Here is a 113489-nt window from a genome sequence, read left to right on the forward strand (position 1 = left end):
AACAAGCCATCAACCAAATGGCCGTAGCCTTTCCCGCCCGCTTCGACAAATACCTATAAACCTAGCCCCACACACAAACAACTTGACACGCTCCCTCCCAGAGCTTCTCACTGGTATATTGCGTCCCCCGGTCAGCGTGAAACACCAGCCCGTCAGGAACATCACCGCGCAGCGTATGCGCCATCCGCAGTGCTCGTTCGACCAAACTTGTATCTTGCACACTATCCATAGCCCAGCCCAGTACCCTGCGGGAATGACCATCGCGAACTGCGCATAAGTACAACCAACCCTCGCCGGTGCGCAGGTAGGTAATGTCCGACATCCATACCCGGTTGAGCTCGCCGGTATCAAACATGCGCTTTACCAGGTCAGGAAGACTCGACTTACGTTTAGATTGAATCGTTGTCGCTGGGACGAAGGCACGCGGTGAAATTCCTTCAATTCCCATCAGGCGCATCCGCTTAGCCACAGTCTTACGATTCACACTGATCTGGTAGCGATCGGCGAGTTCTGCGGTAATCCGCGGAGCACCATAGACCTCATCGGAGTCTTTTTCAGATCTGATGAATCTTACGATCAACATCATCGTAAAAAGATGTCCGATCATCATTACCGGATAAGCGTTGCTGCTGCATATGGGCCCATTTGTAGTATCCAGACCGAGATACCTTCAACAAGCGCGCCATGCGCTTGATACTGAAATTCGCCTTGCTCTGGCTGCATTAACTCGAACTTTTCTGATCGCGTTGCTTTGCGGCGAAGAAGGCTGTCGCTTTTGACAAAAACTCGTTATCCATCTTGGCTTCTGCCAGCTCACGACGCAGACGAGCGTTCTCAGCACGAAGATCCGCCTCGCTTAGCCCATCAGAGGATCCTCGGCGTTGACGCTCATTTTTCACCCACCGGCCTAAAAGGCCAGGTGCGACACCAATTTCTTTGGCTACATGAGCAATCGGGCGTTCTGACTCGATTACTAGGTTTGCGGCTTCACGCCGGTACTCAGGCGTGTATTTCTGGCGTTGTTGACTCACAATGAACATCCTCTCCTACGGACACAAAATCCGCACTAATCGGGTGTCCACCAAACGAGGGTAACCTCAGCTGCCGATGGAGGCTTTGGAGCATGCGTTAACGACTGCAGGGCGAATTCATGGAAACCAGTTAATTCACCATAGCGATCGGGGCAGCCAGTATGTGTCGTGGAAGTATTCCACTGCGCTAGCTGAGTCAGGAATCCGCCCGAGTGTGGGAACAGTCGGCGATTCTTACGACAATGCGCTAGCCGAAACAGTCAACGGTCTCTACAAGGCTGAACTGATTCATGCCCAAGGCCCGTGGACGTCGGTCGGAGAAGTCGAACTGGCCACCTTGCGGTGGGTGCATTGGTGGAACACCAAGCGGCTTCATGAAGCTTTGGACTACGCCACCCCCACAGGAAGTAGAAACCGAGTACTATCTCACCCAGCCCATCAACACAGGGCCGTAAAAGAAGCGGAACTAAACCCAGGACGCTTCATGCGAAAGACACCACAGATCCACGCGCGGATTTAATGCTAGGCATTTTAGGTTCGTTTGCGGAGTTTGAGCGGGCCATTATCCGCGAACGCCAAGCAGAGGGGATTGCGCTGGCGAAAAAGGCAGGAAAGTACAAAGGCCGCAAGCCTGCTCTTAGCCCGCAGCAAGTAGCGGAGATTAAGCAGCGCACAATGGCAGGGGAGTCGAAAGCAGCCTTGGCACGGGAATTCGGAGTCACTCGCCCTACTGTGTATCGGGCGTTGAAGAACGCATAGATGCGGCGATGGGGGCGGGTGAATATACGCCCCACGGCGCTTGCCACATGGCAGGACATTTACGGTTCCAGGCACGCCTACAGGTAGCCTTACGCACATTTCCCCTCGTGGGCGGCTTTTACAAGGGCTGGCGAAGGCACGCCCCCAGGTCTCGCTAGCGTGTGGTTTTACCTGCACTTTCTCCGCCTGGGCAACGTTCACCGAATAAAGAGAAAGGGCGCCCCCACCTTGAAGAATCGGAGCTGTCGACGCCGACGATAATCGGAGCTGGACCGGTGAGAAATGTCAAGTCAGGTTCCTTCCTAAAAGGTCATGTGGTGGGCGGACGAGGTATCAGCTTGGGCGGAGACTGCAGGATGTGGTTCCCTATCAGAGGTGGACGAGTTCGATGCCTGCAAGTGCGATGCCTGTGACGAGAATGGTTGAGGCTGCGGCCAGGATGAAGGGTCGGGCTCCGACCCGGATGAGGTTGCGGATCTTCACCCCACATCCCAGTCCAAACATTGCGGCGGACAACAAAGCCGTTTGCGCGAGGCTTCCTGCGTGGATGAGGCCCTCGGGCAGGTCCAGTGTGGAACGGAGCACGATCATGACCAGGAAGCCAATGATGAACAGTGGGACGATCGCAGGACGCTTTTCATCGGGTTTGACGTTTCCTGACCGGCGTTGGCGAATGCTCAAAATCGCGACGATCGGGGCGAGCAGCAGGACGCGGGCGAGTTTGACGATGACGGCGACAGCCAGCGCCCCGCCGCCGATTATTCCTCCGGCGGCGACAACCTGAGCGATCTCGTGGATGGAGCCACCGGCCCACATGCCGTTGAGTTCAGGCTCCATGCCCAGCAGCTGGCCGAGCAAGGGAATCGCCGGAATCATGAGTGTGCCGAAGATGACCACCAAGGCCACGGCGGTGACCACGTCCTCTTCGTCTGAGTCGGTGACCCCTTCGACTCCGGCCACAGCGGCGGCGCCGCAAATAGAGAAACCACATGCTATGAGCAGAACCTGGGCGGAACGCATCTTCATCAGCCGCCCGATCAGGATGGTTCCGAAAATGCCTCCGGCCACGATGCACACGATGACCACGAGCATGGGCGCACCGAGGGAGACAATGTCTGAGAGCACCAGTTGCAGGCCCAGGAAGACGATTCCCAATCGGAGCAGCTTCTTGGAAGCCAGCGTCAGTCCCGGTGCCGTGGACTCGGGTAGGCGAACCACGTTGGTCAGGGCGATGCCGAGCACGATCGCGACGATCAGTGGGCTGACACCGGGAAGGAAGACGTTAACGGTCATCGCGATTGCCACAGCGACCGCACACAAAAGCAACCCGGGGGAATATTTTTTCAGTGCGTAGGAGCCGCGGCGGGCTGTTATGAGATCTGTCTGTTGTATTTGCGTTGACATACTTCCATACTTCACTGATCCCCGTCAGCCCGCTAGACGGCAATTTCGCATCATGGTATATGCTTTTGATATGAGCGAAGCTTGGCCGAACCTTCAAGTACTGGAACTCTTCGTTGCCGTGGTGGACGAAGGCAGCGTGGGGGCAGGCGCACGGAAAGTGGGGATGGCGCAGCCCAACGCAAGCCGAGCCATCGCGGAGCTGGAGACGGGGATGAAAACGGCTTTGCTTGAGCGCAGCCCCCGCGGTTCGGAACCGACGGCACTGGGGTTGTTGCTGGCTGTTCAAGCCCGTGAACTACTTGATGCCGGGCAACGCTTCAACGATTGGTCACGGTCTAGCCGCAGCAACGAAACGTTGGAACTTCGTGTGGGGGCCAGCATGACCATCGCAGAAACCCTGCTACCGGTCTGGCTGACAGAGTTGAAACGTCGATTGCCGCCGGTCCGCATCGAGGTGCAGGTGCTGAATTCGGCGCAGGTTCTCCAAGAAGTGCAAAGGGGCATTCTTCAACTGGGTTTCGTTGAGACCCCGAACGTTCCCATGCGGTTGAATGCCCGGGTCGTCCAAGAGGATGAGTTGCTGGTAGTTGTCGCTCCCAACCATGAATGGGCGAACCGTACGAGCAGGATCGGTTTGCAAGAGCTGGCGGAAACCCCCTTGGTTGTCAGGGAGCCTGGCTCAGGTACCCGCGAGGCGCTGCAAGAGGTGTTGGCTGGGGCCGTCACTGTCGAGCCGATGCAGGTGCTTGCCAGCAACGCCGCGGTGCGCGTTGCTGTTGCTTCCGGGGCGGGTCCTGCTGTCCTGAGCGAACTCGCCCTTCGTAGCCAGCTCGAGAGCGGGGACCTGTTGCGCGTTCCCTTTGAGGGTCAAGGGATCAGCCGCCCCCTGACGGCCGTCTGGTCAGGACCTCGACGATTGACAGGAGTCGCGGCCGAACTGGTCGCTGTGGCCGCTGCCAAACCGTAGCCGGTGGCAGCAAGTCCCGTCTTCGAAGAAGTCATCAGCATCCGTACAAGATGCTCCCCCTGTAGTCCCGAGCCCCAAGCAGTGCCCGTGCCTTGGGCGGTCTGACATGCCAACCCTTCCGGCTCAACATCGTCCGCCTCTTACCCGCAAGCCATGAATTAAATACGGGGTAGAGAGTTGTAAATAACCCGGACCGGCTGAGAATTCGGCAAGGCAGCACCTTCTTGAATCCGCATGGTTCCTCGGCCATGTGCTTTACTCTCGTCTGAGCACGAGTTTGCCTCGAGCCCTCCGGGTCTGTACTTTCGCCAGGGCAGCCAGGGCATCTGCAAACGGATAAACCTGCTCAAGCTCCAAATGAATCTCCCCTGCGGCGATCTGCTCCATGAGTTGCACCAAATCATCGAGAACGTCCATTTGATAGGGGACCCCGTTATGTGTATGCCACGTTCGGAGATGTGTGCATCTCCGGAGATCGACACCAATGTTCCACCGTCCTTCACGACGGGCAAACTTTCCGCCGAGGTGCCCGGTTGCACCGCCAAGACAGCGTCGACGCCATTGGGCATCCACTCCAGGATCTGCTCGCGCCAATGGGGGTTGCCGTAGTCAACTACCTTGTGCGCGCCGAGCGAAAGCATGTAGTCGTGATTGGGTTTCGACGCGGATGCGGCAACGTGCCATCCGCGTTGGCGTGCAAGTTGGATGGCGACCGTGCCGATCGCCCCCGAGCCACCAGCAATGAAGAGCGACCCGTCAACGGGCGCTGAACTGCAGGTTTGGCTTCCAAACGAAAAGGACGCCCCACCCGCCAAAAAATTGAACTGGCCCCCAAATCAGCCCATGGGATGATGGGACACTGCGACCAGGCGGGTTACTATGTAGAAAGGTAATTTCCCATTTACAAGGAGAACACGCTTTATGACTGATGCCGCGGCGCGCGCCGTTGACTTGTTTAAGCAATACGGAAGCGATGATACGGCGGTTATCGCCCTTGATCACGTTTCCATTGAGTTTGGAAAGAACCAATTCACGGCCATTATGGGCCCTTCGGGCTCGGGCAAGTCCACGTTGATGCACACGATGGCAGGGTTGGACTCTGCTAGCTCTGGTTCGGCGTTTATCGGTGATACCGATATGTCGCACCTCAATGACAAGGAAATTACGGCGTTGCGTCGTGACCGCTTAGGATTTATTTTCCAGTCCTTCAACTTGGTCCCTACCTTGACGGCTGCGGAAAACATCACGCTGCCGACTGATATCGCGGGCAAGGACGTCGACAAGCAATGGTTTGAAGAAGTCACCCGTCGCCTGGGGCTGGCGGAGCGTTTGGAGCACCGCCCGGCTGAGCTGTCTGGTGGTCAGCAGCAGCGTGTCGCCTGTGCTCGCGCCTTAGTGTCGCGGCCGGAGATTATTTTTGGCGATGAGCCTACGGGTAACTTGGATTCCAATTCTTCGGCCGAGGTATTGGATATTCTGCGCACTGCGGTGGACCAGGATAACCAGACTGTGGTCATTGTGACGCACGATGCTAAGGCGGCGTCGTACGCCGATCGTGTTGTTTTCCTTGCTGATGGCAAGCTCGTTAATGAACTGCAGGATCCAACGATGGAGGCCATTCACAATGTAATGGCAGAGATTGAGGGTTAAATGGTACGCGGAAACGCAATGCGCAGGGTATCCGTGCGCAATGTTTTGGCGCATAAATTGCGCCTTGGCCTGACAATTCTGGCGGTGGTTTTGGGCACCGCCTTTATTGCTGGCTCTTTCATGTTCACTAACTCATTGAAGGCCACTTTTGATTCTGCGGTGGATAACCAATTCCGCGGGGTAGACGCGGTGGTCAGTGAGAACGATGACAGCGACCAGAAGCTGGATGAAGGGCTGCGCAAGCAGCTGCTTGATGATGACGACGTTAAAAACATCAACGTCGCTGACTCGCAGACTGTGGTTGTTGCCGATGAAAACTCGGAGGCCTTCCAAACCCAAAGCGGTACTGCGAGCCTCGTGCCGTACTATTCCGCGGATAAAACCGTCGGTGGCGCGAGCGAACTCACGGAAGGCGATGAGCCAAAGGCCAAAGATGAGGTAACGATCAATTCGTCCGCTGCGGAGAAATACGATATCTCCGTTGGTCAGAAGCTTGTGGTGGTTCATCCGGATAGCCAGGATGAGGTTAAGGTTACGGGCATCGTGGAGCCGCCGGTGGAGCAGGGCGATAGCATCGAGCTGCGCATGGATGAGTCGGATTACCTGGAGCGCTTTGGTGATCCCTCTCAGCTGAAGGTCTCTGCCGCCGATGGTGTGGAGGCAAATGCGCTTGTTGATGACCTCAATGACAAGTTCGACATCAAAGCCGAGTCCGGTGAGCGCCTGGCAGAGCAAACCAGTGAAGCAATGACCGAGGCATTGAAGTTTGTGAACTACTTCCTCGTTGCCTTTGGTCTAATCGCCTTGTTGGTGGGCACCTTTATTATTGCCAATACGTTCTCCATGATTGTGGCCCAGCGCATCAAGGAGTTCGCGCTCTTGCGTGCTTTGGGCGCTTCGCGTCGCCAGATCACCAATTCCGTTGTGGTGGAATCCGTCATCGTGGGCGTTCTGGGATCCATCGTCGGTGTCGTTGCCGGCGTGGGATTGGTCGCCGTGATCAAAGCGGTTATGGGCGCCAACGGTATGGACATTGGCGGTGGCCTGGGCCTGAGCGTTTCCGCTGTGGTAGTCCCGATCATTTTGGGCACGATTGTCACTGTGGTCTCCGCATGGGCCCCGGCACGGCGCGCGGGTGCTGTGGAACCGGTTGAGGCGATGCGCACGACGGAGTCGGCCTCCGGTTCTTCGCTGAAGGTCCGCACGATTTTCGGCGCGATCCTCATGATTGGCGGCATTATTGCGGCGTTTGCGGGCGTGCTTAGCGATGCCGAAACGAACGTCCGCGCCATCCTTGTCGGCCTCGGCGCCGTCGGGGTGATTATCGGCTTCTTCTTGGCAGGACCGGCGCTCTCTTTGCCGCTGGTGCCAACGCTGGGTAAGGCAATTGGGGCGCCTTTCGGGTCCATCGGCAAACTGGCCGCTACCAACTCGCGGCGTAACCCGCGCCGCACTGCCGCCACGGCCTTTGCCCTGACCTTGGGCGTGGCATTGGTCACGAGCATCGGCATGCTGGGCCAGACAATGAAGGCTTCCATCTCGGATACGGTGGACCAAACTATTACGTCGGACTACATCTTGTCCGGTCCAAGCTCCGGAAGCTTCCCGACGCCGAAGGAAACCGGCGAGCGTGCCGCAGAGGCAGACGGTGTGGATAAGGTCATTACCGTTGGCTCGGCACCGGTTGCCGTGGACGGTCAGGCCTCCTTGGACTTTGGCACTGGCGGTTTGTTTACCGTGACGGTGGATGCTGACCCCACCTCGATGCTGGCGATGAACATGGTAGAAGGCGATGCCAATATTGAAGGCGGCTTTGCCGCCACGGAAGACTTTGCCAAAGAAAATGGCTGGAAGGTAGGAGAGACCTACGAGGTTACCGGCAGCAAGCCGGGCAAAACTGCGGAAGCCAAACTGGTCGGTACCTTTGAGCCCATCGAGACCATTCAAAATATGGTGGTTTCGCAGGACGTGGCAGAAGAAGTTGCCGCTGACGGAGAATTCTCCGTGCAGATGGTGGGCGTATTAGGTAAAGAAGGCTACGACAAGGAAGAGCTACGCCAGAACCTCGAGGATGCCGTCAAGGATCTCGTGGTGGTGCAGGTCAATACCGGTAAGGAATACGCGGGTCAGGCCGCTGGCTTCATCGACCAGATGCTGGCCATTCTCTACGGTCTTCTCGCACTAGCCGTGATCATCGCGGTACTGGGTATTGTCAATACCTTGACCTTGGGTGTTATCGAACGCCGCCAGGAGATTGGCATGTTGCGTGCGGTGGGTACGCAGCGCCGCCAAATCCGCAGGATGATCACACTGGAGTCGGTCCAGATTTCGCTCTTTGGTGCGATCATGGGAATTCTCATTGGCCTCGGCTTGGGCTGGTCCTTCATTGAGATCTTGAATGATCAGGGCCTTGGCGGCGCCGAGGTTCCGTGGGGCATGTTGGTAACCATGCTGCTGGGATCCGCAGTTGTGGGCATCATTGCAGCGGTATGGCCATCGCAACGCGCGGCAAAGACGCCGCCGCTGGAGGCGATTGCGGATTAATGCCTGGATATCCAGGCCTTGACCGCATCCGTGGTCTTGAGGTCTGGAAGGTAGGCGTGCATCGTCGCTAGACCGATATTAGGAAGTTTCAGCTCGTCGTCGTAGCACAGGAACCATGGGTGCTCTTCGGGCTGGAACTTCTTTTTGCTTGCCGCCAGGCTGTGGAATCCGTAGAAGGGCTCGACCTCATTGCCTAGGCGCTGCAAGAGATTGTCGAGCCAGGAGGGCGACGGTGCTTGCCCGGCCAGAGGGGCGCCGGATAAGGAGATCCAGGCACAGCCCTCGGCGTTTGCGATGAGCAAGGCTTCTGAGATGAGCAGTTCCATAACTCCCTTGAAGCCGTGCTCGTTGCGGCGCATGACGTCGAGGGTATAGCCCGCGATGGAGCCGTTTTCGAAGACGGGCATCCAGCTGGTGACGCCGTGGAGGGTGCCGTCCTGGGCTTCGGCAAGCAGCAGGCGAGTGCCGGGGACTTTCATTTCTTCTAGCCCGCCGAGGGTAAATCCCATTTCGGGCAGCGCCTTTTCTGCTACCCATTCCTCGCTGAGCGCGGTGATCTTGGCGATGGTGGTCAGGTCGAGTTCAGCCCAACTGGTCCAGCGGGTGCGAATTCCTTCCTTGGTTGCTTTATTGCGGGCGGTGCGGATGTTTTGGAATTTTTTGCCCTTAAACTCCACGGTGCGGCAGGGTAAAACGGCTTCTTCCGCAACCTGGACGTTCTTGAGCTCGGGATGGGACGCGGCGAAGTCCGCCCCCACGGAATACCACGCCACGTCCCAGCCTTGATCAGAGGCAAAGGCGGAAAATTCGGCGCTGATGTCGTTGCCAATAGGAGAGCCCAGGGTTAAGGCGATTCCGTTGGATACGCGGTAGGCAACGTAGGAATCTTCGTGGAAGAAATAACGATTAGATTTCCATAGCGTCATAAAAGATAAATGGTCCCCGGTGCCGGACTCGAGGAGGCGTCGCGCGGTGCGGAGATCCTCCTCGTGCGCGGGGTCAGTGGGCCGGGAAAAGCCGCGGTAGAGGCGGAAGGCGACAAAGATCCAGAAGGCATTGCCTATCCATTCATAGACGAACCACGATATGGAGGAAGCCGGGATGACGTAGTGGGGCAGGATCATGGCCACGATGGTGGGCAGGAAGCGTAACGGGGTTTCAGCGAGCACGCGGGGAAGTGGGTCGTGCAGCAGCGCGATACCAATCCACAATCCGGCCCCAACCAGCGCAATGAGGGTGCTCAGCAGTACCGTTTCTAGGAGATACGTACGGTTTTCATGGGTGCGGAATAACCTGCGGTTAGCTAGCAAGATTCCGAGGACGCACAACCATGGCAGCGTAACGGGGATGAGGCTGGGGATAGAAGGGTTAGTGTTCCATAGCTGGTAGGTGAGCAGTGCTAGGGCTATGAACTGGGAGGCTACTGCGAGCCGCCACGCGGTGATGCGCCCGCGCACTAGGCCGAAACAAAAAACGAGCTGCAGGATGAGCGGAAGTAGGTTAGCCACCATCGGGCCGATGCCATGGGCGTGGGCGAGGTCCAGGGTGTCTGAGTTGGGCTCCCATAGCAGTCGCGTGACCTCGGAGAAGGGCCCTTGCGCCAGCGGGTCCAAAGCGATGAAGGCTGGGCCTATCGCCACGCAGGCCACGCACACGGCGATGAGCACGCGCCGCTCGCGGATCGACGGAGTATCAGGGGCAGGCTTCATGAGCAGTTGGCCGGCGGTGATGGAGATTACGGCGGTGATGATGCCGAGGGCATCGGAAAGCGTGCCGGAATACAGCACGTATGTCGCGGTCAAGGAGACGATGGTGATGCGGAAGCGGCGGCGCCACAAGCGCGGCATGAACGCGGAGGCAAACCCAGCAGCCCCGACGATGAAACCAATCGGGCTAAGGTACGCGGTGCTATCGGGCCACTGCTTGGCGATGCCCAGCGTTAACGGCACCCCAATCGCCGTCGCCGCAAGGCCGGCTAGGAGCGTGTAGGCGGAGCCGAGTCGCCACTCGGCAGGGGCGAGCCAGATGACGATGAGCACGGTCAAGATGATGGAGGCGCCTGGATGCGCCGTAGTCAGCGTGAGCCACGGCTTCAAAGGGAAATCAACGAGGTGCAGCGACCACATCACCGCCAGCAGGCCGATGGATACGGGAAACTTTCTAAGAACGAACATCATTTTCTCCAATTCCATCGAAGGGATCGCGGTCTACCTGTAGGCCGCCGCGGGTTGCCGCCCACGCAAAGGACTCGCGCAAGGCGGGGCGCCAGACCTGGAAGGAATGGCCGCCCGGGCGGGTGCCGTAGTAGGTCTTCATTCCAGCGGCGCGGGCTTTATCCGCAAGCGAGCGCAAGGCGGTGACGGACTGAGCATCATCGTCCCCGGCAATGAAAATGGCCTGCAGGTTGTCATAGCGCTTGCGTTCCAATAGGTGAGCGGGGTCTTGATTGTTATAGGCAGCTTCATCACCGTGGAAGAATTTGTGCACCGTGGCGGAATGGTTGCCGATGGTAGGTTCCGCCTCACCGGAGATATCGATTACCGAGCCAAAGGCAGCGGGGTGAGTGGTGGCTATCTGCAGCGAGCAGGTTCCGCCATAGCTAAGACCACCGACTGTCCAGGTGTGCTGGTCGGGATTGACCTGGAACTTCTTTTTAATGGCGTGGGGAACATCCTGGGTAAGATAGGTCATGACTTGGGCAACATCGCTATCGGCGCAGATGGGGTTCGCGGTTTCAGAGCCAGTGGCATCAACGGAGACGACGATGGGGCTGCGCCCGCCATTGGCCGCTTGGAATTGATCGGCGGTTTCGGCCGCCTCCCCCGAACCGAACCACTGATCCGGGCCGCCGGGGTTTCCATGGAGGAGCATGAGGACTGGGAGATTGTGATCCGTCCAATAAGCAGGTGGAATATACGCCGTGGCGGTGCGCGGGGAGAAATGGGAGGCGGTGCCGGGGAGATCGACGTGGACGATGGCGGCGCCTGAATGGGTGGAGGTGAATTCGTTGTAGTTCATTTCCTTCGCCACTGGGCGAGGATCCAAGGAACCGACATCCGGATAGGTCTGGTATTCCATATTGACCAAGCCGACGGTGGCGAGGATCGAAAAGATACCCGCCACCACCGTGACCACCTTGGGCTTGCGAAGGAGCGCGGCCAAGGGGACTACGGAGGCTAGGTAGATGTGCCAGGGGACTTCCCAGTGGCGGAGGAAGAACCAGGCGATGCCGCAGGCAATAACGGCTATGGCTAGTGGCCACACCTTCTTTTGGGCAATAACGATAATCGCCGCAATGACGAGGATGAGGAGGAATATGACTCCGTTGACGGGCTCGGCCAACGGCAAGTTCATAAAGAAGTTCACACCGGAAATGGTAGGCCTGTGCTGGGGAAATGTGTTTAGCAGAAAGCTGGGAGTTGCCTACCTAAATCCCGTGATAGATAAGGCCGGCCCACATTACTCCGCGCCAGGCGAGGACCACGCCGATCCCGATGGTCCAGAATAGATATTTGCACAGCGGCCACCAGTGCCGCTGCTTGACCATTTCTCCTAGCTCTTTTGCCATGGTGGACCAGGTGGACAGGCCACCGGCGAGGCCGAGGGCGAAGAGGGGATGGGCGAAGGGGGCATCGGCAAGCTGCGCAAAGCCCACCGCCAGGCCGAAGACCAAGGAACCCAGGATATTGGATGCGAAGGTGCAATACGGCGAGGGCAGCAGGCGGGTAAAGCCGTAGCGCGCCGCGCCGCCGAAAAAGCCGCCGATAAGGACGAAGAGCAGGTTCATCGCAGCTTATCCCCAGCAAGGTAGGCGGCGGTGCAGCCCACGAGCGTGGCCGCGGCATAGGCCAGGGCGATGCTCCAGTGGGACTCCGCGGTGAAGAAAGCAAAGCTGGCGAAGCTGGTAAACCCACCCAAGAATCCGGTTCCCCAGAAGGGGCCGGGGCGGGTATATCCCATCAGCGCGCTGCCGACGATATTAAGGATGAGGAGCGGGAGCATTCCGCCGCCGAGAGCGATGGTTAAGAGGTAGCGGGCACCGGCGCCGAGTGCGGCACCGGAACCGACGATGAGGGAGTGCGGCATGGGGTACATCATAGTGGGCGAAGTCTCAGGAAAAAGCACAGGGGTTTGTATCCGAAAAGGGGAGGTTAAACGCTAAACTAATCGGCGTGAATAACGCGTTTGATGTGGTGAGCTTTATCGCCCGCTTTGGCATGGCCGTGGTGTGGATCATCGCCGGTGTAGAAAAGATGGCGCACCCGCTGGATACCATGCAATCCATCAAGGCCTATGAGATTTTCACGCCGGAATGGTCTGGGTATCTGGCCCAGCTCATTGGGCCGCTGGAGCTAGTGGGTGGAATGCTGCTCTTGCTGGGGATTTTCCTTCGCGAGTCTTCCAAGGTAGCGGCCGTGGTCATGGTGCTTTTCATGGTCGGCATCCTGCAGGCATGGCTGCGTGGGCTGGATATCGATTGCGGGTGCTTTGGTGCTGGTGACGCTACTGCGGAGCCGGGCATGAACTATGGGCTGACGCTGCTTCGCGATGCCGCCTTCCTCGCCCTTACCGCATGGACCATCAAACGCCCGTTCACGAAATTTGCGCTCCACCCGTAGCGGTGGGCACAGTAGGTTGCAAGAGTCCGAAAGTATCAACAGGCAAGGTTTAAATGAGCAAAGTAAGTGACCCGAATGCCAAGTCTGGCAATGGTTTCATCTGGGGCGTCGGCGTCCTACTCGTCATTATCGCCGTGGTCATTGGCTACATCGTGTGGAATGGCAAGCAGGCCAATGAAATCGAGGTGCAAGACGTCAACATGTCCATGGACTATAAGGACAACGCGATTACCCTGAAGTCCGATGCGGCCGATGACGATACTCCAGAGGTTGACCTGTACGAAGACTTCTCCTGCCCCCACTGCGCGGACCTGGCGAAAAGTACCGATGAGGAGATGAAGCAGGCAATTGAGGATGGCAAGCTGGTCGTCCACGTGCGTACGCTGAACTTCTTGGACGGTAAGGATGTTGAAAACCAGGATGGTTACTCAACTAAGGCCGCCGCAGCCATATCAGAATTGGCAAAGTCCGGCGATGTGAAGACCTACTGGAATTTGCGTGACTACATGATGCAAAACCAGCAGAGCGTTGTCCCCCAGTGGGGCATCGAGGACATCGCTGACCAAGCAAAGGAACTTGGCGCCGAGGATGACGTGGTTGATTCCATCAAGAACGTGGATATCAAGCAAGGTAATAAGATGGCAAAGGCCAACTACGACAAGCTGAATAAGGAAACCGGTTCCGTTTCCTCGCCGCGCGTTGTCCAAAACGGCAAGGATATTCCGGATAAAGATTCTGGTCAGTCTTTGAATGACTGGGTAGACGTCGCCACCAAGTAGCAGGCGATTTGGTGAGTTAAATACTTGCCATGTATATTCATACGAGTTGCGGCCCACAGGGTTGCACCTCGTATATGGGGCTATGGCGCAGCTGGTAGCGCACCACACTGGCAGTGTGGGGGTCACGGGTTCGAATCCCGTTAGCTCCACAATATAGTGTCCCGAGGCATCGTGTAAGAACGGTGTCTCGGGATTTTTCATGTGAAAATGTGTCTGGTTACAGTGCGTTGGGGTGTCGCCTGTTAACTAAGACTCATGTAATGTAACCCGTGCAAACCGCCGGAACCTTTTGAAAATGGGAAATTATATGAATTTTACTGTGAAAGCTGCGGCTGCTGGCGTAATCTCTGCAGCCGCACTTGCACTTTCTGCTCCCGCCGCCACTGCGGCGATTCCTGGGAACCCAATGTCCGCTCCGACGTGTGCTAACCAGCAGGTTGTTTTTGTTCCTGGCGGAGCGAATACTATTCCGTCAGCACCTTCGGATGTTCCGCACGGTCTAATTACCGGACAGATGGGCGTTAAGCTCGGACTCCAGCCGGATACGAATGCCACCTTTGTGGGCTACCAGGCCTTCCCATTTGCCGTGTCGAAATATTCTGACTCTTCTAACGAAGGATATAACCGCACTGCAGCTAAGATTCAGCAAATCCAGAATGACTGCCCAAATAGCAAGATTTCCTTGGTCGGCTATTCCGAGGGAACAGATATTTCCGCACGCATCATTAACGATGCGGCGCACGGGCGCGGACCACTTGATAAAGAAAGGTTTGCATCTGCAGCCCTCTATGCCAACCCGTACCAGGGTGGCAATGGTGCTGCGCAATATCACGATGACATGTCCAATGCGACCGGCGCTCTAGGCCACCTCGACGGTGGGTACGGCGAACTGGGGTCTGACGTGTTCGAGGTTTGCAACCCGCAGGATATTATTTGTAACTACCCAGAGGATTACCTGGGATTGGTATCCCCGTCCATGGAGGTGGACGCAGCACACGGCAAGCTGCCTTTGCAGCAGATCGTAGGTGAGGCCTCTCACCATCGCAATGGATAATATAAACCTGCTACGCGGACAACTTGCCCATATGCAGTACGGTGGGGCGGAATTTCAGGCAGGTATCGATTGGATCAATAACCACTAACCAGAAAAACTCATAAAAATATCCCGCATAGTTTAAAACTATGCGGGATATTTTCTTTCTACTTACTGCAGAGCGTGGCCGATAAACTGGCCATAAGCTGCGGTGCCGTGGGCATTAAGGTGCAGTGGTAGGTTGCCGGGAGCTGGTGGTACTGGGTCAACGAGGTTAACCCACCAGCGGTCTGGCGAGCACATGTCATGTCCTTCAGACATGGGCTGTGCATCTAAGAAGGTTGCGCCGTTTTGCTCGGACACTTCGCGCAGGGTGTTTTGGAGGCGCTGTTCTGTGTCAGAGACGGCTGCGATGGGTAGGGGAATGATCGAAGAGGTCAGGCAAGTGGAGTTGCCGCGGGTCACGTGCGGGTAACCTACGACAGTCACCTTGGCATTCGGTGCGTGCTGGTGGGCTACATCGAGTGCGCTGCGGAGACCACCGCGAATCGCGCGGTCGGAGGCTGCGATATCCGTTTTGTGGGGGTAGGTGTCATTAGCGCCGGCAACGATAACGACATTTTTGGTCTCGTGGTTAAGGTTGCCGTCTTCTGCTGCCTTGCGGAGAGAGATATCGACGTGAACGCCTCCAGTGGCTAAAGAAGCACCTGCGCATTGGTACTGGTCAACGTGTGCACCGGAAACATTGCTCATCTCAGTGGCAATGGCATTATCGGTAACGCAGCCCACTCCGGTATTGGCCGTTTTATGCGCCTTGTTCAGCGCATGGTCAGCGACGGTTGGGTTGGCTACAATACTGTCACCAACGAGAACGGTGTTTCCTGGGACTGCAGCTGTGGCAATGGTGCTCGTGCCCGCAAGTGCTGTAATGAAAGTGGCAGCCGCGGCGAGCTTATTAATACGCTTCACTTTTACTCCGAGTTTACTTTCTGGGAATAGGGGAGGTGAGGCCTAGTTCCTTAGGCCATTCGTAATAATACCTGCCATTCCTGTGTGTCCAACATCAGTTGGGTGCATTGGCATCACGGAAGGGGCCGTCGGGGTCTGAGCAATGACTGCCCACCGGTGGTTGGTGTCCGGCTGGCAAGGATCGTGCGTTTTTGCTTGGTTGTGAAGATCGATGAAGTTCACGCCAAGGGAGCCTGCGGCACGTCCGATTTCGCGGTTGAACTCTTCTTCTGCGCGAGTAACACCTGGGATGGACAGTGGCAGCTGCATCCGGTCGTCATTGACCACACAGAGGGTGTCATTAACCGTCATTGGAACGTAGTTGACCATCGTGATGCGTGCATTCGGGGCCACGGATCGAATTTTATTGAATTGTGCGTTCAGCAATCCGCGGTAGCTCGAGCCCTTAGGGATATTTGGGGCGGCGGCGTTAGCCAGTGCATCTACATAGGTGCCAGGCTGCAGGCCGCCATACATGAAGGTGACTTCCTTCGTATCGGGGCCAATATTCCCAGAGCGGACTGCGTGTTCGACGAAGGCAGCTACCCAATAGCTGGTTCCGTTGCACGTGTAGTCCGCAAGGCTGTGACCGAGATTCCGGGCAGTTTGGTGTGCCCAGTTGTGCTTGTCGTTACTGCACGTGTTCGGTAGGGGAGTAGAGGCGGAGAAAGGGCTGACCGCTGCGCGATCCCCAGGGGCGCCGCCGTTAGCGGAGAAAGAGTCGCCGAAAGTGACCATTTCCTTGCCGTGGGGTTCTGCTGCGTTGGCAGACTGGGCCATCGTCAAGGCAGCACCAAGCGCGAGGAGACCACCGACGAACTTTCTCTTAATGCCGTTAATTCCGACCATAGTTATCCTTTTCAATTCGAGAGAGAATTTACCATTCGGTAAATTATTTATGTACAGCATCTTAATTCGCAGTGGGCCAATTAACTAACTGAAAAACTTTGTCAATTAAAGTGCGAGGCATGTAATTCTAAGTTTTCCGGCCCAACCTGGTGTGCTACCGAAGTAGTTATGCTGGTCAATATGCAGACCTTTGCTAAGCAAGTACGCGATAAAGACCAAGCTGGTGCTGAGGCTGCCGGCCTCCGGTGGTTGGGTGAAGCCACTGATGCGGTAGCCACAGTAATCAGCGCCGACGATAAGGAAATCGTTACAGAACGCATCAACGAGGTAGCGCCCACTGCAGAGGCCGCGCGAAAATTTGGTGCGGAGCTCGCGCGCGTGCACCGTGCTGGGGCACCGGCTTTTGGCAGCGCGCCGGAGGGGTGGGAAGGAAGAAACTTCATCGGCACCATTGAACAGGAGTGCACGCCCACCGATAACTGGGGTGAATTCTATGCCCAGCAGCGCGTGCTGCCGTTTGCGGAGCCGGCCGGAATCAGTACTGCGCAAAGGGACTTGGTTAAGCGGGCTTGCGATGCGATTGCCGCCCGCAGCTGGGATGTGGCGCCTGCGCGCATCCACGGTGACCTGTGGGCGGGCAACCTGCTTTTCGATGCCCAGGGTGGCATCATGATCGATCCCGCAGCTCACGGCGGGCATCCGCACACTGATTTGGGCATGTTGGCGCTATTCGGCGCGCCCTATGTAGAGGAAATCTTCCGCGGCTATGGGGCGCCGAAAGATATTGAAACCTGGATTCCCATGCATCAACTGCACCCACTAGCTGTGCACGCGCTGACCCACGGCTCGGCCTATAACCGGCCGCTGGAGCGCGCGGCACTCGCCACGCTAGAGGCGCTGGCTTAGGCGGTTGGCCCTTGCGGCATCTGGCGCTTGTGGATGCCGCGGTGCCACAGGGTCTCGATGCGCTCGCGGGTGGCATCGGGAACCGCCTTGCCCTCTAAGTAGTCATCGATGTGGGCGTAGGTGACGCCGAGCGCCTCTTCATCGGGAAGCTGCGGCTTATCGTCTTCCAAATCCGCGGTGGGGACCTTGGACCACGTGGACTCTGGCGCACCTAAGTGCTTGAGCAATGCCGCGCCTTGGCGCTTATTTAGCCCGGCCAGGGGGAGTAGGTCTGCCGCGCCATCGCCCCACTTGGTGTAGAACGCGGTGACGTTTTCCGCTGCGTGATCCGTGCCCACAACCAGCGCGCCCACCTCGCCGGCGATGGCATATTGCGCGGTCATGCGCAGGCGCGCCTTGGCATTGCCGCGATTGAAATCGTTCAAGGAATCCTGGTTCACCGCACGGGCGACCTCGTGGCTCAGCGCTGCGGTGGCCGGTTGAATATCAACGGTGAGCCGGTGATCGGGGCGGATGAAATCGAGGGCGATCTGGGCATCGTCCTCATCCGCCTGCGTGCCGTGGGGCAGGCGCACGGCCCAAAATTCGGCGCCTTCTACCCGCTCTACTGCCAGCTGGGTGAGCTTTCCCGCCAGGGTGGAATCCTGGCCGCCGGAAATGCCCAGCACGTAGCCTTTGGCATGGGTCGTTTCCAAGTATTCCACGAGGAAATCTACGCGGCGGGCAATTTCCTCTTCTGGATCGATAAAGGGGCGTACATCCAGCTGTTTTATGATGGATTGTTGCAAGTTTTCGGCATCGGGTGACATGACGTTCATCGTAGTCTCCTGACACAATTGCGTGCTGTGAATAAAGAAAGTTATGTCAAGGTAGTTGCAGCAATTGCCGCCCTTGGCGGTTTATTATTTGGTTATGACACCGGCGTGATGTCCGGTGCTTTGCTGTATATCACCCCGGAATTTAATATGACAGCCCACCAAGAGGGGTGGGTAACCTCCATGCTGCTGGTGGGTGCCGCAGTGGGTGCTTTGACCGCAGGCCGCATTGCGGACCGGTTTGGCCGCCGCTTTACGCTGATCGCCGGCGGCATCATCTTTGTTTTGGGCTCCATCTGGTGTGCGCTGGCGGGGTCGGTGACCATGCTGGCCACGGCCCGTACCTTCCTAGGCTTTGCCGTTGGTGCGGTATCCATTGTTTCGCCCATGTATATCTCAGAGATGGTGCCGGCCAAGATCCGCGGGCGTATGGTCTCCCTGAATACCCTGTTGATCGTGGTAGGCCAGTTGTTGGCTTACTTGGTCAACTCGGCCCTCGCGCCCACGGAAAGTTGGGAATGGATGCTGGGGCTTGCGGCCGTACCGGGCGCGGCCCTCGCCGTGGGCATGCTCTTCTTGCCAGAGACCCCAGTCTGGCTTGCCACGCACAATAAGATGTCGCGGGCCCGTGAGGTCGCAGGCCGCGCCGGGATGGACCTGGCGGAGCTTACCTCCCAGGAAACGGCGCGCCGCTCCAGCGGCTCCGAGTGGAAGGCGCTGAAGGCCAATCGCTGGATGCAGGTGACGGTATTGCTCGCCATGCTGATGGGCCTGACCCAGCAGATCACCGGCGTTAATGCCATCGTCTACTTCGCTCCCACCATGATGAGCCAGGTTGGCATTTCTACCACCAACTCGGTCTATACCTCGATTGTCATTGGCGTGGTATCCGTTATCGCCTGTTGGGTGGGCCTCAAGGTGGTCGACCGCATCGGCCGCAAGCGCCTGCTGCTCATCGGCCTGACCGGCAACGTGATTTCGCTATTCATCTTGTCCGTGGCGTACTCGCACGCCGCCGATTCCACCACGATGGCGATGGTCTCGCTGGTATTTATGGCCTCGTTTATTGCCTTCCAGCAAGCGGCGGTCTCGCCGACGACCTGGTTGCTCATCTCGGAGCTCGTGCCCCTGCAGGTACGCGGCTTGGGCATGGGCATCGCCGGGCTCTCGCTGTGGGCCACCAACTGGGCCGTGGCCCAGTACTTCCTGCCGCTGGTGGAGTGGCTCACCGGCCCGGTGGCCTTTGGCGTCTTCGGCGTACTGGGGCTCATAGCCATCGGCTACACCCGCATTTTGGTGCCAGAGACTATGGGACGTAGCCTGGATGAGGTAGGCGAGGAGATGAAAACCCGTTACTCACGGGAATCCGCACCCCATTAAGCCCTAGTGTTTTGGTCTTAATGGCCGCGTGAGGTAAAATTATTCCTCGTGTCATGGCTGGGGATTCCCAGTCCGTGCTTTATTTACTCAACCGCATGTAGATTGCGCATAACGAAAGGAGCGCCCGATGAAGGTCCGTAAGTCCCTTCGGTCGCTGAAGAAGAAGCCGGGCGCCCAGGTTATTCGCCGCCACGGTAAGGTCTTCGTGATCAACAAGAAGGATCCCCGTTTCAAGGCTCGTCAGGGTTAATTGAAACTTAAGGAAGTCCGCCTCCTCCGAGTGTTCGGAGTGGGGCGGACTTTTCGTTTTCTACGGTTCGACGCCAGAATGTGAACTTTGCCACATGTTTAGGTGAACAGAAGGTAAACCCGCAGGAATGTCAGGCGTGTAGTTTCACGGTTGGGTGCCGGGGTGGTCAACATGTGGGGTCTCGCCCCTGGTCCTCCTGGGAATATCATGGGTGTAACTACTATATGTTGTGTCAGTTGCGTTCAATTCCCCCAAAGTATAGTGTCGTTGGTGTCGCTCAGAGCGGTGCAGGAAGTGGCCCGAAAAGGACCAGAACCTCCGCTTTCTACGAGCAAAAGCCATCTCGCAAAAGGATTTTAGGGAGTTATTATGTCTATCACCGTCTACACCAAGCCCGCTTGCGTTCAGTGCAACGCCACCAAGAAGGCCCTTGATCGCGCGGGTCTGGATTACAACGTGGTAGATGTCACCGTGGACGATGAAGCCCGTGACTACATTATGGCTCTGGGCTACGTCCAGGCACCCGTCGTGGAAGCCAACGGCGAGCACTGGTCCGGCTTCCGCCCTGACCGCATCAAGAACCTTGCCGCGCTAGCCGCCTCTGCGTAAGTAGCCGAGGAGGGAGGTGCCGTCATGTTGGTCGTGTATTTTTCCTCTACTACGGAAAATACGCACCGGTTCGTGCAGAAGCTAGGTTTTCCTAGCGCGCGAATCCCTTTGCGCCGCACCGATGAGCCGCTAGTGGTCAACGAGCCTTTCGTCTTGGTGTGCCCCACCTACGGCGGGGGAGCCTCCATTAGCCACCAAAACTCCCGGCCCGTACCGGTGCAGGTAATTAGATTCCTTAATAATGAGCACAACCGCAGTTTTATTCGGGCGGTTATCGCCGGAGGAAATAGCAACTTCGGCGCCGATTTTGGCAAGGCTGGTGACGTCATCAGCGCCAAATGTAAGGTGCCCTATGTATATCGTTTCGAGTTGCTCGGAAACGATGAAGATATAAAAATTTGTCGCGAAGGCCTGCTGGCTAATGCTTCCCAGTTGGGACTGGATGAGGCAGCCTAGCCGCGGTGCGACACACCTAATAGAATCCTGATTTTAAGAAAGGCCGCGTCAGCTGTGAGTACGCAATTGGGAAAGACCGTAGCAGAGCCAGTATCGCAGGAAGAGCAGCTGGATTACCACGCGCTCAACGCCATGCTGAATCTCTACGACGGAGACGGCAAGATTCAATTTGATAAGGACCGCGAGGCCGCCAATCAGTTCTTCTTGCAGCACGTTAATCAGAACACGGTCTACTTCCACGACTTGGAAGAAAAGATCGATTACCTGGTGCGCAATAAGTACTATGACCCAGCGGTCATTGAGGCTTATGACTTCGAGTTCATCAAGTCCCTATTCAAGCGCGCCTACTCTTATAAGTTCCGCTTTAAGTCCTTCCTTGGCGCCTATAAGTACTACACCAGCTATACGCTGAAGACCTTCGACGGCCGCCGGTACTTGGAGCGCTTTGAGGACCGCGTCTCTATGACGGCGCTTTTCCTTGGTGATGGCGATGGTGAGCTGGCAGAGCGCCTCGTCGATGAGATCATGACCGGCCGCTTCCAGCCGGCTACGCCGACCTTCCTGAATGCCGGCAAGCAGCAGCGCGGAGAATTGGTTTCCTGCTTCCTGCTCCGCATCGAAGACAATATGGAATCCATCGGCCGTTCCATCAACTCCGCGCTGCAGCTGTCCAAGCGCGGCGGCGGCGTGGCCCTGCTGCTGTCCAATATCCGCGAATCCGGCGCGCCGATCAAGCACATCGAGAACCAGTCTTCCGGCGTCATCCCAGTGATGAAGATGCTGGAGGATGCATTCTCCTACGCCAACCAGCTCGGTGCGCGCCAGGGCGCGGGCGCGGTGTACCTCAACGCCCACCACCCGGACATCATGAACTTCCTCGACACCAAGCGCGAGAACGCGGATGAAAAGATCCGCATTAAGACCCTGTCCTTGGGCGTGGTGATCCCGGATATCACCTTCGAGCTAGCCAAGAACAACGACGATATGTACCTGTTCTCGCCGTACGACGTCGAGCGCGTCTACGGCAAGGCCTTCGGCGATATCTCCGTTACCGAGCACTACGAAGAAATGGTCGAGGACCCGCGCATCCGGAAGAAGAAGATCAACGCGCGCCACTTCTTCCAAACCGTGGCGGAGTTGCAGTTCGAGTCCGGCTACCCGTACATCATGTATGAAGATACGGTAAACCGCGCCAACCCGGTCAAGACCTCCCGGATTAATATGTCCAACCTGTGCTCGGAGATCTTGCAGGTCAACTCCGCTTCCGAGCTCAATGCGGATCTTTCTTATGACCAGGTGGGCAACGATATTTCCTGCAACCTGGGTTCGCTGAATATCGCCATGACCATGGACTCGCCGGACTTCTCCCAAACGGTGGAGACCGCGATTCGCGGGCTGACCTCGGTGGCGGATAAGACCTCCATCGATTCCGTTCCATCCGTGCGCAAGGGCAACGATGACTCGCACGCCATCGGCCTGGGCCAGATGAACCTGCACGGCTACTTGGGCCGCGAGCACATCGAGTACGGCTCCGAGGAGGGCTTGGACTTCACCAACGCCTACTTCGCGGCCATCATGTACGCCGCCCTGCGCGCCTCCAATAAGATCGCCCGCGAGCGCGACACGACCTTCACCGAGTTCCCCGAATCCGACTACGCCAGCGGCGAGTTCTTTGACTCCTACGATCCGGCGGAGTTCCAGCCGCGCACGGAGAAGGTCAAGGCTCTTTTCGATGCCTCCTCTATCTACACCCCCACCGCAGAAGACTGGGCGGAGCTGAAGGAGGACGTCGCCAAGCACGGCCTCTACAACCGCAACCTGCAGGCGGTGCCGCCGACGGGCTCGATTTCCTATATCAACAACTCCACATCGTCCATCCACCCGATCGCCTCCAAGATTGAAATCCGCAAGGAGGGCAAGATCGGCCGCGTGTACTACCCGGCAGCGCATATGGATAACGACAACTTGGAATACTTCAAGGACTCGTACGAGATTGGCTACGAGAAGATCGTTGATACCTACGCTGAGGCCACGAAGTACGTGGACCAAGGGCTATCGCTGACGCTGTTCTTCAAGGACACCGCCACCACCCGCGATGTGAATAAGGCGCAGATTTACGCTTGGCGCAAGGGCATTAAGACCTTGTACTACATCCGCGTGCGCCAGATGGCCCTGGAAGGCACCGAGATCGAGGGCTGCGTTTCCTGCATGCTCTAAGCGCGGGCGCGGTCCAGGATAGCGCGGGAGGTGCGCTCGGCGGCTTCGGCCTCGCCGGCATCAATCTCCCGCGCTAAATCCATATGTAGCTGCGTCGTGCCGCGAATCGGATCCCGCTTGCGGGAACCAAAGACGGACTTGCCCTTCAAGATGGCCAGCAAGGCCGGCGCCAGCGCGGCAATCATCTCATTGCCGGAGGCCTCCAAGATGAGGGTATGAAATTGCAGGTCGGTTTCGAGTTCTTCGCCCACCCGTGGGGAAGGGGTGGTCTCGAGCTCGCTGAGCCTTCCTGCTAGCCGCAGCAATTCGCGGCGCTGCTGTGGGCTGGCATTGCGCGCGGCAAGCTGCGCCGCCACCGGTTCGATGCCAAGACGCAATTCGTTGAGGCGCGCCACCTGTTCCGCGCGCGTCTTGTCGTGCGCCAGCCGCCACGAGATAACGGCGGGATCATAAACCGCCCAGCTACCGCGCGGCAGCACCTTGAGGCCCACCCGGCGCCCAGAGGAAACCATCCCTAGATGCTCGAGGGTGCGCATGGCCTCGCGCGCCACGGTGCGGGAGATGCCAAAGCGCTTTTCGATGTCCCCAAGGCGAAACCGCGTGCCTTCCGCCATGTCCCCGCTGACTATATCCGTGCCCAGTTGGTCTACTACAGGGCCTAAAAGGGGAGTGGTTTCTGCCATGGTGAGGGCGTCCTTTCCTGGCTGTGCACTGCGCTTTTAATATAGGCGCGGTGCGGCGGGCTGAGGCGGGGCGGCATTGGGTATGCTGGGACTCGAAATTCTACACAGTGAAGCATTGGAGTGACATCGCGTGTCGCACGAATACGATGACTACGTTGCTAGTCATGACAGCCCGGTAAAAGCTATCAACTGGAATACCATCCCCGATGACAAAGACCTCGAGGTATGGGAGCGGTTGACCGGTAATTTCTGGCTCCCGGAAAAGGTCCCAGTCTCTAATGATCTCCCCAGCTGGAAGACGCTGACGGAAAAAGAAAAAGAAACCACCATGCGGGTCTTTACCGGCCTGACGCTGCTGGATACCATCCAGGGCACGGTGGGCGCGATCTCCCTGCTGCCGGATTCGCAGACCCTGCACGAGGAAGCGGTATATACCAATATTGCCTTCATGGAGTCGGTGCACGCCAAGTCCTATTCCAATATCTTTATGACCTTGGCCTCCACGCCGATGATCAATGATGCCTTCCGCTGGTCCGAGGAGAACGAGAACCTGCAGAAGAAGGCCAAGATCATCTTGGCCTACTACAACGGCGATGATCCGCTGAAGAAGAAGGTAGCCTCCACGCTGCTGGAGTCCTTCCTTTTCTACTCTGGCTTCTATCTGCCGATGTACTTCTCCTCCCGCGCGAAGCTGACCAATACCGCCGATATCATCCGGCTGATCATTCGCGATGAGGCCGTGCACGGCTACTACATTGGCTATAAGTTCCAGCAGGAATACAAGAAGCTGGATGAAAAGCGCCAAGAGGAATTGAAGGACTACACCTTCGATCTGGCCTTCGAGCTCTATGACAACGAGATCGACTACACCGAGGATCTCTACGACGACCTGGGCTGGACCGAAGACGTCAAGCGTTTCCTGCGCTACAACGCCAATAAGGCCCTGAATAACTTGGGCTTTGAGGGCCTCTTCCCGGCCGATGAGACCCGCGTCTCGCCGGCCATCTTGTCTTCTCTTTCGCCCAATGCCGATGAGAACCATGACTTCTTCTCCGGTTCGGGTTCGTCCTATGTCATCGGCAAGGCCGAGGACACCACGGATGACGACTGGGACTTCTAACCTTTCCCGCGCACCCTCGCTTTAACCTCAACCGAAAGGTTGATAACGAGCGGGGGTGCGTTTTTCGGTTTTTGACCTGCGTATCTGGCGCACGCTGTGACATGCGACACCACAACCTGGGCGAGAGAACGTAGGCCTTAAATGATGCCCGCCCCACGTGCAGGGGCTATGTGGCGGTTGTGGTTATTGAGGAGATACCCCCAAGCTGGAAGACCTTTAAGAGAAGCTGGCAAGAACAGGGGAAAATGTCCTAATATAATCGAGGTAAACCTAGGTGTAGGTGGACCCCGTCCGCTGACACTTTGTTATTCAGGAGGATTCTATGACCGCTGTGGCGCCACGGGTCGACGATTACGTCGCTCCCACACGTCCAGAGCCAACCGGTAGGGAAAAGACCGGTTCAAAGGCTTGGGTATTTTTAACCACCACCGACCACAAGCAGCTGGGCATCATGTACTTGATCATGGCCTTCAGCTTCTTCTTCCTCGGTGGCTTTATGGCATTGCTGATCCGTGCGGAGCTTTTCACCCCGGGTCTGCAGTTCCTGTCCAATGAGCAGTTCAACCAGCTGTTCACCATGCACGGCACCGTGATGCTGCTGCTGTTTGCTACGCCAGTTGTTTGGGGCTTTGGTAACTACATTCTGCCTCTGCAAATCGGCGCGCCGGACGTGGCCTTCCCGCGTCTGAACGCCTTTGGTTTCTGGGTTACCCTGCTCGGCGGTGTTGTCATGCTGCTGGGCTTTATCACCCCTGGTGGTGCGGCTGACTTCGGCTGGACCATGTACATGCCGCTTGCCGATGGCGTACACACCCCCGGCATCGGCGCCGATATGTGGATCGTCGGTGTGGGCGCTACCGGTGTCGGTACCATTGCCTCCGCCATCAACATGATCACCACCATCTTGACCCTGCGCGCACCGGGCATGACTATGTTCCGCATGCCGGTCTTCTGCTGGGGCGTCTTCACCGCCTCCGCCATCGTGCTGATGATCTTCCCGCTGCTGACCGCAGCCGCCTTGGGCGTGCTGTATGACCGCAAGCTGGGCGGCCACATCTACGATTCCGCTAACGGCGGTGCCATCCTGTGGCAGCACCTGTTCTGGTTCTTCGGCCACCCCGAGGTCTACGTCCTCGCGCTGCCGTTCTTCGGCGTTGTCTCCGAGATTGTCCCGGTCTTTTCCCGCAAGCCGGTCTTCGGCTACATCGGCCTAGTCTTCGCCATCCTGGCTATCGGCTCGCTGTCCATGGCCGTGTGGGCACACCACTTGTTCGTCACCGGCGCCATCCTGCTGCCGTTCTTCTCGTTCATGACGTTCCTGATTGCGGTGCCTACCGGTGTGAAGTTCTTCAACTGGGTCGGCACCATGTGGAAGGGCCACATCACCTGGGATACCCCGATGATTTGGGTCATGGGCTTCATGGCTACCTTCCTCTTCGGTGGTATGACCGGTGTTATGCTCGCTTCTCCGGCGCTGGACTTCCACTTGGCTGAGTCCTACTTCCTGATTGCGCACTTCCACTACACCCTGTTCGGTACGGTTGTGTTCTCCGCATTCGGTGGCCTGTACTTCTGGTTCCCGAAGATGACCGGCCGCATGCTGGACGAGCGCCTAGGCAAGATTCACTTCTGGCTGACCTTCATCGGCTTCCACGGCACCTTCCTGATTCAGCACTGGGTCGGCAACATGGGTATGCCACGTCGCTACGCCGACTACCTGGAGTCCGATGGCTTCACGGTCTTCAACCAGATTTCCACCATCTTCTCCTTCGTTCTCGGCGCCTCCGTTATCCCGCTGGTCTGGAACGTATTCAAGTCTTGGCGCTACGGTGAGGTCGTTACCGTGGACGACCCATGGGGCTACGGCAACTCCTTGGAGTGGGCAACCTCCTGCCCGCCTCCGAGCCACAACTTCGTCTCCCTGCCACGCATCCGCTCCGAGCGTCCGGCATTCGAGCTGCACTACCCGCACATGGTTGAGCGCATGCGCGAGGAAGCTCACGTGGGCAAGCACTAAGCCCGCACTTTAACTCCTGACTACAGCCGCCTTCCCCAGCTTCTCAGAGGTAGGGAGGGCGGCTTTGGCGTGTGTGGGATAATGGTCGTTGTGAATATTCAAGCTGATACCACGATCATTACTAGCCTCGGACCAGATGTTCCGGGGGCGGCCGCCGCTTTCCTTACCGCGTTGGCTGATTTTCCTGACCCGCTTGCCGATGTCCACCTCGCCACCGTCTCCAACCACCTCGCCCTCACCGCGCAGTGCGGTAACGCTGGCCTAGAAGAACGAGTGCGCGAGGCCATGACACCCTTCGGGCACGAGGTGTCCGTTGCGCCAAGCTATGCCGTCGCGCTCATCGGCGCGGATATTACCGCCGAGGACATTAGCGCGGTGCAGGAGACCGTGAAAGGGGAGACGTTTCGCATGCGCCGGATAGCGCTGGATTCCCTTTTCGCGGTGGAACTTACCGTGGCACTCGAAGATGCCACCGCGGCGCGGCGGGAGCTGCGGCAAGTCGCCGTTGAACGTGGTATCGATATCTCCCTCGAGAGCTTGGGCAATCGCGGCCAGCGCTTGGTGTGCTTCGACTGCGATTCGACGCTGATTGAAGGCGAGGTTATCGAGATGCTCGCCGCCCACGCGGGCAAGGAAGCAGAAGTGGCCGCGGTGACCGAGCGCGCCATGCGCGGCGAATTGGACTTCGAGGAGTCCCTACGCGAGCGCGTCGCGGTGCTGGAGGGCCTAGATGCCTCCATCATCGATGAGGTTGCCCGCGATATCGAGCTGACACCTGGCGCTAAGGAAGCGATCGGTACCCTCCACCGTCTGGGCCACCGCACCGCCGTGGTCTCGGGTGGCTTTATTCAAGTTCTCGAGGGCTTGGCCACAGACCTCCAGCTCGACTACGTGCGGGCTAATACCTTGGAAATCCGCGATGGGAAGTTGACCGGCAAGGTGATTGGGCAGGTGGTCGACCGCCAGGCGAAGGAGGATTTCTTGCGCGAATTCGCCGCCGATTCCGGAATCGGCATGGAGTCCACCGTCGCGGTGGGCGATGGCGCTAATGACATCGCCATGGTCACCGCTGCCGGGTTGGGTGTTGCCTTTGACGCGAAGCCAGCGTTGCTCGAGACCGCCGATGCTTGCATCACCCCGCGCCGCCTCGACGCCGTCCTACCGATGCTGGGGATTGCCGATGACTAAGTTCGAGATAGCCCACCAGCGCCTCGTCGCCGCCTGCACGGCCCGCGATTCCCACGAGGACCCAGCGGACCCGTCCACCGTGCAAGCGATGCAGATAGCCCTCCACCTCCCCAAGCAGGATCCCCCGGCGCGCAGCGAGGTACTTACTGCGGCAGCCCGCGCCGTGGTGGCCGCCTGCCTAGATGACCGCGCCGGTGAGGACGGCGCCTTCGCCGCGGCGCTCGCGCAGTGGTACGGCCACCGCATCCGCAAGATCGCCCGCCGCGCGCGCAATAAGGCGTGGCGCGATGTGCAGCTACTGCCTGGTGTCACCGTTGATGACCGCGCGCGTGCGTTTGCGCCCTCGGCAGTGGGGGAGGTGGACCCGTTGATTAGCAAGCTGCAGATCGGTCATACGGATCTCGCAATGGACGAGCCAGGGCCTCCGCTTGCCGATGCCCCCATTTTCTACGTCGACCGCAGCCTCGCCATGACCGCGGGCAAGGCCGCCGCTCAAGTGGGCCACGGTTCGATGATGCTCGCCGCGGCTATGAGCCAAGAGGAAGCCGCCGCCTGGGCGGCAGAAGGTTTCCCGCTTTCCGTCCGCGAGGTGGACGCGGAGTTATTTGGCACCGCCTGCGCGCAGGAAGAGGCGGTGGTCATCATCGATGCCGGGTTTACCGAGATCGCCCCCGACTCGGCTACCGTGTGTGCGCTGCGGCGACCAATCGCTTAAGCGCCCCGCGCACCGTCTCCGGGTTCGTGGTTTGCCAGAACTGCGGCATGGACGCTTTGAGGAATGCGCCGTAGCGCTTGTATTCCAGCCGGTTATCCAGCACGGCGACGACCCCGCGGTCCGTTACGTGGCGCAACAGCCGCCCGGATCCCTGCGCCATGAGGAGGGCCGCGTGATTGGCGGAGACCTCCATAAACCCGGAGCGGCCGGCGGCGTCGGCTGCCTGGGATCTGGCCTGCAGCAGCGGGTTATCGGGCCGCGGGAAGGGGATGCGGTCAATGAGGACCAGCGAGCACGACGGCCCCGGAACGTCCACGCCTTGCCAGAGGGTTAAGGTGCCAAACAGGCAGGAGTTTTCCTTAGTGGAGAACTTGTCCACCAGCGTGCCGATGGCGTCTTCGCCCTGCACATACAAATCAAACGGCAACCGCGGCGCCAAGGCCTCCGCAGCCTCTTCCGCCGCCCTACGCGAGGAGAATAGCCCCAGCGTGCGCCCGCCGGCGGCCATGATGAGCTCGTATATTTCCTCCAAGGTTTCGGCGGACAGGCCGTCGCGCCCCGGTGCGGGGAGGTGCTTCGCGGTATACAAGATGCCGGCCTTCGCCGGGTCAAAGGGCGTTCCTGCATCGAGCGTGTCATACGTACCGGACGGCAGGCCCCATTGTGCCGCCATGGCGTCGAATCGCCCGCCCAGGGCCAGCGTGGCCGAGGTGAGTACGACCGTTTGCTCCCCAAATAGGTTCTCGCGCAGCATATGCGCGATAGACAGCGGCGCGACGGCAAGGGTATCGGTGCCCTCCAGCCACACGACATCGTCCTGCGCGGCAGGGTCATCGGTGGCGAAGACCTCCAGGATTCGCCCGATCGCCTCGGCCAAGTCCGTGAGGTGATTGCTTAAGTTTTGGCGCTCGGCGTTCTTTTCGGGGTCATCGTTGGCCTCGCCTTCTGGGGCGCGGGAGATGAGGGATTTAACGCGCAGGAACTCGTCGGCAAGCGCGCGCAAATGTGCCTGCGACGTCTCATCTAAATCCGTCCACCGGCCGGGCTCCTGCACGCGCAGCAGATCATCGAATTCATCCGCCAACTCCGCTAGGTTTCCGGCATTGCCCAGTGACTTGGCGCGGTTCGCCGCCATTTTAATGGCGCGGGAGGTAATCTCCGCGGTGGACACGGAGGTAATGCGTCCATCGAGCTCGTGGGCCTCGTCGATGATCGCCACATCGTGTTCGGGCAGGATATTGGCCTCAGAGATGGCATCGATCGCGAGCATGGCGTGGTTGGTGACGATGATATCGACATCGGCAGCCGCCCTGCGGGCCTCTTCGGCGAAGCAATCCGCACCGTGCGGGCAGCGCCCGGCGCCCAAGCACTCATTCGAGGTCACCGATACCGCCCGCCACACCAAATCCGGCACGCCGAAGTCTAAATCGTCCCTGTCGCCGGTCTCGGTCTCCTGCGCCCAGTCGTGGATGCGGCGCACGGCCTTGCCGCGGTAGGAGATATCGGACTCATCGATAAGAGCCTCCGGGTCATCCGGGGTGGCCGCGATCTTATTCAGGCATACGTAATTATTGCGGCCCTTCATGATGGCGAAGGTGGGGGTGCGCTCCATGACATCGGCTAGCGCCTCCGCCAGCCGCGGGAGGTCACGCTCCACCAATTGGCGCTGCAGGGCCAGCGTGGCGGTGGAGACGACGACGGTGGAAGCCGAGTTCATCGCATGCCGGATAGCCGGAACCAGGTAGGCCAGGGATTTACCCGTACCCGTGCCCGCCTGGACGGCGAGGTGGCGCTCGGATTCCAAGGCCTTGGATACCGCGTTGGCCATGCGAACCTGGCCCTCGCGGCGGGAGCCGCCGAGCGCGTCCACTGCCGCGCCTAGCAGCGTTTCCATGTCGTGGTTTAGGGGCTCATCTGCGGGGTCACTCACCCCACACAGTCTAGCGACCTACTCCTTAAAGCCCACCATTCGCGTGGGCACGGCGGCGTCATCGCGCGAAAGCGCAAGTCCCTCCCACGGCAGGGTCTTGCGGGCCTCGTCCAAGTAGGTGCGGGAGGCCTCTAAATCCGGCAGGTCCTCTACGATATGCCCATCGCGCATCAAAGGAATGGTCAACTCGCGGGTGGTGAGCTGGCCCGTATCCGGCGCGTCTGCGGCAAAGGGGTAGACGACTTCTTCTACCGCCACGCCGGAAGACCGGTAGGTGCGCAGCGCGCGCTTGGCCCCGCCCACCGATTGCTTGGACGACGAGCGCTTGGCCACCGGCACGCCGTCAACCTCGACGACCTTGTAGACCATGCCCGCAGTCGGGGCACCAGAGCCGGTGACCACGGAGGTGCCCACGCCGTAGACATCGACGGGATCGCCGCGCAGACCCGCAATGGCAAACTCGTCCAAATCGGAGGAAACAACGATATTGGTATTGTGATTGCCCAGCTCATCGAGCTGCTTGCGCACGCGCCGGGTCACCGCACCAAGGTCGCCGGAATCGATGCGCACCCCGCCAAGCTCCGGGCCACCGACCTTGACGGCGGTCTCGACGCCCTTGGTGATGTCGTACGTATCCACCAGCAAGGTGGTATCGATGCCCAGGGTATCGATTTGCGCGCGGAAGGCCGCCTCCTCATTGCTCGTGCCATCCGGGTTCGTGTGCGCCAAGGTCCAGGCGTGGGCGGCGGTGCCAGATACCGGGATGCCGTAGCGGAAGCCGGCCTCCAGATTGGAGGTGGCGGTAAAACCGGCGAGGTAGGCAGCGCGGGCGGCGGTTACGGCCGCGTACTCGTGGGTGCGGCGGCTGCCCATCTCCAAAATGGGGCGGCCATCGGCGGCGGTGACCATGCGGGATGCGGCAGAGGCGACGGCGGAATCGGCATTCAAGATAGACAGCACGATGGTTTCGAGCACCACGCACTCACCAAAGGTGCCGCGCACCGTCAAGATAGGAGAGTTGGGAAAATACAGCTCGCCCTCGCGGTAGCCATCGATCTGCCCGGAAAAGCGCCAGTCGCGCAGGTATTGTCGGGTATCTTCATCCAGGAAATCCATCTGTTCCAGCTGCTCGGGGGAGAAGCGGAAGTCCTCTACCGCGCGCAACACGCGGTCGGTGCCGGCGACGACACCGTAGCGACGCTCATTGGGCAGGCGGCGGGAAAAGACCTCGCAGGTCACGTTGCGGTGGGCGGTGCCATCGCGAAGCGCAGCCTGCAGCATGGTGAGCTCGTATTTATCCGTGAGCAAAGCGGTGGAGCGATCGATAGAGCGTGCTATGTCATTCATGAGCCTGATACTACTCACAGGTTAAGAAGCTTTCAGCATACCCGGGCCACCACCCTGGTGAGCTGCGGGGAGACCCAATGCCCAAAATGCCAGCGAAAAATGATTAGGCTATAAGGCATGAAGCCGCAACACCCCGAAGTCCGTATGAGCTCTCCCATGGCCACGCCCGACTTGGATGAAGGAATCGAAGTTGATGTGGCCGCGAGCGAGAACCTGCCGTGGATGTGCATCGTCTGGGACGATCCCGTCAACCTGATGAGCTACGTGTCCTACGTATTCCAAACCGTTTTGGGCTACGACAAAAAGCGGGCCAACGAGCTGATGATGCAGGTCCACACAGAAGGCAAGGCCGCCGTGTCCAGCGGCGAGAAGGACAAGGTTGAGGCGGACGTAAAAAAGCTCCAGATCGCGGGTCTGTGGGCGACGATGCAACAGGCAGGGTAGATAGATGCAACCGTGGAAAAAGAAGAAATCGCTCATGCGCGGGCCCAAAATCACGGCGGTATTCGAGCCCATGGAGCGCGAGGTCATCGGCAACCTCACCGCCACTGTCTCTGAAGCAATCATCGGTCGCGCCCAGTCCGCGCCAAAGGACGAACTCGCGGAAATGCTAGACATGCCCACCGGCCATACCGAAGCCCCAGAGGATCCCTCCCTGGCGCGGTTGTTCCCGGACTTCCAGAAACCCGGTGATGAAGAATACGACGGCGATTCCTCCCTTTTGCGCTCGCTGCACGAAAATGACATCGCGCGGGCGAAGCTGCAGAACCTGCAGGTCATCGGCAATGCGCTCGGTCCCACCGGCGGGGTAGAGGTCTCCATTTCGGAGCAGGAAGCCCAGGCCTTCGTGGCGGGGCTCAATGACCTGCGCTTATACGTCGCGGCTGGGGATGCGACCGACGAAAACCTCATGACGGACCGCGATACCTTGGTGGAATGGCTGGCCTATTGCCAGGATTCCTTGCTGCAGGTGTTGATGGATTAATGATCGACGGAATTAGCATCGGACATTTTTCCGGCGAAGATACCGGCGCCACCGTGCTGTACTGCGGGCCGAAGGGCGCGCTAGCCAGCGTGGATGTGCGCGGCGGCGGGCCCGGCACGCGCGAGACCGATCTCTTGCAGCCGCACAATACCGTTGAACGCGTCCACGCCATCGTGCTCGCGGGCGGGTCCGCCTTCGGCTTGGCGGCCGCAGACGGCGTCATGCGCGAATTGGAAGCGCACGGGGTAGGCTTCCCCGTCTTTGGGGAGGACAAGCCCGGCCCGCGCGTGCCCATCGTGCCTGCGGCGGTTATTTTCGATCTGCTGGCGGGACCCTCCCGCCCTGGGCCGGAAGACGGCGCGGCGGCGCTGCGGGCGGCCATGGCCGGCCACGACGAGACGGTTGGCACGGTCGGCGCGGGCGTCGGCGCCACAGCGGGCAAGCTGCGCGGCGGCTTCGGCTTAGCCACCCGCAAGGTGGGAAACTACGAGGTCAGTGCCGCGATGGTGGCCAATCCGGTGGGCGAGGTCATCGACCCGCACACAGGCCGCCTCTACGGCGCGCCGGGCCGCACGCCGGTCAATGCGGAGACCTACCGCGACCTGCCGCACCCTGCAGCGAAGCTGAATACGACGATTGGCGCTGTGCTTACCGATGCCCCCGTCACTACCGCCCAAGCCCAACGCCTCGCCATGACGGCGCACGACGGCATTGCACGCGCCGTTCGCCCCGCGCATTCGCCGCTGGACGGCGATACCATTTTCGCCTTGTCCACAGCGCAGGAACCGGGTGAGGTGGATATGGTCCAGCTGTGCGCTGCGGCGGCCGACGTGGTGGAAGAGGCCATCGTCACCGCGGTCACCGCCGCATGCCCTGGCCTGGGGCTTCGCGCGTATCACGAATTGCTCGGCTAAGATATTGCCCATTATGACTATGGGTGGAACTTCGCGTAATCAGCCGGTGCCAACTAGCACGACCAATCGCGGCCGCGGCCGCGTTAGCACCGGCCTATCCTTGGCCCTGGGGTTCCTCGCGGTGGAGTGGTCGGTTCACCTGATTAACGCCGTCGTCTTCGGCGGCGGGCTGTCCAATTACGGCATCCGCCCGCTCGACGTGGATGGCCTGTGGGGCATTATCACGGCGCCGCTGCTGCACGGCAGCCTGGAGCACTTGATGTCCAACTCGTTGCCGGGCGCCCTGTTTTGCTTCCTGATCGGCTTGTCTGGGCGCCGGGTGTGGTGGGAGGTCACCTTGATCACCACCGTGGTGGCGGGCCTTGGCACGTGGATTTTGGGTGGGGCCGGTACCTCGCACATCGGCGCGTCCGGGCTGGTTTATGGCTGGCTGGCCTATCTCGTGGTGCGCGGCGTCTTCAATCGCTCCCTGCTGCAAATCATTTTGGGCATCATCCTGGGCTTTTCCTATTCCGGGCTGATTTGGGGCGTGCTGCCCGTCGCGGAGGGCATTAGCTGGCAAGGCCACCTCTTCGGTGCTCTGGGCGGCGTATTGTCCGGCATGTTCATCACTTCCGATGATCCGGCAAAGGCAGGGAGGAAATAATGCCTAACGCATCGTCTCCCATCGGCATCTTTGACTCGGGCGTCGGCGGGCTGACCGTGGCCCGCGCGGTGATGGAGCAGCTGCCGCAAGAATCCGTTATCTATATGGGCGATACCGCGCACGGGCCCTACGGGCCGCGGCCCATCTCGCAGGTGCGCGCTTTTTCCCAGGACATCGCCGATAAGCTGGTAGAACGCGGCTGCAAGATGCTGGTCATCGCCTGCAATACCGCCACCGCGGCGTTCCTGCACGATGCCCGCGAGCGCTACGATATCCCCATCGTAGAGGTCATCCACCCGGCCGTGCGCCGTGCCATGTCCACCACGCGCAATGGCAAAATTGGCGTCATCGGCACCGAGGGCACCATCAAATCCGGTGCATACCAGGACCTTTTCGCAGTCAACCCCAATGTTGAGGCGGTAGCCGCAGCCTGCCCGGACTTCGTGCCCTTTGTCGAGCGCGGGATTACCGCGGGCCGCCAGATCCTCGGCGTCGCCGAGGGCTACCTCGCGCCCCTGCAGGCGCAGGGAGTGGACACCTTGGTGCTGGGGTGCACGCACTACCCGCTGCTTACCGGCATCATCCAGCTCGCCATGGGCGAAAATGTTTCCCTGGTGACCTCCTCAGAGGAGACCACGAAGGACGTCATGCGCCTGCTCACGGAAATGGACATGCTCGCCCCGGAGGGCAATCAACCGGTCCATTCCTTCGAATCCACCGGCGATCCTGAGGTCTTCGCCCAGCTGGCCACGCGCTTTTTGGGTCCACAGATCGGCTAAGACGGGCGAAATTCCTCCCCCTTTTTGCGCGCGGTACCAGCATTTGGGCCGGATTCATGGAACTATTGGTTCCATGAAGCTGACCATCCTAGGCTGCTCCGGTAGCGTACCCACCGCAGACAATCCTGCCTCCGGCTATGTCGTGTCCTTCGACAATGCACCGTCCATCATCCTGGATATGGGATCGGGCACGCTGGGCCAGTTAGCTAAACTGCAGGATCCGTGCGATGCCCACGTGGCCTTTAGCCACCTGCACGCGGATCACTGCGCGGATTTTCCCTCCCTCATGGTGTGGCGCCGCTTCCATCCCATCACCCCGGCCGCCTCGCGCAACTTCTGCTTCGGCCCGTCTGCCACGCCGACGCACTTGGGCCGCCTGTCCTCGGACGAAGTAGATGGGATCGACGACATGTCCGATACCTTGGCGTTTAGCCCGTGGGTGGCGGGGGAGCGCCAGCTTGTCGATGACGTCTTTATCACCCCCTTTCCCGTCAATCACCCGGTAGAGGCCTATGCGCTGCGAATCGAGCACGCGAAAACCGGCAAGATCATCACCTATTCCGGCGATACGTCCTATACGCCCGCGCTTGTCGATGCCGCCCGCAGCGCCGATCTCTTCCTCTGCGAGGCCACCTGGGGTGCTTCCTCCGAGGGCATGGCCCCCGGCATGCACATGTCGGGCGCGGAAGCGGGGCGCGCGGCGCGGGAGGCGGGCGTTCGCACGCTGGTGCTCATCCACATCCAGCCCTGGGGCGATGCGGAGGCCACCGTGGCTGCGGCGCGGGAGGAATTCGACGGCGAGATCGTTCTAGGTACTGCGGGCATGCAGTTCTAAGTTACGCTGGAGGGCATGACTGAATTAACTCGTGCCGATGGGCGCGCGCTCGACGAAATGCGCAGCGTCCGCATTACCCGCAATTTCACCACCAACCCGGCTGGATCCGTCTTGGTGGAATTTGGCAATACCCGCGTGATGTGCACCGCCTCCGTCGAACTCGGGGTGCCGCGTTTCAAGCGCGATTCCGGAGAGGGTTGGCTGACCGCCGAGTACGCCATGCTGCCGTCCGCCACCCACGACCGCATGCCGCGCGAGTCCATGCGCGGCAAGGTCAAGGGCCGCACCCACGAGATTTCCCGCCTGGTCGGCCGCTCCCTGCGCGCCGCCGTGGACCTGGAGCAGCTGGGAGAAAACACCATCCAGCTCGACTGCGACGTGCTGCAGGCCGATGGCGGCACCCGCACCGCCTCCATCACCGGCGCCTATGTCGCGCTTGCCGATGCCATCACCCACCTCAAGTCCGAAGGCGTTGTCCCCGGCGAGCCGCTGCTCGATCCCATCGCCGCGGTTTCCGTGGGCATCATCGACGGCGAAATCTGCCTGGATTTGCCCTATGAGGAAGATTCCCGCGCCGAGGTGGATCTTAACGTGGTGATGCAGGAATCCGGCGACTTCGTAGAAATCCAGGGCACCGGTGAGCACGGCCTCTTCGGCCGTGAGCAGCTCAACGGCATGCTGGATGTGGCCCAGAAGGGCTGCAGCGAGCTCATCGCGGCGCAGAAAGCGGCGCTGGGATGGTAATCCTCGTCGCCTCCGGCAATCCGAAGAAGCTGGCCGAGCTCGATCGTATCTTGTCCGAGGCGGGCATCGAGGGCGTGGAACTGCGCCTGCTTTCCGAGGTCGAACCCTACCCAGAGCCCGTCGAAGACGGCCGCACCTTTGCCGATAACGCGCTCATCAAGGCCCGCGCCGGGGCCGCCGCCACGGGCCTGGTGACTATCGCGGATGATTCCGGGCTGGCCATCGAGGAGCTCAACGGCATGCCCGGCGTGCTCTCGGCTCGCTGGTCCGGCGAACATGGCAATGACCAGGCCAATAATGACCTGGTCTTGGCGCAGATGGCGGATGTTCCAGACAAACGGCGCGCCGCCGCCTTCGTTTCCGTGTGCGCTCTGGTGACCCCCGAAGGCACCGAGCGCGTGGCCGAGGGCCGCTGGGAAGGCAAGCTGCTGCGCGAGCCGCGCGGCGCTAATGGTTTTGGCTACGACCCACTCTTTCAACCAGAAGGCGAGTCGCGTTCTGCGGCGGAAATGTCGGCTGCGGATAAGAACGCGGTCTCGCACCGCGGCCGCGCCCTTTCCCAGCTGGTCCCGCTTATCTCGGAGCTGGCTGGCTAATTATGCGTTGAGCTGGAATTGCTCCTCGATTTCCTTGCGGCGCTTGTGCTCCATCCAGAAGGACAGGAAGGGCACCACGCCGGCGAGCGCGGTGGTAATCAGCTTGCTCGCTGGCCACAGCGCGCGCGGGCCCAGAATCAGGATGGAGAGCAGGTAGGTCATGTACGCGATGCCGTGCACGATGGCGATATAGGTCGCCCATTCCGGAATCTCCGCGCCTAAGACATACTGGAAGAACATGCGGATGACCAGGATGATCAGGAAGATACCGGTCACCGTGGCCGCGATGGAAAAGAACTTCAGCGGGCCGCGGATGCGCGCCTTGCGGTCTGGGTGTACCTGGTTTGTCATGATTTACTTTCTCCTTTTATCTGTTGGGCCTTCGTCGCGTCCCTCTGCGGGGGAACCGCGGCGGCGCCGAGGCTGATTCAACGCATTAAACTCTTCCACATTCAACTGCGGGCGCTGCGGCAAGAAATCCTCATCGATGGCGGTTTTCTCCGCCGAGCTAGCTGTCGCGCCCCTCACTTCAGGACCATCGGGTGAACCAATTTCTCCGTCGGCGGTTTCGCTGACATTTTCAGTGGCGTTTTCTGAGGACTCCAACGAATCCATCTCGCGGACTTCGTTCTCTGCGGCGAGGCGCTCATTTTCATAGCGCAGGGTCGTGCGATACGCATAGACCACGAACACCGCAAAAAGAGGCCACTGAAAGGCGTAGCCCAAGTTTTGAAAGGTGCCCGAGCCGGAGCGGAAGCGCGTCCACTGCCAATAGGCGAGGAAGAGGAAAAGCACCACGAAAAATATGACGAGGGCGATGTGCCACCACCGCACCTTCACGCGCCGTTTCTTCTGATCCTCGTGCATACTCACTTCACCCAGCCTACCTATCTACCGCCGCAATACGGAATGCCCCTGGTTTCTCGTTTATCCGCGCGCCGTGTACACTATTCAACGTTGCTCGCGCCCGTGGCGGAATTGGCAGACGCGCTAGATTTAGGTTCTAGTGTCTTATGACGTGTGAGTTCAAGTCTCACCGGGCGCACAAGAAAAGCACCGCAGTACTTGCTTGAAGAACTGCGGTGCTTTTGCGGATCCTAATCTACCTCGGTGAACTTGCGGTCCCAGGAGGAGCGGACGGGGTTGGCATCGGCAAGCAGGATATCGAAGCGGTCATTGGCGATCTCGACGATTTCGCTGAGAGCAATGCGGTATTCCTGCGCATCGGAATTGGCCAGGCGCCGCACGCCGGCATCGATGACGCGGTCCACCGTGTCATTGGTATCGAGGTACGCAACGAACGGCATGCCAAAGCGCTCGCGGTAGGCGGCAGATAGCTCGGTAATGCGCTCGGTTTGCACGTCATCGAGTTCGCTGAGTCCCAGCGAGCCGCGGTCAGCGGAAATATTCGCCGCCTCATCGGCCGAGGCCAAAAGCAGCTCGTCCATCGCGGGGTAGTCGTGGATGAGCGCATCGCGGCGTTCAGCATCCGCGGTCAGCACGGCAACCTGGATGGCGGCGCGCAGCTCGTTGACATCGCTAAACGGCCGGGACTGCCAGGCTAGCTCGAGCGGCCAGGTTTCATTATTAAAGAGCGGGCGCAGCGCGGCGGTGAACTCCTCGCGCGAGGCCTCGTTCAGCTCGTTGAGGCTCACGCCCTTGCCATCGGCGCGCGAGACCTGCGCGCTCGCGCTGCTGGTGTGGAAGAACAACAAGTTGAGCAATATGGCGGTAATCGCGCCGATGGACATGCCAGAAGAAACGAAGGTCTGCGCCCACTCCGGGAAGGCACTGGCTACCTCCGGTTTGAAGGTCACCAGCATGGCCAGGCCCAGGGCGGAGGTGACGATGACGGAGTTGCGGCCATCGCTGAGATCCGATTTTGCGATGGTCTGCAGGCCCACCCACGCCACGTTGGCAAAAAGTGCTAGCGATGCGCCGCCGAGCACCGGCGACGGAATCGCGGCAACGACCGCGCCGGCCTTCGGCAAAAGGCCCAGCACAATCATGAACCCCGCAGCCGCCACGGCCACCCAGCGCGATTTCACATTGGTCAAGCGCACCAGGCCCACGTTTTGCGCAAAGCAGGTATAGGGGAAGGAATTCATCACGCCGCCTACCAGGGTGGAGACACCATCGGCGCGGATGGCGCGCACCACGTCATCGCGGCGGATGCGCTTTTTGACGATTTCACCGGTGGCAAACACATCGCCGGTCGTTTCCACCATGGTGATGATCATGACGATAATCAGCGAGAAGATCGCCACGAGGTCGAATTGCGGCATGCCGAAATAAAACGGCGTGGTAATGCCGAGGGCGGGGGAGGAGGAGACTTCGCTAAAGGAGGCATCGCCAAGCGCGAGCGCCACGCCCGTGCCCAACACCAAGCCGATGAGCACCGCCAACGTGCCCACGAAGCCGGAGGAAAAACGCTGCACCAAAATGATGACCGCGAGCGTGCCAAAGCCGTAGAGCAAATCGCGCGTGGCCGGCACACCCTCGGCGTAATTGACAAAGTCATTGGCAGATACCGCCAGCAGCGAGGTACCCATCACCAGCAGCACCGAACCGGTAACCACCGGCGGGAAGAAGCGCAGCACCTTGCCAAAGACCGGCGCGGCGAAGAAAGTAAAAAGGCCCGCGACGATGATGGCGCCGTAAATCGTGGGCAGCGAAGCCACCCCGCCCTCGCCATCGGTGGCACCCAGGCCAATCGCGATGATGGGCGACACCGCCGTCGTGGTCACGCCCTGCACGATGGGCAGGCGCACGCCAATATGCTTGCCGATGCCCATCGACTGAATAATCGTCGCAATACCGCAGGTTAAAAGGTCGGCATTGATGAGGTGGATGGTCGTTTCCGCATCCAGGTTCAACGAGCTGGCGATTAGCAGCGGGACGATGACCGCCCCGGCATAAAACGCGAGGACGTGCTGCAGCCCAAGGGCGGCGAGTTTCGGCGCGGGGGGAACGATGTCTACGGGGTGCTTGGGCTGGGACGCCACGAAGTCCTCCTTGTTACGGAAGCGAAGCTGACCGCCTTAACAGTAGAGGTACACGCAGGTCGGCGCCAAAGTGTACGTGAGCAAAGCCACGATCGGGGCTAGATTGCCCCCGAACAAAAACGTACGGGAGGTTTATATAAATCGGGCTACCAGCAAAGTATGATGACCGGTTTATAACTGGTGCTCACAGCGATGTTTATGGTTGTTAATTTCGCGAATCGGGCCGACAATGGAGAGGTGACGGGGCTTGATGCTGCGGGAAGAAAAAGGCGGCATGTGCCCCGGGAAATTTGACCCAGAAGAAGGGAATTATGACTACCGCAACTAAGCCCCAGCAGTATCAAGGGTGGGAAGGTTTTGCGCCCGGCCCTTGGACCGAGGGCATCAACGTCCGCGATTTCATCCAGCGCAACTACACGCCTTATGACGGCGATTCCAGCTTCCTCGCTGGCCCCACCGATAAGACGCTGCGCGTGTGGGACACCCTGGAAAAGGACTACCTGTCAGTCGAGCGCGAAAAGCGCATTTACGATGTCGATACGCACACCCCGACCGATATCGATGCCTTCCCGGCCGGCTACATCTCAGAAGACGATGACGTCATCGTCGGCCTACAAACCGATACGCCGCTTAAGCGCGCGATGATGCCGTTCGGTGGCTGGCGCATGGTGAAGCAGGCCATCGGCGAGGCGGGCAAAGAGGTAGACCCCGAGGTGGAGAAGATCTTCACCCGCTACCGCAAGACCCACAATGATGCGGTCTTCGATATCTACACCCCGCGCATCCGCGCCGCCCGTTCATCACACATCATCACCGGCCTGCCCGATGCCTATGGCCGCGGCCGCATCATCGGCGACTACCGCCGCGTGGCGCTGTACGGCGTGGACTTCCTCATCCAAGAAAAGATTGAGGCCCGCGATGCCATTGCCGATGCCGGCTTTTCCGAGCACTGGGCCCGCTACCGCGAGGAGCACTCCGAGCAGATCAAGGCCCTGAAGAAGCTCAAGGCGATGGCCGAGTCCTACGGTTTTGACATCTCCGAGCCGGCGCGCACCGCACACGAGGCCGTGCAGTGGACCTACTTTGGCTACCTCGCCTCCATCAAGTCCCAGGACGGCGCCGCCATGTCTATCGGCCGCCTGTCCGCGTTCTTCGACTGCTACTTCGAACGCGACTTGGCCGCTGGCATCATCACCGAGGAGCAGGCACAGGAAATCATCGACGCGCTCGTGCTGAAGCTGCGCATCGTCCGCTTCCTGCGCACCATCGACTATGACCAGATTTTCTCCGGCGACCCGTACTGGGCCACCTGGTCCGATGCTGGCTTCGGCAGCGATGGCCGCCACATGGTCACCAAGACTTCCTTCCGCCTCCTGCAGACCCTGATCAACCTGGGGCCATCACCGGAGCCGAATATCACCATTTTCTGGGATCCGGAGCTGCCCGCAGGCTACAAGGAATTCTGCGCACACATCTCCATTGAAACCTCCTCCATCCAGTACGAGTCTGATCGCCAGATTCGCGATGAGTGGGGCGATGACGCGGCGATTGCCTGCTGCGTGTCCCCGATGGAAGTGGGCAAGCAGATGCAGTTCTTCGGCGCCCGCGTCAATGCCGCCAAGGCCCTGCTCTATGCCATGAACGGCGGCCGGGATGAGGTCTCCGGCAAGCAAATCGTTGAAGGCTACGAGCCGATTCAAGGCGATGGCCCGTTGGACTTCGACGAGGTCTGGCAAAAGTACGAGGAGATGCTGGACTGGGTGGTTGGCACCTACGTCGAGGCGCTAAACATCATCCACTACTCGCACGATAAGTACGCCTACGAGGCCGTGGAAATGGCGCTGCATGATTCCAATATCATCCGCTCCATGGGCTGCGGCATCGCGGGACTTTCCATCGTCGCCGATTCGCTATCCGCCATCAAGTACGCCAAGGTCACCCCGGTCCGGGATGAGACCGGCCTGATTACGGATTACATCACCGAAGGCGAATTCCCGTTCTACGGCAACGACGATGACCGCGCCGATGACATCGCTGCCACCATCGTGCACACCGTGATGGAAAAAATTAAGGCCATCCCGATGTACCGCAATGCCATCCCCACCCAGTCCGTGCTGACCATTACCTCCAACGTGGTCTACGGCAAGGCAACAGGTTCCTTCCCGTCAGGCCACAAGGCCGGCACTCCCTTCTCCCCGGGTGCTAACCCCGAAAACGGTGCGGATAACCACGGCATGGTCGCCTCCATGCTGTCGGTGGGCAAGCTGGATTACAAGGATGCCCTGGACGGCATCTCGCTGACCAATACCATCACCCCGTCCGGATTGGGCCGCACCCCAGAAGAGCGCATCACCAACCTAGTCGGCGTGCTGGATGCCGGCTTCATCATGGAACAATAAGAATCACGACAAGGAGAACCATCATGGCAACCCCAACCTATGCAGAACGCCTTTCAGACATGAAGGCCAGCCGCGACGAACACAAGATGAACTCTGGCCTGTACCACGCCAACATCAACGTGCTGGACAAGTCCACGCTGGAAGATGCCGTTGAGCACCCAGAGAAGTACCCGAACCTCACCGTTCGCGTCTCTGGCTACGCGGTCAACTTCGTCAAGCTCACAAAGGAGCAGCAGCTTGACGTCATTTCCCGCACCTTCCACCAGGGTTCATAATCATGGCTGATGGCATTACTGGTGTGGTCACCCTGTCGCCGGAATCCGGCGAGCGCGTTCGCGGTGTTGCCGCGGGCCTGGGAACCGACCACGAACTCGATGAGATTACCCGCCCCGAGCTCATGGAGGCGCGCCGCACCGGCGATATCGCCCTCGTGCACTCTTGGGAGCTGGTAACCGCCGTCGACGGCCCGGGCACCCGCATGACCATGTTCATGTCCGGCTGCCCCCTGCGCTGCCAGTATTGCCATAACCCGGACACCATGGAGATGAAGACCGGCACCTTGGAGCGGGTAGACGATGTGGTCAAACGCATCAAGCGCTATAAGCCCATCTTCCAAGCTTCCGGTGGCGGCCTAACCATCTCCGGTGGTGAGCCCCTCTTCCAGATTGCCTTTACCCGCCGCGTCCTCAAGGAAGTCCACGACGCTGGCATCCACACCACTATCGATACCTCTGGGTTCTTGGGCTCGCGCCTGCGCGATGAGGATCTAGACAATATCGACCTGGTGCTGCTGGACGTGAAGTCGGGCGATGAGGAAACCTATCAGCGCGTAACGAGGCGCCAGCTGCAGCCCACGCTCGATTTTGGCGACCGCCTCAACGCGATAGGCAAGCCGGTGTGGATTCGCTTCGTCGTCGTGCCGGGCCTGACGGATTCGGCCGAGAACGTCGAAAACGTCGCCTCCATTGTGGCGCGGTGGAAGTCCAATGTGGAGCGCGTCGAGGTCTTGCCCTTCCACAATATGGGCAAGGACAAGTGGGAGGGGCTCGATATGACCTACCACTTGGCAGATACCAAGCCGCCGAAACCGGAGGACGTGGAAAAAGTCCGCGACGTTTTCCGCGCAAAGGGCCTGGAGGTCTACTAACCTGGGTGGGCATGACTCACTACCGCCGCTTCGGCCACGATATTATTGAACACACCCTGGAAGTCCCGTGGGATTATGACAATCCGCGCGGGACTTTTGCTCTCTATGCCCGTGAAATCATCCCGCCAGGAGGCGAGGACCTGCCGGCGTTGCTGTACCTACAGGGAGGCCCGGGGTTTCCGGCGCCGCGGCCGGTCAAGCCGACGGGGCTTATCGGCAAGGCGCTCGAGCGCTACCGCGTCATCCTCCTCGACCAGCGCGGCACGGGGCGTTCGCACCGCATCGATAGGCTGAGCCCCGCAGAAGAGCGCAGCGCCGAACACCTGGCCTTGCTGCGCCAAGACGATATCGTGCGCGATGCCGAGCGCCTGCGCGAGCACCTGGGGCTTGAGACTTGGTCCCTGTTCGGCCAGTCCTTTGGCGGCTTTTGCATCACCGCGTACCTATCCCAAGCTCCAGAGTCGGTCAAGCACGCGTTTTTCACCGGCGGTATCCCCACGCTGCAGGGCGCGGATCACCTCTACCGCGCGACCTTTAGCAAGCTCAAGGCCCGCCAGGAGCGCTTCTACCGCGAATTCCCCTGGGTGCAGCGCCGCATCGAGGAAATCATCGCGCACCTCGATAATTCCAACGAGCGCCTGCACACCGGCGAGCGGCTGTCCTCGCTGCGTTTTCGCACCATTGGCACCGATTTGGGGCGGGGCACCGGCTTCGACGGCCTGGCCTACCTCCTGGAAGAGCCCTTCCGCACCGTGCGGGGAGAGAAGGTGCTGCGGGATGATTTCCTGTGGGGTATCGGCGAGCGCGTGAGCTTTGCGGAGGCCCCGCTTTATGCGGCGATCCACGAGTCCATTTATGCCGGCAGCGGCGGGCAGGCGGCGACGCAGTGGTCGGCACACCGCGTGCGGGAGGAGTTCCCGGAGTTTGCCGAGTCCGGCACCTGGCTGACCGGCGAGCATATTTTCCCGTGGCAGTTCGACGAGGACCCGGCGCTGCAAGCATTCAAGGAGGGTGCGCACGGCTTGGCGGAGCGGGAATTTACTGCGCCTTATGCGCTTGCCGATGCCCCCACCACCGCCGCCGCCATCTACCTCGACGATATCTTCGTTCCCCTGGAAGAATCCCTGGCCACCGCCGCGCACTTGGGCGATCTGCGGCCGTGGGTGACGAATGAGTACCAGCACAATGGCATCGGCGAGAACGGTGCGGAGGTGATGGGCAAGCTCTTTGCACTTATCGATGACCACTAGCGAACGCTTTCTGCCTGTGCGAAAATTAATTTCACACACGTAGTTAGGGAGAGGAAATGTTGAGCTTAATCATCATCGGCGTCATCATCTTGCTGATTCTCGGCACCGTATTCGATGGGTACTACATCGTGCGTACCCGCGAGGCGGCCATCTTGGAACGGTTGGGTAAATTCCAGACGGTCGCCCACGCGGGCTTGCACTTCAAGATGCCCTGGATCGACCGCGTGCGCGATAAGATTTCGCTGCAGGTGCGCCAGCTGGACGTGATGGTAGAAACCAAGACGAAGGATAATGTCTTCGTCCAAATTCCGGTCGCGGTGCAGTACGAGGTCGTAGAGGGCCGCGAGCGCGAGGCCTTTTATATGCTGTCCAACCACGAGCAGCAGATCGTGGCCTATGTGCAAGATAATGTGCGCTCGTCGGTGGCGAATATGGGCTTGGATGAGTCCTTTTCCTCCAAGGACACCATCGCGCAGAACGTGGCGGCCTCGCTGCGGGATAATATGGCCGAATACGGCTGGAACTTCGTCAATACGCTGGTAACCGATATCCGCCCGGATTCCCGCGTGCGTGAATCCATGAACTCCATTAACGCGGCGCAGCGCGAGCGCGAGGCGGCCATCGCCCAGGCGGAGGCGGAAAAGATTCGCGTGGTCAAAGAAGCCGAGGGTGCCGCGGAGGCAAAGAAGCTGCAGGGTAGGGGCGTTGCCGAGCAGCGCAAGGAGATTGTAGAGGGCATCGCCCAGCAATACGAGCTACTGCGCGATGCCGGGGTCCAGGAATCCCCCGAGGTCCTCATGCTGGTATCGCAGTACCTCGATGCGATGGTCGATGTCTCGAATAACGGCCAAGCCTCCGTGCTCTACATGCCGTCCAATCCGCAGGGCATGGGCGACCTATTCAGCGGCATGCGCGACGTGCTGATGGCCGACCGCGCGCTCGACGAGTCCACCGGGCGATAAAGGCCTACCTGCGTCGCAGGGAGAGGACCAGCCCCAGGATGACGGGAACGCCGCCCATGATGAGAAGGTAGGTCGTTTCGGCGGATGCCGAGGTGGGATCGTATAGCTGCGACATCGAACCGGCCAGCGAGGTGCCGATGGCCATCGTGAGGAAGTACAGCGCGGAAAAGCGGGTGGCATAGGCCCGTGGCGCGTGGGCGGCGGATGCGGCCATGCCCACTGGGCCGATGAAGAGCTCGCCGAGCGACATCAAAAAGATGGTGCCCGCTAGCACGAGGAACGGCGTGGAATTTTCCCCGCCGCTGACAAAGGGCAGCAGGAGGAACATGCCTGCACCGGCGAAGATGATGCCGCAGCCCATGAGCGCGCGCCGCGAGTTGGCCCAGCGCGTCATGCCCGCCGCCAACGGCAGCGAGAGCAGCAGGATAAATAGCGGGTTGAGTGATTGCGTCCAAGCCGGTGGGATCTCGACCCCGCCGATGGTTCGGTTGAGGCGCTGATCCGAATAGACCGCAAGCACGCCGTAGATTTGTGGTTGCAGGGTCCAGTAGGCTGTCGAGCAGGCGAAGAGCGGAATGAAATCCAGGATGCGGCGCCGCTCATCCGCGGTGACCTGCGGGGATCGCAGCATGCTGGCAAAAAGCCCCGCCGCGGCCGCTACCGTGGCGATAAGAAGCAGCACGGTCAGCGTGCCTGGGGAGACGGTGATGACGAGCAGCACGCCGGCTACAAGCGCCGCCAGCGCGATCAGCCCCGCCTTACCCGGGGCCTGGGTGGGGTGTGGTGGGCGCGACGGAACGTTTATCTTTTTCCGCAGTGCGCCGTAGGTGGCGCAGCCGCAGCACATGAGCACCGCTGCGGCGAAGAATCCGGCGTGGTAGCCGTATTCCTCCGCCAGCCACCCAGTGAGCATGGGGCCAAAGAGCGCGCCGACATTGATGCCGAGGTAGAAAATCTGGAAGGCCCCGTCGCGCGCGCCGGCCTCGGCGGGAAAAGCGGCGCCCAGAATCGTAATCGCGGCGGTCTTGAGCAGCCCCGAGCCGAGAGCGAGCGGCAAAAGCCCGATGATGAGCCCCGCCGTGCCGGGGACGAGCGAGAGGGCAAAGTGCCCGCACACCAACAGCCCGGCGCCGGTAAGCAGGGTGCGCTCGGCGCCCAAGAGCCGGTCGCTGACCCAGCCACCCACAAACGTGAAAAGATAGAGCAGGCTGCCGTACGCGCCGACGAGCGCGGTGGCCTGCGTTTGCTCCATACCGAGCCCACCGGAGGTGGAGTAGAGGTAGTACGCGAGGATGGCTTGCATGCCATAAAAGCTGAAGCGCTCCCACATCTCGATGCCCGCAACCGCCGGCAAAACCACGGGTACGCGGCGAATTGAACGCCGTTCAAGAACTTTCATAAAAAGGACTATAGCGGCCGAGCGTGTGTGCTAGATCTAATTTGGTGGATATTTCTACTAATGACATAGCGACAATCGATGCCCACCACATCTGGCACCCCTACGCCGAGCCCGGCGCGCCCACGCGCGTCGTGGAGTCGGCCGCGGGCGTCCACCTCACGCTTGCCGATGGCACCCAGCTCATCGACGCCATGTCCTCCTGGTGGGCCGCCGCCCACGGGCACAGCCACCCGCGGCTTACCGCGGCCGCCAAGGAGCAGATCGATCGCATGAGCCACGTGATGTTCGGCGGGCTCACGCACGAGCCGGCGGCGCGGCTGACGGCCAATCTTATGGAGCTTACGCGCCACGACTTCGCGCAGGTCTTTTATGCGGACTCGGGATCGGTTTCGGTGGAGGTAGCAATCAAGATGGCCCTGCAATATCAGCAGGGGATTGGCCACCCGGAGCGCACCAAGATGCTGACCTGGCGCTCGGGTTATCACGGTGATACGTTTGCGGCGATGAGCGTGTGCGATCCCGATGGCGGCATGCACTCGATGTGGACCGGTACCCTGGCACAGCAGATTTTCGCCCCGGCACCGCCCACGCGCGGGGCGAGCGAGAAGGCGCGCGAGGACTACCTGCGCGAATTGGAGGGCTGCATTACCGACGAGGTCGCGGCCCTTATCATCGAGCCCGTCGTCCAAGGCGCCGGCGGCATGCGCTTCCACGATCACGAGCTGGTGCGCGGGGCGCGCGAAATCTGCGACCGCCACGGAATCCTGCTGATCGCGGATGAAATCGCCACGGGGTTTGGGCGCACCGGGGACCTCTTTACCACCCAGGCGGCGGGAGTGGTGCCAGATATCATGTGCGTGGGCAAGGCGATGACCGGTGGTTTCATGACGATGGCCGCCACGCTTGCCACCGCCCGGGTAGCCGAGGGTATGCACCCCCGCGCGCTTATGCACGGACCGACCTTTATGGCTAACCCGCTGGCCTGCGCGGTATCTGCCGAGGCGACCTCCATGATCCTGGAGGGCAGGTGGCGGGGGCAGGTTGCGGGCATCGAGAAGCAGCTGCGCGCCGGGCTTGCCGGGTTGGAGGGCGAGCCGGGCGTGGCGGACGTGCGGGTGCTGGGCGCTATTGGCGTGGTGGAGATGGAGCGCGACGTCGACATGGCAGGCGCCACGGATGCGGCGGTGGACCAGGGCGTGTGGCTGCGCCCGTTCGGCCGCCTCATCTACACCATGCCGCCGTTTATTAGCACCGAGGACGAGGTCGCGCAGATTTGCCGCGGGGTGCGCGCTGCGGTGGCAGGAGGAAAGCGATGATTATCTTTGTCACCGGCACCAATACCGACGTGGGAAAGACGGTGGCCACGGCGGCGCTCGCCAGCGCCTTTGCCCAGAGCGGGCGCGAGGTCGTCTATGCCAAGCCCCTGCAGACCGGCGAGCCGGACAAGAGCGGCGACGCGGCGACGGTGCGGGACCTGGCCGGGGTCGAGGTCACGGAGATGGCGCGCTTTCCCGAACCGCTAGCACCGAACCTCTCGGCGCGCCGGGCGGGCATGACGCCGCCGAGCAAAGAGGAGCTCCGGGACTGGGTGGCGGGGTTGGACGCACCAGGCCGTGTGGTGCTGGTGGAAGGCGCCGGCGGTCTGCTGGTGCGTTTGGCAGACGACTACACGCTTGCCGATGTCGCTACCAACCTCCTCATCGTCACCTCCCTCGGCCTCGGCAGCCTCAACGCCGCCGAGCTCACCGTCCGCGAGGCGCAGCGGCGCGGGATTAACGTGATGGGGCTTATCGGCGGCAGTTTGCCCGCGAGGCCGGATCTGGCGACGCGGCTGAACGTGGATGAGCTTCCGGCGGTCACGGGTTGCCGGTTGTGGGGCAGTGTGCCAGAGGGCGCAGGTGCGCTGGGCCGGGAGGACTTCGACCGGATGTCCCGGACGCACTTTCCCGCTGTTGTGTGCGCAGAGCTGCTTAGGCACGCCGAGTAGCGCTACCTCGATGAGGCAGCGCTAGCGGACCCAGCGGACCTTGCCGTTTACCCGGGCAAGGCGGCCGCGCAGGGGAGGGGCATTGGGATCGTCTTGGTTCACCCCGTTGTGGTATGGGCAACACACCGTGAGGTTATCCGCGTTGGTCATCCCGCCGTGCTTCCACGCCTGCAGGTGATGGATCTGAGACTTATCCGCCGGGTGATTGCACGGCGGCCACGGGCAGGTGGGGTTTTCGGCGGCGGCCATCAGCCGCTGCTTTTCCGAGGCGAAGCGCGAGGTCCGATACAGGTTGACCGGGCCCTTTACCGGGTGGATTAGCGTGGCTAGCCCGTGCTCACTGAAGGTGCGCTCGACGAGCTGCGCGCCGGTGATGGTCGAGCCGTTGGTCAGCCGAAGCGTGACCTCGTCGCCATCGCCTTCCAGTATTTGATCCAGCGCGTTGAGCGGGATAATCACGTTCGTCGTGGTCTGCACCGTGGCAGCGCCCTCGCCGCGGAGGAGTTCGCGGAAGGATGCCAGTGGGTTTTCGGGGTCGAGGGCGGAATCGAGATCCGCGAGGAAGGACGAGGGCGCGGTAATGCGCATCGTCCACGGGCCTTCCGGGCGGCGCAGGAGTTGCACGCCCTCGCGCGGCGGCCGGCGGCGCGGGCGCCATTCGCGCAGGCGCTTTTTAGCGAGCCGGGCGATCTCAGAAGCCGGTCCGTGCTGCCGGCACAGCTCTACACGCAGGTTCCACGCGGCGCGCTTGGTGGCCGCGCGGGTGGCGTACTTCTCGATGAGCTTGAGCGTCACCAAATCGTGGTGGCGCGCGCCCGCGGCGGCAAGGCGCTGCTTGCGGCTAAAGGAAGTGGTGCCGAAATAAACCTCCGCCAGGCAGAGCAGCTCGCGGGCCTCGACATCCGGCAGGCCGAGCTCAACGAGGGCGCTTTCAGGCATACCGTGGGCCTCGGCGAGGATATCCATCGCCGAGGAAATCTGGGTGGCATAGGCCTGCAGTGCGTTCATGCCTGCAAATCTAGGCGCGCGCTACCGCGGCGCCAATCGGGCGCGGTACGTGCCTGTGGATAACTTGTATAAACGTCTACAAATTTATCCCGCAGCCACCGCAAAGAGATACGAAATCAGCATGCGCTTTAGCTCCATGACCACGGAATCAAACTTGTCTGGATCGCCCGAAATGGCGTAATTGAGCAGCGAAACTACGGTGTGGATAAGGAAGCGCGCCAGCTCAATGCGTTGCGCATCGCTGTGCTCGGTGGCAAGGGGGCGGAGGATCTCGGCAAGCGGCTCCAAGAGCTGCAGCTCGGTATCGGCGGCCGTGGCCCGCGTCGCTGGGGTGGACTGGATGGCGTGCCAAACGGCGCGCCGGGAAGGATCCTCGCGCCACATCCGCGCCAAGTGGTCGATGAATTCATCCAAAACATCCGGCCACTGCGGGGCCGGCACGAGGCGCGAAAAGCGCTCGATTTCGGCCAGGCTGGTGGCGGTATCTTGCCGGTCGAGCTCGCAGATGAGCACGTATTTATTGGCAAAGAACTGATACAGCGTGCCGATGGGGACCCCAGCGCGGTGGGCGACTTCATCGAAGGTGAAGGATTCGAAGCCGACATCGACAAGCACGGCGCGCGCCGCCTGCACAATGCGCTCAAAGCGCTCCCGGCTGCGCGCCTGCGCTGGCCGACGCCGCGGGACGAGGATTTCCTCCACCGGCTTACTCGAGGCCCTTCATCACGCGCGCGACGTGCCCAGTGGCCTTCACGTTGTAGTGGGTCTGGCCGATGGTGCCATCCGGCTCCACGAGGAAGGTGGAACGGATAACGCCTTGGACCACCTTGCCGTAGTTCTTCTTCTCCCCGAAGGCGCCATACGCGGTCATGACGGACTTATCTGGATCAGAAAGCAGCGGGAAGTTGAGATCGTGATCATCGCGGAACTTCGCCAGCGCCTCGGGTTTATCGGGGGAGATGCCTACCACCGCGATATTGAGGTCATTGAGTTCCGCTAAGGAATCGCGGAAATCGCAGGCTTCCTTGGTGCAGCCCGGCGTATTGGCACGCGGATAGAAGTACACCAGCACGCGCTGGCCTGCGTAATCGGACAGGGACACGGTGTTGCCGGTGGCATCGGCAAGCGCAAAAGCTGGGGCAGTATCTCCTACGTTCAAACGAGTTTCAGTCATGGGACCTACTTTACGTGCTCCCCGGCCTGCGCGGGGGAGGCCCTGCACGGTAAGATAAGCTCGTTAAGAGCGAAACTTAAGCTAAGAGGAGAATTCCGTGGCACGCAATATTGAAGATATTCAACGCGATATCGAACGCACCCGGCGTCAGCTGGCTAGCACCCTGGATGAAATTGCGGATCGCAGCAAGCCGCAAAACCTCGTCGATGACGCCAAGAACGCCGCCACCGAAAAGTTGCAGGACCGCAACGTGCAGTTGGTGCTCGGTGGCGTCGGCGCGGCCGTCGCTGGGCTGATCGCCTATTCCGTGTTCCGCTCGCGCCGCCGCAAGAGCGACCTGAAGGAATTGCAGCGCTTGCTGTCTGAGCGCCACTAATTTTCCCTGCCTTACCCCCACGCGCGCCGTGGGGGCTTTTTTCGTATGCTAAGTTGCGATGAAAACTCCAATTCCTTTTTATTTGCAGGAAATTTTGACCCAGGTGCGAGGAAACCGCAGCGGCGCGGTGGCGGACTATATTCCCGAGCTCGCCAAGGCGGAACCGGACTACCTCGGCGTGGCCATCTGCACCACGACGGGGCACGTATATTCCGCTGGCGATGCAGAGGTGGAATTTACCTTGCAGTCCGTGTCGAAGCCCTTTGCGTATGCTCTAGCGCTGCAGGAGCTCGGCTTGGATGCGGTGCGTGAGATCGTTGGTATGGAGCCGTCCGGCGAGGCCTTCAACGAGCTTTCGCTGAACCGCTATGACCACCGGCCGGTGAATCCGATGATCAATGCGGGCGCGATCGCGGTAACGCAGCTGATTAACGGCGTGGATTCGGATCCGGCCGAGCGCGTGGAACAGCTGCGCAGCTACTTTTCGCGGCTGGCGGGCCGCGAGTTGAAGATTGATGAAAAGGTGCGCGATTCCGAGCTGCAGGTCTCCGATAGGAACCTGTCTTTGGCGCATATGCTGCGCAATTACGACATCATCCAGGACGAGGCCCACGATGCGGTTTCGACCTACGTGGAGCAGTGCTCGATTAAGGTCACGGTGCGCGACCTCGCCGTGATGTCTGCCACCTTGGCCAATGGTGGCACGCAGCCGGTGACGGGGGAGAAGATTCTCGATGCCGATGTCTGCCGCCTGACGCTTTCTGTCATGAGCTCTGCGGGCATGTACGACGGCGCTGGGCGCTGGATGGCCGAGGTTGGTATCCCGGCGAAATCCGGTGTTTCGGGCGGCCTGCTGGGAACCCTGCCTGGCCAATTGGGGGTAGCGACGTTTTCGCCGCGGCTTAACAAGGAGGGCAATTCCGTCCGTGGGGTGGATGCCTTGACCTTGCTCTCGAAGGATATGGGGCTGCACTTGATGTCCACGGATGAGCGCTACGGCGTGCACCCCGTGCGCAGGATGGAGACCGAGGACGATCTCACGGTGATCTTCCTGCAGGGGCTTATCAACTTCAATGCGGCGGAGACCATCTTGCACCAACTCACCGAATGTGAATTTGGTGAGGGCACGGTGGTGCTGGAGCTATCCCATATCACCGGATCCAACCGGATGGGCCGGCGCATGCTGAAGGAAGGCCTCAGGCGCATCCGCGAGGCTGGTTTCGATATCGCCATCGTGGATCCGGACGGCGAATTGGAGGACCGTACCATGGCGGACGGCACTAAGGTGCCCAAGGGTGAGCCGGAAGATTACGCAATCGCCGAGGAGGTAGTTTAGGTTTGGTTCACCTTACTTGGTTAAGCTAGGATAAGCTCGCACTTATCCTCAATTCGAGGAATCCGACTAACCAAGGACTCAAGATGGCATATAGATTCCCCAAGGTAATGGCCGTGGTGGCGGCCTCCGCCACCGCACTTGTAGGCTGCAGCACCGCCGAAGAAACAACCAACAACGGCGGCGGCAGCGACGATGCTGCCCTGTCCTTCACCGACCTCGCGGGCCGCGACGTAGAACTCGACAAGGCCCCCGAGCGTGTCCTGTTAGGCGAGGGCCGCTCCATCTTCGCCACCGGCATCCTCAATACCGAGGATCCGCTGGATAAGGTCGTAGGCATCGGATCCGATCTGAAGAAGAACGTGCCGGACTACTACAACGTCTTGGAAGAAAAGTTGCCCAAGGTCAATGAATTGCCGGAAATCGGCGGGTTCACCAAGGGCGATGTCACCGTGGAAAACCTGGTGAGCTTGGATCCAGACCTCATCGTGTTGTCCAAGGACCAGTACGACGCCTCGCAAGAGGCAGGCCTGACAGAGAAGATGGATCAGGCAGGCCTCAAGTACGCCGTGACCGATTTCCGCGCCAAGCCGCTGGAAAACACCACCAAGTCCATGGAAATCTTCGGCGAGATCTTCGGCAAAGAAGAGCGCGCCGAGGAATTCAACAAAGAGTGGCAAAAGACCGTGGACCTGGTCAAGGAGCGCGCGGACAAGGTAAAGGATAAGCCCAAGACCTTCGTCTGGCGCGCGGCCGGAGTCATGGACTGCTGTGGCTCCTGGAATAACTCCAATATCGCGCAGCTGGTCAACGAGGCCGGCGGTGAAAACGTGGCCGATGGCATCATCCCGGGCGAGGTCGGTGCCGTGACCCCGGAAAAGGTCCTCGAGGCGGACCCAGACATGGTGATTGCGACCGGCGGCGACTGGTCCGAGAAGAAGGACGATGAGGGCAACCCCGTCGGCTACGCTGCGGTGGGCTATGGCATCGGCGAAGATGAGGCAGAGGCGAGCATCGCCAAGCTGCCGAGCAACCAGCCAGGATTCGAGAACCTGCGTGCGGTCAAGGAGCACAAGCTGCATGGCATGTGGCACCAGTTCTACAACTCGCCGTTCAACTACCTAGCGCTGCTGCAGATTGCGAAGTGGATCAACCCGGAGGCGTATGAGGATATGGACGTCGACAAGGAGTGGATGCAAGCGCAAGAAAAGTACTCGCCGGTTGCTGGCGAGGGAACCTTCTTTAGCACGAATTAATGGTAAGCGCGGAGGTAGCTGCCCTTACGCAGCAACACAAAAAGCTCACCTGGCAGCGCGTTAGCATCGTCGCGGGCCTGTGCCTCATCGCGGCGGTGGCGTTTGTGGTCAGCAACTTCGTCGGCGCCATCGACATCAGCCCCGGCGAGGTCATCAGGGGCATCGTGAAGCCCTCGAGCCTGGATGACCAGACGCATACGGTGCTGTGGAAGCTGCGCTTGCCGATGGCCGTCATGGCCCTGCTCATCGGCGTCAGCCTCTCGCTGGCCGGCGCGGAGATGCAGACCATCTTGAATAACCCGCTGGCGGAGCCGTTTACGCTCGGCATTTCCGCCGCAGCGGCTTTCGGTGGCGCAAGTTCCATCGTGCTGAAGTGGCAGCTGCTGACCCAGCCGCAGTTCAACCTGGCGTTGGTGGCGTGGCTGTCGGCGGCGGTGGCGACGGCGATCATCGTCGTGGCGGCCATCATCCGCGGCGCGAAGGCAGAAACCATGGTGCTGCTGGGCATTGGTTTGGTCTTTTTCTTCCAGGCCATGCTCGCGCTCATCCAATACCAGTCTTCGGCCGAGGCGCTGCAGCAGATCGTCTTTTGGTCCATGGGTTCGCTCACGCGCGCCAACTGGGTTGCCAACGGCGTGCTTGCGGGCGTGCTGCTGGTTGCCCTGCCCATTTTGTGGGCGCTGTCGTGGCGGCTTACGGCCTTGCGGCTTGGCGATGCCCGCGCTGCCGCCATGGGCATTAATACCGCCCGGCTGCGCGTGGTGGTGCTCATCGTGGTCTCCCTCGTGGCGGCAACGACGGTGGCCTTCGCCGGCATCATCGGCTTTATCGGCCTCGTGGGCCCGCACATCGCCCGCATGCTGGTGGGCGAGGACCAGCGCTATTTCGTGCCCGCCTCCATGGCCGCAGGTGCGGCCGTGATGTGCGCGGCGCACGCGGCGAGCTTGATGATTAAGCCGGGTCTGGCCATCCCGATTGGTATCGTGACCTCGCTTTTGGGTGTGCCGTTCTTTATCGCCATCGTGATGACTCGAAGGAGGGCGCTGTGGACGTAGAACTTACCCTGCGCGGCATAAGCGCGGCCTACGGCAAGCACACCGTGCTCGAAGCGGTCGACGTGGATACGCTGCAAGGCGGCCAGTTGGTTGGCCTGCTAGGGCCCAACGCCTCCGGCAAGACCACGCTGATCAAGTCCCTTGCCGGCGTGCATCGCGGGTACAAGGGCGAGGTGGATTTTCTGGTGGATGGCGAAAGCCCGCGGGGCAAGCGCCGCCGCCAACTCATCGGCTACGTCCCGCAGGACCTGCCCAGCACCGCGGCGCTGCGGGCGTTTGAGACGGTGCTGATCGCGGCGCGTCGGGAAGCATGCGAGGATCCCATCACCCGCAGCGCCGAGGTGCTGCACGCGATGGGGCTGGATGCCATTGCCTCGCGCTACCTCAACGAGCTATCTGGCGGCCAGCGCCAGCTCGTGGCCGTGGCGCAGATGCTGGTGGGCAACCCGGGCCTGATGCTCTTGGACGAGCCGACGTCCGCGCTCGACCTGCATCGCCAGTTCTTCGTCCTCGAGGAGGTGCGCGAGAAGGCTAGGCGGGAAGGCAGCCTAGGGCTGGTGGCCATTCACGACATCAACCTGGCCGCGCGCATGTGTGACCAGCTGGTGGTGCTCAAATCCGGCCGTATCCGCGCCCAGGGCACGCCTGGAGACGTGCTCACGCGCGAACTGGTGGAAAGTGTTTATGGGGTAGAGGCGGACATCGTGGAGCACCGCGGTGTTCCCGTCGTCGCGCCCCAACGCGTGAAATAAGCAAAGGCCGAGCGAGATGCTCGGCCTTTTTGCGGCCTAAACGACAGGATGTGTTGGTGAAGTTATATGTTTAGCCAGTCTGGCCTGCTGGTATTAGGATTATTTCACTTATCCGGAGGGATAACGCAGTCTCGGGCCTGAAATACCACCGGGGGCGTGCTGATGTGCTAGGCGCCGAGGTTCACGATGAATGGATGAGTAAGAATCATCCTCGATGCCCCGTCTGTAGCAGGGCGTGCACCAAAATACGGGACTACAAGCATCAATCCGCCAGCGATGGCGATGGAACGCCTGTAAAGCCACTGTCACTCGCGCTAGAGGCTGAGCCAGGAAAGTGGACGCATCAGAGGCCAGGCCTTAGCCAAAGCACACACCCTAGCCAGCCAAGAAACGCAAGCCACCAGCGGCCGTGAATACGGCCGACCAGCAACTTTCGACAGTGCCTATAACCACTCTATGGGAATACGCAAAGGCCACATGCCCTAAACCACGCAGTCCACCAACACAAAATGTCGTTTAACCCGACACGCCGGAAAACAACACATTTTGTCGTTTAACCCCTTTTTGCTAGCCTTGAACTGCTAGCTTTGAAAACGAAAAAATCGCGAGGTACTTGCCTCGCGATTTTGCTGTTGTGCGCCATCAGGGAATCGAACCCCGAACCCACTGATTAAGAGTCAGTTGCTCTGCCAATTGAGCTAATGGCGCAGTGTTGACGTCCTGCCGTGTGGCTCTCTGTGCAACGAGTAGAAACTTTAGCACTCCGGTTGAAAAACTGTAAAATCGCCAGCTCATAGTACATTTCTGGGGGAATATAACAGTTTGGATAATGGTGCGCTTGTTTCTGGTATTTGGGGTGGCAAGGCGATAGTCTGGATTGGTCTTGAAAGAACTACTGTATTTCTAAGGTCTACTTAGTGATTATTTCCCTCCCTAAACCCCGCCGCATTGCTGCTGCGAGCATTGTGTGCATTTCCCTGGTAGCAGCCTCGTGCTCCGTTAATTCCGCCGCTGAAAACCGCTCGGGGGACCAGGAATCTACCTCGAGCTCAGCTGAGCAATCTGAGCAGAAAGAAAAGTCCAAGCTTTCCGCCTCCGTGAAGGATGGGGCAGAGGATGTCGATCCATCCAAGCCTGTCACCGTGGAATCCACCACCGAGCTCAAGAGCGTGACCATGACCAATGAGCTGGGCGTGGAAGTTGAAGAAAAACTCTCTGAGGACGGCAAGAAGTGGACTACGGCGGAGGATCTTGGCTATAACCACACTTATTCCATCGTGGCCACTGACAAGGATGGCAATAAGAAGAACCTGAGCTTTTCCACCTCCCAGGCGGCGGGCGTCGCCCAGGTGGCGATGACGCCTATCCCCGGCTCTGAGGTGGGTGTGGGCCAGGTTATCGGCGTCAATTTCGGCACCTATATCACCGACCGCAAGGCGGCAGAGGACACGATTACGGTTAAGACCAACCCAGAGGTGGAAGGCGCGTTCTACTGGGTGAATAACCAAGAGGTGCGCTGGCGCCCCAAGGAGTATTGGGAGCCGGGCACCAAGGTTGAGGTCAAGGTCGATCAATACGGCAAGGACCTCGGTGGCGGCATCTACGGCGGGGAAAATACCGGGACGGATTTCACCATCGGGGATCGCACCGTCACGCTGGTGGATAATGCCACCAAGACCATGAAGGTCTACAAGAACAAGGAGCTCTTGCGCACCATTCCGGTATCGCTGGGTCGCGATTATCAATATGACACCCCGAATGGGCGTTATGTCATTGGCGATCAGCACCAGTCGCTGCTGATGGATTCTGAGACCTTCGGGCTTGCGCACGATGCGGGCGGCTACAGCACCGAGGTGGACTGGGCTACCCAGATGTCCTGTTCCGGCATTTACGTGCACTCCGCACCGTGGTCCGTGTGGGCGCAGGGTAATTCCAATACCTCTCACGGCTGCATCAACGTCACGCCAGAGGCCGCGCAGTGGTTCCAGAACACCGTCAAGCGCGGTGATATCGTCCACGTAATCAATACTTATGGTGGGACGCTTAACCCCTTGGACGGCTTGGGCGATTGGAATATGTCCTGGGAGGAATGGTCCAAGGGCAACGCGGACGCTAATCAATAATCGGCACAATCTTTAGGCGCATGGCTACAGTGGTGGCCATGCGCTTTTCTATTTTGGACCGCGGGGCGGCAGGCAGACTCGATGGGGTAGCAGAGCATGCGCAGCATGTGGAGCGGCTGGGTTTTCACAGGTTTTTCCTCGCCGAGCACCACGGGGTGCCGGGCATCCCCGCGGGCCAGCCAGGCATGTTGGCTTCGCACGTGGCGGCGCGCACGCAGCGCATTCGCGTGGGCACCGCAGGCATTATGCTGCTCAACCACCCGCCGTTTCTAGTCGCGGAACAGATTAACCTCTTGGAGGCGCTGTACCCCGGCAGGATCGATATTGGGTTGGGCTCCTCGGTGGGCTTTACGGCGCCAGTGCGCAAGGCGCTGCGCCAGGGCGATCCGCTGGAGCTCAAGCCGCAGTTCGAGAACGAGGTCGAGGCCCTGTTGCGCTACCTGCGCGGAGAGGAGGCGGTGACGGTGCGGCCCGAGTATGCGGGCACGCCCATCTATATCCTCGCCGGCTTCCGGTCGGTCACGGTGGCCGCGCGGCTGGGATTGGGTGTCATCCTGGGCGGGCCCGTAGAAATGCAGGAAAAGGCGGCGCGGCTCTACCGCGAGCATGCGCTTGCCGATGCCCCACCTATCATCTCCTCCCTCAATATCGCCGTGGCCGATACCGCGGACCAAGCGCGGGACCTTTTGCTGCCGGAGTCCTATGCAAAGGTCATGGCCCAGTCCACCGGGGAATTCGCGCCGCTGCGCCCAGCCCGCGAATTGGATCTGGAGGGGCTAACGAGCCAGCAACAGCGCCGCATCGACGAGTCCCTGGGCCACGACGTCTGGGGGACGGTGGGGGAAGTGGGGGAGGAACTAAGGGGCATCGGCAAGCAGCTGGGCGTCGATGAGTTCCTGATTACCGGAGACATGCCGGATCTCGCGGGGAGGGCCCGCTCGGAGGAAATGGCTTGAGTTCAGAGGGTCGTTGCAACACTTTCCCTTAGGAGGGTGTTGTTGTGCCTGGAGTTGTGGGCCCGTTTCATTCGTTGTCTGAGTCGGATCGTCGTGGCTTGGTCGCCTTGGTTGGCAGTGGGCGTAGTGTTCGTTCGGCTGCTGGTGAGCTTGGCTGTCATTACGCGCATGCTTTGAATTTTTGCCATTCTCACGGATTGCCAGTCATACATAAAGCCAAACGAGTTGATCGTCGCGGTAGCCAGGCTTTACAGCTTGTAGAACTAGTTCAAGGCGGACTTTCGGTACATCAAGCCGCCAAAACGTGTGGAATGCATCCCACCGCTGCGTATGCCGTTGCTACAGAAGCCGGGTGCCATATCCGGCTATCGAGGTATGCCCGGAAAGTCCGCCAAACACAGTTAAGGGTGGAATACTTACGCCTTCGGTTGGCGAGCTTGCCTGTTGGTGATGCTGGGGCTGGGGTAGGAATTGATCGTCGATTGTCTTTAGACTTCGAAAAAGGACTCATCAAATCCGGAGGGCCACGTAAAGAGTTCATACCTGTCGGCGAGGATGCCACCACGTATAAAAGACTTATGAAAGCGCTGCGCCAACGCCATGACGTCAGCGAATCTGGACGGTTTTGTGCCCCTGCCTTGCCTGGCGGTGTGGATCCGTATAAACGCATCAGTGATCGCTATATTTGCTTTGAAGAACGCGTTATTATCGCCGATCTTCTTCGTGAGCATGTGCCGCTGCGGGAGATCGGTCGCCGTTTAGGGCGAAGTGCCTCGTCAATTCAGCGTGAAGTACGCAGAAACCACAGCGCTGAAGGCCCGTATCGTGCAGAAACCGCCCAGTTAAAGGCTTGTGCGCGTAGGTTGCGGCCGAAAATACCGAAACTGCTGGCCAACAAAAGGTTATGGGACTATGTATGCACACAATTGCGGGCACAATGGTCACCGGAGGAGATTTCCAATCGCCTGCCCATCGACTACCCCACTGATAAGGACATGCGCATTAGTCACGAAACGATTTATGACGCCTTTTATCTACAGTCCAAAGGAAGACTCAAAGACCTCGGCCTGGACTTGCCTACCGGCAGAAAGAAACGCAAGAAACGCCAAACACGCACCACCACACCGGCCCAGCAACGCTTCGTTGACGACATGATCCTCATCGACGACCGGCCAGAAGAGGTTACTGAACGTCTTTTGCCAGGCCACTGGGAAGGCGACCTCATCCTTGGTAAAAATAACCAATCCGCGGTGATCACGTTAGTAGAACGCGTCAGCCGATTTGTTGTCCTTGGCCACCTACCAGGAAGGCATACCAGCAAAGAAGTATTCACAGCCCTGCACAAGGCTGTTGCTGGAATCGATAAAGCTATCTGGTCATCAATTACCTGGGACCAAGGAAGTGAAATGGCTGGCCATAAAGCCTTTACCATGGCCACTGACATTCCCATCTACTTCTGCCATCCAGGATCGCCGTGGGAGAGAGGCAGCAACGAAAACACCAACGGCAGGCTCAGGAGAAACCTACCCAAAAACAGTGACCTGTCCATCTACAGCGCCGAGGACCTAGAGATGATCGCCAACATTCACAACCACAAACCACGCAAAGCACTCAACTGGCGCACCCCAGCCGAAGTCATGACCAACGCCCTGACACGAACCGGTAGTATCAAACCAAAGTAACCGTCATCGTTGCAATGACCCCTAGAATCCGCCTGGTGGTGGAGATATAAAAAATCCCGAGCACGGGGCTCGGGAGATTGGGGTGGCTGACGGGACTCGAACCCGCGACAACCAGGATCACAACCTGGTGCTCTACCAGCTGAACTACAGCCACCATCGTTGCGCGAAAGCAACGAGATATAGGTTAACTCACGCCGCGTAATTTACAAAAACGCCTGGTAATCGGCGGTGGTTTCGGCCTTGAGCTCCTCGGCTTCGGTAGAAGTTGGGCCCTCGTCGGTGCGAAAGACGCTGCGGCGATAGAAATCGAGCTCGCGGATGGACTCGATGATGTCCTGCAGCGCGCGGTGGGCCATGCCTTTATCGGGCTGGTTGTAGTAGGCCCGCGGGTGCCAGCGCCGGGCGAGCTCCTTGATGGTGGAGACATCGATCATGCGGTAGTGCAGCGCCTCATCCAGCCGCGGCATATAGGTGCGGATGAAGGTGCGGTCGGTGGCGATGGAATTGCCGGCCAGGGGAGCGGGGTGCTCGCAGTGCTCGTTGATGAGCGCCAGTACCGCGTCCTCGGCCTCGCGGATGGTCGTGGTGGACTGGCGGATTTCCTTATCGAGGCCGGAGTTTGCGTGCATTTCGGTGACGAAGGAATCCATCTGGGATAGTTCCTCTTCGGTGGCGTGGACGACGAGATCGATGCCCTTGCCAAGGATGTTGAGGTTGCCGTCCGTGATGACTGCGGCCACCTCGACGATGACGTGGCGTTCCGGGTCGAGGCCGGTCATTTCCAGGTCGATCCACACGAGGCGATCATATTTTGCGGCGATTTCGGGAGAAGACATGCGTTCCATTCTAACCCCGACTGACGGGGCCCTCCGCGCGGGCCGATCTGCACCCCACAAAGCGAAAAGAAAAATTTACCTATCGTTTTACCGACACTGGGAAGTGATTTACGGCATACTTTCTATATCGTGCTTCACAAGGGAGGTGCGAATGACTAAGGAGTTTCTCGATGGCAAACTTTCTCGATGCCCTCAATTCCATAATTTGGTCGCCCGCCCTCGTGTTTTTGTGCTTGGGTGCGGGTGTTTATTTCACCGTGGTAACGCGGGGCCTGCAGGTCCGCTGCCTACCGGATATGCTGCGGCAAATTTCCAAGGGTGAAAAATCCGACGACGGTGTTTCTTCCTTTCAATCGCTGATGGTCTCGCTATCCGGCCGCGTGGGCGTGGGTAATATCGCCGGCGTGTCCACGGCCATCGCCTTCGGTGGCCCTGGTGCGGTGTTCTGGATGTGGGCTGTGGCGCTTTTGGGCTCGTCCACCTCCTTCATCGAGTGCACCCTGGCGCAGATTTATAAAGAAAAAGACCAGGACACCGGCGAGTACCGCGGTGGCCCGGCTTACTACATCGAAAAAGCGTATAAGCACACCAAGGCCGCGCCGTTCATGATGGTCTATGGCATCCTCTTTGCGATCGCCATGATTTTGGCCACCAGCTACTTCCTGCCGGGCATCCAGGCCAATGCGGTTGCCGCGGCTGCCGATACCGCGTGGGGTGTTAACTCCACCTGGGCAGCGGTTGTCCTGGCCGGCATTTTGGCCATCATCATTATCGGTGGAGTCAAGCGCATCGCTAACTTCGCCACCCTTGTCGTGCCGTTTATGGCCGTGATTTACATCGGCATTTCCATCGTGGTGATGCTCATCAACTACTCGCAGATTCCAGAGGTCTTCGGCCTTATCTTTAAGTCTGCGTTCAACCTCGAGGCTGGGTTCTCCGGCATGCTGGGTGTGGCCATCATGTGGGGCGTTAAGCGCGGTATTTACTCCAACGAGGCCGGCCAGGGTACCGGCCCGCAGTCCGCTGCCGCCGCGGAAGTCTCCCACCCGGCTAAGCAGGGCTTCGTGCAGTCCTTCGCCGTGTACATCGACACCCTCTTCGTCTGCTCCGCAACGGCGTTTATGATCATCTCCACGGATATGTACACGGTCTTCCGTGGCGAATCCGAGGATGGCGAGGTTGTCTACCAAGGCTCGCTTCCCGATGACGTCGCGGTCGGCCCCGGCTTCGTCCAATCCGGCCTCGATAGCGTCTTTGCCGGTTGGGGCCCGACGTTTATCGCCGTGTCCATTGCCTTCTTCGCCTTTACCACCGTGCTGGCGTACTACTACATGTCCGAGGTCAACCTGACCTACTTCAACCGTTGGGTTAAGTCTCGCCCGATTCGCCGCGGCCTGGTGTGGGCGCTGCGCATCCTCATCATCGTGTCGGTCATCGTGGGTGCCACCACGACGCCGGGTTCTGCCTGGGCACTGGGCGATATCGGCGTCGGCACCACCGCATGGCTAAATATCATCGCCATCCTCTTCCTGCAGGTACCGGCGCTTAAGGTCCTGAAGGACTACGAGAAGCAAAAGAAGGCTGGCAAGGATCCGGAATTCGACCCAGAGGCGGTGGGCATCAAGAATGCGGACTTCTGGGTGGACCGCAAAAATGCTCGCGCGGCGGCACAAGTGGCCGGTAGCCAAGCAGCCGGTAAGAATGCTGAAAGCTAACCCATCTGGGAATAAAAACGCCCGATAAGCGGTGCGATGATCGGGGTGGGCAGTACCTTGCTGACCACGTTCATCGCCTTTGATAAGGGGCCAGGGACCACGCGTCGCTGGCCTTTTTGCATGGCCGCGATGGTCTCTTTGGAGCAGGACTCGTAGGTGGTCCACAGCGCATCGGGCACGACCTTATCCACGATGGTTTGGTCCTCTTCGGCGATGGTGGCCTCGCGCACCGGGCCAGGAGCAAGCAATGTGCAGCTGACCCCAGAGCCCTTGAGCTCATAGTGCAGCGCCTCCGTAAACGCATTCACCCCGGCCTTGGTAAAGACGTAGGTCGCGTTATTGGGGATGGGGATATTGCCGGCCGTCGAGCCCACATTGCAGATAGCGCCAGTGCGTCGCGGGAGCATGTGCTTTAATGCGGCGCGGGTCAGGCGGTGCACGGCGGTGCCGTTCAGGGCGAATTGAGAGGACTCGTAGCCCCAGTCTTGGTCCATGAAGGGGCCGAAGCTGGCGATGCCGGCGGAATTGACCAAGATGGCGATCTCCTTGGAGGAGATAGCGTCAATGACCGCCTCGACCCCCTCATCGGTGGCCAAATCCGCGGGCAAGGCAATGGCCTCAATGTGGTGGCGGCGCTCAAGTTCTGTGGCGATGTCTTTCAGGATTTCGCCGCGCCGGGCAACGAGGATGACGTTATAGCCCATCGCCGCGAAATCGTGGGCCATCGCCTTGCCGATGCCCTGACTAGCGCCCGTAACCAGGGCGTAGGAGGTACGAGATGGTGCCGGAAGTGACATTGTCGAGCCTTTCGAAGGAGCCAGTTGCTAAAGACCCTAGCGTAGACAAAAAGCCGGCACGCTGCGAAAAAGTCTCGAGGCATCGTAGCTTAAAGGAACGATGTCTCGAGACTTCACACGGTGCCCCCAGCAGGACTCGAACCCGCGACACATGGGGTAGAAACCCACTGCTCTAATCCGCTGAGCTATGGGGGCTGGACAGCACACTCATATTAGCCCACGGCCACGGTGATTTCTAAGCCAGGGGGCGGGTGGAATTGTGCGTGCGCAGAATTTCGACCAATTCTTGGGCGGCCGGGGTTAGTTCGCGGTCGGAGCGATACGCCAAGATGGCATGGAAGCGCGGAAGATCCTCTTTGACCGTTAGTTTAGCGATGCCCTGCGGGTGCAGCGCGGGGGCGCACCGCGGCATGAAGCTGATGCCAAAGCCACTGGAAATCATCGGGATGGCGGCATGCAGCGATGCCACGTCTTGAATGTGATTCGGTTTGTAGGAGGGGTGGTTCTCCCACAGTTCATCGTAAAGCTCCGCCATGCCGGGAAGCTCGCGGCAGTGGGGAGGAACCAGCCAGGTTTCCTCGCGCATGTCCTGCAAGGAGACAGGGGAGGGAAGGTCTGCCATGCTCTCTGGAACTGCGAGGGCGTAGTCGAATTCGGCGACGTCGTGGATCGTGAGCTCGGGGGAGTAGCGGCGAATGAAGGCTTTGGGGTCGGACGTCGGCAAGAGCGCGAGGTCCACTTGGCCCTCCAACAGTCGCTTGATGGCGGTGGCGGCGGTGGAATCATCCAGGCTGATGCGCGCGGAGGGGTGGATCTCGGTGAGCTCGGAGAGGATGGAAGGGGTAAATTCCCAGTTCAAAATGGGGCACGACGTCAGGGAAACGGTATTGGCGTTATCTCCGGTGATTTCGCTGATGTGGCGCTGGGCATCGGCAAGCAGGGCATCGACCTTGAGGGCGGTGTCATAGACATAATCACCCGCCTCCGTGGTGGTTACGCCCGAACGCCCCCGGGACAGCAACTGGGTATTGAGTTCCTTTTCCAATTTGCGGATGGAAAGGCTCAGGGAGGGCTGTGTCATTTCGAGGGCTGCGGCGGCATGGGTGAAGGACCCATTGTCTACAACGGCACGGAAATAAAGAAGTTGACGGGTGTCCATAGGTTCTATCATGGCACATCTAGGGAGAAAATATGCGTTCGCTTTGTATTAGGGTGGCCCTATAGAATGCGAGCTATGGTCAATAAGCTGGTCAAAGGCACGCAGTCTGGAACGCAAAAACCCCGTCCTTCCTGGGGTATTTTTATTGCAGCAATGCTTTTTGCTGGCTTGCTCGCCGGATTCATTTCCTTGTTCTTATTGGCGGATTCCTTGGCTGCCTTGGGCATTCCGGACCCCGGGCGGATTACCACCTTTGGCCTGCCGCTGTTTCGTGGACTGGCGTGGCTATTGATGGCGCTTTCTGTGGGGTCCTTTTTGGCCTCGTCGTTTCTTATCGCCCCGCGCGGGGAGAACGATTCCCTCATCGGGGCACCGTTATCGGTCGACGGCCATATCGCCGCCCGCACCGGTACGTGGTCGGCCTTCGGCGTTGCGGCCGTGGGGCTGGTAGAAATCCCGATGATCATGTCGGACCTGACCGGCACGCCGTTTTTTAAGGTCTTTAACCTGACCATTCTGAAAATGGCCTTTACGGAAATTTCTTCCACCATCGTGTGGGGAATCGCAGTGCTCATTGCTCTTGCCGTGGGAATTATTGGCAGCCTTAGCCGTACCTGGGCCATGCAGCCGGCCCTGCTTTTGCTGTCGATCCTGCAAGTAGTCCCCATCGGCCTTGAGGGCCACTCAGCGACCGGCGGCGATCACGATTACGGCACGAACTCGCTGCTGTGGCACCTGGTATTTGTGATGCTGTGGGTAGGTGGCTTGATGGCGCTTATCGCGCACGGGCGGCGCTTGGGCCCGAACCTCGCCTTTGCGGTCAAGCGCTATTCCACCATCGCGTTCATGGCCATCGTCGTGCTGGCGGTATCCGGCCTCATCAACACGCTCATCCGGATGGACATTTCGGACCTGCCGCAATCGCCCTACGGCATCATTTTGATCACCAAGTTCGTGCTCACCATCCTGCTGGGCATTATGGGGCTTATCCACCGCGAACTCACCATTCCGCAGCTGGATAAAAACCCGCGGCTCTTTATCCGCATCGCCATCGTGGAGCTCGCAGTCATGGCGGGCACGATTGGCGTAGCCATCACTCTGGGGCGCACCGTGCCACCGCCACCGCGTGACCCGAATTTGAGCTCCATGCAGATTCTTATGGGTTATAACCTGCATGAGGCGCCCACGGTATTCAATATCTGGACGATGTTCCGCTTTGACATCATGTTTGGCACGATTGGCCTACTCTTGGCCGCGGCGTATGGCTACTTGGTCTACCGCGTGCACAAGCGTGGGTTGAGTTGGGACAAGGGGCGCACAGCGTGGTTTATGGTCGGCTCCTTAGGGCTGACGCTCGTCATGTCCACGGGCCTCGGCCTGTACATGCCTGCCATGTATTCCATCCACATGCTGGTGCACATGATTTTGTCCATGACCATCCCGCTGCTCATGGTGCTAGGCGCGCCCGTCACCTTGGTCATGGAGGCCTACGAGCCAGGCCCGAAGGGCCAGCCCAGCCCACACGATTATGCCTTGGCGCTGACCCAATCCAAGTTCGTGCGGATCATTACCAATCCCTTCGTGAACTTGGCGCAATACCTCTTTTTCCTCTACGTGCTCTATCTTTTCCCGAGCCTGTACGAATTCGCCATTTCGGAGCACGCCGGCCACCTCATCATGAACTACGTGTTCCTCATTTCCGGGTACTTCTATTTCTGGGAGGTCATTGGCCCAGATCCCCTGCCCAAGCGCCATTCCACGCCCTTCCGGCTTGGCATGCTTTTCTTGTCGATGCCCTTCCACCTCTTCGCCGGCGTGTACCTGATGCAGCTGCAAACGGTGCTTGGCCTCGACTTCTATCAATACCTCGAGCTGCCTTGGGAACATGACCTGCTGCAGGATCAGCGCGTTGGCGGGGGCATCGCCTGGGGCTTTGGCCAATTCCCCTTGGTCATTGTCTTTGGCAAGCTCTTCTTGGATTGGCTTCGCGATGACCGCGCGACCGCGCGGCGCCACGACGTGCAGGCGGAGGCGGACGATGACGCTGAGCTCGCCCGCTATAACGCGATGCTGGAGGATATGAGCCACGGCGATGAAAGCGGGTTCCGCGGGCACTAAATAGTCGCCCACTTGTGGATAACCCACCCGAAGGTGACCATCTTGGCCCCACTTTGTTGAAGGGGACAACGAGTTATCCACAGTGCCGGTGGTTACAGCATGGTGTGGGTTGCGCTGCGGCAGCAGGATGTGAAGGCGAGCGAGGGACATACCACTCGCGAACTCACAACCCAGTAAAGGAATCTCAGCACCATGTCTCAATACCCAGTGATGCTCACCGGCCGCCTTACCCAAGACCCGATCTTGACCAAGACCTCGACCGGCGCATATAAAACCAAACTGCGCATCGCATCCTCACGGCGCGTTCCTGACCGCCCCGCCGATACCGGCACCGACGCGGAAAACCAGCGCGGCCAGCAGCAATGGCGCGATGTAGACCACCTCTTTATTGACGTGGAAATGTGGAACCAATTTGCCATCAACGTCAAGAAATCCTTGGCCAAGGGCATGCCGCTGCTCGTCTGCGGTTCGATTGTCTCCGATCAGTGGCGCGATGATGAGGGCAAGGATCATTACCGCACCTTTATCAAGGCACAGTATGTGGGCCTAGATCTGAACCGCCACGTCATCGGCGCAAAACGCTTGGCACCGCAGTATAACCAGGAAAACATCGCCATCCCGGAGCTTGGCGATAATGAGGTAGAGCCAGACGTGGATAACTCCGCGCCGGGAGATACCGCCGCCGATACCGCTGCAGACCGCATCCAAGCGGGAAATAGCGTGGTAGCCCCAGAGGCCGAGGAAGTGGCAACGCAAGAGGAGGAGACCGCCGAAACCGTGCATGCATAGCGCCAGCCATCCGCCTCGGGTTCGCCCGACCCGAGGCACCTAGGCACGCATTCTGATGTAGTGTTTGTGTAGATAAATACGTCTCCCAAATTTTTGCAAAGGGGTAAAAGTGGGCGAATTCATCTACACGATGAAAAACGTGCGCAAGGCAATTGGCGATAAGGTCATCCTTGATGATGTCACGATGGCGTTCTACCCGGGCGCCAAGATTGGTGTGGTCGGCCCCAATGGTGCCGGTAAGTCCTCCATTCTGAAGATCATGGCCGGCTTGGATCAGTCCTCCAATGGTGAGGCATTCCTCGACCCAGGCGCAACCGTGGGCATCCTGCAGCAGGAGCCGCCGCTGAATGAAGAAAAGACCGTGCGCGGCAACGTCGAGGAGGGCCTTGGCGATATCTTTGAAAAGAAGCAGCGCTTCGAGGAAATCGCCGAAGAAATGGCGACCAATTACAGCGATGAGCTCATGGCAGAAATGGGCAAGCTGCAAGAGGACTTGGATGCCGCCGATGCATGGGAGGTTGATTCCAAGATCGAGCAGGCAATGGAGGCATTGCGCTGCCCGCCTTCCGATGCCCCAGTGACCAACCTTTCCGGTGGTGAGCGCCGCCGCGTGGCCCTGGCCAAGCTCCTGTTGACGGAGCCTGACCTGCTGCTTTTGGACGAGCCCACCAACCACCTGGACGCCGAGTCCGTGGAGTGGCTGGAAAAGCACTTGGCGGATTACCCAGGTGCCGTCCTGGCCGTCACCCACGACCGCTACTTCTTGGACCACGTGGCGGGCTGGATCTGCGAGGTGGACCGCGGCAAGCTGTACCCGTACGAGGGAAACTACTCCACCTACCTGGATAAGAAGCAAGAGCGCCTTCAGGTTGCTGGTAAGAAGGACGCCAAGCTGCGCAAGCGCTTGAAGGACGAGCTGGAATGGGTACGCTCCGGTGCCAAGGCTCGCCAGGCCAAGAACAAGGCGCGTTTGGAGCGCTACGAAGAGATGGCTGCGGAGGCGGAGAAGTACAAGAAGTTGGACTTCGAGGAAATTCAGATTCCTACCCCGCCGCGCTTGGGCAACAAGGTCGTCGAGGCGAAGAACCTGGTCAAGGGTTTCGACGATCGCACCCTGATCAAGGATTTGTCCTTCACCCTGCCGCGCAACGGTATCGTCGGCGTTATCGGCCCGAACGGTGTGGGTAAGACCACGCTGTTTAAGACCATCGTCGGTTTGGAAGAACCGGATGATGGCTCCGTTGAAGTCGGCGAGACCGTCAAGCTGTCCTACGTGGACCAGAACCGCGAGAATATCGACCCAGAAGCTACCGTGTGGGAAGTTGTCTCCGGCGGGCTGGATTATATTCACGTTGGCCAAAACGAGATGCCATCGCGCGCATACCTGTCCGCGTTCGGATTCAAGGGCCCGGATCAGCAAAAGCCGTCGAAGGTGCTCTCCGGTGGTGAGCGCAACCGCCTGAACTTGGCGCTGACCTTGAAAGAGGGCGGCAACCTTATCCTTCTTGACGAGCCCACCAACGACTTGGACGTCGAAACCCTGGGTTCGCTAGAAAACGCTTTGGAGAAATTCCCTGGCTGCGCCGTTGTTATTTCCCACGACCGCTGGTTCTTGGACCGCACCTGTACCCACATTCTGGCGTGGGAAGGCAACGTTGCCGAGGGGCAATGGTTCTGGTTTGAAGGTAACTTTGGGGACTACGAGAAGAACAAGGTGGAGCGTCTGGGAGAAGACGCTGCCCGTCCTTCTCGCGTAACTCACCGCAAGCTCACCCGATAATCCTGAGGAGAATGATGGCGACCGATAACGCGCATACCCACCAAGTGCCCACCCGCTGGGGCGATTTCGATATGTATGGCCACATGATGAACGCCAACTATATCGAAGTTGCCCAGGAGGCACGCTTGGCTTTTGCCAAGGAGAATATCTATGCCAAGGGCATCGATTTTATGGCCTTGGTGCGCCATCTGGACGTGGACTATATGCGGCCCATTCCTTTTGAGGGCAACGCCCACGTCATCGTGGAAACCTCCGTTTCCCAGATCGGTTCGTCATCCTTTACCACGTCCCAGCAGGTCAAGACTGCCGCTGGGGAAGTAGCGGCCACGGTGAACTGCGTGCAGGTAGTCATTGACAAGAAGAAGCACACCCCGCGCCCGCTTACGGATGAGGAAAAGGATATTCTGCAGATGAGCGCCTCCTAAATGGCGCACTAGGCACATAAAGAAAGGTAGGGCCCGTTAGCCATGGTCACCGAGTCGCTTGAAGTTCGCAGCGGAGGACCTGGCTTACGGGCCCTTCTTGCGCGCGCAGTCGGGGTAGAGGCGAATGCGTCGGTGCGTCTGCGCCAGCTTGCCGATGACGTCGTTGACGCTTTCGTCACCACCCCCTTCGAGGTCGTCGCCTCCCGTCGCGTTCAGGGGATAGTCTCTCGCGATGGGGCAGTGGTGTCCGCCGAGACGCTGGAGCAACAGCTCGCGAAAAACGATGGCACCGGCGTTATGGAACTCGGCCCATCCCGCGATGCGTCGTGGCCGGGCGCATTGCCCCCGGCGACCGGCTTTAGCGTGGTGGATACCCTGCCGGTGACGGTAGTTCGCGAACTCTCGGACCAAGGGCAGAAGCTGGCCCGGGAGTTTTCTGGGCCCATGGGCCCGCCACCCAGCTTGCTTAATCAGACCGTGGTCACGGTTGAGGGTAACGGCCAAACGGTGGAAATTCCGATGCGGATGATCTTCGCCTGCACCAACCTGGGCCTAATCCCGGGGTGTTCTGCCTCCATGGATATTCCGCGACACCTGCGAGTATCGAGCCTTGGCCGGTGGGTGCGCCTTGATGCACCGTTCGGCAGCATTTACCGTTCCACGCGGCTATCCGTGCTGTAAAACTCCCCGAATCTGGTATTCCGTCACCCAAAACGGACAGTGATTAATACCTATAACCCAATAGTCGGGGGTAGTGGGTATCCCCGGTGCGCGCATTTTTAACCCTATATACTGCGGTATCTGGGAAAACGGGATTTTAGCTTCCACCCCCGTTCGTGAAATACGCACAAACTTATATTCTCCTTCTCATTCTGCGTTAACCTGACAGCGTGAAGTAAATTTTCGCCTCTGTAACCAACACATGAAGGAGAACCTCCGTGCGCATTTCTGTACCCAAAGAAATCATGAATAATGAAAGCCGCGTTGCCCTCACCCCAACCGAGGTGCGGACTTTGGTTACTGATGGGCACGAGCTTTTCATCGAATCGGGCGCAGGCGTAGGCGCGTCCTTCCCCGATGAGGAGTACGTAGAGGCAGGGGCCACCATCGTCGATTCTGCGGACGAGACGTGGGCTAAGGCCGAGCTACTGCTGAAGGTAAAGGAGCCGCTCGAGTCCGAGTACCAGTACCTGCGCTCGGATCTCACCGTCTTTACTTACCTGCACTTGGCAGCGGATCGCCCGCTGACGGAGGCGCTGACGGAATCGAAGACGACCTCGATTGCCTATGAAACCGTTACGGACCGCCGCGGCACCCTGCCGCTTTTGACCCCCATGTCCCAGGTTGCCGGGCGCTTGGCCGTCATCGAGGGCTCGCACCACCTTTTGTCCACCCAGGGCGGCCGCGGCCTCTTGGTTTCTGGCATCCCGGGCACCCAGCCTGCGCGCGTGGTGGTCATCGGCGGCGGCCAGGTAGGTGCGTCCGCCGTGGCCATGGCGCACGGTCTGCGCGCAGAAGTCTCGGTCCTGGACGTGGATCCACACGTCCTGCAGCGCTTTGATGACCAGTACGCCGGCGGCGTGCGTACCCTGATCTCTGACCCATCCACTCTGGATAAGGAGCTGGAGGAGGCCGATCTCGTCATTGGCGCCGTCCTGATTCCAGGCGCTGCGGCACCGAAGCTGGTGCGCGAGGAGACCGTGAAGAAGATGAAGGAGGGTGCGGTGCTTGTCGATGTCGCCATCGACCAGGGCGGCTGCTTCGAGAACTCGCGCAAGACCTCCCATGACGAACCGACCTTCAAGGTGCACGACACCCTCTTCTACTGCGTGGCCAATATGCCCGGTGCGGTGGCCAATACTTCGGCCCGCGCCTTGGCCTCGGCGACGCTGCCGTATGTCCGCGCGGTGGCCAACGACAACCTGGATGCCGCGATCGAGCGCTTCCCAGGTTTTCGCTCCGGCGTGATGACCCGCGGGGGCAAGCTGGTATCTGAGCCGGTACGCCAGGCTTTCGACTGGAAAGACTAAGCATCCGGCAGTACTAACCCGGCGCTAGCGCACAGTAAAAGAGGCCCGCGCACTTACCTAATGTGGAAGTGCGCGGGCCTCTTCGTGCAGCTTGTAACGCCTTGCACAGGCAGCGCTACAAAAAGTTGAAAAGTTAAGGAGCTCTATTGATGAGCATGGCGGCGACGCGCTGCATGTGGTCCCAAATCATGGTGCGATATGCCGGCGGGATGGTGTCTTCCTCGATGCTATCGAGGGATTTTCCCATCAGCTCGAGCCAGCGATCGTGGGCTTCCATATCGATGGGGAAGGTTGCGTGCCGCATGCGCAGGCGCGGGTGGCCGCGGTTTTCGGAGAAGTGTTGGGGACCGCCCCAGTACTGAATCAGGAACCAGGTAAGGCGCTGTTCCGCGCCTTCCCAATCCTGATCCGGGTACATGGGGCCAATTACGTCGTCTTCTTTGACTTGGTCATAAAAGCCATGTACGAGGCGTTCAAAGGTAGGGGTGCCACCGATGGCTTCATAGACGGAATTCATTTAGGCATCGTCTCCCTTGTGCGGATTGGCAATGCCGATGCCGTGTGGATACGGGGTGGTAATGCCCTCTGCGTGCATGACATTGAGGACGCGGGACTGGACAAAGCGCTGGACGTCCCACTGGCGGCCCGGCAGCGTCTTGGTGGACACGCGGAAGGAGACATAGTCCGGCTCGAACTTGGACATGCCGTCGATGCGCGGGGTGCTGAGCACCATCTTGCGGATCTTTTCGTCCTTGACGGCATCCTTGACGGCCTTGTCGATGACCTCGCCGGCAACCTCTGGGTCATTGGATAGCCCGACAGGGATTTGGATGCGGGCAACGGAGTACTCATCGGAGTGGTTAGCCACCTGCAGGATTTCGCCGTTGCGGACGTACCACAGGGCACCGTCGATATCGCGGACGGTGGTAATGCGCAGGGAAATGGACTCGACGTCACCGAAGACGCCGTTGCCCAGGTCAATGACATCGCCAATGCCGTATTGATCCTCAATGAGCATGAAAATACCGGAGAGGAAGTCTCGGACCAGTTCCTGTGCACCGAAGCCGAGGGCGACACCGATAACACCGGCTGAGGCGATCAGCGGGGCGACGTTGACTTCCAACTCGTCCAGGATGGCAATGCCGGCAGAAACCCAGACCACGATGGCGACCGCCGAGCGCCCTACGCCGGCGAGGGTCTTAATGCGCGAGGCGCGGCGCGCCTCCCTGGTTTCTCGCAGGGTGTCATCCGGTTGGCCGTCCTCCGCAGACCTGCTGCGGCTGCGGCTGGGCTTTTTGAGGGTGGAAGCCTTAATGCTGTTTTTCGCCAGCCGGTTGATGAGGTGGCGCAGCGCCCAGTGCGCAATGAAGGCCAAAATGATAATGAGGCCGATGCGAATAGGCCGCTCGATAAGCCAAAGCTGAACGTTCTCGTCGTTCCAGAAGCTCGATACGGACTCGACTGCATCGTCTTTTTTCTCTGCAGCGCCCTGAGCCATGGTAAATAAGTTCGTACTCATCATTCTTTCTTGATCGTGGACACAAGCTAACCGCACCCATTCTAGAGAAGAATCCTGAAATCTCACTGACAGCGCAGAATTCGCAGCGCGCGTGGAACCGAATATAAATTGCCGAATGGCCGGTGTGGATGAACCGCTTAGTCTACGATTGGGAGGCATGACTGAACACAGCGCGCATAACTTGGCAAAAGGATTTTCATCCCGATCCATTCACGCTGGATATCACCCGGATCCGCACATGGGATCCATCAACGTGCCGATCTACGCCTCGACTACGTTCGCCCAGGATGGCCTCGCGCAGCTGCGCGGCGGCTTCGAATACGGGCGCGTGGCCAACCCGACGGTTCGCTCCCTCGAAAAGACCTTGGCCGCGCTGGAGGGCGCGGATTACGCGCGCGTCTTTGCCACTGGTATGGCAGCCGCCGATACGATGGTGCGCATCTTGGTGCGCCCCGGTGACCACGTCATCTTGGGCAATGACTCCTACGGCGGTTCCTACCGCCTGCTTAATGATTTCACGGAGTGGGGCGTGGAGATGTCCATTATCAATACCTGCGATGTCGATGCCGTCGCCGCCGCGGTAAAGGACAATACCAAGCTCATCTGGCTGGAAACCCCGACCAATCCGGCGCTGAATATCACCGATATTGCGGCGGTGGCCAAGGTCAAGGGCAATGCGCAGGTGCTGGTGGATAATACCTTCGCCACGCCGTACCTGCAGAACCCGCTCGCACTCGGCGCGGACCACGTTCTGCACTCCACTACGAAGTACTTGGGTGGGCATTCCGATGTCCTCGGTGGCGCCGTAGTTACCAATGACCCCGAGGTGGATGAGCAGCTGCTGTACTTCCAGGGCAACGTGGGCGCGGTCGCCTCGCCCTTCGATGCCTACCTGACCGCGCGTGGTATTAAGACCCTCGGCGTGCGCATGGACCGCCACTGCGCCAATGCGCAAAAGGTGGCGGAATTCTTACAGGCCCGCCCAGAGGTCAAACAGGTGCGCTACCCGGGATTGGCAGAGCACCCTGGCCACGAACTGGCGGCGCAGCAGATGCGCGGGTTCGGCGGCATGATGTCCGTGCGCTTCCATGACCCAGAGCACGCCAAGCAGATTTGTTTGAATACGCGCCTTATCTGCCTGGCGGAATCGCTGGGTGGGGTGGAATCGCTCATCGAGCACCCGCAGAACATGACCCACGTTTCGGCCGAAGGATCGGAACTGGTGCCGCCGGAAGACATGGTGCGCATCTCTATCGGCATCGAGGACATCGATGACCTGCTGGCGGATCTACAGCAGGCCCTCGACGCCCTTTAAAACGCGCTCTAAAACGCGTGCTTAGTGGCCGCCGGCAACCTTGAGCAGGGAACCGGCGGTCTTATCGGTTTCCTGCAGCATGAGTGGATCCGTGCCTGGCATGGGGGAAATCGTTGTATCCGGCCACTGCGCATAGGTGGGAATGCCGACGATATGCAGTCGTTCATCCAGGCTGCCATCCGGATGGACGGTGCGCCGCGTGGCACCATCGGTTTCGGGGGAGCCGGTGTCCTGCCCATGATCAGCAAACGGGCGCACCCGGTCACTCTCGACCAATCCGCGGGTGAGCGGATCGCCGGCGACGCGGATATCGGGCTTGTGCATAAAGGCATCGACAAGCGTGGGCGCCGATGCCGAACGCGGGCCAGAGGTCAGGGTGAAATGGTCTGACTCGATAGCGAGGGTGGGGTGATCGCCGAGGAAGTGGACCAGGTGGGCATCGACAAGCGCGAGCAGCTGGCGCACGCGGAACAGCGGAGGGCCTGAGCCCACCATCTGCCCAAAGGACATGAACTGCGCGTAGCGGCCTGTGCGGGACTCGCGGGTATAGCGGCCTTCCGCGCCCAGGATGGAGGCGGGCTTGCGCGACTGGGACAGCGACCACAGCGCGGCCTTCATTGGCGAATCGTGGCCGGCGGCCGCCTCCTGGATATCGTCCGCCAGGGAATCCGCAATGTGGGAGGTCAACGCCGAAATATCGCCGGTAAATCCAGCAACTTGGTACATGAGGTCTGTCATATCCCACGGCTGGGTGACCAAGGGAGCGAGGGCGGTGCCCAGATCATCTGGCGCGGTGGCATCGATGACCGCGAGGATCTCTTCCCGCGGGCGAAGCAGCGCCGCCGGATCCACCCGTTCCAGCGCGGTTATATACGCCTCGTAGCTATCGCGTGCGATGGCGGGCCAAACCTGGGCGTCAAAGTCGATGTCCTCGGCGCCCTGGAGCTTCCCGATGACCCCATGCAACCGCCGCCGCGGCATCGTGGGCGGCAGCTCGTTGTACTCGGACTTGGGGTGGAAGGGATAACCGCGGCCGGAGGCGACGATGAAGTGTGGTTCCTTCCCGCTCGCTTCGTAGCGCAGGCCAGAGCGAGTGGTGGCATCCTCGACGAATTTGCCACCGCGTTCGATGGTGGTTAGCGCCATGATGTCATAAAAGCCCATGCCCAGCCCCCGCACCAACACGTCTTCACCGGCGGGAATGGCGCCATAGTCTTGTTCCACGGGGTTGCCCGGTGCGATCCAGCGCAGCCCGGATTCCGCCAAGCGCTGCTCCTCATCATTAAAGCGCGGCGCCATCCAGCCATAGGCTAGGACCGTGGCATCGGCGTGCACCTGCGAGCCATCGTCTAGGTGCAGGATATCGGCTGAGCCATCCGTGGTGATGGTCTCCACGCGGTGGTGGTGGCTCACCGTAGAAATACTCTCGGGCAAGCGGGCTACCACCACGTCATAGGCCCAGCGCAGGTACTCGCCGTATAAAGCGCGCGTGGGGTTGGACTCCGGGCGGGTAGCGGCCAGCTCCGCGCGGTACTCAGTGGCAACATGCGGGGCCGGAGGGTGCTGGGCAAAAAGCTCGCGCTTGGCAGGAGCTACCTTATTACCCTCGCCGCGCAGCAGCTGGATCCACTCGTATTGCGTCGGCCCCTCGAGCACCGGGGCGTTCACCGTCGCGCCGGGCTCGGTAAAAAGCGTGACGGCGCCCGCGCGCGTATTCATGCACAGGGTCTTGGTTTGGTCAGTTTCCCAGACGCGGCCGGCGCCGTGCTGGGCCTCGTCGATGAGGTGAACGGTGACGGGGGAGCTGGAATCATCCATGCGGGCGGTGAGGCGTTCCAAGATGGAGATGCCACGCGGGCCCATGCCGACGATCGCGATTGCAGGAGTAGCCATAACTCCTATCGTGCCACACCGCCCTCCTGGACAGTTTTATTGGACTCCCTTGTTTTAGATGAATAGACCAAGATGTCTGTCGTAAAATTAGTAAACCACAATGAGTGCTGGATAGAGGGTAGACCATGCGGTCTTGTGTTTGTGGCGACGGTGTGTTCTAATGGGCTGGTCCAACTTCAACCTTTAAGGAATTGACCTCCCTTATGAAGTCTCTACATCGGCTTTTAAAGCCTCTCGCCGCGGTGGTTGCTAGCACCGCGCTTGTTCTAACGCTAAGTTCGTGCGCGAATACTACCCACGCGGCCGAAAATGGCATGGTGACCTATGCCGAGCCGAATATGTTCAATAACCTCTATCCACCGGCGGGCGGCTATTATCCCAACGGCGGCGTGCTCAATAACATCGCGGACCGCCTCCTCTGGCAGGACCCAGAAACCTTGGAGCTTCACCCATGGATTGCGGAGGACCTGCCTGACACCAATGCGGATGACACGGAATTTACGTTCCATATTCGTAAAGGCGTGACCTATTCCGATGGTTCCGTGCTGGATGCAGCAAACGTGAAAAAGAATTATGACCTGTATGCCAAGGGTGATGATTCCCGCATGCTGACCCCGTCGGAGCAGCTTCCCAATTACGTGAAATCCGAGGTCATTGATGACTACACGGTGAAGTTTTACTTCAGCGAGCCGTCCCCAGGTTTCCCGCAATCCACGTCCGTAATGAACCAGGCCCTGTTGTCTAATGACACCTTGGACTTGGATGACACGGGCTTTTCACCTGGCCACGCAACCGATATTTCTGGTTCGGGGCCCTTTGTTATTGAGGAAGAGGATATGGGCACCAAGCTGGTGCTAAAGGCGCGCAAGGACTATGACTGGGCGCCTCCCGCCCGGAAAGACCACCAAGGCCCTGCGGAAATTGAGGGCATCAATGTGGTGCTGGCGGCCGAAGATTCCGTGCGCGTGGGGTCCCTCGTGGCTCATCAATCCGATATCGCCCGTCAGATCGAAGCCCCCGATGAGAAGCACTTGAAAGATAAGAACCTTCAGGTCCTGGCTGCCCCAACCCGGGGTGTGAATAATAGCTACCACTTCCACTTCCGGCACCCGCTGCTTGCTGATAAGCGCGTACGCCAAGCACTGATTCACGCCATCGATCGTGATAATATCCTGAGCACTTTGTATTCGGATTCTTATTCGAAGGGTTCGTCCATCCTCGCTCGCACCGCCGTAGGCTTTAAGGATCAATCCGAAAATTATGCCTTTGACCCGGATAAATCCCGACGCCTACTCGATGAAGCCGGCTGGATTCCAGGCGAGGATGGCATTCGCGTGAAAGATGGCGAGCGGCTTTCTCTGACGTTTAATGAATCCGTTCCGCAGCCTCGTTCGCGTGAGATGTTTACCAAGGTCCAAGAGATGCTGAAAAACATCGGGGTTGAAGCAAACCTCTATCCGGGAGACCGGACTGCACAGGATAAAGCCATGAAGGACCAGGATTCCGTACAGGTGCGCCATTCCATGGTTGGGCGCGCCAACGTGGATACCTTGGCCACCTGGATCAATGGCAAAGGTCGCAATTCCTTCCTCAATTATGACGAAGGAACCGATTCCTTCGGTGATCCCAAGTTGCAGGACATGGTGGAGGAGTATTTCTCTTTAAAGAGCGAAAAAGAACGCCTCGAAATGAGCGGCCGGATGCAGGATTACCTTTCGGAGCAGGCCTATATTCTGCCGCTCTTTGAGGAACCACAAGTTTATGGCTTCCAGCCCTATGTGGAGGGCTTTACCACCGAAGCCATCGGTCGCCCTTCCTTTTATGCGGTGAAGATCAATGCGGAAGAAGGGCAGGAATAAGACATGAGTCCAACATCGATTGTGTTGCGAATAGGCCAAGCCATTGTGGTCATCTGGGCCACGTTTACCGTGGCATTTATCCTGCTTACCGCGCTTCCCGGAGATGCCGTTGCCTCCCGCTACGACAATCCCAACTTGGGTCTTACCCCTGAGCAGCTAGCCACCATTCGAGAGGTTTACGGGGCCGATGAGCCGCTAGTTAACCGTTATATGAATGCTCTAGGCGGGTTTATCACCGGTGATTTCGGCTTTTCCGTGGCCACCGGTACGCCCGTGGCAGACATGCTTGCTGATGCCCTGCCGTCTACCCTCGCCCTTGCGCTGCTTGCCTTCCTATTTGGGGTGGTTCTGGCCTTTGTCATTGCCATCGCCGCTACCTTTGGCCCGCTCGCGTGGTTGCGCGGATTCTTTCGCGGCCTGCCTTCCGTATTGGTTTCGGCCCCAACGTTTTGGGTAGGCATCATCTTGATCCAAGTATTCTCCTTCGCGCTGGGGTGGGTCCCAGTCATCGGTGCTTCTACAGCGCAGGGGCTGGTCCTACCGGTGATTACCTTGGGGCTTTTCGTCTCCGCGCCGCTGGCCCAGGTGCTCATGCGGTCTATCGATGAGGTGATGGATATGTCATTTGTACAGGTAGTACGCGCAAAGGGGGCAAGCGAAGCTTGGCTGTTATGGCGCAACGTCCTGCGCAATGCCATCCTGCCGGCGCTTACCATGGCTGGTCTAACCTTCGGCGAGCTAGTGGGCGGTTCCGTGGTGACGGAGGCCGTCTTCGCGCGCCACGGTATCGGTGCGCTGACCGTGGACGCTGTAGCAAATCGCGATACCTCGGTGCTACTCGCCATCGTGGTGCTGGCGGCAACCGTATTTGTCCTCATCAACCTTGTAGTGGATTTGCTTTACCCAGTTCTCGATGTTCGCCTGCGTGACCGGGATAAGGGTAGTGCCACTTCCGCCGCAACGTCGCATGCCACTCACCACGTCGGGGTGCAACGCGCGGACCGTAAAGCGGATGAAAAGAAGGCTCAAGCATGAATCTTAAGACGAAGAAACTCCTGATCTCTCCCGGCTCCGTAATTTCCGTGGTGATATTAGCTTTCGCTGTTGTATGCGCGCTATTTCCGCATCTTTTTGCCTCCCAGGATCCAAACCAGGGCGGCGATACACAGGCACTATTGGCTCCCAGCTCGCAACACTGGTTCGGTACCGATGCTGTAGGACGCGATCTTTATACTCGCGTCATCTACGGCGCACGCCAATCCTTGCTGGGTGCCCTCATTGCGGTGCTCTTCGGTCTCACCGTAGGCACGCTGCTTGGCATTATTGCCGGCGTACAGAAAGGCTGGGTGGATGCGGTCATTATGCGCGTTGTGGATGTGCTCCTATCCATTCCGGGCCTCCTGCTATCGCTATCTGTCATCATTGTTTTGGGGCATGGCACCTTTAACGCCGCTATTGCTGTCGGTATTACTTCTGTTGCCACTTTTGCCCGCTTGGCCCGCTCGCAGGTATTAAGCGTTGCCGAATCAGACTTTGTGGAGGCTGCCTACGGCTCGGGTGGCACTCCTTTCCAAGTGCTTACCCGTCATATTTTGCCTAACTCCTTGACCGCAGTTTTTGCAGTCGCTGCATTGCAATTTGGTCTGGCAATTTTGCAGCTGGCCACCCTGGGATTTTTGGGTTATGGTACTCCGCCACCTACGCCGGAATGGGGACTATTGATTTCGGAATCGCGTGACTATATCGCCACTGCCGGCTGGCTAACCTTGGCCCCCGGCGCCGTCATTGTTGCCGTTGTACTTGCGGCTAATCACTTAAGCCAGACACTGCGAAAGGCTGCCTAATGTCTCTTCTAAGCGTAAAAGATCTGTCCATTACTTATCGCACAGACAAAGGCGAGTTTCAGGCCGCTAGCGGCATTAACCTTGAAGTAAACGCTGGTGAAATGACCGCCATTGTCGGTGAATCTGGTTCCGGTAAGTCCACCTCCGCAATGGCAGCCATCGGTCTGTTGCCGGAAAATGCCTCCATCGTATCCGGTTCTATTTTTTTCGATGGCCGCGATGTCACGCAATATTCGCAGAAACAATGGCGTGAATTGCGTGGTCGACGCATCGCTTTGATCCCGCAGGATCCCAATAATTCCCTGAATCCCCTAAAAACCATCGGTGCCGCGGTGGAAGAAGGCATGGCCGTGCGTTCGCAGGGCTCTAAGCACTCTCGCCGGCAGCGCGCGGTGGAGCTCTTGGAACGCGTCGGCATTGATGATCCTGAGCGCCGCTACGGCCAGTACCCCCATGAACTTTCCGGAGGCATGAAGCAGCGCGCGTTGATTGCCGCGGCCGTAGCATTGGAACCGGAACTTATCATTGCAGACGAGCCCACCTCGGCGCTCGATGTCACCGTGCAGAAGATCATTCTGGATTTGCTAGATGATATGCGCGATGAACTAACTATGGGCATATTGTTTATTACCCACGATCTTGCCGTGGCCGGGGATCGCGCTAACTCCATCGTGGTGATGGAAAAGGGCCATGTGCGCGAGTCTGGAGTGGCCGCCAATGTGTTAACCGCGCCCCAGCATGAGTACTCAAAGCGCCTGCTTGCCGATGCCCCCTCATTATCCACTCCCACCCTTACTCGCCGCACCGCAACCGAAGGGGCCACGCCTTTATTGGAAGTGGAAGGGGTGAGCAAACGGTTCGGGGATTTTAATGCCGTGCGCGATATAAGTTTTACGGTTGCGCGAGGCACTACCCACGCCCTTGTAGGCGAGTCAGGTTCAGGTAAAACCACCACCGGTCGTGCCATTTCCCTTTTTTCTCGGCCCACCGAAGGAACCATTCGGCTCTCGGGTGAGGAATTGACGGATGTGAAGGGAAAGCGCCTGCGGGAACTGCGGCAAAAGATTCAACTGGTGTACCAAAACCCATTTAGTTCGCTCGATCCGCGTCTGAGTATTGGGGAAACGATCGCTGAGCCGGTCCGGAACTTCACGCGAGCTTCGCGGCGCGATGCTAATAAAAAGGCACAGAAGTTCTTGGATTTGGTTGCTCTTGATTCGGCGATGGCAGGCCGCAAGCCGAAGGAACTATCCGGCGGGCAGCGACAACGCGTAGCTATCGCCCGTGCGATGATCGTCGAGCCGGAGCTGGTAGTGCTCGATGAGGCCGTCTCGGCGCTTGACGTTACCGTGCAAGCGCAGATCCTTCGTCTGCTGGATGAACTGCAACAAGAACTAGATTTGACGTATATCTTTATTTCGCACGATTTGGCCGTGGTCAATCAGATTTCGGATACGGTATCTGTCTTGTCCCATGGGCAGCAGGTGGAATCGGGCCGCACCGCAGAGGTCTTTGCGCATCCGGAAACGGCCTATACCCGTGAACTTATCGCGGCCATTCCCGGCTCACGCTACCGCGCGGGCGACCTAAACTTAGGGCTGTAGTCCAAGTCCAACTAAGCCCCTCCATTCGCTTTAATCATATCGATAGAAAGGTGACACCGATGGTAGATATTATCAACGAATTCTCCGGTGCTTCCCAAGAAGTACAGCGCCTGCGCACAGCACGCCCGCAAGCCCAAGACAATGCCCAGTTAAGTTTTACTGCGTTGCTCGAACCGGAAGACCCTGGCACCTTTTCTTATGCCGAACGCTACGCGATTGCTGCCTTTACCGCGGCCATCAATCATGCGCCCGCGGCGGAATTCTATTTCGACCTACTCAGCGATGAAGCAAGCGAGCCCCTTGTAGCCGCAGTTCGCGCCGCGGCCCGACGCGGGGCATCGACGGGGCCGTACCAAGACGCGGATTTTCTCGTCTTTGGCGAAAACGCTGCTGGGGAAGCCAAAGACTCCGAAGGAGCATTAGGGAAGCGCTTATCCGCTGCGTGTGACTGGGCGCATCTCTTGACTTTCCACCCCAAGGACGCGTCCCCTCAGGCACTTGGTCATCTCGATGCCGCTGGGTGGTCTGCCACCGATATCGTGAGCCTTTCCCAGCTCGTATCTTTCCTCGCATTTCAACTCCGCGTAGCTCACGGGTTGAGCGTGCTTTCGGGGCAGGTTCCCACTGTCTCGGAAGCGCGCCGTGCTACCGGCGGAGTCCAGCCTGACTGGGAGGCGACCGAGAATACTCTTCAGCCCGACGGGGTTATCCCAGATCATTTTGTTAATCACTCACTCGGTTGGCTGCCGTGGGTGGCGCCACTTCCCAAAGAGGACTTCACCCCGGCGCATATGGATGCGCTCATTAAGCCCGAGCGCATTGACTCCGAGTACTTCCGCGTTCTCGCCCGAGATCCCGCCGCCCTGAAGGCGCGTACCCTGACGGACTTGGATATTTTCTACAACACTGAGGGAGGACTATCACGCGCGGATAGGGAACTAGCCGCTACCGTTGTTTCGCGTTTCAATGGGTGCGTTTACTGCGCATCCGTGCACCAGGCGCGGTGCGTGAAAGAAGGCGGGGAGAGGGAAATCGTGGATCGCCTACTTGCAGAGGGCATCACGGCGGATCTCGGTTCTCTAGAATGGGATCTTATTCGCCGCGCTGCTCTGGTGCTGACGTCATCGCCGATAAGCTTTGACGCTAAACTCTGCGCTGAGCTGCGCGATTCCGGATTCGACGATCAGTCCATCGTGGATATCATTTATGCATCCTCCTTTTTCAACTGGGCTAATCGCCTTATGCTCACCTTGGGCCAGGCCAATGTTCCGGAGCGTTATCGGTAGGTAGAGGACACTGCGGTGTCGCGTCGGGGATGCAGCATTTTGCCTATGATGGGGTGGCATGACTGATACCACGAATGTGCCAGAGAAAATCGCCGTCGTTACCGGTGCCACCGGTGGCATGGGGCGCGAGATCATCAAGGACCTCGCCCGTGACTACCACGTATATGCGCTGGGCCGCAGCGCCGATGAGCTGCCAGAGGCCGCGAATATCACGCCGGTTGCCAGCGACTTGGTCGCCGGCTTAGACGAGGGCATGCAGCTGCCCGAGCTAGAGCGGGTCGATGTCCTCGTGCACGGCGCGGCGCGCGCCAAGAAGTTCTCGGTGGAAGAGGCCACCCCGCAAGATTGGCGCGCACACATGGACTTGAACGTCCACGCGCCGGCGGAGGTCACCCGCGCGCTCTTGCCGCAGCTGCGCAAGGCAGAGGGCACCGTCGTCTTCATCAACTCGGGGGCGGGGCGCAAGAGCTACGGCGATAACGTGGTCTATGCAGCAACGAAGCACGCGCTGTATGCGCTTGCCGATGCCCTGCGTATCTCCGAGCCCGGCATCCGCGTCTCCTCCGTGGCGCCAGGCCCCACCGATACCCCGATGCTGGAGGGCCTGCAGGACTACAACCCGAACGAGGTTATTGCACCCGTAGAGGTGGCGCGCGCCATCCGCACCGTCGTGGAGGCTGGGCCCACGACCCAGCTCACGGAGATCCAGGTGCGCCCGCGCATTGAACTGAATCTCCGCAAGAACTAGGCACCTAGTTGGCGTCGACCTCGCGGTTGCGCAGGGCGCGGGCCACGCGGTCGCGCTGCTCGGTAATCGCGCGGCGCAGGCCACCCGCCAGATCCTTCTGCAGGAAGGCATCGGCGCGATCGAGGCCGTCCTGAGTGATATCCCAGGACGGGAATAGCCCCGTAACGGTGGTCAGGCCCACCTCGGAGGACTGGGAATCCCAGATCTTTTCGGCTACCTCGAAGAACTCTGCGGTGGGCAAGAGATCATCGGAGTGCGGGTAGTTTAGCCCTTCCAGCTTGGAAGTGAGCTCGCGGTTGGTGAGGTCCCCGGCGACGATTTCTTCCCATACCGCGCGCTTATTATCCGCAGTGGCAATCGCGGCGCGGGCGCGCAGGGAAGAGTAGTAGCCGGTAGCGGAATTATCGCGCTTGAGCTGGGCGGCGATGGCGGCATCGGCATCGGCAAGCGCGCCCGCGGCAGCGAGCGCTGCGACGGCGGACCAGCGCAGCCCGGCATCATCGGAATCCGCGAGGAGATCGTGCAAGTAGTCGAGGGCCGGCTGGTGCAGCCGGATCCTGGACAGCGCCTGCGTGCAGATGATGGAACGCTGCGCATCGGTGCTCCGAGCGCCATCGACAAGCGCCTGCGCCAGAATCGTGCTGTCTTTCGCCCACGCCGGATCCGCGTAGTTCTTCAGCGCGGTAGAAGCCTGCGAGACGATGCGCTCGAGGACGGCGAGCTCGGTTTCCGCCTTCATGCCGCGGGCCACCAATCGTATAAAGTCGCGGGCGCGCATGGTGCCGGCGCGGGTCATCTCCCAGGCGGTGGACCAGCAGAGGGTGCGCGCCATGGGGTCGTCGAATTTCTCGATATTATCCAGCAGGAATTGCAGGGATCCCGCATCCAGATCGATGAGGCAGTAGGTCAGATCGTCATCGTTGGGCAGGATGAAATCGATGTCATTGAGGTTCCGTCCGACCAACTCTGGAATCTCGGTGGCTTCCCCTTCCACGTCCATTTCGAGGCGCTCGGTGCGCACGACCTTGCCGTCTTGGGTGCCGTACAGACCCACTGCAATGCGGTGGGTACGCAGGGTATCGCCGCGCTGGGCAAGTTGCGCCTGGGTGATGGTGCCGTCATCATTGGCCTCCGTGGCAACCGCCAGGGTATTGATGCCGGTGGTCTTGAGCCACTGCTGCGCCCAGAAGGATAGATCGCGCCCGGATGCCTCCTCGAGGTGGCGGAGTAGATCGTCGAAGGTGGCATTGCCCCACGCGTGGGCGGCGAAGTGGCGGCGCACGCCGGCGAGGAAGTTCTCGCGGCCGACATAAGCCTGCAGCTGCTTGAGCACTGAGGCGCCCTTGGCGTAGGTAATACCGTCGAAGTTTTGCTCCACGGTCTCGATATCGCTGGCATCGGTGGAAATGGGGTGGGTAGTAGGCAGCTGATCCTGCTGGTAAGCCCAGGACTTTTCCACGTTGGCGAAGGTGACCCAGGCGGTATCGTATTCGGTTTCTTCCGCCTGCGAGATGGCCGCGGACCAGGTGGCAAAGGACTCGTTGAGCCACAGGTCATTCCACCACTGCATGGTCACGAGGTCACCGAACCACATGTGGGCGAGCTCGTGCAGGATGGTATCGGCGCGGCGCTCGTACTTGTAGTGCGTGGCCTGCGAGGTAAAGACGTATTCATCGCGGATGGTCACGCACCCGGCGTTTTCCATCGCACCTGCGTTGAACTCGGGGACGAAAATCTGGTCGTACTTGCCAAAGGGGTAGGGAAAGCCGAAGTTGCGGTGGTAGAAGTCAAAGCCCTGCTTGGTCTCAGTAAAGAGGCGCTCGGCATCGAGGGAATCAGCCAGCGAGGCGCGGCAGTAAATACCGAGCGGGACCTCGAGCTGCTGGGCCGGCTTACCCTCGGGGTGCTCGGTCAGCTCGCCGCGCCAAGTATCGGTGACCTCGTGGTACGGGCCGGCACACAGAGCAACCAGGTAGGTCGAGAGCGGGTAGTCGATCTCAGAATGGGAGGTATCGCCCTCGCGGGTGACCGGGCCATTGGTGATAATGGTCCACTCCTCTGGGGCCTTAAAGTGCAGGGAGTAGGTGGCCTTCAGATCCGGCTGGTCGAAGCAGGCAAAGACGCGCTTGGCATCGGCGGTTTCAAACTGGGTGTAGAGGTAGACCTCGTTATCGGCGGGATCCACGAAGCGGTGCAGGCCTTCGCCGGTGCGGGAGAAGGGGATCTCCGCGGTGACCTCGAGCGTGTAGTCCGCTACCTGCAGCCCGGAGAGTGGAATGCCGTAGGTGGGGTCATAGGACTGCGTGGGCAGCGGGTTTCCGTTCAGGCGCACCTCGTGCAGCTTGTCCGCGCGCAGATCGATGAAGGTAGAACCGGCCTCCTGGGCGCTAAAACGCACCGTGGTGGTGGACAGGAAGTGGGTATCGGAATGCTTAAGGTCTAAGGTGACATCGTAATGGTCAACCTGGAGCATCTGGGAGCGATTTTTTGCTTCCTCCCACGTGAGGTTTACAGAGGTCATTGCCTAGATTCTCCTTTGCTAACGAAAATAGTGATGCATCAAGGTTAGCAGCGCGTTTACAGTGGTGGGGCAAACTGCACTTATTTCAAGGAGGAATAATGACTACCCCAGTTAAGTTTTGGTTCGATGCTTCTTGCCCGTTTGCATGGGCAACGTCCCGCTGGATCAAAGAGGTAGAAAAGGTCCGCGATATTGCGGTGGAATTCGAGCCGATGTCCCTGTCGGTGCTTAACGATGGCCGCGATCTCGATCCCGAATACATGGAAATGATGGAGGCCAACTGGGGCCCTGCCCGCGTATTCGCCAAGGTAAAGACCGAGCAGCCAGAAAAGGTAGATGAGCTTTATACCGCCATGGGCACCCTGATTCACGCCAAGGGCAACGGCGGCAAGAAGGGCGATGGCGGCTATGACGGGATCATTGCCCAGGCATTAGAGCAGGTTGGCCTCCCCGCAGACTTTGCGGAAGTGGCACACACCGAGGAATACGACGAGAAGCTGCGCGAGTACCACCACAACGGTATTTCTTCCGTGGGCGATGAGGTAGGAACCCCGGTTCTCAAGCTGGGTGATACCGCCTTCTTCGGCCCGGTTATTACCCGCGTTCCCAAGGGCGAGGAAGCCGGTGAGCTTTTCGATGCCTCCGTGCGCCTGGCGCAGTTCCCTTACTTCTTCGAGCTCAAGCGTTCCCGCACGGAGATGCCACAGGTAGAAGAGAACTAATTATGAGCGCTGCTGGCTGTGCTTGCGGCGCACGGCGGCGGCGAGGCAACAACCAGCGATCACCGGCGTGAGTAAAAACGCTGGCACCCCGGCGATATTGATGATGGGCAGGGCCGCCTGAGCCTGGAATTCTGACCAAGCGGCGGCCACCCACGTCGCCCATGATGCCGCAGTGAGCAGGGATAAGATCCCAATCACCGCGGCCAAACCGCCGAGGCGATTTTTCTTAATCACCCTCTGATTCAGCCACCACAGCCCCAGAACAAGGTGGACGGCTGTGAAAAGTACGGTATAAATAAGCGGCACAAGGTAGTTCTCGTTGGTTAAGAAAATATTCGCCGCAAATAGCAGGACCGCGATAACGAGGGCGCTGCCGTAGAGTGCGAGGACGCGAGGGCTCAATTTATCGCCTTTCTGTGCAGCACGTAATCTGCGCTTTAGCTTAACAGTGCGGGGCTATGAGCGAAATAGGTTATGCAAAGTGGTGCCTAGACGGCGGCGGTGCCGGTACTGTAGGGGATATGCGCGTATATCTTGGAGCTGACCACGCAGGTTTTGAGACCAAAAACCTGCTTTCTGAACACCTCACCAAACAAGGCCATGACGTTATCGACTGCGGTGCTCATACCTATGACGCCGAGGATGACTACCCCGCATTCTGCATCGAAGCGGCCCTATGTACCGTCAACGATCCCGGTTCCCTGGGAATCGTGTTGGGCGGATCCGGAAATGGCGAGCAGATTGCCGCCAATAAGGTCAAGGGCGCGCGCTGCGCGCTGGCATGGTCGCCAGAAACCGCGCGCCTGGCCCGCGAGCACAATAATGCGCAGCTCATCGGCATCGGCGGGCGCATGCACTCGCAAGAAGAGGCCCTAGAAATCGTGGATGCCTTCTTGGATCAAGAATGGTCCCGCGCCGAGCGTCACCAGCGCCGCATCGATATCCTCGCAGAATACGAGCGCACCAATATCCCACCTGAGCTGCCCAAGGACCCGCGCTAAAACTGCGGGGATCTGTGAATAGACATAAATGAACGCCGCGGGCCTTTTAGGCCACGCGGCGTTTCTATGTGGTGGTTACACCAAGCGCATTAGGCGTCGTTCATGTCATTGGGGTGAAGCCCACCGCGGCCGTCTTCGCCTTCCTCCAAAGAGGTAATGGCGGCCATTTCCGCATCCGTGAGCTCGAAGCCGAAGACATCGAAGTTTTCTGCGATGCGCGATGGCGTCGAGGACTTGGGGAAGAGGATAACCCCATTTTGCAGGTGCCAGCGAATAATGGCTTGTGCCGGGGAAACGCCGTGCGCCTCGGCGGCTTCAGTCACCTCTGGTGCCTCCAAGATGTCGCTCTTGCCCTGACCCAGCGGGCCCCAAGCCTCGATGGCGATGCCGTGTGCGCGGCCCGCATCTAGTTCGCGCCAGCGCTGCAGGTAAGGGTGCAGCTCCACTTGGTTAATCGCGGGGACAACGTCTGTGTGTGCCTCCAGCTGATCTAAGTGCTCCGGCTCAAAGTTGGACACGCCGATGGACTTCGCCTTGCCCTCTTTGCGCAGTTCAATGAGCTGCTTCCAAGCTTCAACGTACGTGCCCTTAGCCGGGGTAGGCCAGTGGATGAGGTACAGATCAACGTAGTCAAGGCCCAGCTTCTGCAGGGATTCATCCAGCGCCGCAGCGGCATCGGTGTGGCGGTCATTCCACAGCTTGGTGGTAATGAAAAGCTCCTCGCGCGGGATGCCGGAGTTGGCGATGGCCTTGCCTACGCCTTCTTCATTGCCGTAAATGGCTGCGGTATCGATGTGGCGGTAGCCCACGCGCAGAGCCTCAGCTACGTATTCCTCGGTCTTTTCCGGGTCCATCTGGAAGACACCAAAGCCCAGTTGAGGGATAGTATTTCCATCGTTCAAAGTAATATTAGGTACGGTCATGCACACCAGATTACGCTTATCTGGCCACCGCCCCAATGTGATGTATTTATGACCGCACTTAGCGGGGAGCCGGGGAGCGGGATGGAGGAGGGGCATCGGCAAGCAGTGCCTCGTTAGGGCAGAGGAATTCCAAGCTGTAGATATGGAAAAACCCACCGCAAGGTGGGTTAAAGCGAGGGAATGACGGGAATCGAACCCGCGTCTTCAGCTTGGAAGGCTGAGGTATTAGCCACTATACGACATTCCCACAGCGTTACCTTGAACGCTGTCGGCTACTTTAGCGTATGTGCGCCCTAAAACGAAAATAGGGAACACACGCAGTGGATGGGCCGTTAAAATAGGTAGAACCAATTCCGGCAAAGAAAGCGATGATTGTTGTGGAACTCCTACTTCTTGTAGTCGTACTCGGTGGTGGCGCGTGGTATCTATCCTCGCGCAGCTCAAAAAAGAACCGGGAGGAGCGAGAGGCGCAGCAGTTAGCGGATGCCCAAGCGGATGCGCGTCGCTGGATTGAGCGCCTGGGCGGTCAGGTCATGCAGATCTCCGGCACGGATACCGCCTCGCAGCAGGCAATGGCGGATGCATCGGAGCGCTTTACCGCGGCCAATTCCGCAATTTCGCAGGCCACCACGGTCAAGCAGGCCAACTTGGCCCGCGAATCGGCGCTTGAGGGTATGCATTACGTCAATGCTGCCCGCGAGATTATGGACATGAACCCGGGGCCGGAATTGCCGCCGCTGGAGGGGCAGCGCGCCGCCGGTAAGGTCACCGAAAAACGCACGGTGGATGCCAATGGCGAGCAGCTGACTGCCTCACCATACGCCTCCGAGGAAACCCCGAACTATTACCCAGGCGGAACCGTGGCCGGCCGCCCTGTCCCGGCCGGCTGGTACTCCCGCCCTTGGTGGGCAGATGCCCTGCAAACGGGCGTGTGGATGATGAATTATTCCATGATGTTTAACGCCATGTTTGCCGGTATGTCCGGCGTGGGCTATTCCACAGCCGCCGCAGAAAGCGGCGATTGGGGCGGTGCCGAGGGGGGCGACGGCATGGACGGAGCCGATGCCGGCGATGCAGGAGATGCAGGAGATGCCGGGGATATGGGCGGCGATGCCGGAGGGGGAGACGCCGGTGATGATGGCGGATTCTTCGACGGATTATCTGACGGCGATGGCGGCGGATTCTTTGACGGCATGTTTGATTTCGATTTCTAAGTCAAGCTGCCAGAAATTATACCGCTAACCTGCGTATACGCCATTAACAAGGGGCTGATTTAGGAGATTTAAATCCAACACGCTAGACTGTCTCAGGTATGCAACGCAGCCAAGGCAACTTGGTGGCCTACATACGGGGCGTGGCGCAGTTTGGTAGCGCACCTGCTTTGGGAGCAGGGGGTCGCAGGTTCAAATCCTGTCGCCCCGACGTATGGGGGTCTGAAAATGCCCTAATAAGGTTTTTCAGACCCCCTTTAATTTTTATGTACGTAGAAAAACAATGAAGCCAGGGAGATTCACTCGTGAAGACCACCGTAGACAAGCTGAGCGATACCCGCGTTAAGCTCACCGTCAACGTTCCGTTTGCGGAGCTAGACCAGGAAATCGATCAAGCTTACGCGGCAATCGCGCAGCAAGTTTCTATTCCAGGTTTCCGTAAGGGCAAGGCCCCGCGCCAGCTGATCGACGCTCGCTTCGGTCGCGGCCCAATTCTGGAGCAGGTCGTCAATGACATGCTGCCTTCCCGCTACGAGCAGGCTGTTCAGTCGGAAGACCTGAAGGTCATCGGCCAGCCGGACGTGGATATTTCCAAGATCGAGGACAAGGACTTCGTCGAATTCACCGCCGAGGTTGATGTTCGCCCTGAGTTCGAGGTTCCGGACTTCTCTGAAATCTCCATCACCGTCCCCGCCATCAAGGCCGGCGAAGAAGACGTGGACAAGGCCCTCGAGGATCTCGCAGAGCGCTTCGGTGAGCTGAAGGACACCAAGCGCAAGATGAAGACCGGTGACTACGCCATCATCGACATCACCGCCGAGGTAGACGGTGAGAAGATCGAGGATGCTTCCACCGAAGGTCTGTCCTACTCCATCGGTGATGACAACCTCATCAAGGGTCTGGACACCGCACTGCGTGGCATGAAGACCGGCGAGGATAACGAGTTCACCTCCACCATTCAGTCCGGTGAGCACAAGGACGAAGAGGCTACCTTCAAGGTCCACGTGCAGCAGACGAAGGAGCGCAAGCTGCCGGACATGGACGATGAGTTCGCCCAGATGGCCTCCGAGTACGACACTATCGAAGAGCTGCGCGAATCTACCAAGACCGAGGTCGAGGAGTCCAAGAAGGCGGAGCAGGCTGGCCAGATCCGCGATGAGGTTTTGAAGGCTGCGCTTGCCGATGTCGACTTTGAACTGCCTCAGTCCGTCGTCGACGAGCAGGCTCACGCCCAGCTGCACCAGATCCTGGGCCAGCTGGCACACGATGAGAAAGCACTGGCACAGCTGCTCGAGGCGCAAGGCACCTCCCGCGAAGAGTTTGATAAGCAGACCCGCGAGCAGGCTGAAGAGTCCGTGCGCACGCAGATCTTCTTGGATGCTGTGGCAGAAAAGGAAGAGCCGGAAGTTTCCCAGCAGGAACTCTCGGATCACATCCTGTTTACCGCTCAGTCCTACGGCATGGACCCGAACCAGTTCATCCAGCAGCTGCAGTCCAACGGCCAGATTGCCAACCTGTTCTCTGACGTACGCCGCGGCAAGGCACTGGCTGCCGCCATTTGCCGCACCACCGTCAAGGATGAAGAGGGCAACGACGTTGACGTTGAGCAGTACTTCGGTGAAGTAGAAGAAGACGAAAACGAAGCTACCGACGCGGAGTAAATCCTCTTCTTAAAGCCCAGCTTGACTCCTCGCATACACGAGGAAGTCTGGCTGGGCTTTTCTCATCGCCGGGTCGAAAACGCAGACAAAGATCGGTGCAAACGCTGATAGCGAACAGACCCCACAATTATCGCCACATTAAGTAGTGTGGTGGCATTAGAGATTAACCGTCCTCAAGGAGACTTTTCGAATGTCTAAGAAATCTGACCAGCTTCAGATGACCACCCCGGCAGGCTCCGGCCTGAACTTGGGTGACAGCGTCTACGAGCGTCTGTTGCACGAGCGCATTATCTTTTTGGGCACCCAGGTAGACGATGAAATTGCCAATAAGTTGTGCGCACAGATCCTGCTGCTTTCCGCAGAGGATCCCACGCGCGATATTTCGCTCTACATCAACTCCCCGGGTGGCTCCGTGACCGCGGGCATGGCCATTTATGACACGATGAAGTACTCGCCCTGCGATATCTCCACCTACGGCATGGGCTTGGCTGCTTCCATGGGTCAGTTCCTGCTTTCCGGTGGTACGAAGGGCAAGCGCTATGCGCTGCCGCACGCTCGCATCATGATGCACCAGCCTTCCGCTGGTGTGGGCGGTACCGCTGCCGATATCGCCATCCAAGCGGAGCAATTCGCCCAGACCAAGCGCGAGATGGCTGAGCTCATTGCAGAGCACACCGGCCAAACCTTCGAGCAGATCACCAAGGACTCTGACCGCGACCGCTGGATGACTGCGCAGCAAGCCAAGGACTACGGCATTGTTGACCACGTTATCGAGTCCGTGAACGGCCCACTGAGCAACTAGGGAATAAGGAGAAAATCATTATGAATAAGTCGCAGATGCCAAGTTCCCGTTACGTACTGCCTTCCTTTATTGAGCAGTCCGCTCAGGGGACGAAGGAAACCAACCCGTACTCCAAGCTCTTTGAAGAGCGCATCATCTTCTTGGGCACCCAGGTCGATGACACCTCTGCCAATGACATCATGGCCCAGTTGCTGGTTCTTGAGAGCCAGGACCCAGACCGTGATATCACCATGTACATCAACTCGCCTGGTGGTTCCTTTACTGCCTTGATGGCAATTTATGACACCATGCGCTACGTGCGTCCTGATGTGCAGACCGTGTGCCTGGGCCAGGCGGCTTCTGCTGCCGCAGTGCTGTTGGCTGCTGGTGCTCCGGGCAAGCGTGCGGCGCTGCCGAACTCCCGCGTATTGATCCACCAGCCTGCAACCCAGGGCACCCAGGGTCAGGTCTCGGACTTGGAAATCCAGGCCGCAGAGATTGAGCGTATGCGCACCTTGATGGAAAACACCCTGGCGGAGCACACCGGCCGTACGGCCGAGCAAATCCGCATCGACACCGACCGCGATAAGATCCTGACCGCGGAAGATGCCGTGGAATACGGAATCATCGATACCGTCTTTGAGTACCGCAAGCTCAATTCTTAATACGGTCCTGATGGACTGAATCCATCAGTGGAGGCCCTGCGAGGCCGCTTCGAGAGGAGCGCTCGCAGGGCTTTTATTATTTGCGCATAAGTGACTGCAGTATATTCCTATGAGGGGTATGTCAGGGGAGCAACGGAGGGCGAACATCTACCCCAAACGGGGTGAATCTTTCAGAGAAATATCTGCAGGTCGTTAGGCAGATTAATATAGTGCGATGTTTCACGTATAATGGCCGATTTGTGAATTAGGCCTCTGAGTGGTCGTATTATGTTATGACAAATAAGGAACCAGAGGCGGAGGATCGAACCTCCGCACCCGCTGCTTCGAGCGGGGAGCGTACATTTTTCGGCCACCCGTGGGGGCTGGCTAACCTGTTCGGTGTGGAAATGTGGGAGCGATTCAGCTTCTACGGCATGCAGTCCATCGTGCTGCTGTACATGTACTACGCAACTACCGATGGCGGCTTGGGCCTCGACCGCGGCGATGCGACGTCGATCGTCGGTGCCTACGGCGGTTTGGTGTACATGGCGTGCCTGCTGGCATCGTTGGTAGCTGACCGCATCCTCGGTGCGGAACGCACCCTGTTCTACTCTGCAGTCATGGTGATGGCTGGACACCTCGTCTTGGCCTTCATCCCTGCCGTAACAGGCCTGGCTATCGGCCTGATCCTCATCGCCGTTGGTTCCGGTGGTGTGAAGACCACCGCTTCGGTGGTGCTGGGCTCGCTGTATAGTCGCGACGATCCTCGCCGTGACGGCGGCTTTTCCGTCTTTTATATGGGCGTTAATATTGGTGCCCTCTTTGGTCCGCTTCTTACCACCGCAATGTGGGGCTGGAAGGGCTTCCACTGGGGCTTCGGCATCGCTGCCGTCGGTATGGCGCTAGGCCTTATCCAGTACACCGCCATGCGTAAGACCACCATTAAGGATGCCGGCCATGACATTCCGAACCCGGCGGACTCCAAGCAGCGCCTGATGGGCCTTGGTGCGATTGTCGTCGCCATCCTCGTCATGGTCATCGGCCTGGGTACCGGAATCATCAAGGTGGAGTGGCTGTCCAATATCGTCACTGCTGTTGCCCTGATCGCCGCCGTCTACTTCTGGATTCAGATGTACACCTCTGATTTGGTGAGCCGGAAAGAAAAGAACCGCCTCTTGGGCTTTATTCCGATGTTCATCTCCGGTGTGCTGTTCTTCGGTATCTTCCAGCAGCAATTCACCGTGATGACCATTTACGCCGATGTGCGCCTAGACCGCCACATCTTTGGTATCGAGATCCCGCCGTCATTGGTGCAGTCCATTAACCCGATTTTCATCGTTATCTTCTCTGCAATCTTCGCAGCTATGTGGACGAAGCTTGGTGACCGTCAGTGGTCCACGCCGGTGAAGTTCGGCGTGGCCAATATCATCATCGGTATTTCGCTCTTTTCTTCCTGCCGTTCTCTGGCTCGGGCGCAAACTCCACGCCAATGTATGTCATTATCTGGATCCTCTTCCTGTTCACCATGGGTGAGCTGATGCTGTCACCAGTGGGTAACTCCCTGGCCACCAAGGTGGCGCCAGAGGCGTTCCCGTCGCGCATGATGGCCGTGTGGATGATGGCCGTGGCCATGGGTACCGCGCTTGCCGGTTCGCTGGCTAGCTTCTACAACCCAGAGGATGCGGGTGCAGAAAACACCTTCTTTATTTCCTTGGGTGTCGTCTCCATCGCACTGGGCATCGTTCTGCTCGTGCTGAGCCGCTGGGTGGTCAAGAAGTTTGCTACCTTCCGCTAAAAAGGGAAACTAAAGCCTGTATTTCGAGAGGTGCGTTGGTGTTAAGCCGGCGCACCTCTCTTAGTGTTTTCTGCCACGGTATTAAAGGCAGAAAATAGATTAGGTTTCCTAAAAATTGCTGGTAAACCGTATATTTTCGACAAGCGACTAACGCGGAGGTAGGTGCGGAAAGTTAACACTAGGCAAAGTGCAGTTTACTTCTTAGAAACACTATTGGCTCAGCTTATTATTGCGGAGTACGCTGCACTTCGTACGCGACGCGTGACGGCGCCGTAATTGCACTTTCTTCTCATTTGTTAATTGCTTACAAGGGGCCAATGCTGTGACAGCGACTCTGATTATCTTGGGCATTGTGGTGTTTACCGCCTTAGCCTTCGACTTCACCAATGGTTTTCACGACACCGCCAATGCGATGGCAACCTCCATTGCTACTGGCGCGTTGAAGCCATTTACTGCGGTGGCGATTTCTGCCGTACTTAACCTCGTTGGCGCATTCTTGTCCGTGAATGTCGCGGCAACGGTGGCCAAAGGAATCGTCAACCTCGATTCCTATGACCTTTCGGGTGCAGCCGCTGACTCGGACGGCCAGGCCCTGTTGATGGTGGTCTTTACTGGCCTTATCGGCGGTATTCTGTGGAACCTTTTCACCTGGTTGCTCGGGCTGCCGTCCAGCTCTTCCCACGCCCTTTTCGGCGGCCTTATCGGTGCAGGCTTTGCAGCGATGGGCACTGGGGGAGTGGAGTGGACCTCTATTATGGCCAAGATCATCATTCCGGCGGTGGCGTCCCCGATTATCGCCGCGTTGGTGTCCGCCTGCGCCACCTTCCTCGTTTATTGGGTGACCAACACCATTCCAAATAAGGAAAAGAACGAGCACTTCCGCCATGGCCAGATTGTGACCGCCTGCTTGGTATCGCTGGCACACGGTGCCGGTGACGCTCAGAAGACCATGGGCGTTATCTTCCTCGCGCTCGTGGCTTCGGGCCACGCGGCTGCCGATGCTCGCATTCCAACCTGGGTCATCTTCGGCTGTGCGATTGCCATTGCGGCCGGTACCTTGTCCGGTGGCTGGCGCGTTATCCGCACCCTGGGTAAGGGCTTGGTGGAGATCGAATCCCCGCAAGGTATGGCAGCCGAGGCTACGTCCGCGGCCATCATCTTGACTTCCTCAGCCGGTGGTATGGCTCTGTCTACGACCCACGTGTCCACCGGATCTATCCTTGGTACTGGTTTGGGCCGCCGCGGCGCGGAAGTGCGCTGGGGCGTGGCGATGCGCATGGTGGCCGCTTGGCTCATTACGCTGCCCTGTGCTGCCTTCGTTGGCTTCGCGTCGTGGTGGCTGGCGCACGGCGTCTCTTCCGCTACCAATGTGGCAACCGGCGCTATCGTGGACTTCGTTCTACTTTTGGCCATGACGGCGCTCATCGTCATCCGCTCCCGTATGAACCCAGTTGATGCATCCAACGTTAATAATGACTGGGATGAGAACGCTGAGTCCGTGGATTCGTCCTTGGAGCCACGCGTTGGTGCGAAAGAGTCTGTCGCAGCTTCAGGGGGCATGACCCCAGTAGCGGCGGTCAACGGGGACAACGACTCCACCTCATCTACTCCACAAGAGGAGCGCTAGAACATGACTGTTGCAGAAATCTTCGAATCTATACTCCGCGTCGCCGGCCTAGCCCTTGTCTTCGGCGCCGGTATTCCACTGCTCTTCGCCTTGGGTATGCGTTCCATGACGGGTGATCCCATTCGGGATGACAATGGTGTGGTGGTAGGAGATACTCCCGCTAGCCGCCAAATGAAGCTGTTGGGTTGGACCGTTTATGCCGTATTGGGTGTCGTTATCGTGGTGGCAATCGCGTGGATCGCGCGCGATTCCCTGGACCACTACTTTGGTTTCGCACCATTTGGCGACCTTTAAGAGTAACCCGCGGACTATATAGCAAGCCCGTGACCATGCAATATGCCTCACAGCCACTTAAAGTTAACAATAGATTAACTTTAAGTGGCTTAGGGGTTGCTTAGTGGGTAAGTACCAAGTATATTTGTACCTATCAACAGAGCAACATTGAGAGGTGAGAGAGATGAACACGATGCGGACCTTCATTGGTGGCATTAGCGATATGTTCAAGGACTCCACCACGGGTACGGGTTTGGATGCCGTGTCTCAGGCACCGGTTTCTGCCCGCGTAGCGGAAAATCTCGTTGACGCGGGGCTTACCCCCGCGACGACCAAGGACGTCGCTGAGTCCTTCGCATTCGTTGTTGGCCACGCGCCAGATGAGCTGGAAATGCTCGATGTCGAGGCATTCTTGCTCGACTTTGACTGGCTGCAATAAGAGCCGTACTAGATAACCCCGCCACGCACCATAACGGTGCCAGCGGGGTTATCTGTGTCTTAGGGCTGGGCATCGTCAAGCGCCAGCTGGGTGACCGGAAGCTAGGAGCGCGGCGGCAGGATGGCTTCGGGGGTTTCGGGCAAGAGCTGACCGCCGTCAATAATGAGCGTTTGACCGGTGATATATCCGGCCTCGGTGGAAGCGAGGAACGCCGCCGCGTTGCCAATATCGCGGGGGCTGCCAAGCCGGTGCAGCGGAATGGAGCGCGTCATCTCATCGAGGTACTCCTGGCCCTGTGCTTCGAGGCCTTCGGTGAGGATATTTCCGGGCAAAACGCCGTTGATAGTGATGCCATCACGGGCGATTTCCAAAGCAGCGGAGCGGATAAAGCCCTGTTGGGCTGCCTTGGAGGCGCCGTAATGCGCCCAGCCGGGAAAGCCAGTGTGGGAACCGGTAATGGAGGTGGTGATGACGATGCGCCCGTAGCCGCGTTCCTTCATATACGGCAGGGCTTCTTGCACGACCTTGAAGGTACCGTGGGTATTGATTTCAAACATGGTTTCCCACTGCTTATCCGTCATCTCTTCCAGCGGGCAGTTGGGAAAGACCCCGGCATTGGAACAGACGATATCGATTGCGCCGTGCGCGGCGTGGGCCTTGGCAAACAGTTCTTTAATGGAGCCCCTATCGGTGACATCGACAGGGTAGGCGGTGGCACCGAGCTCCGCGGCGGTGGCCTCGGCCTTGTCGGCATCAATATCGGCGATGATGACGTTGGCGCCGGCTTCGCGCAGGGAGGCAACGATGCCCTTGCCGATGCCAGCAGCACCGCCCGTGACAATCGCGGTACGGTGGGTGAGGTCAAACATGAAATGGCTCCTTCGGCGGTGGTGGAGGTAGTGGAGGATCCACATCCAAGTTTAGTGGTGTGAGCGGATAAAGATTTGCGAATTTCGCCACGCGGAGGGAATGAATAGGAGCCGTGTCGGGTTGATTTACTAAGGTAGATTTTTGAACAACCAACCGCGGGGATGGAAGTGAGCGAGCCTTCCGCCCCACTTTTAAAAGCGGTAAACAAGAGCGAGTGTGAAAGTACTGAATGGCACGTATGCAAGAAAGCGCTGATCTCCTGAAGTGTTCCTTCTGCGGAAAGAGCCAAAAGCAGGTGAAAAAGCTCATTGCCGGTGGCGGGGTCTACATCTGCGATGAGTGCATCGAGCTCTGCAATGAGATTATTGAAGAGGAGCTCGGCCACGAGCAGGCCGAGGAGTCTTCCGAGGCGGAGGTGCGCCTGCCCAAGCCTTCGCAGATTTCTTCCTTTTTGGATAAGTACGTCATTGGCCAGGACAAGGCCAAGCGCGTGCTGTCGGTAGCGGTGTATAACCACTACAAGCGCATTAAGGCCGAAGAATCCGCCGCGTTGGATGCGCGCCGGAAGAAGGCCGAGGGCGAAGAGGTAGAGATCTCTAAGTCCAATATTTTGATGCTGGGGCCTACCGGTTCCGGTAAGACCTACCTGGCGCAAACCTTGGCGCGCCTGCTGGATGTGCCTTTCGCCATCGCGGATGCCACCAGCTTGACCGAGGCCGGTTATGTGGGCGAAGACGTAGAAAATATCCTCTTGAAGCTGCTGCAGGCAGCGGACTTTGACGTGGAGCGTGCCCAGCGCGGCATCATCTACGTCGACGAGGTGGATAAGATTTCCCGCAAGTCTGAAAACCCATCCATTACCCGCGATGTCTCCGGCGAGGGCGTGCAGCAGGCGCTGCTGAAGATCCTGGAGGGAACCGTGGCCGCCATCCCGCCACAGGGCGGGCGCAAGCACCCGAACCAGGAATTTATCCAGCTAGATACCTCCAATATCCTCTTCATTGTCGCTGGCGCGTTTGCGGGCCTCGACCAGGTGATCGCGGATCGCGTGGGCAAGAAGGGCGTTGGCTTTGGCGCGAAGCTGGGCACCGAAGACGAGCGGGAAAAGGTGGACCTATTCTCCCAGGTGCGCCCGGAAGACCTCGTGAAGTTCGGCTTGATCCCAGAATTTATCGGCCGCCTGCCCGTGGTGGCGACGGTGGATAACTTGGACCGCGAGGCCCTGGTCAAGGTGCTTACTGAGCCCAAGAACTCGCTACTCAAGCAGTACAGCCGCCTATTTGAGATGGATGACTGCGAGCTGCACATGGAGGACGGGGCGCTGGATGCTATCGCTGAGCTCGCCCTCGAGCGCAAAACCGGCGCGCGCGGCCTGCGCGCGATCCTGGAAGAGCTGCTCGTTCCAGTGATGTTTGAGCTGCCAGACAGAGAAGATATTTCCGCCGTGCACATCACCGCAGACTGCGTCACCCAGGGCGCAGAGCCCGACTTCACTTACAAGGATGAGGCGAAGGAATCGGCGTAGTGAGAGAAAGGCTGCGGTAGGAAGAAAGGGGGCATCGGCAAGCAGCCGGTGCCCTTACTTTTATGCCTCGCCGTAGATATCTTGCGGGGAGGCCTCATCGCCCTCGTCGGCATCGGAAGACACTAAATAAGACTCGTGGCCGGAATCGGGGATATTGGCGGTGAGGAACGCCAGCACGGTATCGACGGTAAGCCTGTGCAGGCCGTCGATATTTGCCTGGCTGGACATATCCACGCCTAAGAGGTTGTCCATCATTGCCCGGTTGGTCACGCGGTACGAGGTGAGCGAGGCGATGATGGTGAAAATATCGTTGGTGGAAATGCCCGGGCGGAAGGCGCCGGCGTCTTGGCCCAACATCAGCAGGCGGTCTAGGTGAAGGGCGACGCCGCTGAAATCTGCGACGGGATGGGTAGAAGAACCCACGATAGACTGCGCGGTTTCCCAGGTCATCATGCGAATGGCTTCGGGGTGGTTGACGTACCGCCAGAAGATCCAGTCCACCAGCTTGCGCACGCCTTCGACTGGGACGGCGGAATCGAGCTCCAGATCCTCTTCGTCGGGGCGGAGGCGCTCGGCGGCGGTGCTTAAAGCGCTCAAGTACAGGCCCTGCTTATCGCCAAAGTGGTAGTGAATCATGCGCTTGGACATGCCGGATTCCGCGGCGATGGTATCCAGCTTGGTTTCAGAAAAACCCAACGCGGAAAACTGGGAAATGGCGATATCCACCACGGCATCGGTGCTGATGGAATCCGCAGCGTGAGCGTCGGAGTCCTCCGCCTGCTCCGCAGCGTGCAGCGGTTCGGTGTGCTCAGTGCTCATAGCATGTGTCCTATCTCTGCTTCGCGGCGCCGATGTGGCGATAGTGGGTAGTGTCTCGGGAACTGCACGGTCGGCCTCATGCTGGTTCGATGCAGCAGTGGTTGGCCACCGTGCAGCAGCTCACAGGCAGTGAATGCATCCCTGCGAGCGCGCTCCCCAGTGGGGTCTGTGCCGCTTCCATCATGCCCGATTAGCCCCACCCCGCGGGAGGAATGTGCCCATTGGGGGCGTTAATTTGGAGGTAAACGGGGGTAATATCCGGAAATTTGGCGGCGTTTTCCCTCCGAAAGAGGGGGATAAATTTCACAACACGTTACCTCCGTATAGCGCTAAGCTCGGGGGTGGATACATCCCGTGGAGGGTGGCGTGCATGAGGGGCGCTTACAACTCCACGACATATGAGGAGGAATGAGCATGACCCAGCCAGTAAAAGTTACCGTTACCGGCGCCGCCGGAAATATCGCCTACTCGCTGCTGTGGCGGATTGCCGCGGGCGACGTATTTGGCAAGGACACCCCGGTAGACCTTGCTCTGTTGGAAATCCCAGCGGTAGTAGAAAAGGCCGAGGGCGTGGCCATGGAGCTGCGCGATTCCGCCCTGCCGCTGGTTAACTCGATTACGGTGACCGATGACCTCAAGGTCGCCTTCGAGGATGCCTCTGCCGCATTCCTCGTCGGCTCCCGCCCGCGCAGCAAGGGCATGGAGCGCGCTGACCTGCTCGAGGCCAACGGCGCCATCTTTACTGAGCAGGGCAAGGCCATCAATGACTATGCGGCGCGCGATGTTCGCGTGCTGGTGGTGGGCAACCCAGCCAATACCAACGCGCTGATTGCCGCGCATAGCGCGCCGGATCTGGATAATTCCCAGTTCAACGCGCTCATGCGCTTGGACCATAACCGCACCTTGGGCCAGCTGGCGGCCAAGACGGGCAAGGCCACCAAGGACTTTTCCAAGATTGCAGTTTGGGGCAACCACTCCGCAACCCAGTTCCCGGATATCGCCTTCTCCAACGCGGAGGTAGATGAGCAGTGGTACCGCGAGGAGATGATCCCCAAGGTGGCTAAGCGCGGTGCGGAGATTATTGAGGTGCGCGGCAGCTCGTCGGCTGCGTCGGCAGCGTCTGCCGCCGTGGATCACATGCACGATTGGGTTCACGGCACCGAGGACTGGCGCACCGCCGCCGTGCCTTCGGATGGATCCTACGGCGTTGATGAGGGCCTCATCTGCGGCTTTCCCACCATCTGCCGCGATGGCAAGTGGGAAATCGTTCAAGGCTTGGAGCTGAGCGATTTCCAGAAGGAACGCATCGCCGCTTCCGTAGACGAGCTGCGCCAGGAACGCGAGGCCGTAGCAGACCTCCTTTAAGGAGGGGCACCGTTTAGCACTTCCGCCCATCACCGCAAACTGGTGGTGGGCGAATATGCTGCGTGGTTGACGTACCGGGTAGAATCGGGCGGGTGACTGAGCAAAATGATGAGCAATTAGTTGGTACCAATCGCGCCGATTCTCTGCCCAAGTCCTGGGAGCCGCAGGCGGTAGAAAAAGACCTCTATGAAGGTTGGGTCGACCGCGGCTACTTCACCCCGGATGCGAATTCGGAGGCGGAGGGCTTTTCCATTGTGCTGCCGCCGCCGAATGTGACTGGCCAGCTGCACATGGGCCACGCTTTAGACCACACGCTGATTGACTCCATCATTCGCCGCAAGCGCATGCAGGGCTATTCCACTTTGTGGTTGCCTGGTGCGGATCACGCGGGCATTGCCACCCAGACCAAGGTCGAGGCCAAGCTCAAGGAGACCGAGGGTAAAAAGCGCTGGGATTATGAGCGCGAGGAGTTCATCGGCAAGGTCTGGGAATGGAAAGAGCAATACGGCGGCACCATCCAGAACCAGATGCGCGCCATTGGTGACTCCGTGGACTGGACCCGCGAGCGCTTTACCCTGGATGATGGCCTGTCGCGCGCGGTGCAGACCATCTTTAAGAACCTCTACGATGAGGGCATGATTTACCGGGCTAATCGCCTGGTCAATTGGTCGCCGGTGCTGGAGACCGCCGTCTCCGATATCGAGGTCGTCTACAAAGACGTCGAGGGCGAACTGGTCTCGATCCGCTATGGCTCGCTCAATGACGACGAGCCGCACCTTATTGTTGCCACTACCCGTGTGGAAACCATGCTTGGCGATGTCGCCATTGCCGTCCACCCCGACGATGAGCGCTACGCCCACCTCGTGGGCCAAGAATTGGATCACCCCTTCCGCGATGACCTGAAGTTGAAGATCATCGCCGATGATTACGTGGACATGGATTTTGGTACCGGTGCGGTAAAGATCACCCCGGCCCACGATCCCAATGACTACGCCATGGGAACCCGCCACGACTTGGATATGCCGACGGTCATGGATACCACCGGCCACATCGCGCATACCGGTACCCGTTTTGATGGCATGACGCGCGAAGAAGCGCGCGTGGAAATCCGGGAGGCGCTGCGGGAGCAGGGGCGCATCGTCAAAGAAATCCGTCCCTATGTCCACTCCGTGGGCCACTCGGAGCGCTCCGGCGAGCCCATCGAGCCGCGCCTATCGCTGCAGTGGTTCGTCGATGTCGCGCAAATGGCGAAGGCTTCTGGCGATGCTGTGCGTGAGGGCGATACCGTCTTGCACCCGCAGGCGCTGGAGCCGCGCTATTTTGAGTGGGTCGATGACATGCACGATTGGTGCATCTCCCGCCAGCTGTGGTGGGGCCACCGCATTCCCATTTGGTACGGCCCGGAGCGCACGAACGAGTCCGGCGAGGTCGAACGCGACATCGTGTGCGTCGGCCCCGATGAGGAGCCGCCGGCAGGCTACGAGCAGGATCCGGATGTCCTCGATACCTGGTTCTCTTCCGCGCTGTGGCCATTTTCCACCCTGGGCTGGCCCGATAAGACCCCGGATTTGGAGAAGTTCTATCCCACCAATGTGCTGGTTACTGCCTATGACATCTTGTTCTTCTGGGTCGCGCGCATGATGATGTTCGGCACCTTCGCCGGCACCAAGACCCCAGAGCTTTTGGGTAAGGGCACCGATGGCCGCCCGCAGATTCCTTTCAAGGACCTCTACCTGCACGGCCTCGTGCGCGATGAGCAGGGCCGCAAGATGTCTAAATCCCTGGGTAATGGCATTGACCCGATGGATTGGGTGCGCGATTACGGCGCCGATGCGCTGCGCTTTACCCTGGCCCGCGGCGCCAACCCGGGCGTGGACTTACCGCTGGGCTCTGACGCCGCCGCGGCATCGCGTAACTTCGCCACCAAGCTCTTTAATGCCACCAAGTTTGCGCTGATGAATGGCGCCGGCGTGGCACCTTTGCCTAGCCGCACGGAGCTTTCCGATGCCGACCGCTGGATCCTCGACCGCGCCGAAGAAGTGCGCAGCCAGGTCGATGCCTACTTGGACGATTATCAATTTGCCAAGGCCAACGAGCTGCTTTACCACTTCACCTGGGATGAGCTCTGTGACTGGTACCTGGAGATTGCCAAGACGCAGATCCCGCGCGATGGTGAAACGGTAGAAGGCCGCAATACCCAGATCGTCCTGGGCCGCGTCATCGACGTGGTGCTGCGCCTTTTGCACCCCACCATGCCGTATGTGACTGAGGTGCTGTGGAAGGCATTGACCGGCGGGGAATCCATCGTCATCGCCCCATGGCCCACGGTGGCCGATACCAACGGCGGCGCCACCAAGGACGCGGTGGCCGCCCGCCGCATCGACGATGCCGATAAGCTCATCACCGAGCTGCGCCGCTTCCGTTCCGATCAGGGCGTTAAGCCCTCACAGAAGGTGCCTGGCCGCCTCGATTTCGCCGCGGCAGATCTGCAGGGCCAAGAGGAATTGGTCCGCAACCTGGCCAATACCACCGCGCCGGGCGAGGACTTTAACCCCTCGGCCTCCATCGAAGTGCGCCTGTCCCAGGCCACCGTGGAGGTCACGCTGGATACTCACGGCGCAGTCGACGTCGAAGCAGAGCGCAAGCGCCTGGAAAAGGATCTGGCCAAGGCCAATAAGGAATTGGAGCAGACCGGCAAGAAGTTGGGCAATGAAAACTTCCTGGCCAAGGCGCCGGAAGACGTGGTCAATAAGATTCGGGCGCGCCAAGACATCGCGCGCGAGGAAGTCGAGCGCATTACCAGCCGTTTGGAGGGCCTTAAGTAGTGACAGATCAGCGCTTCAATCACGATCCCAAAGGGAACGGCGAGGCCGCCGGGGGAGAGGACGATTTTGAAATCGTCGGCGCTCTCAAGGAGGGCACCGATGGCACCCCAGTGGAGATTACGGAATCCGGACTGACCCTGAACCTTGGCATGGGCGAGGACGAAGAATATAACGACGCCGCGCCCCAAGAGGTATCCCCGGAGGAGCTGCAGGCGCTCGGCGAGGTGGAAGACGAGCTCAACCAGCGCTGGCCGGAGACCAAGATCGAGCCCACCCTGGAGCGCATCGAGATGCTCATGGATTTGCTGGGCCACCCCGAGCAGTCCTTTGACGTCATCCACATTGCGGGCACCAATGGCAAGTCTTCTACCGCCCGCATGGTCGATTCGCTGCTGCGTTCCTTCCACCGCCGCGTGGGTCTGGTCACCAGCCCGCACCTGCAGCGGGTTACCGAGCGCATCGGCATCGATGGTCGGCCCATCCACCCGCGCGACTACGTGCGCCTGTGGCACGAAATCAAGCCGTATGTGGAGATGGTGGATGCGCACTCAGACGTTCCCATGTCCAAGTTCGAGGTCCTAGTGGGCCTGTCCTATGCAGCGTTTGCCGATGCCCCCGTTGACGTCGCCGTCGTCGAGGTCGGCCTCGGCGGGTCGTGGGATGCCACGAACGTGGTCAATGCGGACGTCTCCGTAATTACCCCAGTGGGCCTGGACCACACGGATTACCTGGGCAGCGATATTCGGGAGATTGCGGGGGAGAAGGCGGGCATCATCAAGCGCCGCGCCGATGCCGAAAACCCGCTGACACCGAATGAAAACATCGCCATCATCGCCGAGCAAGACCCCGAGGCCATGCAGGTCATCCTGCAGCGCGCGGTGGATATGGATGCCGGCGTGGCGCGCTCCGGAGCGGAGTTCGCGGCCTTAGAATCCCGCATCGCGGTCGGTGGCCAGCAGGTCAATATCCAGGGCCTCGGCGGCATGTACGAGGATATTTTCTTGCCGCTGCACGGCGAGCACCAGGCCAAGAATGCGGCCGTTGCCCTTGCCGCGGTGGAAGCCTTCTTCGGTGCCTCTTCCGGGCATCCATTGGATATTGCCTCTGTGCGCAACGGTTTTGCCAAGACGATTTCCCCCGGCCGCCTCGAGCGCGTGCGCACCTCGCCCACGACGTTTATCGATGCCGCCCACAATCCCCACGGCGCCAAGGCACTCGGCGCGGCGCTCGACCGCGACTTCGATTTCGCCCGGCTTATCGGCGTGGTCTCCATCTTTGGTGATAAGGATGCCCAGGGCATCCTCGCCGCGCTGGAGCCGTATTTGAGCGAGGTAGTCATCTCCCAGAACTCCTCGCCGCGCGCGCTCGATGCCTATGAACTGGCGGAAACGGCCCGCGATATTTATGGCGAAGAACGCGTCTATGTGGCCGATGATCTGCCCGGCGCCTACGCGCAAGCCGTGGAGCTAGCCGAGGAATCCGAGGTGCAATCCGGCTCCGGTATTGTCATTACCGGTTCGGTGGTTACCGCCGGCGAAGCCCGCGCGATGTTTGGAAAGGAGCCCGCATGACCAGCCCCAATCCTAGGTCCCGCCCGCATCGTCCGCCTCGGCCGCCGCGCCGCGGTGATGAAGTCGCGGATAATGAAATCGGCCCATTGGGCTTGGGGCAGGATCCCGTCAAGGATCCGCTCAAGAGCTTTAATGGCATGGTCATCGCCAGCTCGCTCATCATGGAGTCGATCACGCTCGTATTGGCGCTGCCACTGTTGTACAAGCTGTATGACGGCACGCTGTGGACGCCGTTTAACTACGGCGTGGTCATAGGTGCCCTGATATTCCACCTGGGCATGATCGCGTTTATGAATAAGAAGTGGGCGCTGACCGTCATCGTGTGGGCACAGCTATTGGGCCTTATCCTTGGCTTCATGGCGCACTGGTCCATCGCCGCGATCTTCATCATCTTTGGCATGGAGTGGCTCCTTGCGGCGTATTTGCGCAGTAACTTGATCGCCCGCATGAAGCGCGGTTACTTAACTACCCAGCACCTCAACCAGAAGTAGTGGCCATGCGCACCGTCTATCTCGTCCTCGCGGCCCTGGCTTGCATTGCCGCGGTCGCTGCCCGCGCAGCCACGGGTACACCGTGGCTGCCGCTGGTAGCACTCATCATTGCCGCCGTGTTTTTAGTCCTTGCCCTGCGCGCTAATTTTCAACGGGCGGAAGAAGCCACCCTTGATGATTTGGATGAAAAGCAGCGCGCAGAGATTAAGCGCTTGCTGGGCAACGGCCAGTTCGGCACGGCGGTTAACCAAGTGCGCCTCTGGTTTAGGGGGACCTCCCACGAGCGCGCGACGGAGATAGTCCAGCAGCTTACTTAGTGCCGCCCACTGCGCTGCCCCCGCATATAGCCCTCGGTCGTGGAAGAATTGTGGGTATTCGGTACAGTATGGGGCATGACTGAACGTACATTGATCCTTATTAAGCCGGACGGCGTAAAGAACGGCCACGTGGGCGAGATTATTGCCCGCATCGAGCGCAAGGGCCTCAAGCTGGCCGAGCTGGACCTGCGAGTAGCTGACCGCGAGACCGCAGAAAAGCACTACGAAGAGCACAAGGATAAGCCATTCTTCGGCGAGCTGGTGGACTTCATCACCTCCGCACCATTGATTGCCGGCGTCGTTGAAGGCGAGCGCGCCATCGAGGCATGGCGCCAGCTGGCCGGTGGCACCGACCCAGTCTCCAAGGCCGCGCCCGGTTCCATCCGCGGTGACTTTGCACTCAGCGTGGGCGAGAACATCGTGCACGGCTCCGACTCCCCAGAGTCCGCAGAGCGCGAGATCGGAATTTGGTTCCCCAACCTCTAAGTACTGACGTTACCTAGATTTCAAGGAGGCCCGAGCATTAAGCTCGGGCCTTTTCATTTATAAGGGGATTTATTGAGGGGCTAAAAACTTTGCTTGATTCACAGTGTTGCAGACATATTAGGCCAAGATTTTAAGGTTGGCGGCTTTTTAGTCGAAGGAGAGTAGCTTGCACAGTGCGGTGAAAGCTTGCTTTTGCACTTCGTGGGTGACGGTGCGGCCAGTCTGTCGTTTGGCTAGGAGGCCAGCATCCCGCAATTTTGCAAGATGGTGAGACACCGTCGGCTGGCTGAGACCGGATAATGTGGTCAGTTCGGAAACGCTCATCGGGCCGCAGCCTTCATCGCACAAGATGGATAAAAGACGAAGTCGGGCGGGATCTGCAAGTACCTTGAATTGCTGGGCAAGATGCACGGAATCGGCCTGGTCTATGGGGCCGTTGCTGAGTGAACAACATTCGTTGATGTGGGGATTTTTGGTCGTGCCGTGCGAAGAAACCATGCCTTTAGTATATGGGCGTTTGCCTCATCTATTCATATTGACGAGCATCGATATGAACGGTTACAGTAGTGCAGAATACAGTGCTACTTGGGTCAATAGAGGAGACGGTTATGGCTACATCACAGCAGCCGCGTTTGGCTTTTCTCGATCGCTTTCTTCCCGTGTGGATCATCATAGCTATGATTCTTGGCCTGCTTATAGGCCATTTTCTTCCGGGAATTGGAAGAGCGCTCTCAGCTTTGGAAATTGGAGGTATTTCCCTTCCAATCGCTTTAGGGCTGCTGGTGATGATGTATCCACCGCTTGCTAAAGTGCGCTATGAAAAGACCCGGGAGATTGCCACTGACAGACGGCTGATGACCGTGTCGATCGTCTTGAATTGGCTTGTGGGGCCAGCATTCATGTTCGCACTGGCCTGGCTATTCTTGGCGGATCAACCCGAGTTGCGCACGGGTCTTATTATTGTCGGCCTCGCCCGCTGCATCGCCATGGTCTTGGTGTGGTCAGACCTATCCTGCGGTGACCGAGAAGCCACGGCAGTATTAGTAGCAATCAACTCCGTTTTCCAAGTTGCGATGTTCGGTGTCCTGGGGTGGTTCTACCTGCAGATACTGCCGGGATGGCTGGGCCTTGATACCACCTCTGTCGAATTTTCTTTCTGGTCCATTGTTACTTCGGTGCTCGTATTCTTAGGCATCCCGCTTTTGCTCGGGGTTATCTCCCGAGTATGGGCAGAGAAAACTAAAGGGCGTGAGTGGTTCGAAAACCGTTACCTTCCTGCGGTGTCTCCTTTGGCAATGATCGGTTTGCTGTACACAATCGTCTTACTGTTCTCCCTGCAGGGAGAACAGCTCGTGGAGCAGCCGATAGCGGTGGTTAGGGTAGCGGTACCTCTGATGCTGTACTTTGTCGGGATGTTCTTTCTGGCTTTGGGCGTAGCTAAAGCTGCCGGAATGAATTATGCACAGTCTGCCTCAGTGGCCTTTACCGCAGCGGGAAATAATTTTGAGTTAGCCATCGCGGTGTCCATCGGTACCTTTGGTGCCACCTCTGCTCAAGCGTTAGCCGGTACCATTGGGCCTCTTGTTGAAATTCCGGTTTTGGTTGGCTTGGTATACGTAATGCTCTGGATTGGTCCCAAGTTATTTCCAGGAGACCCGAGTCTGCCGAATTAGCGTCTGCCAAGTTGATACAGGCACCGCACTCCAGTAGGGGTGAGGGTGATGCGCCAGCTTTCTATTTTCGAGCGCAGGCCAATATTTTCTACCTTCACTAGCCCATGCTTTTTTAGTTCCTGGAGCGCATCGGACAGGGGATCTAGCTCCACCTGCATCAGGCGGGACAAAGCCTTAGTGGTGGTCGTATTGCCCTGGACGGCCCCGGCGGTGACGAGGGCGGTGAGGATATCGAGGTGGGCATCGGCAAGCTGCATGGCACTATCTGTGACCCCTTCTAGTGGATCTTCAGCCACGATGCGCTGCATGCGGCGGCGGCCAATGCGAAAGGACTGGGAAAACATGGCCCACAATCCCAGTGGAAATGCGAACGCCGACACCGCGCCGGTTAAGATACCTTCCACGGGTGGGGCCAGGGAAATGTCCGGCAACCAGCCAGCCGCGGATAGCGGGGCCATGGCCAGCGGTAGAGCAAGTGGAATTACTGGCGCCCAATAAGCAATGGTGGGGTAATCGCCTTCGAGGTAGACATCCTGGCTAGCCCCAATGGAGCGGGGATAGTGGCGGATGAGGGGCACTAATCCGATGACCGCAAAGACCGCAAAAACGGCGGCGCCTATCAGCATGTAGCTGGTCTCCGTTTGGGCAAAACCGAGGGCAAAGCCGGCCGGAACGCCGAATAAGCACGCTTCTTTCGGCGTAATCTCATTGCGCTGCCGGTACTGCGATAATGTCCGTGCGGGGCGCGGTGCCAGTTCTGCCATAACTTCAAACGTAGCATAGCCCACAGCCTGCTCGCCCCGCCAGGATTCTGTGACACAATGGAACTCACGCGCAGCGCGCGCATAATTTCATAACCCCACAAGCTTTAACGCAGTGCGTTTATCGCGGCTATTCGTGCGGCAGCGGCACAGCTCCTCTAGGGCTGTGCCTGCGCCCGAGTAGCTGGCGCACCATACAATCGAAGTACAGGAGTAAGCCCAACTAATGGTGGCACAGAACTCTCAAGAAACAACTGAAAACCTACAGGCAGCTGCGGCTTTGGCCCAGCGGATAGATCCGAGCGAGCTGAAAGATAAAACTCGCGTGTATGCGATGGCCAAAAAGCTCGGCCTATCATCACGCCAGCTGGTGGCCCAGCTGAAGGACATGGGCCTGAATAAGACCGCGCAGAGCTCTATTACCCGCGCGGAAGCAGGCGACCTCTTTGCCGCTTTGGCGCGCCACGCAGGGGCTGCGGAGGCGGGGCAGCCGGCAGCCGCGGACGAGAACCCAGAGGATGCAAAGCCTGAGAACAAGGCCAAGACCACCAAGCGTGCTCGCCGCACCCGCAAGGCCACGAAGAAGTCCGCGCCCGCGGCAAAGAAAGAACCGGCGCAGGCCGATGCCGGGGAAGAAGCTGGCACCCCGGCTGACAACACCGCAGCCAATGCGGAAGAGGAAAAGAACCTGCGCTACCGCGTGCGCAAGAACGTGGACAATGAAATCTCCCAGATTGAGGAAAAAGTCGATGCTTCGCTGGTAAAAAACGCATTGCCGGATGTAAAGCAGGCACCGGACCGTCTGCCGGATCCTGAGCCGGCGAAAGCACCCGCGCGCGCTGAAGACGTTACAGACGCTGAAGATGCCGATGCTACCGATGCGGGCGCTGCGGATGCCGGTGAGGGTGACACGACGGGGACCGTGGATCCAGCCAAGTTGCATGAGGTGCTGGCAGAGGCCGGCGAGGATTTCGACGATGATTACTATGCACCGCGCATAGTCCCGCGCGCGGAGACGGACGACGATTCCGCCGCGTATGACTTCGCACCGCTATTTATGCCACCGCAGCAGCAGGAAACCGCCGATCTCGGTGAGGACGCGGCCGCGGACATGGCGGCGATCGCTGAAGCCGCAGATGCGGCGGATCCTGCCAAAGACGCCGAGCCCGCTGAGGCCGACAAGGCCGAGGCAGGCAATAAGGCCACGCGCGGGGGCTCCGACAAGCGACGCCGCGGCCGCCGCGGTACCTCCCGTGGGCGCGGCGGGAACGAGAATTCCAAGAATGATGCGGCGGATAAGGAGCCGGAGCTTATCGATGAGCCCAAGGCCATCCGTGGCTCCACCCGCATCGAGGCGCAGAAGCGCCGTCGCGCAGAATTGCGCGAAAAGGGTCGCGAGCGCCAGCACATCGTGTCCCAGGCGGAATTTTTGGCGCGGCGCGAGGCCGTGGAGCGCACCATGGTGGTGCGCGATAAGCAGCGTGAGGACGGCGCGGGCATCGTCACGCAGGTGGGCGTGCTTGAAGATGACCTCTTGGTCGAGCACTTCGTTACCGCCGAGGCCCAGGCTTCCCTCATTGGCAATATTTATTTAGGCCGCGTGCAAAACGTCTTGCCGTCTATGGAGGCGGCATTCGTGGACATCGGCCAGGGCCGCAACGGCGTGCTCTATGCCGGCGAGATTGATTGGCGCAAGACCAAATTACACGGGCGCGCCCGCAAGGTAGAAAATACCCTGAAATCCGGCGATCAAATCTTGGTGCAGGTGGCAAAGGACCCGATTGGCCACAAGGGTGCGCGCCTGACCACCCGGATTTCCTTGGCCGGGCGCT

At 59.3% G+C, this 113489-nt stretch carries 106 protein-coding genes, 7 tRNA genes and 3 pseudogenes (1 of these 116 cut by a window edge); 77 read left to right on the top strand and 39 right to left on the bottom strand.

The window, feature by feature from the left end; genetic code table 11:
• Window positions 1-61: 61 nt before the first annotated feature.
• Together HMPREF1257_RS00025 and HMPREF1257_RS00030 are read right to left on the bottom strand one after the other, a co-directional pair.
• A complete protein-coding gene (locus tag HMPREF1257_RS00025; RefSeq protein ID WP_198010478.1) occupies window positions 62-586 on the bottom strand; it encodes a DDE-type integrase/transposase/recombinase in 525 nt (174 codons plus the stop codon).
• Window positions 587-722: 136 nt separating this feature from the next.
• Window positions 723-1040 (bottom strand): transposase, encoded by a 318-nt coding sequence (locus HMPREF1257_RS00030; RefSeq protein ID WP_034661084.1) that lies wholly within the window; start codon window positions 1038-1040, stop codon window positions 723-725.
• A gap of 67 nt (window positions 1041-1107) precedes the next feature.
• Between HMPREF1257_RS00030 and HMPREF1257_RS12135 the strand changes: the two are divergent.
• Both HMPREF1257_RS12135 and HMPREF1257_RS00035 read left to right on the top strand, forming a co-directional pair.
• Window positions 1108-1486: pseudogene (locus HMPREF1257_RS12135) on the top strand (integrase core domain-containing protein); the annotation flags it as partial.
• Window positions 1455-1790: a recombinase family protein gene (locus tag HMPREF1257_RS00035; RefSeq protein ID WP_255342555.1), complete on the top strand. Its 336-nt coding sequence runs from the start codon at window positions 1455-1457 to the stop codon at window positions 1788-1790. The pseudogene HMPREF1257_RS12135 and the gene HMPREF1257_RS00035, both read left to right, overlap by 32 nt.
• Before the next feature lie 369 nt (window positions 1791-2159).
• On the opposite strand, the gene HMPREF1257_RS00040 is transcribed toward HMPREF1257_RS00035, so the two are convergent.
• Window positions 2160-3194 (bottom strand): YeiH family protein, encoded by a 1035-nt coding sequence (locus HMPREF1257_RS00040; RefSeq protein WP_023023753.1) that lies wholly within the window; start codon window positions 3192-3194, stop codon window positions 2160-2162.
• Window positions 3195-3264: 70 nt separating this feature from the next.
• Between HMPREF1257_RS00040 and HMPREF1257_RS00045 the strand changes: the two genes are divergently transcribed.
• Window positions 3265-4161, top strand: coding sequence for a LysR family transcriptional regulator (locus HMPREF1257_RS00045; RefSeq protein ID WP_034654218.1), 897 nt, complete (start codon window positions 3265-3267; stop codon window positions 4159-4161).
• Between the two features lie 255 nt (window positions 4162-4416).
• Here HMPREF1257_RS00045 and HMPREF1257_RS12445 read toward each other — a convergent pair whose 3' ends face one another.
• Window positions 4417-4578 carry a zinc-binding dehydrogenase gene (locus tag HMPREF1257_RS12445; RefSeq protein WP_023023751.1) on the bottom strand — a complete coding sequence of 54 codons (162 nt, stop codon included), beginning with the start codon at window positions 4576-4578 and terminating at the stop codon, window positions 4417-4419.
• 77 nt (window positions 4579-4655) lie between these two features.
• Window positions 4656-4976: pseudogene (locus tag HMPREF1257_RS12450) on the bottom strand (zinc-binding dehydrogenase); the annotation flags it as partial.
• A gap of 106 nt (window positions 4977-5082) precedes the next feature.
• On the opposite strand from HMPREF1257_RS12450, the gene HMPREF1257_RS00055 reads away from it, so the two are divergent.
• Window positions 5083-5811: an ABC transporter ATP-binding protein gene (locus HMPREF1257_RS00055; RefSeq protein ID WP_023023749.1), complete on the top strand. Its 729-nt coding sequence runs from the start codon at window positions 5083-5085 to the stop codon at window positions 5809-5811.
• Window positions 5812-8355, top strand: coding sequence for an ABC transporter permease (locus HMPREF1257_RS00060; RefSeq protein WP_023023747.1), 2544 nt, complete (start codon window positions 5812-5814; stop codon window positions 8353-8355).
• Here HMPREF1257_RS00060 and HMPREF1257_RS00065 read toward each other — a convergent pair.
• The 4 genes from HMPREF1257_RS00065 to HMPREF1257_RS00080 form a co-directional block, all read right to left on the bottom strand.
• A complete protein-coding gene (locus tag HMPREF1257_RS00065) occupies window positions 8352-10547 on the bottom strand; it encodes a bifunctional lysylphosphatidylglycerol flippase/synthetase MprF (protein WP_034659023.1) in 2196 nt (731 codons plus the stop codon). The genes HMPREF1257_RS00060 and HMPREF1257_RS00065 overlap by 4 nt on opposite strands.
• Window positions 10516-11721 carry an alpha/beta hydrolase family protein gene (locus tag HMPREF1257_RS00070; RefSeq protein WP_198010365.1) on the bottom strand — a complete coding sequence of 402 codons (1206 nt, stop codon included), beginning with the start codon at window positions 11719-11721 and terminating at the stop codon, window positions 10516-10518. The genes HMPREF1257_RS00065 and HMPREF1257_RS00070 overlap by 32 nt, the downstream gene beginning before the upstream one ends.
• 61 nt (window positions 11722-11782) lie before the next feature.
• Entirely contained in the window at window positions 11783-12142 is a 360-nt protein-coding gene (locus HMPREF1257_RS00075; protein WP_023016958.1) for a CrcB family protein, read from the bottom strand.
• A complete protein-coding gene (locus HMPREF1257_RS00080; RefSeq protein ID WP_051138360.1) occupies window positions 12139-12441 on the bottom strand; it encodes a fluoride efflux transporter family protein in 303 nt (100 codons plus the stop codon). Before HMPREF1257_RS00080 ends, HMPREF1257_RS00075 begins: the two co-directional genes overlap by 4 nt.
• Before the next feature lie 86 nt (window positions 12442-12527).
• Here HMPREF1257_RS00080 and HMPREF1257_RS00085 point away from each other — a divergent pair, with 86 nt between their 5' ends.
• The 4 genes from HMPREF1257_RS00085 to HMPREF1257_RS00100 all read left to right on the top strand — a co-directional run bounded on the left by HMPREF1257_RS00085 (window position 12528) and on the right by HMPREF1257_RS00100 (window position 14807).
• Complete coding sequence (locus HMPREF1257_RS00085; protein WP_023023739.1) at window positions 12528-12974, top strand: MauE/DoxX family redox-associated membrane protein; 447 nt, start codon at window positions 12528-12530, stop codon at window positions 12972-12974.
• A gap of 53 nt (window positions 12975-13027) precedes the next feature.
• Window positions 13028-13753 (top strand): thioredoxin domain-containing protein, encoded by a 726-nt coding sequence (locus HMPREF1257_RS00090; protein WP_023016961.1) that lies wholly within the window; start codon window positions 13028-13030, stop codon window positions 13751-13753.
• Between the two features lie 76 nt (window positions 13754-13829).
• Window positions 13830-13902, top strand: a tRNA-Ala gene (locus tag HMPREF1257_RS00095).
• Between the two features lie 365 nt (window positions 13903-14267).
• A complete protein-coding gene (locus HMPREF1257_RS00100) occupies window positions 14268-14807 on the top strand; it encodes a cutinase family protein (RefSeq protein WP_051138361.1) in 540 nt (179 codons plus the stop codon).
• A 150-nt stretch (window positions 14808-14957) separates the two neighbouring features.
• Here HMPREF1257_RS00100 and HMPREF1257_RS00105 read toward each other — a convergent pair whose 3' ends face one another.
• Together HMPREF1257_RS00105 and HMPREF1257_RS00110 are read right to left on the bottom strand one after the other, a co-directional pair.
• Window positions 14958-15755 (bottom strand): GDSL-type esterase/lipase family protein, encoded by a 798-nt coding sequence (locus tag HMPREF1257_RS00105; protein WP_023023734.1) that lies wholly within the window; start codon window positions 15753-15755, stop codon window positions 14958-14960.
• 42 nt (window positions 15756-15797) lie between these two features.
• On the bottom strand, window positions 15798-16643 hold the full coding sequence (locus HMPREF1257_RS00110; RefSeq protein WP_023023732.1) for a GDSL-type esterase/lipase family protein: 846 nt from the start codon (window positions 16641-16643) through the stop codon (window positions 15798-15800).
• A 168-nt stretch (window positions 16644-16811) separates the two neighbouring features.
• Between HMPREF1257_RS00110 and HMPREF1257_RS00115 the strand changes: the two genes are divergently transcribed.
• Window positions 16812-17549 carry a fructosamine kinase family protein gene (locus HMPREF1257_RS00115; protein WP_034659024.1) on the top strand — a complete coding sequence of 246 codons (738 nt, stop codon included), beginning with the start codon at window positions 16812-16814 and terminating at the stop codon, window positions 17547-17549.
• Here the strand turns inward: HMPREF1257_RS00115 and nadE are convergent.
• A complete protein-coding gene (gene nadE, locus HMPREF1257_RS00120) occupies window positions 17546-18367 on the bottom strand; it encodes an ammonia-dependent NAD(+) synthetase (RefSeq protein ID WP_023023728.1) in 822 nt (273 codons plus the stop codon). The two genes, HMPREF1257_RS00115 and nadE, sit on opposite strands and share 4 nt — an antisense overlap.
• A gap of 27 nt (window positions 18368-18394) precedes the next feature.
• On the opposite strand from nadE, the gene HMPREF1257_RS00125 reads away from it, so the two are divergent.
• The 5 genes from HMPREF1257_RS00125 to nrdE all read left to right on the top strand — a co-directional run bounded on the left by HMPREF1257_RS00125 (window position 18395) and on the right by nrdE (window position 23276).
• Window positions 18395-19744, top strand: coding sequence for a sugar porter family MFS transporter (locus tag HMPREF1257_RS00125; protein ID WP_023023726.1), 1350 nt, complete (start codon window positions 18395-18397; stop codon window positions 19742-19744).
• A 127-nt stretch (window positions 19745-19871) separates the two neighbouring features.
• A complete protein-coding gene (gene ykgO, locus HMPREF1257_RS00130; RefSeq protein WP_003847162.1) occupies window positions 19872-19994 on the top strand; it encodes a type B 50S ribosomal protein L36 in 123 nt (40 codons plus the stop codon).
• Between the two features lie 369 nt (window positions 19995-20363).
• A complete protein-coding gene (gene nrdH / locus HMPREF1257_RS00135) occupies window positions 20364-20603 on the top strand; it encodes a glutaredoxin-like protein NrdH (RefSeq protein ID WP_005284554.1) in 240 nt (79 codons plus the stop codon).
• Window positions 20604-20627: 24 nt separating this feature from the next.
• Complete coding sequence (nrdI, locus tag HMPREF1257_RS00140; protein ID WP_005277734.1) at window positions 20628-21059, top strand: class Ib ribonucleoside-diphosphate reductase assembly flavoprotein NrdI; 432 nt, start codon at window positions 20628-20630, stop codon at window positions 21057-21059.
• Window positions 21060-21113: 54 nt separating this feature from the next.
• Window positions 21114-23276 carry a class 1b ribonucleoside-diphosphate reductase subunit alpha gene (nrdE, locus tag HMPREF1257_RS00145; RefSeq protein ID WP_023023724.1) on the top strand — a complete coding sequence of 721 codons (2163 nt, stop codon included), beginning with the start codon at window positions 21114-21116 and terminating at the stop codon, window positions 23274-23276.
• On the opposite strand, the gene HMPREF1257_RS00150 is transcribed toward nrdE, so the two are convergent.
• Window positions 23273-23959, bottom strand: coding sequence for a FadR/GntR family transcriptional regulator (locus tag HMPREF1257_RS00150; protein WP_023023722.1), 687 nt, complete (start codon window positions 23957-23959; stop codon window positions 23273-23275). The genes nrdE and HMPREF1257_RS00150 overlap by 4 nt on opposite strands.
• 130 nt (window positions 23960-24089) lie before the next feature.
• On the opposite strand from HMPREF1257_RS00150, the gene nrdF reads away from it, so the two are divergent.
• From nrdF to HMPREF1257_RS00170, 4 genes are all read left to right on the top strand, one after another.
• Window positions 24090-25079, top strand: a complete 990-nt coding sequence (nrdF, locus tag HMPREF1257_RS00155) for a class 1b ribonucleoside-diphosphate reductase subunit beta (RefSeq protein ID WP_023023720.1) — start codon at window positions 24090-24092, stop codon at window positions 25077-25079.
• A 322-nt stretch (window positions 25080-25401) separates the two neighbouring features.
• Window positions 25402-27096, top strand: a complete 1695-nt coding sequence (gene ctaD / locus HMPREF1257_RS00160; RefSeq protein ID WP_023023717.1) for a cytochrome c oxidase subunit I — start codon at window positions 25402-25404, stop codon at window positions 27094-27096.
• Window positions 27097-27177: 81 nt separating this feature from the next.
• A complete protein-coding gene (serB, locus tag HMPREF1257_RS00165; protein ID WP_034659027.1) occupies window positions 27178-28284 on the top strand; it encodes a phosphoserine phosphatase SerB in 1107 nt (368 codons plus the stop codon).
• The gene (locus HMPREF1257_RS00170) at window positions 28277-28999 is read left to right on the top strand and encodes a peptidyl-tRNA hydrolase (protein WP_023023713.1); all 723 of its coding nucleotides are present in this window, start codon (window positions 28277-28279) and stop codon (window positions 28997-28999) included. Before serB ends, HMPREF1257_RS00170 begins: the two co-directional genes overlap by 8 nt.
• Here HMPREF1257_RS00170 and HMPREF1257_RS00175 read toward each other — a convergent pair.
• On the bottom strand, window positions 28965-30929 hold the full coding sequence (locus tag HMPREF1257_RS00175; RefSeq protein ID WP_034659028.1) for an ATP-dependent DNA helicase: 1965 nt from the start codon (window positions 30927-30929) through the stop codon (window positions 28965-28967). The genes HMPREF1257_RS00170 and HMPREF1257_RS00175 overlap by 35 nt on opposite strands.
• An 18-nt stretch (window positions 30930-30947) precedes the next feature.
• Window positions 30948-32276: a nicotinate phosphoribosyltransferase gene (locus tag HMPREF1257_RS00180; protein WP_023023710.1), complete on the bottom strand. Its 1329-nt coding sequence runs from the start codon at window positions 32274-32276 to the stop codon at window positions 30948-30950.
• A gap of 117 nt (window positions 32277-32393) precedes the next feature.
• Between HMPREF1257_RS00180 and clpS the strand changes: the two genes are divergently transcribed.
• The 8 genes from clpS to rdgB all read left to right on the top strand — a co-directional run bounded on the left by clpS (window position 32394) and on the right by rdgB (window position 37775).
• Window positions 32394-32720 (top strand): ATP-dependent Clp protease adapter ClpS, encoded by a 327-nt coding sequence (gene clpS, locus HMPREF1257_RS00185; RefSeq protein WP_005277757.1) that lies wholly within the window; start codon window positions 32394-32396, stop codon window positions 32718-32720.
• Between the two features lie 4 nt (window positions 32721-32724).
• Complete coding sequence (locus HMPREF1257_RS00190; protein WP_034659029.1) at window positions 32725-33261, top strand: DUF2017 domain-containing protein; 537 nt, start codon at window positions 32725-32727, stop codon at window positions 33259-33261.
• A complete protein-coding gene (locus HMPREF1257_RS00195) occupies window positions 33261-34175 on the top strand; it encodes a P1 family peptidase (RefSeq protein ID WP_023023707.1) in 915 nt (304 codons plus the stop codon). The genes HMPREF1257_RS00190 and HMPREF1257_RS00195 overlap by 1 nt, the downstream gene beginning before the upstream one ends.
• A 13-nt stretch (window positions 34176-34188) precedes the next feature.
• A complete protein-coding gene (locus tag HMPREF1257_RS00200; protein ID WP_023023705.1) occupies window positions 34189-34821 on the top strand; it encodes a rhomboid family intramembrane serine protease in 633 nt (210 codons plus the stop codon).
• A complete protein-coding gene (murI, locus tag HMPREF1257_RS00205; RefSeq protein ID WP_023023703.1) occupies window positions 34821-35600 on the top strand; it encodes a glutamate racemase in 780 nt (259 codons plus the stop codon). The genes HMPREF1257_RS00200 and murI overlap by 1 nt, the downstream gene beginning before the upstream one ends.
• A 73-nt stretch (window positions 35601-35673) precedes the next feature.
• The gene (locus tag HMPREF1257_RS00210; RefSeq protein ID WP_023023701.1) at window positions 35674-36435 is read left to right on the top strand and encodes an MBL fold metallo-hydrolase; all 762 of its coding nucleotides are present in this window, start codon (window positions 35674-35676) and stop codon (window positions 36433-36435) included.
• A 15-nt stretch (window positions 36436-36450) separates the two neighbouring features.
• On the top strand, window positions 36451-37179 hold the full coding sequence (gene rph / locus HMPREF1257_RS00215; protein WP_023023699.1) for a ribonuclease PH: 729 nt from the start codon (window positions 36451-36453) through the stop codon (window positions 37177-37179).
• On the top strand, window positions 37173-37775 hold the full coding sequence (gene rdgB, locus HMPREF1257_RS00220) for an RdgB/HAM1 family non-canonical purine NTP pyrophosphatase (protein WP_023023697.1): 603 nt from the start codon (window positions 37173-37175) through the stop codon (window positions 37773-37775). Before rph ends, rdgB begins: the two co-directional genes overlap by 7 nt.
• Here the strand turns inward: rdgB and HMPREF1257_RS00225 are convergent, their stop codons facing one another.
• Both HMPREF1257_RS00225 and HMPREF1257_RS00230 read right to left on the bottom strand, forming a co-directional pair.
• Window positions 37776-38126 carry a DUF3817 domain-containing protein gene (locus HMPREF1257_RS00225; RefSeq protein WP_023023696.1) on the bottom strand — a complete coding sequence of 117 codons (351 nt, stop codon included), beginning with the start codon at window positions 38124-38126 and terminating at the stop codon, window positions 37776-37778.
• A 3-nt stretch (window positions 38127-38129) separates the two neighbouring features.
• Window positions 38130-38642: a hypothetical protein gene (locus tag HMPREF1257_RS00230; protein ID WP_023023694.1), complete on the bottom strand. Its 513-nt coding sequence runs from the start codon at window positions 38640-38642 to the stop codon at window positions 38130-38132.
• Between the two features lie 96 nt (window positions 38643-38738).
• On the opposite strand from HMPREF1257_RS00230, the gene HMPREF1257_RS00235 reads away from it, so the two are divergent.
• Window positions 38739-38820 (top strand) — tRNA-Leu (locus tag HMPREF1257_RS00235).
• A gap of 52 nt (window positions 38821-38872) precedes the next feature.
• On the opposite strand, the gene HMPREF1257_RS00240 is transcribed toward HMPREF1257_RS00235, so the two are convergent.
• The gene (locus HMPREF1257_RS00240) at window positions 38873-40780 is read right to left on the bottom strand and encodes a solute carrier family 23 protein (RefSeq protein ID WP_023023693.1); all 1908 of its coding nucleotides are present in this window, start codon (window positions 40778-40780) and stop codon (window positions 38873-38875) included.
• Window positions 40781-41091: 311 nt separating this feature from the next.
• Here HMPREF1257_RS00240 and pflB point away from each other — a divergent pair, with 311 nt between their 5' ends.
• From pflB to HMPREF1257_RS00265, 5 genes are read left to right on the top strand one after another with little or no spacing between them, the layout of a single operon-like run.
• Complete coding sequence (gene pflB / locus HMPREF1257_RS00245) at window positions 41092-43179, top strand: formate C-acetyltransferase (protein WP_005277782.1); 2088 nt, start codon at window positions 41092-41094, stop codon at window positions 43177-43179.
• 23 nt (window positions 43180-43202) lie between these two features.
• Window positions 43203-43454, top strand: a complete 252-nt coding sequence (grcA2, locus tag HMPREF1257_RS12590; RefSeq protein WP_005284503.1) for an autonomous glycyl radical cofactor GrcA2 — start codon at window positions 43203-43205, stop codon at window positions 43452-43454.
• A gap of 2 nt (window positions 43455-43456) precedes the next feature.
• Entirely contained in the window at window positions 43457-44326 is an 870-nt protein-coding gene (gene pflA, locus HMPREF1257_RS00255; RefSeq protein WP_005277788.1) for a pyruvate formate-lyase-activating protein, read from the top strand.
• A gap of 11 nt (window positions 44327-44337) precedes the next feature.
• The gene (locus HMPREF1257_RS00260; RefSeq protein ID WP_034659031.1) at window positions 44338-45576 is read left to right on the top strand and encodes an alpha/beta fold hydrolase; all 1239 of its coding nucleotides are present in this window, start codon (window positions 44338-44340) and stop codon (window positions 45574-45576) included.
• Between the two features lie 56 nt (window positions 45577-45632).
• Complete coding sequence (locus HMPREF1257_RS00265) at window positions 45633-46538, top strand: SPFH domain-containing protein (protein ID WP_023023688.1); 906 nt, start codon at window positions 45633-45635, stop codon at window positions 46536-46538.
• 4 nt (window positions 46539-46542) lie between these two features.
• Here HMPREF1257_RS00265 and HMPREF1257_RS00270 read toward each other — a convergent pair whose 3' ends face one another.
• Complete coding sequence (locus HMPREF1257_RS00270) at window positions 46543-47937, bottom strand: peptide MFS transporter (protein ID WP_023027904.1); 1395 nt, start codon at window positions 47935-47937, stop codon at window positions 46543-46545.
• Window positions 47938-47978: 41 nt separating this feature from the next.
• On the opposite strand from HMPREF1257_RS00270, the gene HMPREF1257_RS00275 reads away from it, so the two are divergent.
• Together HMPREF1257_RS00275 and bioD are read left to right on the top strand one after the other, a co-directional pair.
• Entirely contained in the window at window positions 47979-49253 is a 1275-nt protein-coding gene (locus HMPREF1257_RS00275) for an adenosylmethionine--8-amino-7-oxononanoate transaminase (protein WP_084529550.1), read from the top strand.
• Window positions 49250-49924 (top strand): dethiobiotin synthase, encoded by a 675-nt coding sequence (gene bioD / locus HMPREF1257_RS00280; protein WP_023023682.1) that lies wholly within the window; start codon window positions 49250-49252, stop codon window positions 49922-49924. The genes HMPREF1257_RS00275 and bioD overlap by 4 nt, the downstream gene beginning before the upstream one ends.
• Window positions 49925-49945: 21 nt before the next feature.
• Here bioD and HMPREF1257_RS00285 read toward each other — a convergent pair whose 3' ends face one another.
• From HMPREF1257_RS00285 to bcp, 3 genes are all read right to left on the bottom strand, one after another.
• Complete coding sequence (locus HMPREF1257_RS00285; RefSeq protein ID WP_023023680.1) at window positions 49946-50932, bottom strand: HNH endonuclease signature motif containing protein; 987 nt, start codon at window positions 50930-50932, stop codon at window positions 49946-49948.
• Window positions 50933-51016: 84 nt separating this feature from the next.
• A complete protein-coding gene (locus tag HMPREF1257_RS00290; RefSeq protein WP_023023678.1) occupies window positions 51017-51634 on the bottom strand; it encodes a TetR/AcrR family transcriptional regulator in 618 nt (205 codons plus the stop codon).
• Between the two features lie 4 nt (window positions 51635-51638).
• Window positions 51639-52106, bottom strand: a complete 468-nt coding sequence (gene bcp, locus HMPREF1257_RS00295; protein WP_023023676.1) for a thioredoxin-dependent thiol peroxidase — start codon at window positions 52104-52106, stop codon at window positions 51639-51641.
• Window positions 52107-52203: 97 nt separating this feature from the next.
• Between bcp and HMPREF1257_RS00300 the strand changes: the two genes are divergently transcribed.
• The 5 genes from HMPREF1257_RS00300 (at window position 52204) to HMPREF1257_RS00320 (ending at window position 56878) form a co-directional block, all read left to right on the top strand.
• Window positions 52204-52482, top strand: coding sequence for a DUF3618 domain-containing protein (locus HMPREF1257_RS00300; protein ID WP_005277817.1), 279 nt, complete (start codon window positions 52204-52206; stop codon window positions 52480-52482).
• A 58-nt stretch (window positions 52483-52540) separates the two neighbouring features.
• On the top strand, window positions 52541-53818 hold the full coding sequence (locus HMPREF1257_RS00305; protein ID WP_023023674.1) for a glutaminase: 1278 nt from the start codon (window positions 52541-52543) through the stop codon (window positions 53816-53818).
• Between the two features lie 83 nt (window positions 53819-53901).
• Window positions 53902-55071, top strand: coding sequence for an ABC transporter substrate-binding protein (locus HMPREF1257_RS00310; RefSeq protein WP_023023672.1), 1170 nt, complete (start codon window positions 53902-53904; stop codon window positions 55069-55071).
• Window positions 55071-56126, top strand: a complete 1056-nt coding sequence (locus tag HMPREF1257_RS00315; protein WP_023023669.1) for an iron ABC transporter permease — start codon at window positions 55071-55073, stop codon at window positions 56124-56126. Before HMPREF1257_RS00310 ends, HMPREF1257_RS00315 begins: the two co-directional genes overlap by 1 nt.
• Window positions 56117-56878 (top strand): ABC transporter ATP-binding protein, encoded by a 762-nt coding sequence (locus tag HMPREF1257_RS00320; RefSeq protein ID WP_023023667.1) that lies wholly within the window; start codon window positions 56117-56119, stop codon window positions 56876-56878. The genes HMPREF1257_RS00315 and HMPREF1257_RS00320 overlap by 10 nt, the downstream gene beginning before the upstream one ends.
• Before the next feature lie 635 nt (window positions 56879-57513).
• On the opposite strand, the gene HMPREF1257_RS00325 is transcribed toward HMPREF1257_RS00320, so the two are convergent.
• Window positions 57514-57586: transfer RNA gene (locus HMPREF1257_RS00325), tRNA-Lys, on the bottom strand.
• A 209-nt stretch (window positions 57587-57795) separates the two neighbouring features.
• Between HMPREF1257_RS00325 and HMPREF1257_RS00330 the strand changes: the two genes are divergently transcribed.
• The 3 genes from HMPREF1257_RS00330 (at window position 57796) to HMPREF1257_RS00340 (ending at window position 61639) form a co-directional block, all read left to right on the top strand.
• On the top strand, window positions 57796-59001 hold the full coding sequence (locus tag HMPREF1257_RS00330) for an Ig-like domain-containing protein (protein ID WP_023023665.1): 1206 nt from the start codon (window positions 57796-57798) through the stop codon (window positions 58999-59001).
• A gap of 20 nt (window positions 59002-59021) precedes the next feature.
• A complete protein-coding gene (locus HMPREF1257_RS00335) occupies window positions 59022-59957 on the top strand; it encodes an MsnO8 family LLM class oxidoreductase (protein WP_023023663.1) in 936 nt (311 codons plus the stop codon).
• 407 nt (window positions 59958-60364) lie between these two features.
• Window positions 60365-61639, top strand: coding sequence for an IS30 family transposase (locus HMPREF1257_RS00340; protein ID WP_232208522.1), 1275 nt, complete (start codon window positions 60365-60367; stop codon window positions 61637-61639).
• A gap of 78 nt (window positions 61640-61717) precedes the next feature.
• Here HMPREF1257_RS00340 and HMPREF1257_RS00345 read toward each other — a convergent pair.
• Both HMPREF1257_RS00345 and orn read right to left on the bottom strand, forming a co-directional pair.
• A tRNA-His gene (locus HMPREF1257_RS00345) sits at window positions 61718-61793 on the bottom strand.
• A 49-nt stretch (window positions 61794-61842) separates the two neighbouring features.
• On the bottom strand, window positions 61843-62484 hold the full coding sequence (gene orn / locus HMPREF1257_RS00350; protein WP_023023636.1) for an oligoribonuclease: 642 nt from the start codon (window positions 62482-62484) through the stop codon (window positions 61843-61845).
• Window positions 62485-62645: 161 nt separating this feature from the next.
• Here orn and HMPREF1257_RS00355 point away from each other — a divergent pair, with 161 nt between their 5' ends.
• Complete coding sequence (locus HMPREF1257_RS00355) at window positions 62646-64190, top strand: sodium:alanine symporter family protein (RefSeq protein WP_023023634.1); 1545 nt, start codon at window positions 62646-62648, stop codon at window positions 64188-64190.
• On the opposite strand, the gene cmrA is transcribed toward HMPREF1257_RS00355, so the two are convergent.
• From cmrA to HMPREF1257_RS00370, 3 genes are all read right to left on the bottom strand, one after another.
• Window positions 64187-64987, bottom strand: a complete 801-nt coding sequence (gene cmrA, locus HMPREF1257_RS00360; protein WP_023023632.1) for a mycolate reductase — start codon at window positions 64985-64987, stop codon at window positions 64187-64189. The genes HMPREF1257_RS00355 and cmrA overlap by 4 nt on opposite strands.
• Window positions 64988-65108: 121 nt before the next feature.
• Window positions 65109-65182: transfer RNA gene (locus tag HMPREF1257_RS00365), tRNA-Arg, on the bottom strand.
• A 40-nt stretch (window positions 65183-65222) separates the two neighbouring features.
• Window positions 65223-66146: a LysR family transcriptional regulator gene (locus tag HMPREF1257_RS00370; protein ID WP_023023630.1), complete on the bottom strand. Its 924-nt coding sequence runs from the start codon at window positions 66144-66146 to the stop codon at window positions 65223-65225.
• Between the two features lie 66 nt (window positions 66147-66212).
• On the opposite strand from HMPREF1257_RS00370, the gene HMPREF1257_RS00375 reads away from it, so the two are divergent.
• The 6 genes from HMPREF1257_RS00375 to ald all read left to right on the top strand — a co-directional run bounded on the left by HMPREF1257_RS00375 (window position 66213) and on the right by ald (window position 73288).
• Complete coding sequence (locus HMPREF1257_RS00375) at window positions 66213-68264, top strand: cytochrome c oxidase assembly protein (RefSeq protein WP_023023628.1); 2052 nt, start codon at window positions 66213-66215, stop codon at window positions 68262-68264.
• Between the two features lie 192 nt (window positions 68265-68456).
• Window positions 68457-69053: a single-stranded DNA-binding protein gene (locus HMPREF1257_RS00380; protein ID WP_023023625.1), complete on the top strand. Its 597-nt coding sequence runs from the start codon at window positions 68457-68459 to the stop codon at window positions 69051-69053.
• Window positions 69054-69162: 109 nt separating this feature from the next.
• Window positions 69163-70833, top strand: coding sequence for an energy-dependent translational throttle protein EttA (gene ettA, locus HMPREF1257_RS00385; protein ID WP_023023623.1), 1671 nt, complete (start codon window positions 69163-69165; stop codon window positions 70831-70833).
• An 11-nt stretch (window positions 70834-70844) separates the two neighbouring features.
• Window positions 70845-71258 carry a thioesterase family protein gene (locus tag HMPREF1257_RS00390; protein ID WP_034659036.1) on the top strand — a complete coding sequence of 138 codons (414 nt, stop codon included), beginning with the start codon at window positions 70845-70847 and terminating at the stop codon, window positions 71256-71258.
• A 42-nt stretch (window positions 71259-71300) separates the two neighbouring features.
• Window positions 71301-71939, top strand: coding sequence for a hypothetical protein (locus tag HMPREF1257_RS00395; RefSeq protein ID WP_023023619.1), 639 nt, complete (start codon window positions 71301-71303; stop codon window positions 71937-71939).
• 257 nt (window positions 71940-72196) lie between these two features.
• Window positions 72197-73288 carry an alanine dehydrogenase gene (ald, locus tag HMPREF1257_RS00400; protein WP_023023617.1) on the top strand — a complete coding sequence of 364 codons (1092 nt, stop codon included), beginning with the start codon at window positions 72197-72199 and terminating at the stop codon, window positions 73286-73288.
• A 133-nt stretch (window positions 73289-73421) separates the two neighbouring features.
• Here the strand turns inward: ald and HMPREF1257_RS00405 are convergent, their stop codons facing one another.
• Both HMPREF1257_RS00405 and HMPREF1257_RS00410 read right to left on the bottom strand, forming a co-directional pair.
• On the bottom strand, window positions 73422-73805 hold the full coding sequence (locus HMPREF1257_RS00405; RefSeq protein ID WP_005277863.1) for a globin: 384 nt from the start codon (window positions 73803-73805) through the stop codon (window positions 73422-73424).
• On the bottom strand, window positions 73806-74810 hold the full coding sequence (locus HMPREF1257_RS00410) for a mechanosensitive ion channel family protein (RefSeq protein ID WP_034659037.1): 1005 nt from the start codon (window positions 74808-74810) through the stop codon (window positions 73806-73808).
• 154 nt (window positions 74811-74964) lie between these two features.
• Between HMPREF1257_RS00410 and HMPREF1257_RS00415 the strand changes: the two genes are divergently transcribed.
• On the top strand, window positions 74965-76122 hold the full coding sequence (locus tag HMPREF1257_RS00415) for a cystathionine gamma-synthase (protein WP_034658136.1): 1158 nt from the start codon (window positions 74965-74967) through the stop codon (window positions 76120-76122).
• Between the two features lie 21 nt (window positions 76123-76143).
• On the opposite strand, the gene HMPREF1257_RS00420 is transcribed toward HMPREF1257_RS00415, so the two are convergent.
• Window positions 76144-78015 carry an FAD/NAD(P)-binding protein gene (locus HMPREF1257_RS00420; RefSeq protein ID WP_023023610.1) on the bottom strand — a complete coding sequence of 624 codons (1872 nt, stop codon included), beginning with the start codon at window positions 78013-78015 and terminating at the stop codon, window positions 76144-76146.
• 203 nt (window positions 78016-78218) lie between these two features.
• On the opposite strand from HMPREF1257_RS00420, the gene HMPREF1257_RS00425 reads away from it, so the two are divergent.
• From HMPREF1257_RS00425 to HMPREF1257_RS00450, 6 genes are read left to right on the top strand one after another with little or no spacing between them, the layout of a single operon-like run.
• Entirely contained in the window at window positions 78219-79874 is a 1656-nt protein-coding gene (locus HMPREF1257_RS00425) for a TIGR04028 family ABC transporter substrate-binding protein (protein ID WP_023023608.1), read from the top strand.
• 3 nt (window positions 79875-79877) lie between these two features.
• Window positions 79878-80909 carry an ABC transporter permease gene (locus tag HMPREF1257_RS00430; RefSeq protein WP_023023606.1) on the top strand — a complete coding sequence of 344 codons (1032 nt, stop codon included), beginning with the start codon at window positions 79878-79880 and terminating at the stop codon, window positions 80907-80909.
• Window positions 80906-81718, top strand: coding sequence for an ABC transporter permease (locus tag HMPREF1257_RS00435; protein ID WP_023023604.1), 813 nt, complete (start codon window positions 80906-80908; stop codon window positions 81716-81718). Before HMPREF1257_RS00430 ends, HMPREF1257_RS00435 begins: the two co-directional genes overlap by 4 nt.
• Window positions 81718-83322: an ABC transporter ATP-binding protein gene (locus tag HMPREF1257_RS00440; protein ID WP_023023602.1), complete on the top strand. Its 1605-nt coding sequence runs from the start codon at window positions 81718-81720 to the stop codon at window positions 83320-83322. Before HMPREF1257_RS00435 ends, HMPREF1257_RS00440 begins: the two co-directional genes overlap by 1 nt.
• A 59-nt stretch (window positions 83323-83381) precedes the next feature.
• Window positions 83382-84608 carry an alkylhydroperoxidase domain protein gene (locus tag HMPREF1257_RS00445; protein WP_023023599.1) on the top strand — a complete coding sequence of 409 codons (1227 nt, stop codon included), beginning with the start codon at window positions 83382-83384 and terminating at the stop codon, window positions 84606-84608.
• 58 nt (window positions 84609-84666) lie between these two features.
• Complete coding sequence (locus HMPREF1257_RS00450; protein WP_023023597.1) at window positions 84667-85356, top strand: SDR family oxidoreductase; 690 nt, start codon at window positions 84667-84669, stop codon at window positions 85354-85356.
• 4 nt (window positions 85357-85360) lie between these two features.
• On the opposite strand, the gene pepN is transcribed toward HMPREF1257_RS00450, so the two are convergent.
• Window positions 85361-87877 carry an aminopeptidase N gene (gene pepN / locus HMPREF1257_RS00455; RefSeq protein ID WP_023023595.1) on the bottom strand — a complete coding sequence of 839 codons (2517 nt, stop codon included), beginning with the start codon at window positions 87875-87877 and terminating at the stop codon, window positions 85361-85363.
• A 98-nt stretch (window positions 87878-87975) separates the two neighbouring features.
• On the opposite strand from pepN, the gene HMPREF1257_RS00460 reads away from it, so the two are divergent.
• On the top strand, window positions 87976-88599 hold the full coding sequence (locus HMPREF1257_RS00460; RefSeq protein WP_023023593.1) for a hypothetical protein: 624 nt from the start codon (window positions 87976-87978) through the stop codon (window positions 88597-88599).
• Here HMPREF1257_RS00460 and HMPREF1257_RS00465 read toward each other — a convergent pair whose 3' ends face one another.
• A complete protein-coding gene (locus HMPREF1257_RS00465; RefSeq protein ID WP_023023591.1) occupies window positions 88600-89001 on the bottom strand; it encodes a hypothetical protein in 402 nt (133 codons plus the stop codon).
• A gap of 119 nt (window positions 89002-89120) precedes the next feature.
• Here HMPREF1257_RS00465 and HMPREF1257_RS00470 point away from each other — a divergent pair, with 119 nt between their 5' ends.
• A complete protein-coding gene (locus tag HMPREF1257_RS00470; protein ID WP_034659041.1) occupies window positions 89121-89600 on the top strand; it encodes a ribose-5-phosphate isomerase in 480 nt (159 codons plus the stop codon).
• A gap of 89 nt (window positions 89601-89689) precedes the next feature.
• Here HMPREF1257_RS00470 and HMPREF1257_RS00475 read toward each other — a convergent pair whose 3' ends face one another.
• Both HMPREF1257_RS00475 and HMPREF1257_RS00480 read right to left on the bottom strand, forming a co-directional pair.
• Entirely contained in the window at window positions 89690-90523 is an 834-nt protein-coding gene (locus HMPREF1257_RS00475; RefSeq protein ID WP_198010479.1) for an aldo/keto reductase, read from the bottom strand.
• Between the two features lie 175 nt (window positions 90524-90698).
• Window positions 90699-90770 (bottom strand) — tRNA-Gly (locus HMPREF1257_RS00480).
• A 121-nt stretch (window positions 90771-90891) separates the two neighbouring features.
• On the opposite strand from HMPREF1257_RS00480, the gene HMPREF1257_RS00485 reads away from it, so the two are divergent.
• From HMPREF1257_RS00485 to HMPREF1257_RS00525, 9 genes and pseudogenes are all read left to right on the top strand, one after another.
• Window positions 90892-91737: a hypothetical protein gene (locus HMPREF1257_RS00485; protein WP_023023584.1), complete on the top strand. Its 846-nt coding sequence runs from the start codon at window positions 90892-90894 to the stop codon at window positions 91735-91737.
• A gap of 134 nt (window positions 91738-91871) precedes the next feature.
• A tRNA-Pro gene (locus HMPREF1257_RS00490) sits at window positions 91872-91945 on the top strand.
• Window positions 91946-92039: 94 nt separating this feature from the next.
• Window positions 92040-93395: a trigger factor gene (gene tig, locus HMPREF1257_RS00495; RefSeq protein WP_023023582.1), complete on the top strand. Its 1356-nt coding sequence runs from the start codon at window positions 92040-92042 to the stop codon at window positions 93393-93395.
• A gap of 190 nt (window positions 93396-93585) precedes the next feature.
• On the top strand, window positions 93586-94197 hold the full coding sequence (locus HMPREF1257_RS00500; RefSeq protein ID WP_023023580.1) for an ATP-dependent Clp protease proteolytic subunit: 612 nt from the start codon (window positions 93586-93588) through the stop codon (window positions 94195-94197).
• 17 nt (window positions 94198-94214) lie between these two features.
• Entirely contained in the window at window positions 94215-94841 is a 627-nt protein-coding gene (locus HMPREF1257_RS00505; protein ID WP_198010484.1) for an ATP-dependent Clp protease proteolytic subunit, read from the top strand.
• Window positions 94842-95113: 272 nt separating this feature from the next.
• Window positions 95114-96615, top strand: a pseudogene (locus tag HMPREF1257_RS00510) (peptide MFS transporter).
• 322 nt (window positions 96616-96937) lie between these two features.
• On the top strand, window positions 96938-98242 hold the full coding sequence (locus tag HMPREF1257_RS00515; RefSeq protein ID WP_023023573.1) for an inorganic phosphate transporter: 1305 nt from the start codon (window positions 96938-96940) through the stop codon (window positions 98240-98242).
• 3 nt (window positions 98243-98245) lie between these two features.
• On the top strand, window positions 98246-98536 hold the full coding sequence (locus HMPREF1257_RS00520) for a hypothetical protein (RefSeq protein WP_023023571.1): 291 nt from the start codon (window positions 98246-98248) through the stop codon (window positions 98534-98536).
• Window positions 98537-98699: 163 nt separating this feature from the next.
• A complete protein-coding gene (locus HMPREF1257_RS00525) occupies window positions 98700-98954 on the top strand; it encodes a hypothetical protein (protein ID WP_023023569.1) in 255 nt (84 codons plus the stop codon).
• A gap of 101 nt (window positions 98955-99055) precedes the next feature.
• Here the strand turns inward: HMPREF1257_RS00525 and fabG are convergent, their stop codons facing one another.
• Window positions 99056-99823 (bottom strand): 3-oxoacyl-ACP reductase FabG, encoded by a 768-nt coding sequence (gene fabG / locus HMPREF1257_RS00530; RefSeq protein WP_023023567.1) that lies wholly within the window; start codon window positions 99821-99823, stop codon window positions 99056-99058.
• 230 nt (window positions 99824-100053) lie between these two features.
• On the opposite strand from fabG, the gene clpX reads away from it, so the two are divergent.
• Window positions 100054-101349, top strand: a complete 1296-nt coding sequence (gene clpX / locus HMPREF1257_RS00535) for an ATP-dependent Clp protease ATP-binding subunit ClpX (protein WP_023023565.1) — start codon at window positions 100054-100056, stop codon at window positions 101347-101349.
• A gap of 60 nt (window positions 101350-101409) precedes the next feature.
• Here clpX and HMPREF1257_RS00540 read toward each other — a convergent pair whose 3' ends face one another.
• The gene (locus tag HMPREF1257_RS00540; RefSeq protein WP_023023563.1) at window positions 101410-102168 is read right to left on the bottom strand and encodes a TetR/AcrR family transcriptional regulator; all 759 of its coding nucleotides are present in this window, start codon (window positions 102166-102168) and stop codon (window positions 101410-101412) included.
• Between the two features lie 414 nt (window positions 102169-102582).
• Here HMPREF1257_RS00540 and HMPREF1257_RS00550 point away from each other — a divergent pair, with 414 nt between their 5' ends.
• From HMPREF1257_RS00550 to ndk, 6 genes are all read left to right on the top strand, one after another.
• Window positions 102583-103533, top strand: a complete 951-nt coding sequence (locus HMPREF1257_RS00550; RefSeq protein WP_023023561.1) for a malate dehydrogenase — start codon at window positions 102583-102585, stop codon at window positions 103531-103533.
• A gap of 92 nt (window positions 103534-103625) precedes the next feature.
• Window positions 103626-106358: a valine--tRNA ligase gene (locus HMPREF1257_RS00555; protein WP_034659046.1), complete on the top strand. Its 2733-nt coding sequence runs from the start codon at window positions 103626-103628 to the stop codon at window positions 106356-106358.
• Window positions 106358-107929 (top strand): folylpolyglutamate synthase/dihydrofolate synthase family protein, encoded by a 1572-nt coding sequence (locus HMPREF1257_RS00560; protein ID WP_023023557.1) that lies wholly within the window; start codon window positions 106358-106360, stop codon window positions 107927-107929. The genes HMPREF1257_RS00555 and HMPREF1257_RS00560 overlap by 1 nt, the downstream gene beginning before the upstream one ends.
• The gene (locus HMPREF1257_RS00565) at window positions 107926-108420 is read left to right on the top strand and encodes a DUF4233 domain-containing protein (RefSeq protein ID WP_023023554.1); all 495 of its coding nucleotides are present in this window, start codon (window positions 107926-107928) and stop codon (window positions 108418-108420) included. The genes HMPREF1257_RS00560 and HMPREF1257_RS00565 overlap by 4 nt, the downstream gene beginning before the upstream one ends.
• Before the next feature lie 5 nt (window positions 108421-108425).
• A complete protein-coding gene (locus tag HMPREF1257_RS00570; RefSeq protein WP_023023552.1) occupies window positions 108426-108737 on the top strand; it encodes a hypothetical protein in 312 nt (103 codons plus the stop codon).
• Between the two features lie 75 nt (window positions 108738-108812).
• Window positions 108813-109223, top strand: coding sequence for a nucleoside-diphosphate kinase (ndk, locus tag HMPREF1257_RS00575; RefSeq protein WP_005277934.1), 411 nt, complete (start codon window positions 108813-108815; stop codon window positions 109221-109223).
• A 147-nt stretch (window positions 109224-109370) separates the two neighbouring features.
• Here ndk and HMPREF1257_RS00580 read toward each other — a convergent pair whose 3' ends face one another.
• On the bottom strand, window positions 109371-109721 hold the full coding sequence (locus HMPREF1257_RS00580) for a metalloregulator ArsR/SmtB family transcription factor (RefSeq protein ID WP_023017078.1): 351 nt from the start codon (window positions 109719-109721) through the stop codon (window positions 109371-109373).
• Between the two features lie 110 nt (window positions 109722-109831).
• Here HMPREF1257_RS00580 and arsB point away from each other — a divergent pair, with 110 nt between their 5' ends.
• Entirely contained in the window at window positions 109832-110896 is a 1065-nt protein-coding gene (gene arsB / locus HMPREF1257_RS00585; protein WP_023023548.1) for an ACR3 family arsenite efflux transporter, read from the top strand.
• Here arsB and HMPREF1257_RS00590 read toward each other — a convergent pair.
• Complete coding sequence (locus HMPREF1257_RS00590; protein ID WP_034659048.1) at window positions 110893-111660, bottom strand: hypothetical protein; 768 nt, start codon at window positions 111658-111660, stop codon at window positions 110893-110895. The two genes, arsB and HMPREF1257_RS00590, sit on opposite strands and share 4 nt — an antisense overlap.
• A gap of 223 nt (window positions 111661-111883) precedes the next feature.
• On the opposite strand from HMPREF1257_RS00590, the gene HMPREF1257_RS00595 reads away from it, so the two are divergent.
• A protein-coding gene (locus HMPREF1257_RS00595; RefSeq protein ID WP_023023544.1) for a translation initiation factor IF-2 N-terminal domain-containing protein crosses the window boundary here: on the top strand, window positions 111884-113489 show its start. Its footprint extends 2282 nt past the window's final position; 1606 of the gene's 3888 nt are visible here — the first part of the coding sequence; the start codon lies at window positions 111884-111886; its stop codon lies off the right edge, out of view.

This window comes from Corynebacterium sp. KPL1814 (assembly GCF_000478175.1).
Lineage (GTDB): Bacteria > Actinomycetota > Actinomycetes > Mycobacteriales > Mycobacteriaceae > Corynebacterium.

Excerpts from the sequence above, each read along its gene's own strand:
- HMPREF1257_RS00025 (WP_198010478.1), bottom strand. The coding sequence starts at position 586 with ATGATGTTGATCGTAAGATTCATCAGATCTGAAAAAGACTCCGATGAG.
- HMPREF1257_RS00030 (WP_034661084.1), bottom strand. The coding sequence starts at position 1,040 with ATGTTCATTGTGAGTCAACAACGCCAGAAATACACGCCTGAGTACCGG.
- HMPREF1257_RS00040 (WP_023023753.1), bottom strand. The coding sequence starts at position 3,194 with ATGTCAACGCAAATACAACAGACAGATCTCATAACAGCCCGCCGCGGC.
- HMPREF1257_RS00045 (WP_034654218.1), top strand. The coding sequence starts at position 3,265 with ATGAGCGAAGCTTGGCCGAACCTTCAAGTACTGGAACTCTTCGTTGCC.
- HMPREF1257_RS12445 (WP_023023751.1), bottom strand. The coding sequence starts at position 4,578 with ATGGACGTTCTCGATGATTTGGTGCAACTCATGGAGCAGATCGCCGCA.
- HMPREF1257_RS00055 (WP_023023749.1), top strand. The coding sequence starts at position 5,083 with ATGACTGATGCCGCGGCGCGCGCCGTTGACTTGTTTAAGCAATACGGA.
- HMPREF1257_RS00060 (WP_023023747.1), top strand. The coding sequence starts at position 5,812 with ATGGTACGCGGAAACGCAATGCGCAGGGTATCCGTGCGCAATGTTTTG.
- HMPREF1257_RS00065 (WP_034659023.1), bottom strand. The coding sequence starts at position 10,547 with ATGGAATTGGAGAAAATGATGTTCGTTCTTAGAAAGTTTCCCGTATCC.
- HMPREF1257_RS00075 (WP_023016958.1), bottom strand. The coding sequence starts at position 12,142 with ATGAACCTGCTCTTCGTCCTTATCGGCGGCTTTTTCGGCGGCGCGGCG.
- HMPREF1257_RS00080 (WP_051138360.1), bottom strand. The coding sequence starts at position 12,441 with ATGCCGCACTCCCTCATCGTCGGTTCCGGTGCCGCACTCGGCGCCGGT.
- HMPREF1257_RS00090 (WP_023016961.1), top strand. The coding sequence starts at position 13,028 with ATGAGCAAAGTAAGTGACCCGAATGCCAAGTCTGGCAATGGTTTCATC.
- HMPREF1257_RS00100 (WP_051138361.1), top strand. The coding sequence starts at position 14,268 with ATGGGCGTTAAGCTCGGACTCCAGCCGGATACGAATGCCACCTTTGTG.
- HMPREF1257_RS00110 (WP_023023732.1), bottom strand. The coding sequence starts at position 16,643 with ATGGTCGGAATTAACGGCATTAAGAGAAAGTTCGTCGGTGGTCTCCTC.
- HMPREF1257_RS00115 (WP_034659024.1), top strand. The coding sequence starts at position 16,812 with ATGCTGGTCAATATGCAGACCTTTGCTAAGCAAGTACGCGATAAAGAC.
- nadE (WP_023023728.1), bottom strand. The coding sequence starts at position 18,367 with ATGAACGTCATGTCACCCGATGCCGAAAACTTGCAACAATCCATCATA.
- ykgO (WP_003847162.1), top strand. The coding sequence starts at position 19,872 with ATGAAGGTCCGTAAGTCCCTTCGGTCGCTGAAGAAGAAGCCGGGCGCC.
- nrdH (WP_005284554.1), top strand. The coding sequence starts at position 20,364 with ATGTCTATCACCGTCTACACCAAGCCCGCTTGCGTTCAGTGCAACGCC.
- nrdI (WP_005277734.1), top strand. The coding sequence starts at position 20,628 with ATGTTGGTCGTGTATTTTTCCTCTACTACGGAAAATACGCACCGGTTC.
- HMPREF1257_RS00150 (WP_023023722.1), bottom strand. The coding sequence starts at position 23,959 with ATGGCAGAAACCACTCCCCTTTTAGGCCCTGTAGTAGACCAACTGGGC.
- ctaD (WP_023023717.1), top strand. The coding sequence starts at position 25,402 with ATGACCGCTGTGGCGCCACGGGTCGACGATTACGTCGCTCCCACACGT.
- serB (WP_034659027.1), top strand. The coding sequence starts at position 27,178 with ATGGTCGTTGTGAATATTCAAGCTGATACCACGATCATTACTAGCCTC.
- HMPREF1257_RS00170 (WP_023023713.1), top strand. The coding sequence starts at position 28,277 with ATGACTAAGTTCGAGATAGCCCACCAGCGCCTCGTCGCCGCCTGCACG.
- HMPREF1257_RS00180 (WP_023023710.1), bottom strand. The coding sequence starts at position 32,276 with ATGAATGACATAGCACGCTCTATCGATCGCTCCACCGCTTTGCTCACG.
- clpS (WP_005277757.1), top strand. The coding sequence starts at position 32,394 with ATGAAGCCGCAACACCCCGAAGTCCGTATGAGCTCTCCCATGGCCACG.
- HMPREF1257_RS00190 (WP_034659029.1), top strand. The coding sequence starts at position 32,725 with ATGCAACCGTGGAAAAAGAAGAAATCGCTCATGCGCGGGCCCAAAATC.
- HMPREF1257_RS00195 (WP_023023707.1), top strand. The coding sequence starts at position 33,261 with ATGATCGACGGAATTAGCATCGGACATTTTTCCGGCGAAGATACCGGC.
- HMPREF1257_RS00200 (WP_023023705.1), top strand. The coding sequence starts at position 34,189 with ATGACTATGGGTGGAACTTCGCGTAATCAGCCGGTGCCAACTAGCACG.
- murI (WP_023023703.1), top strand. The coding sequence starts at position 34,821 with ATGCCTAACGCATCGTCTCCCATCGGCATCTTTGACTCGGGCGTCGGC.
- HMPREF1257_RS00210 (WP_023023701.1), top strand. The coding sequence starts at position 35,674 with ATGAAGCTGACCATCCTAGGCTGCTCCGGTAGCGTACCCACCGCAGAC.
- rph (WP_023023699.1), top strand. The coding sequence starts at position 36,451 with ATGACTGAATTAACTCGTGCCGATGGGCGCGCGCTCGACGAAATGCGC.
- rdgB (WP_023023697.1), top strand. The coding sequence starts at position 37,173 with ATGGTAATCCTCGTCGCCTCCGGCAATCCGAAGAAGCTGGCCGAGCTC.
- HMPREF1257_RS00225 (WP_023023696.1), bottom strand. The coding sequence starts at position 38,126 with ATGACAAACCAGGTACACCCAGACCGCAAGGCGCGCATCCGCGGCCCG.
- HMPREF1257_RS00230 (WP_023023694.1), bottom strand. The coding sequence starts at position 38,642 with ATGCACGAGGATCAGAAGAAACGGCGCGTGAAGGTGCGGTGGTGGCAC.
- pflB (WP_005277782.1), top strand. The coding sequence starts at position 41,092 with ATGACTACCGCAACTAAGCCCCAGCAGTATCAAGGGTGGGAAGGTTTT.
- grcA2 (WP_005284503.1), top strand. The coding sequence starts at position 43,203 with ATGGCAACCCCAACCTATGCAGAACGCCTTTCAGACATGAAGGCCAGC.
- pflA (WP_005277788.1), top strand. The coding sequence starts at position 43,457 with ATGGCTGATGGCATTACTGGTGTGGTCACCCTGTCGCCGGAATCCGGC.
- HMPREF1257_RS00260 (WP_034659031.1), top strand. The coding sequence starts at position 44,338 with ATGACTCACTACCGCCGCTTCGGCCACGATATTATTGAACACACCCTG.
- HMPREF1257_RS00265 (WP_023023688.1), top strand. The coding sequence starts at position 45,633 with ATGTTGAGCTTAATCATCATCGGCGTCATCATCTTGCTGATTCTCGGC.
- HMPREF1257_RS00270 (WP_023027904.1), bottom strand. The coding sequence starts at position 47,937 with ATGAAAGTTCTTGAACGGCGTTCAATTCGCCGCGTACCCGTGGTTTTG.
- bioD (WP_023023682.1), top strand. The coding sequence starts at position 49,250 with ATGATTATCTTTGTCACCGGCACCAATACCGACGTGGGAAAGACGGTG.
- HMPREF1257_RS00285 (WP_023023680.1), bottom strand. The coding sequence starts at position 50,932 with ATGAACGCACTGCAGGCCTATGCCACCCAGATTTCCTCGGCGATGGAT.
- bcp (WP_023023676.1), bottom strand. The coding sequence starts at position 52,106 with ATGACTGAAACTCGTTTGAACGTAGGAGATACTGCCCCAGCTTTTGCG.
- HMPREF1257_RS00305 (WP_023023674.1), top strand. The coding sequence starts at position 52,541 with ATGAAAACTCCAATTCCTTTTTATTTGCAGGAAATTTTGACCCAGGTG.
- HMPREF1257_RS00310 (WP_023023672.1), top strand. The coding sequence starts at position 53,902 with ATGGCATATAGATTCCCCAAGGTAATGGCCGTGGTGGCGGCCTCCGCC.
- HMPREF1257_RS00315 (WP_023023669.1), top strand. The coding sequence starts at position 55,071 with ATGGTAAGCGCGGAGGTAGCTGCCCTTACGCAGCAACACAAAAAGCTC.
- HMPREF1257_RS00335 (WP_023023663.1), top strand. The coding sequence starts at position 59,022 with ATGGCTACAGTGGTGGCCATGCGCTTTTCTATTTTGGACCGCGGGGCG.
- orn (WP_023023636.1), bottom strand. The coding sequence starts at position 62,484 with ATGGAACGCATGTCTTCTCCCGAAATCGCCGCAAAATATGATCGCCTC.
- HMPREF1257_RS00355 (WP_023023634.1), top strand. The coding sequence starts at position 62,646 with ATGGCAAACTTTCTCGATGCCCTCAATTCCATAATTTGGTCGCCCGCC.
- cmrA (WP_023023632.1), bottom strand. The coding sequence starts at position 64,987 with ATGTCACTTCCGGCACCATCTCGTACCTCCTACGCCCTGGTTACGGGC.
- HMPREF1257_RS00370 (WP_023023630.1), bottom strand. The coding sequence starts at position 66,146 with ATGGACACCCGTCAACTTCTTTATTTCCGTGCCGTTGTAGACAATGGG.
- HMPREF1257_RS00375 (WP_023023628.1), top strand. The coding sequence starts at position 66,213 with ATGCGAGCTATGGTCAATAAGCTGGTCAAAGGCACGCAGTCTGGAACG.
- HMPREF1257_RS00380 (WP_023023625.1), top strand. The coding sequence starts at position 68,457 with ATGTCTCAATACCCAGTGATGCTCACCGGCCGCCTTACCCAAGACCCG.
- HMPREF1257_RS00390 (WP_034659036.1), top strand. The coding sequence starts at position 70,845 with ATGATGGCGACCGATAACGCGCATACCCACCAAGTGCCCACCCGCTGG.
- HMPREF1257_RS00395 (WP_023023619.1), top strand. The coding sequence starts at position 71,301 with ATGGTCACCGAGTCGCTTGAAGTTCGCAGCGGAGGACCTGGCTTACGG.
- HMPREF1257_RS00405 (WP_005277863.1), bottom strand. The coding sequence starts at position 73,805 with ATGAATTCCGTCTATGAAGCCATCGGTGGCACCCCTACCTTTGAACGC.
- HMPREF1257_RS00410 (WP_034659037.1), bottom strand. The coding sequence starts at position 74,810 with ATGATGAGTACGAACTTATTTACCATGGCTCAGGGCGCTGCAGAGAAA.
- HMPREF1257_RS00415 (WP_034658136.1), top strand. The coding sequence starts at position 74,965 with ATGACTGAACACAGCGCGCATAACTTGGCAAAAGGATTTTCATCCCGA.
- HMPREF1257_RS00420 (WP_023023610.1), bottom strand. The coding sequence starts at position 78,015 with ATGGCTACTCCTGCAATCGCGATCGTCGGCATGGGCCCGCGTGGCATC.
- HMPREF1257_RS00425 (WP_023023608.1), top strand. The coding sequence starts at position 78,219 with ATGAAGTCTCTACATCGGCTTTTAAAGCCTCTCGCCGCGGTGGTTGCT.
- HMPREF1257_RS00430 (WP_023023606.1), top strand. The coding sequence starts at position 79,878 with ATGAGTCCAACATCGATTGTGTTGCGAATAGGCCAAGCCATTGTGGTC.
- HMPREF1257_RS00435 (WP_023023604.1), top strand. The coding sequence starts at position 80,906 with ATGAATCTTAAGACGAAGAAACTCCTGATCTCTCCCGGCTCCGTAATT.
- HMPREF1257_RS00440 (WP_023023602.1), top strand. The coding sequence starts at position 81,718 with ATGTCTCTTCTAAGCGTAAAAGATCTGTCCATTACTTATCGCACAGAC.
- HMPREF1257_RS00445 (WP_023023599.1), top strand. The coding sequence starts at position 83,382 with ATGGTAGATATTATCAACGAATTCTCCGGTGCTTCCCAAGAAGTACAG.
- HMPREF1257_RS00450 (WP_023023597.1), top strand. The coding sequence starts at position 84,667 with ATGACTGATACCACGAATGTGCCAGAGAAAATCGCCGTCGTTACCGGT.
- pepN (WP_023023595.1), bottom strand. The coding sequence starts at position 87,877 with ATGACCTCTGTAAACCTCACGTGGGAGGAAGCAAAAAATCGCTCCCAG.
- HMPREF1257_RS00460 (WP_023023593.1), top strand. The coding sequence starts at position 87,976 with ATGACTACCCCAGTTAAGTTTTGGTTCGATGCTTCTTGCCCGTTTGCA.
- HMPREF1257_RS00470 (WP_034659041.1), top strand. The coding sequence starts at position 89,121 with ATGCGCGTATATCTTGGAGCTGACCACGCAGGTTTTGAGACCAAAAAC.
- HMPREF1257_RS00475 (WP_198010479.1), bottom strand. The coding sequence starts at position 90,523 with ATGACCGTACCTAATATTACTTTGAACGATGGAAATACTATCCCTCAA.
- HMPREF1257_RS00485 (WP_023023584.1), top strand. The coding sequence starts at position 90,892 with ATGATTGTTGTGGAACTCCTACTTCTTGTAGTCGTACTCGGTGGTGGC.
- HMPREF1257_RS00500 (WP_023023580.1), top strand. The coding sequence starts at position 93,586 with ATGTCTAAGAAATCTGACCAGCTTCAGATGACCACCCCGGCAGGCTCC.
- HMPREF1257_RS00520 (WP_023023571.1), top strand. The coding sequence starts at position 98,246 with ATGACTGTTGCAGAAATCTTCGAATCTATACTCCGCGTCGCCGGCCTA.
- HMPREF1257_RS00525 (WP_023023569.1), top strand. The coding sequence starts at position 98,700 with ATGAACACGATGCGGACCTTCATTGGTGGCATTAGCGATATGTTCAAG.
- fabG (WP_023023567.1), bottom strand. The coding sequence starts at position 99,823 with ATGTTTGACCTCACCCACCGTACCGCGATTGTCACGGGCGGTGCTGCT.
- clpX (WP_023023565.1), top strand. The coding sequence starts at position 100,054 with ATGGCACGTATGCAAGAAAGCGCTGATCTCCTGAAGTGTTCCTTCTGC.
- HMPREF1257_RS00540 (WP_023023563.1), bottom strand. The coding sequence starts at position 102,168 with ATGAGCACTGAGCACACCGAACCGCTGCACGCTGCGGAGCAGGCGGAG.
- HMPREF1257_RS00550 (WP_023023561.1), top strand. The coding sequence starts at position 102,583 with ATGACCCAGCCAGTAAAAGTTACCGTTACCGGCGCCGCCGGAAATATC.
- HMPREF1257_RS00565 (WP_023023554.1), top strand. The coding sequence starts at position 107,926 with ATGACCAGCCCCAATCCTAGGTCCCGCCCGCATCGTCCGCCTCGGCCG.
- HMPREF1257_RS00570 (WP_023023552.1), top strand. The coding sequence starts at position 108,426 with ATGCGCACCGTCTATCTCGTCCTCGCGGCCCTGGCTTGCATTGCCGCG.
- ndk (WP_005277934.1), top strand. The coding sequence starts at position 108,813 with ATGACTGAACGTACATTGATCCTTATTAAGCCGGACGGCGTAAAGAAC.
- HMPREF1257_RS00580 (WP_023017078.1), bottom strand. The coding sequence starts at position 109,721 with ATGGTTTCTTCGCACGGCACGACCAAAAATCCCCACATCAACGAATGT.
- arsB (WP_023023548.1), top strand. The coding sequence starts at position 109,832 with ATGGCTACATCACAGCAGCCGCGTTTGGCTTTTCTCGATCGCTTTCTT.
- HMPREF1257_RS00590 (WP_034659048.1), bottom strand. The coding sequence starts at position 111,660 with ATGGCAGAACTGGCACCGCGCCCCGCACGGACATTATCGCAGTACCGG.